Here is a 115343-nt window from a genome sequence, read left to right as displayed (position 1 = left end):
GGACGCGACGGGCACGCCCGCGTCGCGCAGCGCGTCGCGGACCGCGCCGAGTGCGGTGCTCTTCCCCGTTCCGAGGCCACCGGTCATCAGGAGCTTCACCGGTGTGGACGGCGCGGCCGCCAGTGCGTCCACCGCCGCCTTCACGGTCGGCGGCAGGCTTGGCGACAATGCCGAATCCGCCACGGCCGATTAGTTTCCCGGCACGGTGATTGCCGGGATCAGCGTCTGCGTGCTGACCACCGCGTGCGTCGTCGGCACCGACTGTGTGGTCGGCAAGGCAGCCGTGGTCGTGACCGGGGCTGCCGTCGTGGTGGGCGGGGCGACCGTCGTGGTGGGCGGGGCGACCGTAGTGGTCGTCACCGGCGGGTTGGTGGTGGTGGTGGTGGCGGTGGTCGTCGTTGGCTGTGTGGTTGTGGTGGTGGGCGGGGTGGTCGCTGTCGTCGTGGTGGTGGTGGTGGTTGTCGTCGTCGTTGTTGTCGTGGTGGTTGTAGTGGAGGGCGTGGTCGTGGTCGACGGCGCGCTCGTCGGTTCGGTCGTAGTGGCCGGCGGAACCGTGGACACCGTCGGGCTTCCATCCGATCCGGTGAGGGTAACCGTCTGCGGCGGAACAACATTCGTGGTCTGCGCGTCGGCGGGCTGCTCACCGGGCTTGGTCACCCGGGTGGTGGTCGTAGTCGGGCTGCTGTCGCTGCTGGTTAGCGTGATCGCCAGGCCGCCGACGGCCAGGGCGGCCACCACTGCGGCGATACCGAACAGCAACGGAGGCCGTCGATACCACGGCATCGGGGTGTCGACGAGTGCGGTCTCGTGGTCGTCGGACTCGAACTCGACCATCGGGCGAGCACCGGTGACTCCGCCGGCCTGCTGCGCGTAGTCGAAGGTGTAGTCCTCGCCGGAATAGGGCACCGGCTCTTCACCGGGCGCGTCATCCTGCGACCATGCCAGCGCGCGAAATGTCGCCGAGGGCGAGCCGTCGGAAGCCGACTCGGTCGCGGCTACTCCCGCAGCCCCGGCCGCCCACGCCGCCGGCGCCAGGCCCGTGGGTGCATCGGCGGCGGCGACGGCCATGCCGGTGGGCGCATCCGGTGCCGACCCGCGTGCCGCGATCAACGCCGCGCCGATCGACGCGTTGAGCTCAGGGCGTGGCGTGGTGATCACCGGAACCCGCAACTCTTCTGAAAGCCTTTGTGTGATAACGGGAATCGCTGCCCCCCCGCCAACCGTGGCCACTGCGGCGAGGTTGGCTGCGGGAATCCTGTTGCGTTCCAACGCATCCCCAAGAGCGTCGAGGAAACCGGCCAGCGGCTCGGCGATCAGGCCCTCCAGCTCGGTTCGGGTGACCCGGATGTCGGAGCTGACACCGGGCAGCTCCGCCGGCACCGCGGTGGCTGTCTCCGACGACAGCCGCTCCTTGGCCAGGCGGCACTCCTCGCGCAGCCGGGTGAGTGCCCCGACCGCGGCGGTGCTGGCCGGGTCGGCGTTGGACGCCTCGCGGGCTCCCGCCAGCACGTGGGTCAGCAGCGCCTGGTCGATCTGCTCACCGGAGAACTCCGCGAAGCGCACGGTCTCGCCGATCGGCTGCAGGTTCGCGCCGGCATCGGCCAGCGTGATGTTGGTGCCGCTGCCGCCGACGTCGCACAGTGCCACCACACCCTGGGTGGGCAGGCCGGGGTCGACCTGCAGGGCGGCCAGCGCCGCCGTCGCATCCGAGATCAGCATGGGTGGCACCCCACCGGGTGCCAGGGTGGGCTTGGCCCGCAGCGCACCGCGCAGCGCTCCGACGGCACCAGCACCCCAGTACGCGGGCACCGCGATGACGACAGTGGATGGAGGTTCGCCGGTGTCGACGGCGCGGGCCACGGACTCCAGTGCCTCGGCGGCGAGATCTTCGCCGCGATGCGGTGAGCCGTCGGCGGCGACCAGGGGGACCGGGTCACCCACCCGTTCGACGAAGCCACGCAGCACCAGCCCGGCCTCAGTCAGGTTGGGACTGGTCAACTCCGGGTTCTGCGAGGGAACCCCGACCTCGGAGGGCCGGCTACCCCATAGGGTCAGCACCGATCGGCGGCTGACGGGCTGGGCGCCCGGGCGGGCTGCAACCAGATTGATCGTCCCGATCGACAACCCCAGCGCGTCGCTCAATTCGCACATCCCTTCAGCGGTGCTCGGCGGCGGTTCTCACCATAGTGGCTGACCGCCCCGATCCCGGGCAGAAACCCCCTAATGGCAGACGATCCCCTAAGATCACACCCCCTAACGGTGGATGCCCAGCGGTGGGTTCGGCACCGATCACGGCGAGGTTTTCGGCCGATAGCATTCTTGGCATCAGCTGGCACTGTGCTGTGACTATCGGCGCGAGCAGAGAAGGCGTGACATGGCAAACTCGTTGCTCGACTTCGTGATGTCGCTGGTGCGGGATCCCGATGCCGCGGCGCGGTACGCCGCCGATCCGGCCGGCGCGATCGCCGACGCGCATCTGACCGACGTGACCAGTGTCGATGTCAACAACCTGATCCCGATGGTGTCCGATTCGTTGTCGATGGCCGCGCCGACGATCGGGGACGCGCATGTCGGGGACGGCAACGTGTGGGCGAGTGGCGCAGCGACGGCGGCTTTCGATGCGTTCGACGCGCACCTGGCCGCCCCGGCACCTGATGGGCATCCGGTGATCACCGACGCCATCGCGCAGCCGGCCGAGTCGGTGCACTCGGTGATCGCCGATGCCGGCGTCGATCCGACGGTCGACGGGTTGACGGCTCTCGACTCGACGTCGCAGGTCGTCGACTCCGGCCTCGATCACCTGCCCGGGGCCGAGTCGCTGCCCAACTGGGCCGAGCACGCCGGCTGGGACCTCCAGCACGCCGACGACTCCCATCCGCCCCCACATCACCCCGGTTTCGACCCTTTCTGACCTCTCACGCCGACACCCCCGCGTCCCCCGACGCGGGGGTGTCGGCGTTTCCGCGGGCTGTCCTAGGGTCCCCCTAATCCCCTAACGGCCGTGCGTCATTAACCCCTAGCATCGCTGCGTCGGCAACGGGTGTGCACCCCGTTTCCGGGCTCGTCGAGCGCCCATACCGTGAGTTCCAGATCGCCGGACGGCCCGGCGAGCACTACCCGAAAGGTCCCGACAATGCTCACCATCATCGACTGGATCCTCGACCTGTTCCGTAACGAGGCCGCGGCCCGTGCCTTCGTCGCAGCCCCGGAGCAGTCCCTGCGCGACGCCGGGCTGGCCGGTGTGTCCGCCGCCCAGCTGTCGTCGGTGGCCGCCACCGCGGTCCCCGGCCTGGTGCTCGGCGGGGGTGACCCGATCGTCGGCCTGCAGCGCGCGGTGTCCAACCAGTACGGGTTCGCGCCGGCCTACGCCCCGTCGTTCGATCCGGTCTACGCGCCCTCGCCGACGTTCGCTCCGCAGACCGACCTGGCCAGTCACAACGACACCTCACTGCTGAGCCCCAGCCAGGGCGCCGGCGCCAACGCCCAGCAGGGCGCATTCAACCTCGGCTTCGGTGACATCACCCTGGGCGACAAGGCCACCAACACCGCCACCAACGGCGGCGTGGTGGTCGGCGGCGACAGCGGCGGTGACATCGTCAGCGGCGACGGTGCGGTGCTCGGCAACGGCAACGAGGTCAACAACGGCCACGTGTGGGCGGGCACCGGGTCCAACGTCGCCATCGGTCACGGCCAGGTCGACGACAACGGCACCACCGCAACCGGCGGCAGCAGCGTCATCAAGGACAACAACGGCCCGGTGGTCCACGACGTCGACGCCAGCGGTGGCAATGGTGGCGGAGCGGCCGGCGGCAGCAGCCTGATCGGCATCGGCGGCGGCCATACCTCCGGCGGCAACGCCGGCGGCGGGGATATCACCGTGGTCAGCAGCGAGACGTCTACCTACACCGACGGCCACACCGCCACCTCGCTGTCGGACCACTCCGACAACTCGGTGCCCGCACACCAGAACACGTCGCTGTACGACAACAGCCATGACGCCTCGCTGGTGAACAGCCACCTCGACAACAGCCACGACCTCTTGCTGGCGTCAGGCAACCACGTCCTGGGGTTCTGAGCGCACGAGGCGGCGGGGACCGGGTGACGGTCCCCGCCGTTTCGTATGCATACGGTGTTAGACGCGAGCACTGGGAGGACATGTGACGCAACCGGACGACCCGCGCCGGGTCAGGGTGATCGTCGAGCTGATCGAGCACACCAGCGCGATCGCCGCCATCAACGACCGCGCTGACCTGGTGGCCCGCCTGGCGGTGGCCAAGGACCGGATCTCCGACCCGCAGATACGGGTGGTGATCGCCGGCCAGCTCAAGCAGGGCAAGAGCCAGCTGCTCAACTCGCTGCTCAACGTGCCGGTGGCCCGCGTCGGAGACGACGAGACCACGGCAATGGTCACCGTCGTCACCTACGCCGAGCAACCGTGCGCGCGGCTGGTCGTCTCGGCCGGCGAGGGCTTGGAGCCGCAGATCGTCGACATTCCGGTGGACGACATTCGCCACGATCTCCGACGCGCCCCGCAGGCCGCGGGTCGCGAGGTGCTCAGGGTGGAGGTCGGCGCCCCCAGCCCGCTGCTCAAGGGCGGCCTCACCTTCATCGACACCCCCGGCGTCGGCGGGCACGGCCAGCCGCACCTGTCCGCGACCCTCGGGCTGCTGCCCGACGCCGACGCGATGTTGATGGTCAGCGACACCAGTCAGGAGTTCACCGAGCCGGAGATGAGGTTCATCCGGCAGGCTCATGAAATCTGCCCCGTCGGCGCGATCGTGGTCACCAAAACCGATCTGTACCCGTTCTGGCGGCAGATCGTGGCCGCCAACACCGCGCACCTGCAGCGCGCGGGCCTGGACCTGCCGCTGATCCCGGCTTCCTCGCTGCTGCGCAGCCACGCCATCACGCTCGGCGACAAGGAACTCAACGAGGAGTCCAACTTCCCGGCGATCGTGAAGTTCCTCTCCGACAAGGTGCTCTCCCGGGAGAACGATCGGGTCCGCGACCACGTCGTAGCCGAAATTCATTCGGCGGCAGAACATCTGAGGCTGGCGGTGGACTCCGAACTGGCCGCCCTCAGCGATCCCGACGAAGCCCGCCGGCTCACCGAGGACCTCGAGCGCCGCAAGCAGGAGGCTCAGGACGCCCTGCAGCAGACCGCGCTATGGCAGCAGGTCCTCAACGACGGCATCGCCGACCTGACCGCCGACGTCGACCATGACCTGCGGGCCCGATTCCGCGCCATCACCCAGCACGCCGAGCAGGTCATCGACTCCTGCGACCCGACCCAGCACTGGGCCGAGATCGGCGGCGAGGTGGAGAACGACGTCGCCAACGCCGTCGGCGACAACTTCGTGTGGGCCTACCAGCGGGCCGAGGCGCTGGCCGCCGAGGTCGCCCGCACCTTCGTCGAAGCCGGGCTCGACGCGGTCAAGATGCCCGAGGTCAGTGCCCGCGAGATGGGCGCGGGTGTGGGCCGGCTGAAGTCGCTGGCGCGCCTTGAGTCCAAGCCGATCGGCAAGGGACACAAGGTGATCACCAGCATGCGTGGCTCCTACGGCGGCGTGCTGATGTTCGGCATGCTGACCTCGGTGGCCGGCCTGGGCATGTTCAACCCCCTGTCGCTGGGTGCCGGTCTGCTGTTGGGCCGCAAGGCCTACCAGGAGGACATGGAGAACCGGATGATGCGGGTGCGCAACGAGGCCAAGACCAACCTGCGCCGCTTCGTCGACGACGTCCTGTTCGTGGTGACCAAGGAGTCCCGCGACCGGCTCAAGAACGTCCAGCGCCAGCTGCGTGACCACTACCGCGAGATCGCCAACCAGACCACCCGCTCGCTCAACGAGTCGCTGCAGTCGACCATCGCCGCCGCGCGGATGGAGGAAACCGAGCGCAACAACCGCGTCCACGAGCTCGAGCGTCAGCTCAACATCCTGGGTCAGGTCAGCGACAACGCCGAAAAGCTGCTTCCGGCAAGATAATCGCGACGAGCCGACGATGCTGGCCACGACGTGCGGGGGCTCGGGCATACGCGTGCCGGGCAGCCCCCGAGCGCGCAACTCGGCGAACCGTAGACTCGTCCCTCGATGAGCACCAGCGATCAGGTCCGCGCCATCCTCGCCGGCGCCCGTCGCGCGTACGAGGGCGAGCCCGCGTACCGACAGCGCCCCGATGTCTTCAACGAGCTGGACCGCATTGCCGGCCGGCTCAACCAGCCGATCCGCATCGCGCTGGCCGGGACGCTCAAGGCCGGCAAGTCGACCCTGGTCAACGCGCTGGTGGGGGAGACCATCGCACCCACCGATGCCACTGAGGCCACCCGCATCGTCACCTGGTTCCGGCACGGGCCCATCCCCAAGGTCACCGCCAACCACGTCGGCGGCCGGCGCTCGAACGTGCCGATCGTCCGCGATGGGGGCCTGACCTTCGACTTCGGCAGTCTTGACGCGAACGACGTCGCCGACCTCGATGTGGAATGGCCGGCCGCCGAGCTCATCAACGCCACCATCATCGACACCCCGGGCACCTCGTCGCTGGCGCGGGACGTCTCCGAGCGCACACTGCGGCTGCTGGTGCCCGAGGACGGCCTGCCGCGCGTCGACGCGGTGGTGTTCCTGCTGCGCACCCTCAACGCCGCCGACATCGCACTGCTCAAGCAGATCGGTGAGCTCGTCGGCGGGTCGTCGGGTGCCCTTGGCGTCATCGGGGTGGCTTCGCGCGCCGACGAGATCGGCGCCGGGCGTCTCGACGCGATGCTGTCGGCCAACGACGTAGCCAAACGGTTCACCGAGGAGCTGGACCGCACCGGCATCTGTCAGGCCGTGGTCCCGGTGTCGGGATTGTTGGCATTGACCGCGCGGACGTTGCGGCAGAGCGAGTTCGCGGCCCTGGGGCGGCTGGCTGCCGTCGACCCGGCCGAGCTGAACAAGGCGATGCTCAGCGTCGACCGGTTCGTCCGCCCGGACATTGGCCTGCCCGTCGACGCCAGCACCCGCGCGCAGCTGCTGGACCGGTTCGGGATGTTCGGGGTTCGAATCTCGGTCGCCGTATTACGTTCGGGGGTAACGGATTCCGCCGGTCTCGCTGACGAGCTGCTGGAGCGCAGCGGACTGGTGGCACTGCGCGACGTGATCGATCAGCAGTTCGCCCAACGCTCCGAGTCGTTGAAGGCCCATACCGCGCTGGTGTCGTTGCGTCGGTTCGTCGAGGCCCATCCGATCGCCGCCACGCCCCACATCATCGCCGACATCGACCCGCTGCTCGCCGACACCCACGCCTTCGAGGAGCTGCGACTGCTCAGCCAACTGCGCTCGCGGCCAACGACGTTGACGGACGACGAGATGGCCTCACTGCGGCGGATCATCGGCGGTTCGGGGACCGACGCGGCCAGCAGGCTGGGGTTGACTCCCGACGCGCCCTACGACGGACCGCGGGCGGCGTTCGCCGCCGCGCAGCGCTGGCGCCGGCGCGCCGAACATCCCCTCAACGACCCGTTCACCACAAGGGCCTGCCGGGCGGCGGTGCGCAGCGCCGAGGCGCTGGTCGCTCGGTACGCGTCGCGGGGTTACTGAGAGTGCGCCGAGTGTGGGGCCTATGCAGGCGAAAACCGCTGAATCACTGCATAACCCACACGTTCGGCGCGGGTTACTGACCGCCCGGGCCCGGAGCAACCGGCACCGACGACGACGTCGCCCCCGACGGGGAGGTCGACGACGTGGTGGACGTGTCCGGGCTACTGCCGCTGCTGCCGGCGAACTTCACCACCGCATAGACCAGCAAGGCCAGCACGACCGCGCTCAGCACACCCAGGCCCACCAGTCCAGCCGGTTTTCGGTACCACGGTGTCGGCTCGGGCGGCGGATACTGCCCATAGCCGGTCTGGGGTTGGTGGCCGGACTGCTGGTAGTCGCTGTCCGAGTAGTTGTTCGGGTCGTCGGGGGAACCGTCACGCGCCACGGGTGTCGATAGTAGTCGTCAGCCTCCGCCGGGCTGATTGGGGAACGCCGGACGGTGCGAGGGCCGCACGCTGATCTGCGGTGGCCGGGTCTGCGGCGTGGTGACGTTGGGGCGATCGCCGCCATTCTGCCGCGGGTAGTGCGGATACTGCGGCGCCCAGGTGCCGCGCGGTTGCGCCGAAGCCGGCGGGCTCTCCGGCGGTGGTGCCGGCGGTGGTGGTGGCGACGGTGGCGGTTGGGGAGGCGGGGAACTGGTCGGCGGCGTCGTGCTCGGAGCCGTCGTCGACGAGCTGGTGCCGGTGGAGCCGCCGGACTCACCGGAGTTTCGCGAGACCAGCAGCACCGCCGCCACCAGCATCGCGACCAGCGCGACACTGATGGCCGCGAACGCGACCGTGGCGGAGTGCTTGCGATACCAGGGCCGCTCCGGGAACCAGAACGCGTCGGCAGCGAACGGGTCGAACCCGTCGTCGAATCTCACCGGCGCCATCGCCGGATCGGTCGGCGGGTCGGTGGCGTCGGCCGGCGCTGCGCCCGACTCGTTCGGGGCTCGCGTCAGGGGTGGCTGGGCCGTCGACGCGATTCCCGGATACGGCCTGTCGGGGTACGGGCCGAACGGGTCCGGGAACGGTATCGGCGGGGCTGTGTCGTTGGCGTCGTTGACGTCCTCGGCCTCACCGGCGGAATAGCCGGTGGCCCCGGCGGGCTCGTATCTCGCCACGGCTACTGATGCTAGCCACCTCGCCTGCGTAAACGGGGCGTTCCGCTATCACACAAGCTGTCGGACCACCTCGTTGGCGAACAGTTCGATGTGGTCGAGATCGGACAGATCGAGCACCTGCAGGTACACCCGCTGCACCCCGGCCTCGAGGTAGGGCCCCAGCCGGTCGACGATTTCGGCCGGCGTGCCCACCAAGGGGGTGTTGCCGCGGAGTTCGTCGACCTCGCGGGAGATCGCCGCGGCCCGCCGGCGGATCTCGGCGTCGTCGCGTCCCGCGCACACCACGAATGCGGCGGAGTACACGATCTCATCGGGGTTGCGGCCGACCTTCTCCAGCGCGGCGCGGACCCGACCGTACTGGGGTTCGACGAAGTCCAGCGCCGGGAAGGCGAGGTTGAACTCGGCGGCGAACCGTGCGGCCAGCGCCGGGGTGCGCTTGGCCCCACCGCCGCCGATGATGATCGGCGGGTGCGGCCGCTGCACCGGTTTGGGCAGTGCCGGAGAGTCGTTGACGGTGTAGTGGGTGCCGGCGTAGGAGAAGGTCTCCCCGGCCGGGGTGGTCCACAGTCCGGTCAGGATCTCGAGCTGTTCGCCCAGTCGCTCGAAGCGCTCACCGAGTGACGGGAACGGGATGGCGTAGGCCAGGTGCTCCGCCTCGAACCAACCCGCTCCGATGCCGAAATCCACCCGTCCGGCGCTCATTGCGTCGACCTGCGCCACCGAGATTGCCAGCGGACCGGGGTGACGGAAGGTCGCCGAGGTGACCAGGGTGCCCAGCCTGATCGAGGAGGTCTCCCGCGCGATGCCGGCGAGGGTGACCCACGAGTCGGTCGGTCCCGGCAATCCGTCACCACTCATCGCCAGGTAGTGATCGGAGCGGAAAAATGCTGAATAGCGTAGGGATTCGGCAGCCTGCGCGATAGCCAGCTGGTCGTGGTAGCTGGCGCCCTGCTGCGGTTCGACGAATACGCGGAAGTCCACTCCGCCAGCCTAGAAGACGTCGACCTCTTCGGTGCTGACGAACATCCCGTGGCCGGTTCGGTCATTGGTGAACCGGGTGCCCTTGCTGGTGGCCTCGATGGTCCAGCCGACCGCGTGATACCTGGCGTAGTCGATGGTGGTGGTCGGAATCGCGCCCAGGTTTCCGGTGATCCAGCGCAGGTGGCCGTCGGCAGTCACCTCCACGCCGTTGGCGGGTTCACCGCCGACGATGGGGGCGTTGGTGAAATTCGACTCGCAGCCGACCGTTTGCTCCGAGATCTGGCAGCGGGTCTGACCGGATTTGGTCTCGATGAAGACGAACCCGCCGGAACTCGGCGGAAGTGTGTCACCCCTTCCCGGCGGTACCGGGGCGGGCGCGCTCGGCGGCGAGACGGTCGGCGGCGAGACGGTCGGCGGCGAGACGGTCGGCGGCGAGACGGTCGGGCGGCCGATTGGGAAGTTCGGCTCGCCGCCCGCGCCGCAACCCGGGCAGGTCGCGGCGCCGTCGACGGTGTTGCTGCATCCGGCGGCGGTCGCGCCGGCGAGAACTAGCCACACCGCCGCGGTTCCGGCCTTCACGCCGTTGGACATGCGCACGTTCGCCAGGGTACGCACCGAGTGACGCATGTGACTCCAGTGACTCGCGGGGTAGGTGTCGTCGGGCGATCAGACCGGCGTGGCCGCCGGCCGGAGCAGCAGTTGCGCGGGCGACAGTTGTCGGTGTCGCTGTCCATCACCTCGCCCGGGTGCTGCTCTCGTGAATGGCGTCCCGGCAGGCAACTCTGCGGCCGATGCTCACGCGGGCCGAATATCCTTCTCCCCCACCAGCCGAACGCGTACACCGTCAGTGCCAGCACCACCAGCAACAGGGCGAAGGCGTAGTACAGCAGCAAGACCCGTTCCCGCAGCCGAAGCACCGATCCACCCGAGTCGTGGAAGGGCTTGCGCCGCAACCCACCTGACAGCTGCGAGGCGCAGCAGAACCGTGAGCGCCTCCAGGCCGGGGTACTGCGGGCTCACGCCGAGAATCGGGTGCGGGTCGAACAGCCTCGCGACCGAAACTTGCCGTCCGTCGCACGGAAGAGCGCGTGCTTGTCGCGCGCGACCCTCATGATGGCCGCCTTCAGATGAGCCGGAGGCCGTGAGCGACGTGGACACCGTGATCGGTGCGCGCCGCGTGCTGCTGCACCGGCGTGCGCACCGCGCGCTTCCTGGCCGCGCGGGCGCGCACGAACTCGTGGACGATCGTGCGAAGCACGCGGAAGCCGTACGTTCACCCAGTATATTCAGGCCGTGGTTACCCAGCCGGCGGAACGGGGTGATGTCGACGCTGCCGCCACCGGGGACGAATCGGGAGCCCTTCGCGTAGTCCGCGCCGGCCAGCAGCGTGGCCCACGAGCCGCGTAATTTCGGCCGGGTCGGTGTTGTTGCCGTTGACGAAGACGATTTCGTCGACGATGGCGGGCATCCGCTCCGCAATGTGAGGCAGGTTCTTCGCCTCGTTCAGCGCGGGGACGATGACCGAGACACGGGGCCGATGAGTCTCCCGGGAATCGATGTCCCAGATGGAGGCAAGCGGCGTCACGTGCGTCGCTCCTTGCTTGCCGACCGAGTGTGCGTCGGCGCCGCGTCGTTCTGACCCGGACCGTTCATTGATAGCAAACCTCTGATGATTTGCACAAAATGCACGACCATGATGTGTAACGGAATGATCGCGCCGTTTCGGTTGGCTCAGAAGGCTGATTGTTACTTGCCACCTCGCGACGGCATCAATGGTTTTCCCTCATCAAAGCCGGTTTCACCGGCACCATCAGGGGGACGGCAGATGACAGGTCGATTACTGAACCTGCCTGTTTGCAGGGAAAACGTCCGATTTCAGCCGACCGGCAAAGAAAGTTTGCTAAAGCCCCCAATTGGGCACGTTATTTGCGAACGCAACAGTTACCAGCGAGATTCGCGGACGGGCCGCGGCCCCGAAAGGGATGTGTGACCAAGGCCATAACCGTCCGGGCCCGCTGGGTGCGGACCTTCGGGGGCCTCGGAGAGCCGGGGGTTCACCGTGCCTGTACGGCACGTTGCCGCAACGGCTTTCGCGGTAGCATCCGGCCATGCGCACCGTCGAGGTCTTCGCCGACGTTCTCTGCCCGTTCACGCACGCCGGCTTGCGCACGTTGATCGATCGCCGCACCGCGCTGGGACACGATGAGCCCCGGTTGCGCATCCGCGCCTGGCCGCTGGAGCTGATCAACGGCAAACCGCTGGACCCCTACCATATTGGCGCGGAGATAACGGCCTTGCGCGCCTCGGTGCGTCCCGACCTCTTCGCCGGCTTCTCCGTCGACACCTTCCCGGCCTCGTCCATGACGGCCTTCGCAGTGACGGCCGCGGCGGCCCGCACCGGAGACGCCGTCATGGTCGAGGAGGTCGGCATGGCCCTGCGCGACGCGCTGTTCGAGCAGGGCCTCGACATCGCTCAACGGGAGATCGTGGCCCCCATCGCGGACAGCTTTGGATTGAAAGCGCTTGATGCGCAAGAAACTTTGGCTGCCGTTCGGGCAGACTGGGACGAGGGTAAAGCCCGAGGGGTGATCGGATCTCCGCACTTCTTCACCGGTGTGGGCGAGAGCCGGTTCTGCCCGGTGCTCGACATCAGCCGCGACGACGTGGGCAACTTCGTCATCGCCTGGAAGCAGGGCACCGAGGCGTTCGTCGACAGCCTGCTCGGCTGAGCCGTGAGCGCGCACTTCACCGTCCTGGCGACACTCGCCCTGGCCATCCTGCTCAGCCCGGAAACGTTCGTCCCGGGGCTGGTCATCGCCAGCGACAAGAATGTTCCCCGGCAGGCGTCGCGTTGGCGATCGGCGGGGGCCGGGAACAAATCCGAGCACTCCGCCGTTAGCTACTTCGGAAACTTGAGCGGAACACACTCAAGTTCGGGTTGACAGGAGACCGTCGGTGGAGCAGGCTTGAGCCTGGTCCGCTCAGACCCAAGACGTAACTATTCAGGAGGAATACAACATGGCTCGTGCGGTCGGCATCGACCTCGGGACCACCAACTCCGTCGTCGCGGTACTGGAGGGTGGCGACCCAGTGGTCGTCGCCAACTCCGAAGGGTCCCGCACCACGCCGTCGGTGGTCGCCTTTGCTCGTAACGGCGAAGTGCTGGTGGGCCAGCCCGCCAAGAACCAGGCAGTGACCAACGTCGACCGGACCATCCGTTCGGTCAAGCGGCACATGGGCACCGACTGGTCCGTCGAAATCGACGGCAAGGACTACACCGCGCAGGAGATCAGCGCCCGGGTGCTGATGAAGCTCAAGCGCGACGCGGAGAGCTACCTCGGTGAGGACATCACCGACGCGGTCATCACCGTGCCCGCCTACTTCAATGACGCTCAGCGCCAGGCCACCAAGGAAGCCGGCCAGATCGCCGGCCTCAACGTGCTGCGCATCGTCAACGAGCCCACCGCCGCGGCCCTGGCCTACGGCCTGGACAAGGGCAGCAAGGAACAGACCATCCTGGTCTTCGACCTCGGTGGCGGCACGTTCGACGTCTCGCTGCTGGAGATCGGCGACGGGGTCGTCGAGGTGCGCGCCACCTCCGGGGACAACCACCTCGGTGGCGACGACTGGGACGACCGGATCGTCGAATGGCTCGTCGACAAGTTCAAGGCCTCGGCCGGTATCGACCTGACCAAGGACAAGATGGCCATGCAGCGGCTGCGAGAAGCGGCCGAGAAGGCCAAGATCGAGCTGAGCTCCAGCGGGAGCACCTCGATCAACCTGCCCTACATCACCGTTGACGCCGACAAGAACCCGCTGTTCCTCGATGAGCAGCTGACCCGCTCGGAGTTCCAGAAGATCACGCAGGATCTGCTCGACCGCACACGTCAGCCGTTCCAGCAGGTCATCAAGGACGCCGGAATCTCGGTGGCCGACATCGACCACGTCGTGCTGGTGGGTGGTTCCACCCGTATGCCCGCGGTGACCGAGCTGGTCAAGGAGCTCACCGGCGGCAAGGAGCCCAACAAGGGCGTGAACCCCGATGAGGTCGTCGCCGTCGGCGCCGCCCTGCAGGCCGGCGTGCTCAAGGGCGAGGTCAAGGACGTGCTGCTGCTCGACGTCACCCCGCTGTCGCTGGGTATCGAGACCAAGGGCGGCGTGATGACCAAGCTCATCGAGCGCAACACCACCATCCCGACCAAGCGGTCGGAGACTTTCACCACCGCCGACGACAACCAGCCGTCGGTGCAGATCCAGGTCTATCAGGGTGAGCGAGAGATCGCCGCACACAACAAGCTGCTCGGCAGCTTCGAGCTGACCGGTATCCCGCCGGCCCCGCGCGGCGTGCCCCAAATCGAGGTCACCTTCGACATCGACGCCAACGGCATCGTGCACGTCACGGCCAAGGACAAGGGCACCGGCAAGGAGAACACGATCAAGATCCAGGAAGGCTCCGGCCTGTCCAAGGAGGAGATCGACCGGATGATCAAGGACGCCGAGGCGCACGCCGAGGAGGACCGCAAGCGTCGCGAAGAGGCCGACGTCCGCAACCAGGCCGAGTCGCTGGTCTATCAGACGGAGAAGTTCGTCAAGGAGCAGCGCGAGGCTGAGGGGGGTTCGAAGGTTCCCGAGGAGACGCTCGCCAAGGTCGACTCCGCGATCGCCGAGGCCAAGACGGCACTCGATGGCAGCGACATCGGCGCGATCAAGTCGGCCATGGAGAAGCTGGGCGTCGAGAGCCAGGCTCTCGGGCAGGCGATCTACGAGGCCACCCAGGCCGGGCAGCCCGCGGGCGGGGACGCCGGCGGTTCGTCGAACGATGACGTGGTGGACGCCGAGGTTGTCGAGGACGATCAGGAGAACAAGTGAGTCAAGGGCATGCAGACGAACCGGTGACCGTCACCGACAAGCGTCGCATCGACCCCCGCACCGGAGAGATTCGCGAGGGCGCTTCCGGCCCGGCCCCCGGTGGGCCGGCGCCGGAGGCCTCCGCGCCGGTGGGTGGCGAGTTGGCGGACAAGGTCGCCGAGCTGACGTCGGACCTGCAGCGTGTGCAGGCCGACTTCGCCAACTACCGCAAACGCGCGCTGCGCGATCAGCAGGTGGCAGGCGAGCGGGCCAAGGCCGTCGTGGTGAGCCAATTGCTTACCGTGCTCGACGATCTGGACCGCGCCCGCAGCCACGGTGATCTAGATGCCGGCCCGCTGAAGTCGGTGGCCGACAAGCTGACTTCCGTGCTGACCGGGCTGGGCCTGACGGCTTTCGGTGCTGAGGGTGACGAGTTCGACCCGTCACTTCACGAGGCCGTGCAGCACGAGGGCGAGGGCTCCAAGCCGGTGATCGGCACCGTGATGCGACAGGGCTACAAGCTCGGCGAGCAGGTGCTGCGGCACGCCTTGGTCGGCGTGGTCGACACCGTCGCGGTCGAGGACGCTCCGGCCGACACGCCGCAGAACGCGGGGGAGTCGGGCACCCAGAACGCACAATCAAATTAGCAGCCACGAGACAAAGGTGAGGAGGTGACGCGGCATGGTTCAACGAGAATGGGTTGAGAAGGACTTCTACAAGGTGCTCGGCGTCTCCTCTGACGCCGACGAGGCCGAGATCAAGCGGGTGGCCCGAAAGCTGCTCGCGGAGAATCATCCCGACCGCAATCCGAACAACCCTGAGGCCGAGGAGAAGTACAAGGCCGTCGGGGAGGCCAAGGACGTCCTGCTCGATGCGGCCAAGCGCAAGGAGTACGACGAGACGCGCCGGCTGTTCGCCGGCGGCGGCTTCGGCCGCCGGTTCAACGGCGGTGGCGGTGGCGGTGGCGGCTACACGGTCTACGACGACGGCAGCGGTGGATTCAATCTCAACGACCTGTTCGGTCAGGCCGGGCAGGACGGCGGCACCAACATCGGTGACCTGTTCGGCGGCCTGTTCGGCCGCGGCGCTGAGCCACGGCCCAGCCGGCCTCGCCGCGGCAAGGATCTGGAGACCGAAACCGATCTTGGCTTCCTCGAGGCGACCAAGGGTGTCGCCATGCCGCTGCGGCTGACCAGTCCGGCACCGTGCACGAACTGCCATGGGAGTGGCGCGCGTCCGGGCACCAGTCCCAAGGTGTGTGCCACCTGCAACGGCTCCGGTGTGATCAACCGCAACCAGGGCGCGTTCGGCTTCTCCGAGCCGTGCACCGACTGCCGGGGCAGCGGCTCGATCATCGAGCACCCCTGCGCCGAGTGCCGCGGCACGGGCGTCACCACCCGAACCCGCACCATCAACGTGCGGATTCCCCCGGGAGTCGAAGACGGCCAGCGCATCCGGCTGGCTGGCCAGGGTGAGGCAGGGTTACGGGGCGCCCCGTCGGGCGACCTGTACGTCACCGTGCACGTGCGACCGGACAAGGTGTTCGGCCGCGACGGTGATGACCTGACGGTCACGGTTCCGGTCAGTTTTACCGAACTGGCTTTGGGCACAACGCTTTCCGTGCCCACGCTAGAGGGCAAGGTCGGTGTTCGGGTGCCCAAGGGCACGGCGGACGGCCGCATCCTTCGGGTGCGTGGACGTGGTGTGCCCAAGCGAAGCGGCGGGCACGGCGACCTGTTGGTCACCGTCAAGGTCGCGGTTCCGCCGAGCCTGGAGGGGCAGGCGCTGGAGGCGCTGCAAGCCTACGCGGCCGCCGAGAAGTCCAGCGGCTTCGACCCCCGAGCCGGATGGGCAGGTAACCGGGCATGAGTGCGTCAGAGGAGGCGCGGACTTTTCTGATCTCGGTGGCCGCCGAGCTGGCCGGTATGCATGCGCAGACGCTGCGCACCTACGACCGGCTCGGCCTGGTCAGCCCTCGGCGCAGTTCCGGTGGCGGACGCCGGTACTCGGAGCGCGACGTGGAACTGCTGCGCGAGGTGCAGCGGCTGTCCCAGGACGAGGGTGTCAACCTCGCCGGGATCAAGCGGATCATTGAGCTGACCAACCAGGTCGAGGCGCTGCAGTCCCGCATCCAGGAGATGAGCCGCGAGCTGGAGTCGTTGCGGGCCAACCAGCGTCGCGATCTGGCGGTCATGCCCAAGAGTACGGCGCTGGTGGTCTGGAAGCCGCGGCGCTAGTACGCCGAGCAGACGCAAAAGTCCCCGACACGCCGAGCGTGCGGGAGCTTTTGCGTCTGCTCGCGGGGAAAGTCAGCGGACCCGGATGCTGAAGGAGGTGGGATCTTCGAGGACCACCGACGGCAGCTGGCCATCGTCGAATTCTATCGGTGGGCGTCGATGTAACTCGTCAGATCATTGATGGTGCGCAGCGACTTGTACTCGGATTCGGGGATGTCGACCTCGAAGCGCTTGTGCAGCGCCACCAGGAAGTTCAGCCAGTCCATCGAGTCCAGGTCGACCTGGTCGCGCAGGAGCTCGCTGTCGCTGAGATCGCCCTCCTCGACCTCCGGTGCGATCGCGAGCAACTCCGCCACCACCTGATCGCGGATCTCCGCTTTGCTCATCTGAGTCTCCTCCTACAGCTCTTCGGGCTGCTGCAGCAGCCGGTTGATCTCGGCGAGGAACAGCGCACCCCGCGCGCCGTCACTGGCGCGGTGGTCGGCAGCAAGGCTGCTCTGAACCGTGGTGGCCACCCGGATACCGCCGTCAACCACCACCACCCGCTGCGCGGCCTTGCCGAAGCCGACGATCGCCACCTGTGGCGGGTAGATGACACCGAAGACGGCGTCCACACCCTTGTCGCCGAGATTTGTCAACGTGATGGTCGGATCGGACATCTCCGAACTACGCAGCGATCCGGCTCTGGCCCGGGCCACCAGATCGGTCAGGTCGCGCATCAGCTCGTCGAGCTTCTTCTCGTTGACGTCGTGGATGGCCGGAGCCACCAGGCCCCCGCCGCGCAGCGAGATCGCCACGCCGACATGAACCTGCTCGGAGGCCTCGAAGCCGTCGTCGTGCCAGAATCCGTTGAACTCCTTGAACCGCTGGGCGGCCAGCGCGACGGCCTTGAGTTGCAGCACCGCGGACAGCATCCGCTCGGTGATGGGCAGACCGGCGTTCTGCTCGGTGAGCCACGCCAGGGCGGTGTCGAGAATGATCTCGTCGGCCAGGTAGTAGTGCGGGATCTCCCGCTTCGAGCGGCTCATCGCCGCGGCGATCGACGCGCGCATCGCTTCGCCGCGTGCGCGGGCCTTCTGGGCGGCCGACATCGGCTCGGCCGACGCCGCGGGCTTGGGTACCGGTGCCGGCTTGGGTGCTTCGTGATGCGCGGTGGCCGCGGCGTGCTCGACGTCGTGCAGCGTGATCGCGCCCTGCGGGCCGGTACCCGTCAGAGTCTTCAGGTCCACTCCCAGCGAGGCGGCGATACGCCGAGCGACCGGTGAAACCCACATCCGGTGGCCCACCGGCGACGGGGCCGCCGCCTGCGGTGTGGCCGTCGGTATCTGCTCGTGGGTGGCTTCCGGGGCTGGGGACTGGGTCACGAGTGCGGGTGCGGCCGCACGCGGTTCGGCCTTCTCGCCGGGCTCCAACAGAGTGGCCAGCGGAGTGCCGACCGCCACGGTCTGGCCGACCGGCACCAGCAGCTCGCCGACCACGCCGTCGTGCCAGCACTCGATTTCGACTGCGGCCTTTGTGGTTTCGACGATGGCCACGATCTGGCCCCGGGTCACTGTGTCGCCGGGCTTGATCATCCACTCGTTGAGCGTGCCCTCGTCCATGTCGGCCCCGAGGGCCGGCATCGTGAATTCGATCATCGGCGTTCCCCGAACAGGCCGCGCACCGCGGCCACGATCTTGCCGGGCTGCGGCAGCGCCGCCTCCTCGAGGTGTTTGGCATAGGGGATGGGTACCTCGACGGTGCAGACCCTGCCGACCGGCGCGTCGAGGTCATAGAACGCCCCCTCCATGATGCGGGCGCTGATCTCGCCGGCCAGGCTGCCGGTGTGCCAGGCTTCGTCGACGATCACCGCGCGGTGCGTTTTGCGCACCGACTCCAGGATCGTCTCGTCGTCCAGTGGCCGCAGCACCCGCAGATCGACGACCTCGCAGTCGATTCCGGACTGCGCCAGCTGATCGGCGGCGTCGAGCACCTTCGGCAGGCTGCCGCCGTAGGTGATCAGGGTCGCGTCAGTGCCGTTGCGACGCAACGCCGCGCGGGAGATGTCGGTCGGTGCGAGTTCGTCGAGATCAGTCGAGGCGTTGTAGAGCCCGACGTGCTCGAAGATGATCACGGGGTCGGGGTTGCCCAGCGCGGTGCGCAGCATCCCGTAGGCGTCGGCGACCGTGGCGGGCGCCACGACGGTGATGCCGGGGATGTGGGCGTACCAGTTCTCCAGGCTGTGCGAGTGCTGCGCAGCCAGCTGCCGCCCGGCACCGGTGGCCATTCGCACCACGACCGGAACCGAGAACTGCCCGTTGGACATGTGCCGCAGGGCCGAGGCGGTGTTGACGATCTGGTCGAGCGCCAGCAGGCTGAAGTTCACCGTCATCACCTCGACGATCGGACGCAGCCCGTTGAGGGCAGCCCCGATCCCGATGCCGACGAAACCCAGCTCCGAGAGCGGGGTGTCGCGGATGCGGTCCGGCCCGAACTCCGCGAGCAGTCCCTTCGACACCGCATACGTCCCGCCGTAGCGGCCGACGTCCTCACCGAGCAGGACCACCCGCTCGTCGGCGCGCATCGCCTCGGCGATCGCGTCGTGCACGGCGCCGCGATAGCTGGCTTTCACGTGACCGCCTCCGCTGCAATGGGTGTCATGACATGACGGGTGAGGTCGTCCACGCTCTCCAGGGTCCCCGCCTCGGCGTAGGCGACGGCGTCGGCCACCTCGCCGGCCACCGCCGCCTCGATGGCCGCGAGGTCCTCGGCGGTCAGCAGGCCCTCGGCGAGGCACTTGTCGGTGAACGTCCGGATCGGGTCGCGTTCGCGCCACTTCTCCACTTCGGCCTTCTCACGGTAGAGCTCGGGATCGAACATGGAGTGCGGCCGGAACCGGTAAGTCTGGAACTCGAGGAAGAACGGGCCGTCGCCGGTGCGGACGTGCTCGACAGCCTGCTGCATGGCCGCATGGCAGGCCTGGACATCCATGCCGTCCGTCCGCGCTGCAGGTACTCGGTAGGACTCGGCCAGCACGACGAGATCGACGTCGGAGAGCTCCCGGTCGATCGAGGTGCCCATCGCGTAACGGTTGTTCTCACAGCAGAACAGCACCGGCAGCTTCCACAGCTCGGCCATGTTCATGGTCTCGTGGAAGGCACCCTCGGCGATCGCGCCGTCACCGAAGTAGCAGGCGGTCACCTGATTTCGCTTCAGGTGAGCATCAGCGAAGGCCAGCCCGGCGGCCGTCGGCAGGCCGGCGGCCACGATCGCGTTGCCGCCGTAGAACCGCCGGCCGGCGTCGAACAGGTGCATCGACCCGCCGCGTCCGCCCGAGCAGCCTTCCTGCTTGCCGAACATCTCGGCCATGATCTTGTTCATCGGGATACCGCGCAGCAGGGCGTGGGCGTGTTCGCGGTAGGTGGCGATCACCCCGTCCTGCGGGCCGAGTACCCGCAGCGAGCCGGCGGCTACCGCCTCCTCACCGACGTAGAGGTGCAGGAAGCCGCGGATCTTACCGGCGCTGTACATCTCGGCGCACTTCTCCTCCATGCGCCGCACCCGGATCATGTCGGTCAGGAGTGCGCGCACGAGGCCGGCGTCGGTCACGCCTTCACCCCCGCCGGGCTCTCCACCGTCGAGATGTCGCCCTCGGGCAGGCCGAGTTCACGGGCCTTGAGCAGCCGGCGCATGATCTTGCCGGAGCGGGTGTGCGGCAGCGAGTCGACGAAGTCGATCTCCTTGGGCGCCACCGCCGCTCCGAGCCGCTTACGCGCGTGCCCCATCAGGTCGCGGCGCAGCGCGTCGTCACCGGTGTAGCCGGACTTGAGTGTGACGAAGGCCTTCACCAGTTCGCCGTAGGTCGGGTCGGGCTTGCCGATCACGGCGGCCTCGGCGACGGCGGGATGGTCGGTCAGGACGTTCTCCACCTCGAACGGGCCGATCAGATGTCCGGACGCCTTGATGACGTCGTCGGTGCGCCCGACGAACCACAGGTACCCGTCGGCGTCGCGCTTGACCAGATCACCCGACAGGTACAGGTCGTCGTGAAAACACTTGCGGTACCGCTCTTCCTGATTGAGGTAGCCGCGGAACATCGAGGGCCAGCCCAGCCGGAGCGCCAGCTCACCTTCGACACCGGGCTCCTCGATGACCCGCACCGCGCCGGTCTCCTGGTCGTGGTCGACCACGCAGGCTTCGACCCCGGGTAGGGGGCGGCCCATCGAGCCGGGCTTGATGTCGAAGGCAGGCGTGTTGGCGACCATGATGCCGCCGGTCTCGGTCTGCCACCAGTTGTCGTGAATTGGCAAGCCCAGCACCCGTTTTCCCCACCAGACCGCTTCGGCGTTGAGCGGCTCACCGACGCTGGCGATGAATCTCAGATGCGGGAAGCGGTACTTGGCGGGCAGTTCAGGTCCGGCCTTGATCAGCATCCTGATCGCCGTCGGCGCGGTGTACCAGACGCTGACTTCCTCGTCCTGCAGGATCCGGTACCACCGCTCGGCGTCGAACTCGGCCTCGTCGATGATCGACGTGACACCGTGCAGCAGCGGGGAGATGATTCCGTAGGACGTTCCGGTGACCCATCCGGGATCGGCTGTGCACCAATAGATGTCACCGTCGTGCAGGTCGAGTGCGTAGCGCCCGGTGATGTAGTGCATCTTGACCGCGCCGTGAACGTGCTGGGCGCCCTTGGGGGTTCCGGTGGTGCCGCTGGTGAAGTGCAGCAGCGACGGGTCGTCGGCGGTGGTGTGCTCGATCGGCGCGTCCTCGGGAGCTTCGTCCATCAGCCGGTGGAAGTCGAGGGTGTCCGGGATCTCCGCGTCCTCGTCGCTGACCACCAGGACGTGTTTGACCGTCGTCAGCTGGTCGCGGATCTTGGCGATCTTGCGCTTGTAGATCGCGGCGGTGGTGACGATGACGTCGGCCGATCCGATGGTCACGCGAGTGGCGATCGGCTCGGGGCCGAACGCGGAGAACAGCGGCGAGACCACGCTGCCGTTGCGCAGCGCGCCGAGCATGCTGATGTAGAGCTCGGGGACGCGGCCCATGATGACGAAGACGCGGTCACCCTTGCCGATCTCCAGACCGCGCAGCACATTGGTGAACTTGCGGGTCAGCCGGCCCAGCTCGGCATAGCTGACGTCGTGGGTGGTCAGTTCGGCCGAGTCGGGGGTATCGGCGATGAACCGCAACGCGGTCCTCCCGGCCTCCTGGCCCTCGGCGTGCCGGTCGACGGCGGCGTAGGCGATGTTGCATCCGCCTTCGCCCATGCCGGCGCACACATCGGGCACCGCCGGCCAGTCGAACGACGCACGGGTCTGCTCATAGTCGGTGAGGTTCGGTGTGACCCTCAGGTCACCGGCCCCCTTGTGGATGACGTCCATATCCCCCCTAGGCATGCGGCGGGGCGAGCGCGCCGTCGCGGCGAGCGCGCCCCAGATTTGCCATCACTCGCTCGACCACGACAGCGTAAGCTGCGCCGTCGTTGAGAATGTCCTCGCGGTCGTGATGACGAAGGTAGGCGTCCAGACGTCGCTCCAGCGGCCAGTTCCAGTAGTCCTTCTTGGTGAAGGGCGAACACAGGAATTGCCAAGCGATGGTGTCGAGTTCACGGTCACCGGTCTCGTCGACACCGGTCGTCGTCATCACAGCCCCTAACTGCCCTACCCCTCGGCATGCGATGCTCGTCTCAGGGCCAGTCGTTTGAACAGGGACGAAAGTCACAGACCTTGTGGCCGGTCGGCTCAACCCTCGAGCGGGTCGTACCCGATGCGCTTCGGAGGCGCGCCCTTGGCGATCAATGCGTCGCGGGTGGCGCGAACCATCGCCGGCCCGCCGCAGATCAGGATCTGGCGGTCACCCCACCCGCCATACTTCGTGACGACCTCGGGCAGCCGGCCGGTCTGGCGCACGTGCAGTCCGCGGGGTGGCTGGACGTCGGGGAAGTCGGCGGCCCATGGCGGATCCCCGGCGTACTCCGATACCGGGGACACCGACAGCCATGGGTTGGCGGCGGCGATCTCCCACAGCGTCCGCAGGTCGTACAACTCGCAGGGGTATCGGGCGCCGAAGAACAGGTGCACGCGGGGGTTGTCGGCAAAGCGGCAGAGGTCCATGATGATCGCCCGCAGCGGGGCCAGCCCGGTGCTGCCAGCCACCATCAGCACGTCACCGCCGGTGCGGTCGACCTCCATCGCGCCGTGCGGGCTCGACAGCCGCCAGCGCTCGCCGGGCCGGGTCTCGGCCACCATCGAGTTGCTGACCATGCCGCCGAGCACGGAGCGGACGTGGAACTCGATATCGCCCGCCGGATCGGCGGGCATGGCCGGCGACAGGTAGCGCCACCGCCGGGGCCATTGCGGGATCTGGACGTTGACGTACTGGCCGGGGTGATACGGCATCGGCCGGTCGAGGTGCAGGCGCACGACGGCGATGTCCCGGGACACGCGGTGGTGCTCCAGGACGGTGCCCTCCCACCACGGCGGGCCGACCTCGGCGTCGGCCGCCCCGGACATGATTCCGGTGATCAGGTTGATGGCCTGGGTGGCCGCGTCGTCGACGGCGTCGGTCCAGTCCGCACCCAGGTGGTGGCGCATCTCGGTGTACCAGGCCCGCCGCATGCTGTCGTAATGCTGTTGTCCCACACCGTATTTGCGGTGGTCTCGGCCAAGCTGGGCGAGAAACGCCACGGGGGTCTGGGCGCGTTGGGCCACGAACTCGCCGAACACCCAGTGCATGGCCTGTCCGAACGCCGCGCGCTGGTGGTCCAGCTCGGGTGGGAAGAGGTCACGCACTGATGTGTCCAGGGCGAACCATCGGGTGTAGAGGCGCCGGATCAGCTCCTCGGAGCCGGCCTGCGGGTCCAGCGCGGCCTGCAACACCCGCAGCGCGTCACGGTCCTCGAGGCCCATGGGCGCGATTGTAGGGACGCCGATGGCCGGGCCCGGTGCCGAGTCGGGATTGCCTGCGGCCTAGAGGCCGTGAATGCCCTTGTAGAGCACCATCAACCCGAGGATCACCAGGATGGCGGCCACCAGTGTGGCGTGCTGCTCCTCCATCCAGTTCTTCAGCCTTGTCAGCGGCTCGTCCAACTTCTCACCGGCTACCAGATAGGCCAGTACCGGCAGTGCCACCGAGGATGCGGCCACGGCGGTGAAGACCACGTCGGCCGTCCAGGCGCCCGTGGCGCCCAGCCCTGCCGACCCGATCGCCAAACCCGCTGCGGCGCACATGAAAAGGACCTTGGGGTTGACGACCGCCAGCACGATCGCGGTGACGAACGCCCGGCCGGGTCCGATCGTCGTCATCGACGTCATCCATCCCGGCGTGTGCGCGGAACGGTTCCGGGTGAACCATCGGTAGAGGCCGGACACGATCAGCGCGACGCCGACCACGATGCGGACGTAGGGTGCCCACGTCGGCTGTTTGTTGAGCCCGCCCAGCGCATTGGAGACGGCCACAAGACCAGCGGTCAGTCCGGCGATGCCGATCGCCCAGCCGACCAGGAATGCGATGCTCGTGGGCCGGGGCTTCGGGGTGTGGAGCATCAGGATGCCCGGGATGACCGACAGCGGCGACAGGGTGATGACCAAGGCCAGCGAGATCAGTTCGGGGAGCTCTGCGCCCAGGCTGCTCGTCACGCGAAGCAACGTACCAAGTAGACGCTGACCGTACTATCTCTGCGCGTGGACCATGACAGCCGCCAGCGAGCTCTCCTCTACGCCTCGGGTGCCGCCGCCGTCTTGCTCCTGCTGATCCTGGTGTTCGCTGTCCTCCACACCGCGGACAGCTCCCGGCACCGCCCCTCGGCCCCGGTCACCCCGTCCTCGCGGACCACGTCGACCTCCGCGCCGCACGCCACGACGACGCGGACGACGCCGGCGACCACGTCACCGTCAATCTCCACCACCGCCATCATGCCCACCAGTGAGACGCCGTCGTCGCCGACCCAGAGTGCGGCGGAGATCGCGCCGCCGCCGGGGTCGACGACCACCGAGCCCACGACGACGACAACGATTTTCAACCCGTACGCCACCACCACATCGGCCAACGCCGGAGCGTACTGAGCATGCGGCTGCACGTTCGCTGCGGACGACGGCGGAGTGCAATTCTGCGGTTTCGCACCGAACGCCCAGGCCCCACCAATCGCCCTGCTCGCACAGGCCCCAGCAGCTCAGCTTTCCCTCGACGATCGATCATGTGTTCGAATAATGTTGGAAAACAGATGTCAGAAGGCCCTATCGAAGGCCGGGGAGAATTTCGTAAACTTGAGCGGAACAGACTCAATATTGGCGGCGTTGTAAACCTCGGCAAGCTTTTCTAGGAGAAACGGAGGTGTCGTGGACTCATTCAACCCGACCACCAAGACCCAGGCGGCACTGACCGCCGCGTTGCAGGCTGCCAGTGCGGCCGGTAATCCGGAGATCAGGCCCGCCCATCTGCTGTTGGCGCTGCTAACGCAGGCGGACGGCATCGCTGCGCCACTGTTGGAGGCTGTCGGGGTGGACCCCGCCACCATCCGCGCGGAGGCTCAGCGCATGGTCGACCGGCTGCCGACCAGCAGCGGCGCGACCTCGCAGCCGCAGTTGTCGCGCGAGTCGCTCGCCGCGATCACCGCGGCTCAGCAGCTGGCCACCGAGATGGACGACGAGTACGTCTCCACCGAACATCTGATGGTCGGGCTGGCCACCGGCGACTCTGAGGTCGCCAAACTGCTCACCGGTCACGGCGCCTCTCCACAGGCGTTGCGCGACGCGTTCGTCAAGGTGCGCGGCAGTACCCGGGTCACCAGCCCGGACCCCGAAGCCAGCTATCAGGCGCTGGAGAAGTACTCCACCGATCTCACCGCGCGCGCCCGCGAAGGCAAGCTCGACCCGGTCATCGGCCGTGACAACGAGATCCGTCGCGTCATCCAGGTGCTGAGCCGTCGCACCAAGAACAACCCGGTGCTCATCGGTGAACCCGGCGTGGGCAAGACGGCCATCGTCGAAGGCCTCGCCCAGCGCATCGTCGCCGGCGACGTCCCAGAGAGCCTGCGCGGCAAGAGCGTCATCTCCCTGGACCTCGGGTCCATGGTGGCCGGCGCCAAGTACCGCGGTGAGTTCGAGGAACGGCTCAAGGCGGTTCTCGACGACATCAAGAACTCGGCTGGTCAGATCATCACCTTCATCGACGAGTTGCACACCATCGTGGGTGCAGGCGCGACCGGTGAAGGTGCCATGGACGCCGGCAACATGATCAAGCCGATGCTGGCCCGCGGCGAGCTGCGGATGGTCGGCGCGACCACCCTCGACGAGTACCGCAAGTACATCGAGAAGGACGCCGCCCTGGAGCGCCGGTTCCAGCAGGTGCTGGTCGGTGAACCGTCAGTGGAGGACACCGTCGGCATTCTGCGCGGCCTGAAGGACCGCTACGAGGTGCATCACGGCGTGCAGATCATCGACTCCGCACTGGTAGCGGCGGCCACGCTGTCCGATCGCTACATCACCAGCCGGTTCCTGCCGGACAAGGCCATCGACCTCGTCGACGAGGCCGCGGCCCGGTTGCGCATGGAGATCGACTCGCGGCCCGTCGAGATCGACGAGGTCGAGAGGCTGGTGCGCCGGCTGGAGATCGAGGAGATGGCGCTGGCCAAGGAGGAGGACGTCGCCTCCAAGGAACGGCTGGAGAAGCTGCGTGCCGAGCTGGCCGATCACAAGGAGAAGCTGGCCGAGCTGACGACGCGTTGGCAGAACGAGAAGAACGCCATCGATATTGTGCGCGAGCTCAAGGAGCAGCTCGAGACGCTGCGCGGCGAAGCCGACCGGGCCGAGCGTGACGGTGACCTTGCCAAGGCCGCCGAACTGCGCTACGGCCGCATCCCGGAGGTGGAGAAGAAGCTCAACGCGGCACTGCCGCAGGTCGAAGCCCGCGAGGCGGTCATGCTCAAGGAGCAGGTCGGACCCGACGACATCGCCGACGTGGTGGCGTCGTGGACCGGAATTCCGGCCGGACGGCTGCTGGAGGGTGAGACCGCCAAGCTTCTGCGCATGGAGGAGGAGCTGGGCAAGCGCGTCGTCGGTCAGAAGAAGGCCGTGCAGGCCGTCAGCGATGCGGTGCGCCGCACCCGGGCCGGGGTCGCCGACCCGAACCGCCCGACCGGCTCGTTCCTGTTCCTCGGCCCGACCGGTGTGGGCAAGACCGAGCTAGCCAAGGCGCTGGCCGACTTCCTGTTCGACGACGAGCGGGCGATGGTCCGCGTTGACATGAGCGAGTACGGCGAGAAGCACTCGGTGGCCCGGCTCGTCGGTGCCCCGCCCGGGTACATCGGTTACGACCAGGGCGGTCAGCTGACCGAGGCGGTGCGCAGGCGCCCGTACACGGTGGTGCTGTTCGACGAGGTGGAGAAGGCCCACCCGGACGTATTCGACGTGCTGCTGCAGGTCCTCGACGAGGGCCGGCTGACCGACGGCCAGGGTCGCACGGTCGACTTCCGCAACACCATCCTCATCCTGACGTCCAACCTCGGGTCGGGCGGCAGCGAGGAGCAGGTGATGGCGGCGGTGCGCGCGGCGTTCAAGCCGGAGTTCATCAACCGCCTCGACGATGTGCTGATCTTCGAGGGTCTCAAGCCCGGCGAGCTGGTCCAGATCGTCGACATCCAGCTGGCACAGCTGCAGAAGCGGCTCGCCCAGCGCCGCCTGGAGTTGCGGGTGTCGCTGGAGGCCAAGAAGTGGCTCGCCGATCGCGGGTTCGACCCGGTCTACGGCGCTCGTCCGCTGCGGCGGCTGGTGCAGCAGGCGATCGGTGACCAGCTGGCCAAGCTGCTGCTGGCTGGTGAGGTCCACGACGGTGACGTGGTGTCGGTGAACGTCGCGCCGGACGGCGAAGGTCTCATCCTGGGCTGATTTGTTCGTCGAGCAGACGCAGAGTCGCACGATCTGAGGCAGAACAATGCGATTCTGCGTCTGCTGGCGCAGGACGGGTATTTGACGTTGGTGTGATCCGGTTGTGACCTGGAGAGATTCTCTGTAACTGGCAGTGAGCAGATAGGCTACGTCTAATGGTTCCGTTCTGGTTCACGCTGTCCGCGCTCTGCTTCGTGGGTGCGGCGGTGCTTTTGTACGTCGACATCGGACGTCGGCGTGGACTGGGCCGCCGCCGCAAGTCCTGGGCGCGCTCGCACGGCTTCGACTACGAGCCCGAGTCCGCCGAGATCGTCAGCCGCTGGACGCGCGGTGTGATGTCGACCGTCGGCGACGTCACGGCCCGCAACGTGGTGCTGGGCCAAATTCGCGGCGAAGCGGTCTACATCTTCGACCTCGAGGACGTTGCGACCGTCATCGCGCTGCACCGTAAGGTCGGCACCAACGTGGTGATGGACCTTCGGCTCAAGGGCATCGCCGAGCCGCGCGAGAGCGACATCTGGCTGCTCGGCGCCATCGGTCCGCGGATGGTCTACTCGACCAACCTCGACGCCGCCCGGCGCGCCTGCGACCGCCGGATGGTGACCTTCGCCCACACCGCCCCGGACTGCGCCGAGATCATGTGGAACGAGCAGAACTGGACCCTGGTGTCCATGCCGATCACCTCCAGCCGCGCCCAGTGGGACGAAGGTCTGCGCACGGTGCGGCAGTTCAACGACCTGCTGCGCGTGCTGCCGCCGCTTCCGCAGCTGGGCGCGCAGACCCAGTCGGCGGGCCGGCGCAACGCCTCACCGGGCCGCCCGTTGGCGCCTGCCGGACGCCGCGAACTGCCGACCGGCCGCACCGACGCGCCGCCCCCGCTGCGGCCGCAGCCACTGCGTAACGGCACACAAGCGCCCAACTACCAGCGCTGAGCCGGTAGGGTCTCGGCGTGCCCCGTCCCGTCGTTCTGATCACCGGGCCCACCGCTGGCCTGGGTGCCGGCTATGCCCGCCGCTATGCGCGGGACGGCTACAACCTGGTTCTGGTCGCGCGCAATGTGGAGCGACTCGAAGACCTGGCGGCCGAGCTGAGGGCCGCCAACGGCATCGACGTCGAGGTGCTACCGGCCGACCTCACCGAGGCCGCCGACCGGGCGAATGTGGCCGACCGGCTGACCGCCGGGGTGCAGGTGCTGGTCAACAACGCCGGATTCGGCACCTCCGGTGAGTTCTGGACCGCCGACGCAGCGGTGTTGCAGGCGCAGCTCGATGTCAACGTCACCTCGGTCATGCAGCTGACCAGGGCCGCGCTGCCGCCCATGTTGGCGGCCGGATCGGGCACGGTCGTCAACATCGCCAGTGTCGCCGGTCTGCTGTCCGGGCGCGGGTCGACCTACTCGGCGTCCAAGGCCTGGGTGGTGTCGTTCACCGAGGGGCTGGCCAACGGGCTGGGTGATACCGGTGTGACCGTCCATGCGGTCTGCCCGGGCTTCGTGCACACCGAGTTTCACCAGCGCGCCGGCATCGACATGAAGTCGATTCCGAACTTCATGTGGTTGAACGTCGACGACGTGGTTGCCGAGAGCCTCGCCGACATCGCGAAGGGCAAGGTCGTCAGCATCCCCGGTTTGCAGTACAAGGTGCTGACGACCGGTGGACGACTCGTTCCGCGCGGCCTGGTCCGCACTCTCACCAAAGGATTTGGACGTGGCCGTGACCGCACCTGAACTCAATGCCGCCGAACGCGCCGAACTCGCCGGTCTGGTGCGCGAGCTGTCGGTGGTGTTCGGCCGCGTGACGCTGTCTTCGGGCAAGGAGGCCGACTACTACGTCGACCTGCGGCGCGCTACCCTGCACCACAAGGCCGCACCGCTGATCGGTCGGCTGATGCGTGAACTCACCGCCGACTGGGACTATGCGGCCGTCGGCGGCCTGACCATGGGCGCCGACCCGGTGGCGGGGGCGATCATGCACGCGCCCGGTCGGCCGATCGACGCCTTCGTCGTGCGCAAAGCGCTGAAAAGCCATGGGATGCAACGACTCATCGAAGGCGCCGACCTAGCGGGCAAGCGAGTTCTGGTGGTCGAGGACACCAGCACCACCGGGGGTTCGGCGCTGACCGCCGTGCGCGCGGTGCGCGAGGCGGGTGCGACCGTGGTCGGGGTCGCGACGGTGGTGGACCGGGCCACCGGTGCGGCCGAGGCGATCGAGGCAGAGGGTGTGCCGTATCGCAGCATTCTCGGTCTGGCCCACCTGGGCTTGCCGAACCCTTGACGCGACGGGCAGTGGTGGTGAGCACTGACGAGGAGCCCAGCGAGGCTTCGGAATGGCAGTGGGACGTCGTCGTCGACGTGATCTGTGCAGGCGCGGGTCCCGGCGCGCTGGCCCACGCCATCTGGTGTGCCGACCTGGACCTCGACGTCGAGATGGCTGATGCGGAGTTATCTTCGCAGACTTCCGATCCCGGTACCGCCGCCTACCTACAGTCGATGACCGAGGACCTAGAACCAGAGATGGACCGGGACTTGGCGCTGGCAGTGGTTCGCGCCCAACCGGTCTTCGTCAGCAAGGATCGTCGTGCGACCATCGAGCCGTTCTTCGGGTCGCGGCTGAGGGAGTGGTCGGCGCGCTGCCTCGCCTCGCCGTTCGGTGTCATCTACAACCAGATACCCGACGACATGACGGCAATGCGCACCGTTTCCGGCGAGACGATCCGGGTGTCAGTGCTCGGCGACTATCAGCCCGAAACCGACTGCCCTGGTTTGGAACTGGCTGAATGGTTGCGCGGGCAGGCCGACGACCGAGATCTCCTCAACCAGCCCGGATCGGCGCTGCAACGGTTGATCTTCGAGGAGGGTCGAGTCGCCGGCGCCGCGCTGTTCACGGAGGCGGGAACGCGACTGGTGCGCGCGAACGTCGGCGTCGCACTGTCACTTGGGCCCATGCCCGACAATGCCGACTGGCCGACCCAACGTCAGTTGCCCGACGGCGCCGCGCAGGTCGTCGTGGTGAGCCGCACGGCCAGCCGTTTCGGCTGCGTCGAACTGCTGTACAGTTCCTGAACCCCTGTTCGGCGCGGAAAAGTCCACCGGAATAACCTTTTTGGCCAGTAGTTCGGCCATCGCCTCGCCGGGCAGCGGGCGGGACAGCAAGAACCCCTGAGCGCGATGGCAGCCGTGCTGGAGCAGAGCCATCGCCGCGGTCGGCGTCTCCACGCCCTCGGCGACCAACTCCAGGTCGAACGCCTCGGCCAGCCCGATGATGGCGCGCACGATGGCGAGGTCCTCCGGGTTGGTGCCGAGATCCAGGACGAACCCCTTGTCGATCTTGAGCGTATCCACCGGAAGCGATTTCAGGTGGGTCAGCGCGCTGTAGCCGGTGCCGAAGTCGTCGATGGCGACCCGCACACCGACCTCCTTGAGGCCGGCCAGGGTGATGCCCGTGGTCTCGATATCCTGCACCACAACACTTTCGGTGATCTCCAGGCACACCGACCTACCGTCGAGATCGAACTCGGTGATCGTGTCTGCCACCGATTCGACGAATCCTTCGGCCACCAGCTGTACCGGTGAGACATTGAGCCGCAGCACTGCGTTGGTTCCAATGCCCTGGGCTTGCCATCGGCTGAATTGCTCGCACCCCGCGCGCATGACCCAACGGCCCAATTCACCTGCAAGATTGACGGATTCCGCGACCGGGATGAACGAATCGGGATAGAGCAGCCCACGTGTCGGATGCTGCCAGCGCACCAGGGCCTCGATGCCGAGGATATCGCCGGTGCGCATGTCGACCTCGGGTTGGTAATGCAAAATCAGCGATCCGGTCTCGATCGCGCCTTGCAGGTGCAATTCGATGTCGTTGCGGAACTCGCTCTTCAGCATCATGTCCTCGTTGAACACCACGATCTTGTTGCCGCCGGCGTTCTTCGCGTTGAGGACTGCTTGGTCGGCCCAGCGCAAGAGGTCGGTGGTGGTGTCGCTGCCTGGAACGCCCAGGGCAACGCCGACGCTAACCGTCCGGGTCAGCATCTCGCTGCCGATCGCGACTCGCTCACTAAGGAGCCGCTGAAAATGTTCCGCCAGTCCCTCGGCGGCCTTGGCGTCCATCGGCTCCGCTGGTACGACTACGAACTCATCACCGCCCAGGCGGGCGATCATGTCGGCGTCGGTGGTTTCCTCTCCGAGTCTTTCGGCGCAGGCCTTGATGAACCAGTCGCCCGCGTTGTGGCCGAGGTAGTCGTTGATCGCCTTGAGCCGGTCGAGATCCAGGAAGAGTGTGGCCACCGGTCCGGGTCGGCCGATCTGGAGGCGCTCGTCGAGATGAGCCAGCAGTGCTCTCCGGTTGCAGAGGCCGGTCAGGTCGTCGTGCTCGGCGAGGTAGCGCAGTCGGTCCTCGGCCACCACCCGCGCCTGCACCTGGGCGAACAGCGAGGCAATCGCCTTCAGCGCGTTGGTCTCCTCGGGTGACCAGTCCTTGATGCCGAACTTGATGAATCCCAGGCACCCGGTCGTCGTATCGCCGGACAGCAGCGGGACAGACGCCATCGACGTCAGCGCCATACCCGTGCCTTCCTCGACCAGGCGCTGGTAGTCGTCTTCGGACACCGGCTCGGGCCGGAAGAACAGCGGCTTCTTGGCTTGTTCGGCGGCGGCGAAGACCGGATCTGCGTCGGAAAAATAGATGAGTTCAAGGGGGTCCGGGTCGCGGTGGTGCGGCGGCCACTCCGCGATCAACCTGGTCGCTCTGACACTGTGGTCGTTGTACCGCAGGAAGCTGACATCCACCCCGAAGGAGCTCACCAGTTCTCCGAGGACCTCTTGACTGACCTTGGCCGAGGTGGCGGCATCGACCGCCATCAGCTGTGTGGCGACAAGTGTGACGAGGTTCTCCAGGCTGTCAGCTGTCCCGGTCTCGGAATGTGTGGTCATGGTGCCATCTCGTGATTAACGGAGCTTAAGAGATGGTATCGGTTAATCCGAAGTTGCGGTGGTGAAGTAGTGCGTTTCCCGCGCTGAGCTGGGGGTTTGTTGTTTTGTCGGCGGTGGGTGTCTGACTACACGGCGGTGAGGGGATGGGGGCGCCGATGAGGGTGAAGGCGCGGCGCTGGTCGGGGGTGGGGTCGGTGAGCATGGGGATTTCGGTGTCGGTGGCGGTGAAGCGGATCTGGTTGCGGGTGAGGGTGGCCAGGTGAGCGAGCAGGCCGCGGAAGCTGCGCAGCGGGTTGCCCTGGGAATCGTGGCCGGTGGAGGCCTTGGCGTCGGCTTGGGTTGAGCGTTGCGCGGGGGCGACCGGGTTGTCCCGGTCGGGTGGGTGTTCGTCGGTGAAAGTCATTGGCGCCCAGGCCTTGCGCAGGTGCCAGATGAGGTAGCAGGCCAGCATGCAGATCAGTACGTGGGCTTTGACGCGCTCTTGGAGGCGGTGGTGGATGGGGCGCAGGTCGAGGTCATCGGCTTTGATGATGCGGAAGTCGCGTTCAACATTGGCGAGGTTTTTGTAGCTTGTGACGACCCCGGTGGAGTCGAGTTGGTCGTCGGGCACGCAAGTGCGTAGCACGTAGATGCCGTCGAGGGCGGCTTCGGCGGCGATGTGGTCGTGGCGGCGTTCGACGGCCAGGCTGGTGGCGGTGATGGTGTAGTGGAAATGCTTGCCCACCTTGTATTTGTTGATCACCTTGCCGACTGCGACGCCGATGGCGTCAGCGCCGGCCAGCCGGCCGGCGGCCACCCGGGCGATGATCGGTTCGAGCAGGTGCTCGGTGGCGGTGAGCAGGTCGTGGCGTTTGCGGGCGCGTTCGGCGGCCAATAGTGGGTTGCGGCAGGCGATCAGCCGCTCGCCGGGGAAGTCGGGGTGGCTGATCTCGGCGAGGTCCTGGGTGTCGAACAACGACATTTGCAGCGGCCCGTCATCGGCGGTCAGGGCCGCGATCTGCGGGGCGCGCAGCGCGGTGATCCACCCGAAACCCGTTGCGGTGTTGGGATCGTCGTTGAGTTCACGCAAGGCGTCGATACGCGCGGAGGTGATCATGCCCCGGTCCCCGACCAGCACCAGCCGGGTCAGCCCGAACCGGGTGCGGATGACCTCGACGATGTCGGTAAACGCGACCGGGTCGGCGGTATTGCCGGAAAAGACCCGCACCGCGACCAGCCGGCCCGCCGGGTCGGTGAGGATGCCGTATTCGATCTGCGGCAAGCCTTTCTTGCCGTCGCGGGAGTAGCCGCGCGCGGCCAGCTCGCAGCACCGGCCGGTCACCCACGCCGAGGTCAGGTCGAACAGCGCCATCCGCGATGGATTCACGTCGGGTCCAAGGTGTTTAGCGGCGAGCGTGGCTTCGGTACTGTCTTGGCGCTCTGCCAGCCAGTCCATCGCGGCGTAGATCTCGTCTGTGCTGGCGCCGGCGACATCGAGATCGGGCCCCAGGGTGGCATCGGGCCACCAGGCGGCGGTGGCCAGCTTGGACGCCGGGCGGATCACCCGCGAGATGATCAGGGCCAGCACCAGGTCGCGTGCCCGGCTCGGCGGCCCCAGCAGGGCGGGAAAGCCGAGCTGGTGGGCCATCGCCGCGACCGCGGCGACATGGCCGTGCGGCAGCGATCGGGTGATGGTGAACTCGGTACCGGCCGGCACCAGCTGTTGGCCCTTGAGCCCGGCGTCGATCCCGTCGATGACGTGCTCGGGTAGCGCCGAGAGGTTGGCCACCGTCTCGTTGCGCACCCGCTTGCCCTCGCGGTAGGTGCGCCGCAGATACGTTGAGGAGTACTCGCGGGGGTTGCCTTGCTTGTCCACGTGCGTCTTGCGAACTCTGACTACGTGGACCTTCCCGCTTCCCCGCGACATAACAAGCTGCGTAACGACTACACCGAGATATTCCTCGCCGACACGCCCACACATTCTGACTACACAATCCGGCCTGTCCGACCTCTTTCCCCAGATCAACAAAGGAATCGGCCCGCTCAGCCGCCGCAACTTCGGGGTTAATGGTTGGTCAGCTAGCTTGTACTCCCGGTCAAGATGCCGAAGCCGCTGAACTCCTCGGAGATCGTGGCCAGCGTGCGCATCTCCTTGACGATCTTGGCCAACTGCCGGGGCTCGGCGTGATTGGCGAAGGTGCGCCTGTCCCACCACATCATCTTCGTGCGGTAGCGGTCGCTCGGGTAGGCCGCGGCCGGGATCTTGGTGGCCACCACACCTCCGGAGGTACTCCACCGGTCGAGCACGTGCGCCGCTGCGGTGGCCAGAATGAACTGGGCACCCAATAGCTCCATGGTCGGGAACGCGGTGCGGGCGAAAGTCCTGGTCAGCTCGCCACTGCGGGCGGGGTCGTCACTCACCCATGCCGATTTCATCTCCACGACGCCGAACGGCAGGCGGTCGGTGATCATCCTGCGGACCGCGTCCTGGCCGGGCTGGCCTTCCCATTCGACGATCGCGTGCGATTCGTCGGCTTCCAGGTACGGGCCCTTGGCCCGGAGTCCGCCCAGCATGCGGCCGCTGTCGTCGAGGGCGGTGTAGAACAGCGTGGTGTCGCGGCCGTCGCGAAACGAGTCGAGGTCCAGAGCCGCCTCCACGCCGTGTTTCCGGTAACTACGCAACGCCCCCTGTAGGTAGTCTTCCCATAGGCCAGGTTCGCTATCCGGTTGGGCGAGCACAACCGTACAACCCGTGTCGGTGTCGCGCCAGCTAATGGTCTCGGGCAGGCGGTAGAGCTTCTGGTCAGGAAAGTCCAGCGCTGAAGCCTTCATTGTTTCCCATCTTTGGGTCGGCCTGCGGACAGGGGTCCCGCGGCAGCTGCCGAGGTCGCGCGGGCGTTATTTATTCGAACTTGCAAATATGAGTATCTCGCCGAAAGGTGCCAAGACTCCAGCCGTTAGCCGGAAAGCACCTGGTTACTGGGCGGTAGCCGGTGTGATCCGCGGCGAATATTCGGCCAACGTCGACGTCTCCGCAAATATCCCTACGTACAACACCCCAGGTCAAGGGTGGCGTCACTGCCGGCCGAACGGGAAACGCTACGCTCGTCAGCGTCGGAGATCGAGTCCGCATTACTGGTCGGTTGGGGGCCAAGTGGTACGTCCAAAGCGTCGCCGAGGGGCCGGAAACGGCGCTGGGTGACCCTTTCGCGCCCGGCGTCGCGGTCCCTCAACGGCGCCGTGCGGCGACGGAAACCGCGCTCTGGGCCGCGGTAGTTGTGGCGGCCGTCATCCTGACCTTCGCCAGCGGCTGTTCGAACATGCCCACTCGCACATCCGGTGGAGGCCACCGGGCTCGGCAGCTGTGACACCGTGCAAGGCGTGACCAGCACGCCGCTGTCGGCCTCGGCGCAACGACTGACCAGCCACGCCGCGTCGTGGGTGACCCGTGACTGACGCCGGTCCCACCGAGTGGAGCACCGGCGCCCCCGGCGTCGGGCCTTGGGCCGGCGAGCTGCCCGACGACCCGCGCTACGACGCGGAACTGTTGCGCGGGGGCGACGCCCGCAATGTCGTCGACGCTTACCGCTACTGGACGCAAGAGGCGATCATCGCCGACATCGACCGTCGGCGGCATGCACTGCACATCGCGATCGAGAACTTCGGCAACGACGCCAACATCGGCGCGGTGGTCCGCACCGCCAACGCCTTCGCCGTCGACACCGTGCATATCGTCGGGCGCCGGCGCTGGAATCGGCGCGGGGCCATGGTCACCGACCGCTACCAACGGCTGACCCACCATGACAGCAGCGACGAGTTACTGGCCTTCGCGGCCGGTGCCGGACTGACTGTCGTCGCCGTGGACAACATCCCGGGCGCTGTGCCGCTGGAGCGCACCCCGCTGCCACGCGACTGCCTGATGGTGTTCGGCCAGGAGGGTCCTGGTATCTCACAGGCGGCTCGGGCCGGTGCGGCGATCACCGTATCGATCGCGCAATTCGGCTCCACCCGCAGCATCAACGCCGCCGTCGCCGCCGGCATCGCGATGCATGCGTGGATCAGGCAATGGGCCGATCTATCCCAGGCCTGGTAGGGCAGGATTGGCTGCATGGACCCGCTGTGGGCGAACCGCGCTGCCAACGCCGAGGCGGCGATCGCGAAGCGACATCTGCGCCGGGTCTGGAATCTGCCGGGAACACAGCTCGGCGTCGTCGGCTGGCCGCCCACCCGCCGTGACCGGTGGTTCGGAACGTGGCACTACTGGTGGCAGGCCCAGCTGCTCGACTGCCTGATCGACGCGCAGCTGCGCGACCCGCAGCCAGACCGGCTTGGCAAGATCAAGCGGCAGATCCGCGGCCACCGGCTGCGCAACAACGGTCGCTGGACCAACAGTTACTACGACGACATGGCTTGGCTGGCACTGGCCTTGGAGCGTGCCGAGCGGGTGGCGGGCATCGATCGCCCGCGCGCCCTGGCGACCCTCTGCGAACAGTTCGTCAAGGCGTGGGTGCCCGAGGATGGCGGCGGAATCCCTTGGCGTAAACAGGATCAATTCTTCAACGCACCGGCCAACGGTCCGGCCGGGATCTTCCTGGCCCGCTACGGCGACCGGTTGCGGCGGGCCCAGCAGATGGCCGATTGGATCGACGAAACGTTGATCGACCCCGACACCCAGCTGGTGTTCGACGGCATCAAGGCCGGTTCCCTGGTGCGCGCGCAGTACACCTACTGCCAGGGGGTTGTGCTGGGGTTGGAGACCGAGCTGGCCGTGCGCACCCGCGACGATCGGCACCCGGCGCGGGTTCGGCGGCTGGTCGCGGCGATCGGCGCACACATGGCACCCGCTGGAGTGCTGAACGGGGCCGGCGGCGGCGACGGCGGGTTGTTCTCCGGGATCACCGCGCGGTATCTGGCGCTGGCGGCGACCGACGTTCCCGGCGATGCAGCCGAGGATGCTGCCGCCAGGGACACCGCCCGTGCTGTCGTGCTGGCCTCGGCGGAGGCGGCGTGGGATAACCGCCAAAGTGTCGACGGCCTGCCGGTGTTCGGGCACTCCTGGGACAACACTTCCGAGATCCCTACCGCGGGAGGCGGGCAGGCGCAATTCGTCGGGGGAGCTGTGGACTCGTCGCAGACACCCGAGCGAGATCTGTCCGTGCAGCTGTCCGGTTGGATGTTGATGGAGGCGGCACATACGGTGACAGCGTGAGAGGCAGTCGGCTGGGTCGCGACCCGACAGCGAAACGTTTCGGCGAGAACGCCGCCGCAGCGCTACTGCTCACATTCACCGTCGTGGCCATCCTGTGGGCGAATTCGCCGTGGGCGCACACCTATTCCGAGTTCTGGGAAACGCCCGTCGGATTGAGCTTCGGCAATATTCACGGCGAGCTGACGGTCAAGGAGATCGTCAACGACGCGCTGATGGCGTTCTTCTTCTTCATCGTGGGGCTGGAGGTCAAGGCCCAGTTCACCATCGGCGAGCTGACCGAGCGCTCCCGTGCCCTGGTGCCGGTGGTGGCTGCGATCGCCGGACTGACCCTGCCCGCGGTGATCTTCTTGCTGTTCAACCCATCCGGTGACGACGCCAGCGCGTGGAGGGTGGTCATCTCGACCGACACCGCGTTCCTGGTCCGTGCCCTGGCCATCATCGCGCCCAAGTATCCGGCGCGGCTGCGGACCTTCCTGCTGACCTTGGCTGTCGTCGACGACGTCGGCGCGCTGGCCGCCATCGCCCTGTTCTATTCGGAGCAGATCCGGATCGTCCCGCTGCTGACCGCCGTCGTGCTGCTGGCCGCACTGATCGGTGTGCGGCACCTGCCCGCGGCCACGCGTGGTGTGACGTATTCCGTTCTGGCCGTTGCCCTGTGGTTGGCCTTGTTCAACGGTGGTGTGCACCCGACACTCGCCGGTGTGGTGGTGGCGCTGGTGACCCCGGTGTTCACCCCCGAGCGTCAGCGGGTGGAGGCGGCCGTGGATGTCATCCGGGCGTTCCGCCAGCCGCCGAACTCGAAGTACGCCCGTGCGGCCACCCGCAGCCTGCGCGACTCGATCTCGATCAACGAGCGGCTGGTGACCGGGTTCGGGCCATATGTGTCCTTCGGGGTGCTGCCGCTGTTCGCGTTGGCCAACGCCGGTGTGTGACTGGACGCCGACACCGTGATGGCGGCGATGCGGTCACCGCTGACCTAGCGGGAGTTTCCGCCCTTGGTCGTTGACGGGCGTTGTTTGTGCTGGTCAGTGGTGGTTTTTGTGGGTGGTGAGTGTATTACCCATCGTCGGGGTCGGTTAGCGGGTTGGCGCGTAGCGGTTGATGCCGAAGAGGTCGGCGAGGCGGTCCTGGGTGGGGGTGGTGTCGGTGAGCATGCGGCGGGCGCGGGGGCGTCCTTTGCCGCCGTGATGGTAGAGCAGGACGGTCTCTTCGATGCCGGCGAGTTCGTTGAGCAGTTCACGCACTGACATGTGTAGGCCGGCTTGGTCGGCTTGGCGGCGCATGAGGTGGGCGACGGTGAGCGCGAGGACGCTGTAGAAGACGTGGACGCGGATTTTCTGGTCGGTCCAGTGGTGCATCGGCCCGAACGAGACAACGTGGGGGTCTTTCTGCTGACGGAACCCGGCTTCGACTTCGGATTGGGAACGGTAGGCCGCGACCACCTCGGCAACAGACCATTGAGTGCGGTTGGTGAACAGGATCCGTTTCCCGAAGATCCTGTCTTCCAGTTTCTTTCGCGCAGCGGCGTCGGTGCGGAAAGTCAACCGCAGTTCGGACGGGGTCTGGCCGGTCAGGGTGACGGTGAGGATCTCGTTGACCCAGCGGGGTGTGAGGATCGCGGCGATATCAGCCTCGACGGCGTCGCGGGTCCGGCGGGTTCTGCCGCGCGCGAGGCGGGTTTGCAGTTCGGTCAAACGTTTTCGTGCTTTGGCCAGGGTTTGATCAAAACCGCGGGACTGGGCGGTGTGCAGGGTCGGGGAATGGGTCAGCACCGCACGCCGTGTCACCGCCAACGCGGTCACCTCGGTGTCCACACAGCTCAGGCCGGGGTACCGGTCGGCGTCGACGGCAACGTAGGTTTTCCGCGGTATCGCGAGCAGGTCGGGATGGTCTGACGGGGGCAATGATCCGACGAACCCGAGCCCGGACTCTTCGATGAGGGCGTGGTTGTCGGCCGAGTTTTGTCCGGCGTCGTAGACCACCGTCAACGACTCCACCGAGGAGGCCAATGCACGGTACCGGGTCACCAATTCCTCGATGACCATGGGGAATTGGGTGACGTCGGGGCGATCCCCGGGGTAGGCGTGCGACACCACGGGTACCCCGGCGTCGCGGGTCACCACCAACGCCAACCCGACCAGCCGCAGATCCATGCGTTTCTGTTTCGCTTTGCCGCGCTGAGCGATCGGGGCGCGGTCGTTGGCCGAGTCGATGTAGGTGGCGAAGTTGGTCATGTCCAGCACCAGCCCGGACAGGTCCAACCCGAACTCGGTGACCATCCGCCGCCCCAACTCGGTTTCGATACTGCGCAACGCCTCGGTGTCCAGGTGATCCATCGCGTCCCAGAACCGGCGGTGATCCATCGCCCCCGCCGGTGTCTTGACCCACCGCGAACCCGCGGTGCCGGCCCACCAGTCGGCGAACGCCAGCTTCGAGCACGGTTCTGATTCGCCGAAGGCACCGCCAGCGTTGTTTGAGTTCGGCATTCGCGCGTTCCCCGATCGCTCGGATCGCGGTCAGCAGCGCGTTGTAGCTGCGATTGTCAACGGCGAGGTCGCGGCCCTTGATCGGGCTGTGCACCCCGATCCCGGAACCTTCGTATCCCTTGTCCGCCAACGTCGGTAGCCCGTCGCTGGCCGCCTTGTACAGTGCGCCCAGGCAGTGCATACGCGCGGCGGTGATGTCATGCACGCTGCCCGGTTCGACCTCGCTGGACCACACCGGGAACCCGCCCGGGTCGGCGAGGATCTGCACGTTGCCGCCCTGGGTCTTGTGCTTGCCCGAGTACCACAGGTGATGGCCCTCGTCGGCGCGCTCGTTCACCCGGTCGATCTCGATGAGCGTCCCGTCCAGCGTGACGTGCGACCAGCCTTCCCGCTTCGCCTGGTCGAGCACGTCGTGCAGGTCGGGTGCCTGGTCGGCGATCACGTCGATCGCCTCGTGCAGATACCGGTAGCAGGTGGAGATCGGCAGCGCGGCCTCGAAGGCCAGCAGCCGCATCGGGGCGTCGTCGCCGAACCACCGCAGCACCAGCTTGGCCTGCGTGCGCACCGTGCCCGCGCGTCGCCCGGCGCGGGTGCCGATCTCGCGCCGGTGCGCGCATAGCAACGCGGTCACATGAAGCAGGGTTTCCTCGGGGACGTCGCAGATGGCAGAGTAGGTGAACACGTGGGGTCCTCTTGCGGCGGAACGGCTTTCTTTGTCGAAACCGATCCTTGAGCAGGGACCCCACGTCCTGCTCTCACGACACGCTGCAAACTCCAGTCACACCAACCTCACACGCCCCAAGTGAGAAAACCTCAGTGTACCGATCAGCCCTCGCTGTGATGTTGATTTCGATCGTGCGGCTTGGGGCCGCGTTGTGGCGTTGGATGGGGGTGGATGATCGCCTGACCTCGTTATCAGGTTGTTCCTGTGGGTCTTTCGTGTCGAGTGGGCTCGCGAGGGCGCTGGGTTAGGGCTAGGAGGGCGCTGAATAATCGGCGCGCCTCCCCGGAATACCTCCATGAGCTGGGAAAATAGGTTCATGCAGGGTATCGAGCGGGCGGATCGGGAGCTGCTGGACGCGCAGGCGCTGGTCGGTCACCTGGTGCCCGAGGGCGGCATGTTCGCGTTCCTTGCCGATCATCGCCAGGATGTGTTCGACGACGAGGAGTTCGAGGATCTGTTCCCGTCGGGGAAGGGCAGGCCGTCGATCCCGGCGTCGGTGATGGCGTCGATTCTGGTGTTGCAGACGTTGCACGACCTGTCGGACCGGGAGACCGCCGAGGCCGCCCGCTGCGATCTGCGGTGGAAGGTCGCGACGGGAATGCCGTTGGACCACAAGGGCTTCGATCCCTCCACGTTGGTGTATTGGCGCAGACGGCTGGCGAAGTCCAAGCGGCCGCACCGGATCAACGAGGCGGTGCGCCAGGTCGTGGAGCAGAGCGGGATTCTGCGGGGACGCCGCAGACGCGCGGTGGATTCCACGATCCTGGCCGACGCGGTCGCCACCCAGGACACCATCACCCAGCTGATCGCGGCGATCCGGCGGGTGGGGCGGGTCGTGCCCGGCGGGTCGGAGGCGATCACCGCGGTGTGCACCGCCCACGACTACCACCGGCCGGGCAAGCCGCTCATCGACTGGGACGAGCCCGGCGCGAAGGACACGCTGGTCTCAGCGCTGGTCAACGACGCGAACGCGCTGCTGGAGGCGCTCGCCGAGGTCGATCAGGACGAGGTTGAGGGGCCGGTCGCCGCGGCGCTGGCGTTGCTGGCGCTGGTCGCCGGCCAAGACGTCGAACCCGCCGAAGGATCCGACGGCACCGACGGGCGGTGGCGCATCGCCCGCAAGGTCGCCCCCGACCGGGTGATCTCCACCGTGGACACCCAGGCCCGCCATACCCGCAAGTCACCCGAGGCGCGCCGCGACGGGTACCGGGCACACGTGGCGGCCGAACCCGAGACCGGGATCATCACCGACGAGGCGTTGACCAAGGCCGCCGGGACCGAGAACTCCGATGCGGCGGTGGCCGGGCAGTTCCTGGCCGCCGACACCGCGCAGGCTGCGGGCGGGCAGGACACCGTCGACAGCGTCGACGGCGACGCTGCGGGCACGCGCGAGTGGTACGGCGATTCCGCTTATGGCACAGGCGATTTACGTGCAGCGATCGATGATGCTGGGCACGTTGCGGTGATCAAGCCCAAGCCGCTGGGGTCACCGGTCGAGGGCGGGTTCACCATCGACGACTTCACCGTCGACGAGGACGCGGGCACCGTGGGCTGCCCGGCCGGTCACACCCGCCCGATCAGTCGGACCCGGGTGGCGAACTTCGGCGCCCTCTGCAACGGCTGCCCGCTGCGTGAACAGTGCACCAAGTCCAAGTCCGGCCGCAAAATCGTTCTCCACGAACGAGACCGAGAACTGCGCAAGGCCCGCAGCGACTGGGCCGCCGACCCCGAACTGCGAGATAAGTACCGCAAGCACCGGCCCAACGTGGAACGGGTCGTCTCCCAGATCGCCAACCGGGGTGGACGCCGCCTCAAACTGCGTTACCGCGGCACCACGAAAAACCACGCGTGGCTCACCCGCCGCACCGCCGGACTCAACCTACGTAACCTCATCGGCCATGGGCTCACTCGCACGGCAGGCCTGTGGGCTCTGACACCCGCCACCGCCTGAACCCGGGCGGTGGGCACTGCCGATCAGCGCCACCACCCGCTCCCATTTGGCCCCTATTCGGGCCTGGCGCGGGGCCGTCGAGGCAGGTCACCGCCCGCCGGGCCCAGATCCCGCCAGACGCGGACAGTACCGGCGTATTCGGCCGCGCCGGAACCATCCCGTGAACCGCCCATATTCAGCGCCCTCCTAGGCGATGAGGGGCTAGTGTCGTCGAAACAGGTTGCGGAACAGGGTGTTCCATGCTGTTTCCCAGGGCCAGGCCCACGGTAGGTGCAGGGTCAGGCGTCGGGCTGAGGACGCGATGGGTGCCGGCACGCTGATCAGGGTGCTTCGGATGGTCGCGGTGCGGGACTTGGCCAGCGCGGGGCCGGTGAGGGTGGCCGCGGCGCGGGTGAGGCCGAACGCCATCACGGCGAGCACCAGCCAGGCGGCGTTGCCGGTGAAGCGTCCCGAAGGTAGATGAGCCAGGGCGCAGTCTTTGAGGTCGGCGTGGACCTGCTCGATGATCGCGTGGCCGCGGTCGCAGTCCAGGCGCGCGGTGACCGACACGTCGGCACCGCCGCGGATCGCTGCGGGCACGCTGGGATAGCCGTAGAACGCCGAATCCATCCGCACCAGTGGCTTGCCGGTGGCTTCCGGTGAGCGCAGCCGTGTGACGGTGGCGGGTGTCACCGATGATCCGGGCCGCCCCCACGCGCCGATCCGCACGCGCCCTTGCGCAGGCGTTGGCCGGTGATCATCGGTGCGCCATGTTCGGTGGTGACGGTGGCGATCAACGCAGTCAATCCCCGCACGCCCGAGTACCCGTAACCGGATCCCTGTTTGGCGTAGCGGTGCACCTCGATGTTGGTGTCGTCCAGATCCAAACACACTGGGCCGTCGATCCCGTCCACCAACGGCGTGTTCTCGGCCAGCCTGGCCAGCAGGCGGGATGCGACGGCGTCGAGTTGGCGGACATGACTGAAGGCGATTTCCCGAAGGAACGACCCCAGCGTCGAGGGCGCATAACGGGCGGTCGAACACGGTGCCCATCGCGCCGTGCCGCAACATGGCCATGTCATCGATGCTGTCGGCCCCCGCGACCATGCCCGCGACCAGGCAGCTCACCTTCGCCCCGGCGTTGGCGCCCTTGTCGGTCGGCACACTCAGATGCTCATCGGCCAGCACGGCCAGGCCGCACTGCTGGGCCAAGGCGGCCAGCGGGACAGCCCGGCGCACGACACCAGGTTGGGGTTATCAAAGACCGCCGACGGGACGGGCCGAGTGTGAGATAGTTGCATCTACGAGATGCCCTTCGTCGTGGCTGAATCTGATCCCAGGAGAAATCTCATTATTTCACTCCGACAGGGCATTTCGCTTTTACGACCTACCCCAGACCCCCACCACATCGGTGGATCGAGGCTTAACCCGGACGACGAATTGGGCGCCGTCTACTGCGGGCTGATGCCGGACCGGCGTGCGCCAATCTGAGGATCAGGACGAGCGACTCGTCGGGTCGCATGCCGGCCAGCTCGGTGAACTCCGACTGAAGATCGATGAGTTCACGGGTGAAAAATGGTGACAATTGCGAGAGTTCGTGGCGATGCACGGCATGCAGAAACACCGGCGAGACGGGGTGTACTGCCAATCCGTGCTGCTGGGCGACGATCCAGACCGCCTCGGCCGCCGAGCCGCCGCGGGCATAGTCGATGAGCTGATCTCCGTTCGTCGTGATCACGGCCACCGCCGACGTCGCGCGAACGCGATCAGCGACGTCGTCGCCGAGAGCTTCACCCGCGCCCCACTGCGCGAGGAGGGCCATCACGTCGGAGCGTCGCAGTATCTCCATTACCGCCAAGTCACCCGCGTCGAGTTCCAAGCCACGGACATCGATGCCGCTGTCCGCGGGCTGATCGCCGGGCCAGCGCATCTCGGAGATCATCTCCCGGTGCAGGCGAGGAGTCAGAAAGCGGAGTCTGTCGGTACTGGCGAGAATCTTTGCTGCCCTGCCGATGTCGTCGCGTGCGGTGAGCACGTGCAGCCCACCGCCCTCCCGAGCCGCCCAACGGTGCAGCGAGTCAATTGTCTCCGTGGGGATGGGCTCCGGATTGCCCTGGTGGCGATTGGTCTCCCGCCGTAGCATCGGCTCATACAACTCGGCCAGGTCGGCGTCTTCACCGCGATCCAACCGCAACGTCACCTCCAGCAGGGCCGGACCGTCGGCCGTCCAGTCCACGGAGCCGAGAACGCCGCGCTTGGCGGCAGCCACCCTGGTGTTGAAGGCGGCTGCACCGATGGCCACCGCACTGCCCCGGAACCCGACGTCCATCATCGAGGTGTATTGCGGAGCGAGCCGAATTCGCACTGTGTCTGCCCGGGTTTCGATCTCCCACGGTTGCGAGTTTCCCCCTGACGGGGCGCGGACCGCGGCGTAGGCGATGGCGGTGGCCGTGTCACTCGGTTCTTCGACGTCCGGCGGCGAGTCGGCGTCCACCGGCCCGTTATCGCAGAGAGCCGGCTCGGCGATCTCGTCGAGCGCTTGGCCGATGTCGATGCGGACCTGGCCGGATCCCAGTGGTTCACCCAGACCGATGCGACGGGCGGCCTCGGCGACGGTGGTGGCACAGAGAGCGACCTCGCCAGCGAGCTGAGGCCAGGTGGACAGGGTGTGGCCCACCTCGACCAGCGACGCGGTCAGCCGCCCGGACGACCGGCTGGCATCGAGATGGCGTAACATGTACGGAATCCGGTCCCGCTGCGACAACGCAGACAACTGCGCGGAGTCCACGCCGCCGAGTACTCCATGTATGACCGGACGCCGTGGCTCCAAGTCGAAGCGCTCGACGTCGATCAGACCCCGATCGCTGGTCGCCATGAGCACCGGTAGCCGCCGCTCTCGGGCTGCCTCGCGGATTCGGACCTTCACGTCCAGCGAATCGCATTCCTCGACCACGATGTCCAGTCCGTTGAGGAAGTCGTCGAGGGATTCGGCGGTTACGCCCGAGGCCATGACCTCGACGCGCAGGTACGGATCGAGCTCCGCGATCCGCCGTGCTGTCACGACGGCCTTGTTGAGCCCGATGTCCAGGATCGTGGCCGGAACCCGGTTGAGGTTCGAGAGTTCGAGGTGGTCGAAGTCGGCGAGTCGCAATGCGCCGCAAAGTCCTTCGGCGGCAAGCGTGTGCGCGATGACATGGCCGACGCTGAGTCCGGCAATGCCGATTCGGACGTTGGCGAGGCGGCGTTGTTCCTCGGTGGTGATCAGGTTTCGGTTGCGGTCGGTGCGGACCGCCCGAAATCCGTTCGGACCCAGGATGGCAACGACAGTTCGCCGCCACGGGTAGTAGGCCCACCGAGTCGGTTCGTCGAGCAACTCGGTGTCGGGCGCTGGGTGCAGTTCCCGCAGGTCGTCGACAAGCTTCGCGCTGTGGTCGATGAACTCGACACCAGGCTCCGAGCGCAGCCGGTCGAGCGCGGCGTCGTCGTCGCTGAGGATGTGGGCGGTGAAGCTCGCTGTTTCGTCAACGGCCATGGGTCAGCGCTTTCGGATTCGGGCGCGAATCGGTGCGCCTGCAATCATGGTGAAGTGCAGGGCAAGCGGGAAATCCGCTTCCAGAGAGGTAATTTCGGCCCGCCGGATGATGGTCGCCAGGGCGAGCGTGACTTCCAGCATGGCGAAGTGGTCACCGATGCACGAGCGGGGCCCGCCGCCGAACGGGATGTATTGCCAACGCTCGATCTTCTTGATGTTGTCCGGGTCGAACCTGTCGGGGTTGAAGGACACCGGATCATCCCACAGGGCCGGATCGCGTTGCACCGCCATTCTGCCGAGCACCACCATGGTGCCCGCCTCCACGCGGTAACCACCGACTTCGAGGTCGCGGCAAGCCATTCTGGTCCCCGTGGGGGCCGGCGGACACAGCCGCAGCGATTCGCGCACCACCTGCGTGGTGTATCCGAGGCCGGGCATGTCGTCGGGGGTCAGCGCTCGATCGGGCAATGCCCCCACTTCGGCGACGACACGGTCCTGACAGTCGGCGTTGCGCCCGAGGGCCCACAACGCATAGGCCAGCGTTGTCGCGGTGGTGTCATGGCCGGCGAACAGGAAAATGATGATCTCGTCGCAGATTTCGGCGTCGGACAGACGCCTCCCCGTCTCGGGGTCCTCGGCGGCGATGAGTGCATGGACCAGCGGCGCGACCCGGTTCGGGTCACGCCTGCACTCGCGCACGATTTCACCGGCAAGGCGATGCAGTTTGGCGCTTGCCACCCGCGCTCGGTGCCGCGCCGGTGTGGGGAGCCAGTGTGGGGCGCGCACCGGACGGGTGGCGCGTGCGATCGCGTAGGACAAAGCAACGCGAAGCGGCTCGGCAACCTCATCGGCGCGCGCTTCCAGGTCCATGCCGAGCACCGAACGGCCGAGGGCTCGCAAGGTTAGTGCGCGCGATTCGGCGTCCAGATCCACCCCACCGCCGTCAGGCCAGGAGAGGCAAACAGACTCGGCAGCCTGCGCCATGTGACCGCCGAATTCGCGGACCCGCTGTTTGGTGAAGACGGGCTGTAGCGTGCGCCGGCGTGGTCGCCACGGTTCGAACGGCAGGTCGGCCAGGTTGGCGCCGATGATCCGGCGCATCTCGTCGAACACCGGGCTTGTCTTGTCGACCGAGCCATCCGTGGTGCTGAGCACGTCGCGCAGCGCGCCCGGTGACGTGACGAGAACCATCGGCGGCATCAGCCAGCGCGGTCCCACGGTGAAACGGGTGACAGGTCCGCCGGCGTCGCGCAGTCTCTCGGTGCCGGTGCTGAACTCCTTCACGGCTTTGAGACGCTCGCGCAACGGCATCGGGTTCACCGGCGCCAGTGGCAACGATGCGAGGCCACCGCGTGGATGGGTCTGTGACACTCGAACCTCCCTAGGTCCTCCCACTATTTCGATGAGGACCGCAGTGTACCGAGTGGTCCCGGGTTTAATGATGGGGCGCGAGTGGGCGCGAGCAGAAGGGTGTCGGGTATGGGGATTCGACCGCTCTGGCGGGTGCCGGGCATCGTCGTGCGGGAGCGGCTGCATTCGCCGGGGCGTGAACGCATTCCCGAGCCGATGGTGATGGACGACGCCGAATCCGTTGCGTACTTTCACACAGGCGGCGGGGCGAACCCGGGAATGCGAGCTGTGTATGACCTGTGTGCCCGTTCGATCGACGCGTTGCTGCCGCCGGGTGGACGTATCCTCGATCTCGGCATCGGCTCCGGACGTGCGCTGAGCGCGGTTCTGCGCCGCCGCCCGGATGTGCATGCCGTCGGTGTCGACCTGGCGCCCAACATGCTGGCCACGGCGCAAGAGCTGTTCACTGCCGAGGGGCTCGACGGGCGCGCCGAACTGGTGCAGGCGGACATCACTGCGCTTCCTGAGTCGCTTGCCGCGGGGAGCTGGGACGCGGTGTCGTGCATGTGGACGCTGCATCAGCTGCCGGACGTTGAGGTGCTGGGCGCCGCCTTGCGGCAGATCGCGGCGGTCCAACGCGACAGCGGAGCTGGCTTGTGGATATCCGATTTCGCTCGGTTGAAGGACCCATCAGCGTGCCCGGCCATGTTGCAGTGCGTGGATCCCGATTCGCCGATGGGCCTGCGCCAGGACGCGATCGCCAGCGAGGCGGCGGCGTTCACCCGTGAAGAACTGTCGGCCGAACTTGCCGCCGCGGGGCTCGGGGGATTGCGCTGCGGCCACTGTACACCGCTGCCGTACCTGCAGGCCTATTGGATGTTCGGGGCACGTGGGAAGCATGCTCCCATCGGTCAGCAGGACAGCGCGCTGAACGGCCAAACGCGACGTGAGGCGGCATTGTTGCGGTGGGGCTTCACCGCCAAACCGTTCTAGCGATCAAACGGGAAGCGTTGTGCCGGTTTCCTGTTCGGCGAACTGGTCTCGCCCGTAAGTTCGGAAAGCGCTGGGATAAACCGGCATGAAGAAGGAGATGTGAGAGCTTTACATCGAAGGAGTAGCGATCCACGGTGGCCCCGAGCCATGCGTTGGCGTTCCGTGAGGGCGCAGCGAAGCGTTGGACAGGGGTACGTGCAGGCTGGGCTATTGCGCCGCGAAATAAGAGAGGCCGGGGTGCCGACGCCGTCGAACTGGGCGGAAGGCAATATCGTCGGCGGCGTTATCGCGAGTCGTCGACGGACCCCGCGCGGTCAGAGAACCTGTGCATGTACGGAATCTTCATGCGGGAGAACCGGGAGATCCCATGTCTTGCCGCCGTCGTTGATCGCGGGGCGGGCCGCTCGGGGAACGCTGAGGCGGCACGCCCGAGATGCACGAGCGTGGGAAGAGCGTGGGAAGTCGGACATGCCCGTAGTACCTGCGAAGTCGCTGAACAAGGCCGCGTCTGTGGCTGCGGAGGTGATGGAGGAAAGGGCATGACCAAGGGGGAACACGGCCAGCGAAACACGTCCCGGACAAAGAGCCGGACCAGGCGTGCCAAGTGCGCTGGACCGTGTGCGTCAGGTAGCACGACAGGATAAGGACGCGCGGTTCACGGCGCTGCTGCACCATGTCACCGTCGATCGCCTGCGGGTGGCGTTCTGGGCGCTTCGTCCGAAGGCCGCGCCGGGAGTGGACGGGGTGACGTGGGAGGCCTATCGGCATGAGTTGGGGGCCAACCTCGATGACTTGCACGCACGGCTGCACAGTGGGCGTTACCACGCGAAACCGTCACGGAAGGTGTACATCCCGAAGGCGGACGGACGGCAGCGACCGCTCGGTATTGCCTCGCTGGAGGACAAGATCGTCCAGCGGGCCGTCGTCGAGGTATTGAACGCTGTCTACGAGGTGGACTTCACGGGGTTCTCCGACGGGTTCCGGCCGGGACGCGGCCCGCATCACGCGTTGGACGCGCTCGCGGTCGGGATCGAACGCAGGAGAGTGAACTGGGTGCTCGACGCGGATGTCCGCGATTTCTTCAACCAGCTTGATCACAGTTGGCTGGAGAGGTTTCTTGAGCACCGGATCGCGGATCAACGGGTCCTGCGGCTCATCCGGAAATGGTTGAACGCGGGAGTCATCGCGGACGGGAAATGGTCGGAGAGCGTGGGAGGTGCACCGCAGGGCGGTTCGAACTCGCCCCCAACGCAATGGGCAACTTTTGGCTCTCCTGACGTCGATGTGGATCACCGAGCGTGTGGTATGGGGCAGCGATGGTGAGTGGGGGCGCACGGACGGTGATCTAGGTTCGAAGGCTCTGACCCCAATCGATCCAGGAGCCGTCCGTGCGCGCATCAACCCTACTCAATTCCCTGTTCCATCTGCCCGGTGTGCGGGTCGGCAAGGCTGCCGTGGTGGACGGTGAGCTGCAGGTCACAGTCAGCCTGCGCCGGCGGCGGCTGTGCTGCCCGCAGTGTTCGTTTACCACCCGGCACCGCTATGACACCCGTGAGGTGGACTCATCGTGGCGACATCTGGACATGGGTGGGCGGGTATGCCGGATCGTGTTGCGCCGCAGACGGCTGCGCTGCTGCGAGCATGGTGTGTTGGCCGAAGCGGTGCCGTTCGCGCGTCCTGATTCCCGCCACACCCGCGACTTCGAGGATCTGGTGGCGTGGCTGGTCACCAAGACCGACAAGACCACCGTGAGCACCTTCGCCCGCATCGCCTGGCGCACCGTGGGCGCGATCTGCGAGCGGGTCGCCGCCGACGTGTTAGACCCCGACCGGCTGTGCGGGCTGGTCGACATCGGCGTCGATGAGATCTCCTGGCGCAAACACCACCGGTATTTGACGCTGGTCTCCGACCACGACAGCGGCACCATCGTGTGGGGCAAACCCGGTAAGGACACCGACACCTTGGGCGCATTCTTCGACGAGCTGCCCGACGGCGGCGCATCCCTGGAGGCGGTGTCGATGGACATGGGACCGGCCTACGCCAAAGCCGTGCGCGAGCGGGCACCAGCGGCGGTCATCTGCTTTGATCCCTTCCACGTTGTCAAAGTCGTCACCGATGCGCTTGAGGCGGTGCGCCGCCAGGTCTGGCAGGCCGCCTGTGCGCTGCCCGACCAGCAGATCGCCAAAACCTTCAAAGGGGCGCGCTGGGCGCTGCTGAAAAACCCCGCCGACCTCACCGACATGCAGGCCCAAACCCTACGGGAAATGAAACGCAGCGGTGGAATGCTTTGGCGCGCCTACCAACTCAAAGAAGCGCTGCGCGAAGTCTTCGCCGGCGACCTGGATGCGGACACCGTCGGCGAGCTCCTCGACCGCTGGTGCGCACGCGCCCAGCGCAGCCGCATCCCCGAGTTCGTCAAAGCCGCGCGCACCATCCGCAAACACCGCGCCGGCATCGACGCCGCTATCGACCGCGGACTGTCCAACGGCCGCCATGAAGGCCTCAACACCAAGGTCCGGCTCCTCATCCGCCGTTCCTATGGCTCTTGAGTTTCCGCAGTTACGCGGCGGCTGCCGCGCAGGCCAGTTCGTAGTCGCGGTATCTGTGTGGATCGGGCTGAGCTGCGGCAACGCCCGTAATTCGGGATGCGACCAGGGTTTTGCGGAGTTTGGCGAGCATGTCTTCGAAGGCGGGCTCGTCTTTGTGGGGGTACCAGGGCTGGACCTCGCGGCGTGCGGCGAGGTCGTCTCGGTGGTATCCGTGCAGCGCGTACCAGACGATGACCAGGCTGTAGACGCAGAAGCCAAGTGGCACGGTGCGTTCCACCGCGCGTCGCTGTCGGTTGCGGGCTTGGCCGATGCCGAGTAGTTGTTTGCCGGCGGCGATGGCGGTCTCTATCGGCCAGCGGTGGGTGTAGCGTTCCACGATGGTCTGCGCGTCGCTGTCGGTGTCGGTGGTGAAGATCGCCAGGACCCTGTCGGCGGCGGGGTCGCGGACCAGGACGGTGCGGCCTGCGGTGTTGCCGAACGCGCCGTACCAGATCGTGTCGCACAGGGCGATCTCGACGGTGTTGGTGTGGCCGTAGCGGGTCAGGGTGACCGGTCGCCAGTCGGCGTGTGCGGCGAGGTCGGCGGGGTGGCCGAGCCGGTTTCCCTTGAGCCGGGGTCGGCCGCGTCGGCCGGTGTGCGGCGGGGCGGGCGCGTAGAGCGCGGCGTTGACCGGCAGCCGGGTGGTGATCGTGGTGTGCTCGACCAGCAGGGCCTTGCCGTGGTAGGCGGCGTCCCCGACGGCGTGCAAGCGGCGGTTCGGAAATGCTTGGGCCAGAAGTGAAATCATCTGCCCTGCCAGCGCCACCGGGGAGGCGGTGCCCTTGCCCCGCCACAACCGCAACAACACCGGCAGGCACACCGGGCGGGTACAGAACCGCAGCGTGACGACGATGCCGACGATCACCCACCGGTTGCCGCGGCCCAGCGCGTTGGGGTCCTGGGCGGAGCCGTCGTGGGTCCAGTACGCGGCGTGCACCTTGGGCCCCCAGCGGCGGAATAGGGTGTCGTCGACGACCACCGTGATCGGTGCCCCATCGGGCAGCAGCCGATCCACGATCAGCCGGGCCAGCACCAGCCCGATCGGGTCGACGTCCCAGGCGTGGTGGGAGAAGAACCGGCACGCCGAGTGGAACGACACCGCCGCGGCCATGCCCGCTCCGGCGAGCATCCCCACCACCGTGCGCCGGGTGGTCCGCGCCGCCAGCCCAGTAGCCAGCAGCGTGAACAACGCGAACGTCGATCCGCGGCGAAACGCGGGCCGAAACAGGTCCAGCAGCGAACGCCACGATGCGGGTAGGGTCAGGCCCGGAAGCATCGGCGGAACTCCATCTCGGGGTTGACTTTTCACAACCGCCGATGCTTCGTCATGCTTGCCACCGGATCACGGCGACACGCCGGACAACGCCACAACAGCCCCAGAAATCACAGGTGTCACAGGCGTCAAACTGCGAAACTCAAGCCGTGTCCTTCCGCGCAAAATCCGAAAGGTAATGGGTTTGATTCCTGGAACCAAGCTGGACGCGGCCTACTGGTCCTTGGCCGGCCGGCGCCGCGCGATGAGGTTGCGGGCGACGGTGATGAGCCCGGGGAGGACGGACAGGAAGACGATCATAAGGATCATCAACTCGAGGTTGTTCTTGACGAACGGCACATTGCCTAGGAAGTAGCCGAGCAGTGTCACGCCCGCCCCCCAGGCCACGCCGCCGATGATGTCGAAGCCGAGAAACAGCGGGTAGCGCATGGTGGACACCCCGGCAAGGACAGGGGTGAAGGTCCGCACGATCGGAACGAAGCGGGCCAGGATGATGGTCTTCGGACCGTGCGTTTCGAAGAAGGCGTGCGATTCTGTGACATAGTGCTTCTTGAAGAAGCGGGAGTCCTCTTTGTCGAACAATGCCGGGCCGATCCGCCGGCCGATGAAGTAGGCGCACTGGTCGCCGAGAACGGCGACAACTGAGACGCAGGCCACCAGCACCCAGATGTTGACCGGCGGCTGCGGAGCCGCCGCCAGCAATCCGCCGGTGAACAGCAGCGAGTCGCCCGGCAACAGCGGGAACAGCAGGCCGGTCTCGATGAAGACGATGACGAGAATGCCCGGCAGCACCGCGGAGGCGAACAGCCCGCCCGCGCCGAGCCAGTACATCGGGTCCATGATGCTCGGCAGCGCCATCACGGTGGTGGTCATGAGGCCCGACCCTACCGGGCCTGCTTGTCTCCGAGGTCGCAGCGCCCGGAGCGTCGCTCTTTGCGATACTTCTCCAGACAGCCGGATCAGCGGAGAGGAAGAGCCATGCCCATAGCCACCCCCGAGGTCTACGCGGAGATGCTGGCCCGTGCCAAAGAGCACTCCTTCGCCTTTCCGGCGATCAACTGCGTGGGCTCGGAGAGCATCAACGCCGCGATCAAGGGCTTCGCCGACGCCGGCAGTGACGGCATCATTCAGTTCTCCACCGGCGGGGCCGAGTTCGGCTCGGGCCTGGGGGTGAAGGACATGGTGACCGGCGCGGTCGCGCTGGCCGAGTTCGCCCATGTGATCGCCGAGCGGTACCCGATCACCGTCGCGCTGCACACCGACCACTGCCCCAAGGACAAGCTCGACACCTACGTGCGTCCGCTGCTGGCCATCTCCGCCAAGCGGGTGGCCCAGGGCACCAACCCGCTGTTCCAGTCGCACATGTGGGACGGCTCGGCGGTGCCGATCGGCGAGAACCTCTCGATCGCCCAGGAACTGCTGAAGCAGGCGGCGGCCGCCAAGATCATCCTCGAGGTCGAGATCGGTGTGGTCGGCGGTGAAGAGGACGGCGTCGAGGCCGAGATCAACGAGAAGCTCTACACCAGCTCGGAGGATTTCGAGGCGACCATCGAGGCGCTCGGCATCGGTGAGCACGGCAAGTACCTGCTGGCCGCAACGTTCGGCAATGTCCACGGCGTGTACAAGCCGGGCAACGTGGTGCTCAAGCCGGAGATACTGGCCGAGGGCCAGCGGGTGGCCTCGGCCAAGCTGGGTCGGCCGGCCGGCTCCAAGCCGTTCGACTTCGTCTTTCACGGCGGCTCTGGGTCGTTGAAGTCCGAGATCGAGGACTCATTGAAGTACGGCGTGGTGAAGATGAACGTCGACACCGATACCCAGTACGCGTTCACCCGGCCCATCGCCGGGCACATGTTCACCAACTACGACGGTGTGCTGAAGATCGACGGCGAGGTGGGCGACAAGAAGACCTACGACCCGCGCAGCTACCTCAAGAAGGCCGAGGCCAGCATGTCCGAGCGGGTGGTCGAGGCGTGCAACGACCTGCACAGCGCGGGCCGAAGCGTCTCGGCCGGTTAACAGCGATTTCGGCGCGCTAATCGTCGCCCAGCGACGAAAAGCGCGCCGAAATCGCTATGACGACTGGCAGATCTTCCACTGGTTGTCGCGGAACTGAAGGTCGAAACTGCGGGTCGACCGCGTCGCCGGATCGAAGGCCATGAACGAGGTGACGTTGGCCTCGGCGTGCTCGCCGTTGACCACCACCTCGTCGATGCTGGCCACCACGGGGTACTGCCGCGCCACGGCGACCCGCCGATGCGTATCGGCCCAGCTGCCTTCGTCGAAGTTGACGTAGCTGCCGCGGGTCGGCCCGCAGGTGATGGTGCGTAGGGTTGCCAGGTCGCCGCTCTGCACGGCGGAGTCGAAGCTGTGGATCGTCGTGCGTACCAGCTCCTCCTGCGAGGCCTTGGGTGAGCTGTCGCGGGTCAACAGGATGACGGCCAGGATCGCCACCGCGGCCAGCACGGCGATGGCGACTATCACCGCGATGACCAGACCCCAGCTGCGCCGGCGGGTCAGCGGCACCCGCGGTGGGATCTCCTGCGGGGTGGTGGAGCGCACGGGGTGGCCGGCGACCGGGAACACCTCCGTGGGAGTCGAGATGATCTCGGTTTCCGGATCAGGGGTGCGGTCGATGATCTGGGTGGATCCTGCGTCGAATCCCGGTGCGGTGTAACGCCGTTCGGGTGCCGGCTCGGCGACCGGGTTGACCTCGGTCGGGGAGTCGACTTCGGGTACGCCTGGTTGGGCTGCGTCGTCGTGGTCGGTCCCGGAAGGGTTCGACATGGCGGGCTGCGGTCCTCCTCGAGTGCTGGTGCTATTGACCCTATCGCTTGGGTCGCGCCTGCGGCCCGCGGCGGCACGGCACAATGGGGCACATGACGTCCTTTGGGGATCTACTCGGACCGCAGCCCGTCCTGCTGCCCGGTGACATCGAGGCCGAGGCCGAACTCGAGGCTGGTGAGAAGCCGGCGATCGTGGCGGCCGCCCATCCCTCGGCCTCGGTGGCGTGGGCACATCTGGCCGAGGACGCGCTTGCCGACGACAAGGCGATCACCGCCTATGCCTACGCCCGCACTGGCTATCACCGTGGTCTGGACCAGCTGAGGCGCAACGGGTGGAAGGGGTTCGGCCCCGTCCCGTACAGCCACGAGCCCAACCGCGGCTTCCTGCGCTGCGTGGCGGCGTTGGCCCGGGCGGCCGACACCATTGGCGAGACCGACGAGTTCGCCCGGTGTCTCGACCTGCTCGACGACTGCGACCCCTCGGCGCGCGCCGAACTGGGTCTGGCCTGAACTACCAGTCCGTCTGACCGAGGCAGTCGTCGGCGCGGCCGGGCGGTTCGACCTGGACGGTGGCGTGATCGAGCCCGCGCGCGGACAGGATCGCCCGGGCGTCGTCGAGCACCCGATCGGAATTCCCGTCACTGGTCAGGTGGGCGGTCACCATGTCCTTGCCCGGCACCAGGGTCCACACATGCAGGTCGTGGATCTCGGTGACACCGTCGATGGCGGCCAGCGCAGCACGCAGTTCTTCGACGTCGATGTGCCGGGGTGAGGACTCCGACAGGATCCGCAGGGCAGCGCGGGCCAGTGCAATGGCCCGCGGGAGCACCCATAGCGCGACGAACACTGCGACGACGACGTCGGCGTAGGGCCAGTGCGTGGTCACCGTGACGATGCCGGCGATCAGCACGCCGATGCTGCCCACAGTGTCGGCGACGACCTCCATGTAGGCGCCTTTGACGGCCAGGCTGTGCTCGGATTGCGACCGCAGCAGCAGCGCCACGGCGGCATTCGCGATCAGACCCGCAATGGCGACCACGATCATCGGCACTCCGGGGACCTCCGGGGCATGGCCGAGGCGGTCGATCGCCTCGTAGAGGATGAACACCGCGACGCCGATCAGCAGCACGGCGTTGGCGACGGCCGTGAAGACCTCGGCGCGGTGCCAGCCGTAGGTACGTGCCGCCGAGGGCGGACCGTGCCGGGTCAGCAGGACCGCGGACAGCCCCATGAACATGGCCACCAGGTCGGTGAGCATGTGCCCGGCGTCGGCCAGAAGTGCGATCGACCCGATGAGCAGCGCGGTGGTCAGTTCGACGGCGAAGAAGACGGTCAGAATCGCCGCGGCGATGACCATCCGGCTCACCCGCGTGTCACCACCGTGGCTGTGGTCGTGTCCAGCACCCATGCCTGCAATATATGCATAAATATGCATATGTAGCAAGAGCGCCGGGCGCACCATTCGGAATGTAACGTTGCTTCAAACGGACTGTCAGTAGGACTCGAGCCGTGGCGGTGTCAGGCTCGCGGCCTCGGCGCACCCAGGAGGAACGCAGCGCGTCCGCCCGTGCGCGGCTGTTCGATGCCACCGTTTGACGAAGTACGGCTACGCCGGCACCACCACGCCACGGATCGCGGAGATGGCCGGGCTGACGCGAGGCGCCCGGGTGCACGGTTGCCACGGTGGTGGCCGGATTCAGGGGCGGCTACGCGAAGGCCGCCGACCCGCTCGGGGCCATCTTCGACCTGATCTGGGGCGCCCCGATCGCGGCGAGCGCTGTGATCGCGGCGGTGCTCGAGCCGGTGCCGCACCACCTGCACGACGCGATGCTGGAGTTCGTCTGCACCGCGACGGACACTCTGCGCGGCATCCTGATCCCGGCCTTCGTCGAGAGCGACAGAGGGCGGGCACGGCGTCGGTGGGAGACCGCCGCGACCGCTCTGCGCCGGATGGCGCACCCTGACCTGGTCGCGTGGCTAAACGGGCAACGTTAATAACGTCTCCGTAAATAGGGGCCAATGCCACTTCACAGATCACATACATACCGTTATGTTTGTTGATGCCTACCCGGGTATCGGGGACCGATCCGGGACGGCAGCGGTAGAGGGGGCCGCTGCAGCTCGGCTCTGTCCCCGGTCACATCCAGGCCGACCAGAATCTGGTCAGCTGACTCCCGATCGAGGCGAGTCCGCCTGGCACGCCCGACAGGTCGAAGAACCGGAAGACCACCGAGAAGAACCAGCGGTTCGGGGCCGGCGCCAGCAGCAGGACCAGCAGAATCAGGAAGCCGAACTGCTTGGCCGGCGCCACGGCGCGCTGCGTCTCGGGGCTCAGGTGCGGTTCCAGCGCGCCGTAACCGTCCAGTCCGGGAATCGGCAGGATGTTGAGCAGCAGCGCGGTGATCTGCAGGAAGCCCAGGAAGGCCACGGCCGACCAGAACACCCCATGCCCGGGGTCATAGAACGCCCGGGTCAGCGCGAGTAGCAGCCCACCGAGCACCAGGTTGGCCAGCGGGCCGGCGAGGCTGACGAGGGTGCGCTGGCGCGGTGTCATGAAGCCCGTGCGCACGTAGACCGCCCCGCCCGGCAGGCCGATGCCGCCGAGCGCGATGAACAGCAGCGGCAGGCCGATCGACAGCAGCGGGCTGGAGTACTTGAACGGGTTGAGCGTGAGATACCCGCGAACCGCGACGTCCTGGTCGCCGAACCGCCACGCGGTATAGGCATGCCCGAACTCGTGCAGGCACAGCGACACCAGCCAGCCGGCGATCACGTAGATGAAGACCCCGACGTAGGCCAGTGGCCCCACGGTCGCCGCCGACAGCCATGCCAGCACCCCGCCCAGGGCCGTGATCGCGACGATGACCAGGAAGATCGGGCTCGGGCGCACCGACTGGTGCGGCGGGCGGACACTCACGCCACGACGCTACCGGAGCCCTACCCGCCTGGTCACCGGACCTGCAGCCAGCCCGTCACGTGCCGGTAGAACGCCGACCGTTTCACCTCACGCGTCACAGGAACCCCTTCGCGCACCACCCGCGCGCCGGTGGTGCCCAACTGAACGGCGCGACCGCCCGACCACCGGCGCGGCCCCATCCCCCCAGACAGCACGGAAGCCCGAAGGCCGGGCATCGTCGACGTCGGTTCGATCCGCACGCCCGGTGCGTCACCGTCGAACAGCACCTCGTCGTCGACGACGGCCTCCCCGTGCACGACGCTCGCCCCGTCGGGCGGCAGCCACAACGCCGCCCCGACCAGAACCGCGCCCGTCTCGTCCCGGATCAGCGGAACGCGTTGCGCGACAGCATGTTTGGCGCGCCGCGAACCGAGCAGTCCCGGCACGTGGGCCACCTCCACGTCGAGCCGTTCGATGCGCATGAGCCGGGTCAGAACCGTGGCCAAATCGACGTCGTCGCCCACGACCACCACCCGGCGAACGCCCTCGAGGGCGGCATCGACGTCGGTTCCGGCAGCGATGTCGTGGCACGGCAGGGGGGCTAGCGAGCGCGTCACCCGGCGGTCGCCGAATCGCAGCACAGCGAGCTGGTTGTTGGTCAACGACACTCCTCGCTGCATGCTCCGATAGGGTGGGTCCCCGGCTGGATCACACTAAGCAGGAGAAACGCCATGCCGGCAATCGTCCTCATCGGCGCCCAGTGGGGCGACGAGGGCAAAGGTAAAGCCACCGACCTGCTCGGTGGGCGTGTGCAGTGGGTGGTCCGCTACCAGGGCGGCAACAACGCCGGCCACACCGTGGTCCTGCCGACGGGCGAGAACTTCGCCCTGCACCTCATCCCGTCGGGCGTCTTGACGCCCGGCGTCACCAACGTGATCGGCAACGGCGTGGTGGTCGACCCGGGGGTGCTGCTCACCGAGCTCTCCGGGCTCGACGACCGCGGCATCGACACCTCGCGACTGCTGATTTCCGCCGACGCCCACCTGCTCATGCCGTATCACGTGGCCATCGACAAGGTCACCGAGCGCTACATGGGCAGCAAGAAGATCGGCACCACAGGACGCGGCATCGGCCCCTGCTACCAGGACAAGATCGCCCGGATGGGCATCCGGGTCGCCGACGTTTTGCACCCCGAACAGCTGGTTCAGAAGATCGAAGCCGCCCTGGAGCTCAAGAACCAGATCCTGGTCAAGGTCTACAACCGCAAGGCGCTGGACCCCGACGAGGTCGTCGAGACGCTGCTGGCCCAGGCCGAAGTATTCAAGCACCGTATCGCCGACACCCGGCTGCTGCTCAACAACGCCCTGGAGGACGGCGAGACGGTACTGCTGGAAGGGTCGCAGGGCACGCTGCTCGACGTCGACCACGGCACGTATCCGTACGTGACGTCCTCGAACCCCACCGCGGGCGGCGCTGCTGTGGGCTCCGGGATCGGGCCCACCCGGATCACCACGGTGCTGGGGATCCTCAAGGCCTACACCACCCGCGTCGGGTCCGGACCATTCCCCACCGAGCTGTTCGACGAGAACGGCGCCTACCTGTCCAAGACTGGCGGTGAGGTCGGCGTCACCACCGGCCGGGCCAGGCGGTGCGGCTGGTTCGATGCCGTGATCGCCCGCTACGCCACCCGGGTCAACGGGATCACCGACTACTTCCTGACCAAGCTGGACGTGCTCTCCAGCCTGCAGACCGTCCCGGTCTGCGTCGGCTACACCGTCGACGGCAAGCGCACCAGCGAGATGCCGATGACCCAGAGCGACATCGCCCGCGCCGAGCCGATCTACGAGGAGCTGCCCGGCTGGTGGGAGGACATCTCCGGAGCCCGCGAGTTCGACGACCTGCCGGCCAAGGCCCGTGACTACGTGCTGCGGCTGGAAGAGCTTGCCGGAGCGCATGTTTCGTGCATCGGTGTCGGGCCGGGCCGGGATCAGACCATCGTGCGACGTGACGTCCTGGCGCCGCGGGGATGACGGATCCCAGCCAGCTGGACCCGGAATACGACCGCCACGGCGGGTTCCCCGAGTTCGAGCCTGCCGATCCCGGTCCGGGATTCGGCCGATTCATCGCAGCAATGCGCCGTGTGCAGGACTTTGCGGTGTCGGCCGACCCCGACCGTGACACCTGGGAGACTGCCGCCGACCGCGCCGAAGAACTCGCCGCGCTGCTCGGCCCGTTCGAGGCGGCTGAGGGAGTGGGGCCGGCCAACCGGGTGCCGAACCTGCCCGGTGCCGGCAGCCTGTTGATGGCGCCCTATCGGATGACCAAGTTCCAGGCCGACGGCGTCGAGTTCACGGTGCAGTTCAGCCGCTTCCACGTCGGTGGCAACTCCGCAGTCCACGGCGGTGTGTTGCCGTTGATGTTCGATTCGATGTTCGGCATGGTCATCCACGCCACCGGCCGCCCGATCAGCCGGACCGCCTTTCTGCATGTCGACTACCGCAATGTCACCCCGATCAACGTGCCGTTGACCGTACGGGGCTGGCTGGACCGGGCCGAGGGCCGCAAGGCGTTCGTCAAAGCCGAGATGACCGATCCGGACGGGAAGCTGCTGGCCGAAGCGCACGGCCTGATGGTGCGTCTGCTGCCCGGACAGCCCTGACATCTGTCAGCATGGCGGCGTGGTTGAACACCGATCCAAGACGCTCAAGGCAATGACCACCCCACGGGCAGCCGCGTTGGCCGGCGTGCTGTTCGCCCTGCTGTTCGGCACGGCGCTGTTCCTCATCAGGACCTCACTGCCCGAAGGCGGCTCGCCGGGATCGCAGTGGCTCGACACCGGTAGCGCCAAGATGAAATTCGCGTCCATGCTGATGCCGTTCGCCGGGATCAGCTTCCTGTGGTTCATCGGCGTGATCCGGGACGGGTTCGGACGGTACGAGGACCGGTTCTTCTCCACGGTGTTCCTGGGCAGCGGTCTGCTCTTCCTGGCGATGATGTTCGTGACGTCGGCGGTGGGAGCCGGGCTCGCGGGAAGTAACACGGCGGTCGCGGGCACCGAGATCAACACCGACGTCGCGCTCTTCGGCCAGATGACGGTGCTGGCCCTGTCGAAGACGTACGCGGTCAAGATGGCCGCCGTCTTCATGATCTCGCTGGCGACGATCTGGTTGCGCACCGAGCTGATGCCCCGCTGGCTGGTGATCGTGACTTATCTTGCGGCACTGAGCATTCTGGCGGTCAGCGATCTGAACATGTGGATCGTGATGGCATTTCCGGTGTGGGTGTTGATTGTCAGTGTCCTGCTACTCACCAGGGCCGGGGTGTTCGAACGGCACCGCGACGAATACCAGAACGCGGCCATCCGCTAAGGGCCTCGATGGGCCAAACCGCGATCGTCGGGCAGGATCTGCTCGACGAGCCGTCCTGGCATTGGCCTACCCGGGGCTGAGTCCACCTATCCTTGGGCATCATGCGCGTGATGCTGGTCGGGTCCGGTGAACTCAGCCGCGAACTGGTGCTGGCCTTCCAGCGCCTGGGCGCCTTCGTCATCGCCGTCGACCGATACGCCGATGCCCCCGCCCATGACGCCGCCGACGAGGCGCTGGTGGTCAAGATGACCGACCCCGAGGAGTTCGCCGACGCCATCGCCCGGGTCCGGCCCGACTACGTCGTCGTCGACACCAACGCGGTGGCGATCGACGCGCTGCGCACCGCCGCCGAAAGCGGATCCACGCAGGTGGTCCCTGGCGTGCATGCCACCCAGCTCAGCCTCGACCGGGAGGGCATGCGCAGGCTGGCCGCCGACGACCTCGGCCTGCCGACGGCACCGTTCTGGTTCGCCGGGTCGGTAGCCGAGCTGGCCGCCGTTGTCGAGCATGCCGGCTTCCCGATGGTGGTCAAGCCGGTCGTCGGGGTTCCGGGCCAGGGATTGTCGGTGCTGCTGCGGCCCGAGGACGTCGAGCCGGCATGGCAGCGGGCGGTCGACGCCGGCGGCCGGGTGCCGCACAACCGGGTGCTGGCCGAGACGGTCGTCGAGATCGACTACGCCGTCACGCTGTTGACGGTCAGCACCGAGGGCCCGGCGGGCCCCGCACTGCACTTCTGCGAGCCGATCGGCCACCGCCAGCTCGACGGGGATGTGCTGGAGTCCTGGCAGCCGCAGCCCATGAGCGAGGCGGCGCTGGGCGCGGCGAAGTCGGTGGCCGCCCGCATCGTGCGCGCCCTGGGCGGGCGGGGCGTCTTCGGGGTGGAGCTGCTGGTCCGCGGCGACGAGGTGTACTTCTCCGACGTCAGCGTGCGGCCCTACGACAGCGGGCTGGTGACTCTGCGCACCCAGCGGCTCTCGGAGTTCGAGCTGCACGCCCGCGCGGTGCTCGGGCTGCCGGTCGACACCATCATGATCTCGCCGGGAGCGGCCGAGGTGACCTATGCCGACGAGGCCGACGGACGTCCGACGCCCCGGCCGGAGTCGGCCGCGGTGCTTGCCGAGGTGTTGACGGTGCCGGAGAGTGATGTCCGGTTGTTCGGCAGCCACGAGGGAGCTCCGCGGCTGCGGCTGGGCCTGGCGCTTGCCACGGCGGCCGACGTGACCACCGCCCGTGACCGGGTGTGGCAGGCGTCGGCGACACTTCGGAGGTTGTGGCAGTGACGGACGAGAAACAGAACAGCGGGTCGAGCCCGATGCCGATTCTGATCGCGCTGGGCATAGCTGTGCTCGTGCTGATCGCATTCGGGATCTCGTGGCTGGTTCGCGGTGATGGGCTGAGCGCGGATCAGCGCGTCGGCCGCGCCGCGGTCGGACAGAACGACGCCCTGCAGCGGGAGAACTACCCGGACTTCCGCAAGTTCACCTGTACCGGCCAACAGGGCGCCGAGGCGGAAGTCATTGCCCGTCAACAGCAGTCGAGGTCCGCGCAAGGGGCGCGCTTCGTCGACGACGTCATCGGGGTCAAGATCGACGGCGACCGGGCCACCGCCACGGTCGTCTACCACTTCGAGAAGGCGCCGGACAAGCGGATCCAGAGTCCGATGACGTTCGTCCGCGAGGGCGGGGACTGGAAGGTCTGCTCGCCCGGTCCGGCCTAGCGATCTCAGCCGCATGTGCGAGACTCAGGGCTGTGAGCTATGCAGGAGATATCACCCCCGAGGAAAGCTGGAAGTTGCTCAGCGAGAACCTCGAGGCGGTGCTGGTGGACTGCCGAACCGACGCCGAATGGCGGTGGGTCGGCGCGCCCGATCTGACCCCGCTGGGCCGCGAGGTGGTGTTCGTGGAGTGGAACCACAGCAACGGCCAGCACAACGACAACTTCGTGGCCGACCTGAACGCCGCCGGTGTCACGCCCGGTGATCGCCCGGTGGTCTTCCTGTGCCGGTCGGGTAACCGGTCGATCCCCGCGGCCGAGACGGCCACCGCCGCCGGGATCGCGCCGTCGTACAACATGCTCGACGGCTTCGAGGGCCAACTCGACGCTCACGGCCACCGCGGGGTGAACGGCTGGCGGGCGCTGGGCCTGCCCTGGAAGCAGTCATGACCGATCCGGTGCCGTCGGTGCGGATTCCCGCGCCGCTGCCGGACGGGGTCAGCCAGGCCACCATCGGGGTGCGCGGCGGGCTGCTGCGCTCGGGGTTCGAGGAGACCGCCGAGGCGGTGTACCTGACGTCGGGCTATGTGTACTCCTCGGCTGCCGAGGCCGAGAAGGCGTTCACCGGCGAGATCGACCGTTTCGTCTACTCGCGCTACGGTAACCCGACCATCTCGATGTTCGAGGAACGGCTGCGGCTCATCGAGGGTGCCCCCGCGGCATTCGCCACCGCGTCGGGGATGGCGGCGGTCTTCACCTCGCTGGGTGCGCTGCTGGGCGCCGGCGGCCGGCTGGTGGCCGCCCGCAGCCTGTTCGGTTCCTGTTTCGTGGTGTGCAACGAAATCCTGCCGCGCTGGGGGGTCGAGACCGTCTTCGTCGACGGCGATGACCTGTCGCAGTGGGAGGAGGCGTTGAGCACGCCGACCCAGGCCGTGTTCTTCGAGACACCGTCCAACCCGATGCAGTCGCTGGTCGACATCGCAGCGGTGTCCGAGCTGGCCCATGCCGCGGGTGCAAAGGTGGTGTTGGACAACGTCTTTGCCACTCCGCTTCTGCAGCAGGGTTTCCCGCTCGGGGCGGACGTGGTGGTGTACTCCGGTACCAAGCACATCGACGGCCAGGGCCGGGTGCTCGGTGGGGCGATCCTCGGCGACAAGGAGTACATCGACGGGCCGGTGCAGAAGCTCATGCGTCACACCGGGCCGGCCCTGAGCGCGTTCAACGCGTGGGTGCTGTTGAAAGGCCTTGAGACACTGTCGGTTCGGGTCAACTACAGCAGCGACTCCGCGCTGCGGATCGCCGAGTTCCTCGAGAGTCATCCCGCAGTGCGCTGGGTGCGCTACCCGTTTCTGCCCTCGCATCCCCAGCACGATCTGGCCAAGCGGCAGATGTCCGGTGGTGGCACCGTCATCACCTTCGAACTCGACGCGCCCGAGAGCAAGGCCAAGGAGCGTGCCTTCGAGGTGCTCGACAAACTGCAGGTGATCGACATCTCCAACAACCTGGGCGACGCCAAGTCGCTGATCACCCACCCGGCTACCACGACGCACCGGGCGATGGGTCCGGAAGGTCGCGCGGCGATCGGCCTCGGTGACGCCGTGGTGCGAATCTCGGTGGGCCTGGAGGGCACGGAGGACCTGATCGCCGACCTGGATCGCGCGCTGGGTTAAGGCCTGGCCAGCTGGATCCATCCGCCGGCGATCACCGAATTCCGACGACGAGACGATCGAACCGGTGACGCGGGTGTGGTTCAAGTCGGTCGGTGACGAGGACGACTTCCCCGAATAAGTGCGCTACGCCGAGTCTCGCCCGACGTGCTGATCGAGCACATCGAGGCGGTCCGCAGACTCAACAGGTGTCAACTATTCTCGGAAGGGGGTCGGCCAGCGTGTCGGACCGGGCCGCCCAGCACAATGGTGCGGTGCAGTGGCTGCGTTTCGTCCCGGTCCACCAGGACGACGAGCTGGCCCGGCCGCTGATCGCCGAGCTGGCCGTCGAGTACGCCACCCGCTACAACGGCACCGAGGACCGTGTGCTGAGGTGGCTGCGGGGATATCCGGCAGACGAGTTCAGTGCGCCGGACGGCGGCATGCTGATCGGGCTGCTCGATGACCGGCCGGTGACCGGCGGGGCCTTCCGCCGCTTCGACGCCGAGACCGCCGAACTCAAACGCATCTGGACCGACCGCAACCACCGGCGGCGTGGGTACGCCAAGGTGCTGCTCGATGCCCTGGAATCCGAGATCGTCCGGCGGGGCTATCGCCGGGTGTACCTGACCACCGGGGACCGTCAGCCCGAGGCGGAGGCGCTCTACGAGAGCGCGGGCTACACCCGGCTGGACGAGCCGCTGCCCGCCGACGGTGAGGTCTATCCGATCGCGTTCGGCAAGCTACTGTGAACCCCGGCAAACGCCAGGGTTGAAATCACGGTGAACTGAACCCCGGGTTCCGGAATATCTTGTGCGACAGCACGTTAGACAGTTGAGTGATGGCTCTCAACCCGGTGTATCTCGGCGTCGCCCTCGACGGCTATGGTTGCCGCCCGCAGGCGATGCGGTACACACCGGCCGCCGAACCGGTGACCAGCGGCCGACATTGGGCGCGGCTCGCGGCCATCGCCGAACGTGGGATGTTGGACTTCCTCACCGTTGAGGACAACCTGGGAACCCGCGGAGACACACCCAGGGCCGACGCCGTCCTGATCGCCGCGCGAATCGCGCCGGTGACGCGCAACATCGGGCTCATCCCGGTGGCCACCGTCACGCATACCGAGCCGTTCCACATCTCCAAGGCGATCGCCACGCTGGACTACGTCTCACACGGTCGCGCGGGCTGGCAACCACGGGTCAGCGCGACGGCAGCCGAGGCGGAACTGTTTGGTCGCCGTGCCGCACCTGCACCGGACGAATCATTCGACGAGGCAGCTGATTTCGTCGAAGTGGTGCGCCGGCTGTGGGACAGCTGGGAGGACGACGCGGTGATCCGTGACGTCGCGACCGGACGTTACGTCGATCGCAACCGGTTGCACTACATCGACTTCACCGGGCGCTACTTCTCGGTGAAGGGGCCGTCGATCACGCCACGGCCGCCACAAGGGCAACCCGTGGTCGCCGCTTTGGCGCACGCCGAACGGGTCTACGAATTCGCCTCGGCTGCGGCCGATGTCGTCTTCGTCACGCCGAAGGACGAGCAGTCCCTCGCGCGGATCGTCGGTGAAGTCAACGCAGCAGGCGGTCAGGACCTGAAGGTCATCGCCGACCTGGTCGTCGACTTCGGCGGTGCCAGCGACGTGCGTTCCGATGCTCTGGTGTGGGGCGGAACCCCTGCAGAGTTGGCCGACCTGCTGCTGGCCTGGCACGACCTGGGTCTCGACGGCTTTCGGCTGCGACCGGCGGTCAACACCACAGATCTGCCGGCCATCGTCGACGATCTGGTGCCGGTACTGCAGCGCGCGGGCCGGTTCCGTACCGCCTACCGCGACGGGGAGACGTTGCGCGAACGGCTGGGGCTGCCGGTGGCGGTCAACCGATATACACCGGTGAGGTCAACGTGACCGTTCCGCTGGCCATCCTGGATCTCTCGCCGATCAGTGCCGGCTGCGACGCGGCGTCGGCGCTGCGCAGCACCGTCGACCTCGCGCGCCACGCCGAACTTTGGGGATACCGGCGCTACTGGGTGGCTGAACACCACTTCGTCGCTGTGGCAGGCTCCAACCCGGCGGTGCTGATCGGGCAGATCGCGGCGGCTACCGAGCGCATCCGGGTCGGCGCCGCAGCGGTCCAGCTCGGCTACACCACCGCAGTGGCGGTGGTCGAGAGCTTCGGAATTCTGGACGCTTTCCATCCCGGCCGTATCGACCTCGGGCTTGGCCGCTCCGGGCAGCGCCGTCGTGAAGCCGAACAGTCGTCGAGTGCGGAACCGCGCACACAGAATGTGCGTAACTCTCTGGGAGGTTCCTCACTCAACGGTATTCCGCCGCAACAGGACTGGCGCGAGATCGACGGCGTGGTGGTGCCGCCACCCTTCGACACCCGCACCCTGTTGGCGAGCCCGCGAATGCGCGCGCTGGCCACCATACTGACTCAACCGCAAGCGTTGGCGCCCGACTTCGCCGAACAGGTCGACGACATCCTCGCCCTTCTCGATGGAACCCACACCGCCGGAGGATTTCCCGTCCACGCGGTGCCGGGAGAGGGAACCGGCCTGACGCCCTGGATTTTCGGCAGCAGTAAGGGGCAGAGCGCCGCGGTGGCCGGAGCCCGCGGGCTGCCGTTCGTCGCGAGTTATCACAGCACCCCGGGGAGCGCCCTGGAGGCCGTCGAGGCCTATCGCGCGGTGTTCACCCCGTCACCGACTCTGCCGGAGCCCTACGTCGTGGTGTCGGCCGACGTCGTCGTCGCCGACGACACCGCCACCGCGCGTCATCTCGCCGCGCCTTATGGGCACTGGGTGTATTCGATTCGGGCGCACGGTGGCGCGGTTCCCTACCCGGATCCCGACGACTGCCCGCCGCTGACCGACGAGCAGCGCGCCGTGGTCTCCGACCGGATCGCCACGCAGTTCGTGGGCGACGCCGACGAGGTGGCCGACAAGCTGAGCGCACTGCAGCGGGTCACCGGAGCCGACGAGCTGGTGGTCACCACGGCCACCTACCGTCATGCCGACAGGCTGCGGTCGCATGAGCTGCTCGCCAAACGCTGGGGTCTGCCGTCATGATCCGGGAGGGCAAGCACCGCAAACGGATTCACCTCGCCGCGCACTTCCCGGGAGTGAACAACACCACGGTGTGGTCGGATCCCGCGTCGGGCAGCCAGATCGGTTTCGAGTCGTTCGTCCATCTCGCGCGCACCGCCGAACGGGGCCTGCTGGACTTCTTCTTCCTGGCCGAAGGGCTGCGATTGCGCGAGCACCGTGGCCGCGTCCACGACCTCGACGTCGTCGGTCGGCCCGACACCTTCACCGTGCTGGCCGCCCTGGCCGCGGTCACCGAGCACATCGGCCTGGCCGGAACGATCAACACGACCTTCAACGAACCGTTCGAGGTCGCAAGGCAATTCGCGAGCCTGGACCACCTGTCCGACGGCCGGGCGGCGTGGAACATGGTTACCTCCTCGGACGCCTTCACCGGCGCGAACTTCCGCCGCGGCGGGTTTCTCGACCACGCCGACCGGTATCGGCGCGCCGAGGAGTTCGTCACCGTCGCGCGCGAGTTCTGGGACTCCTGGCCCGCGGGCACCGGTTCTGACGGACGCCGGTTCGTGTCCCATCGCTCCCCGCAGTTCGACGTTCGCGGACTCGCCACCCTGCCCGCCGGCCCGCAGGGGCATCCAGTGCTTCTGCAGGCGGGGGACTCCGACGAAGGCCGCGACTTCGGTGCCAAGCACGCCGACGCGTTGTTCACCCTGCACGGTGCGCTCGAGGCCGGCCAGCGCTACTACGCCGACGTCCAGGCCCGCGCGGCCGCGTGGGGCCGAGATCCTGACGCGCTCAAGGTTTTCCCGGGTGCGACGTTCGTGCTGGGGGACAGCGCAGCCGATGCCGCCGAGAAGGCGCAGCACATCCGGCGGCAGCAGGTCAGCCCGCAGACCGCGATCGCGATGCTCGAACAGGTTTGGCAACGGGACCTCTCGGCGTACGACCCGGACGGCCCGCTGCCCGACGTCGAGCCCATCGACGACCCGACCGTCACCCAGGGCCGGGTGCGCCACGGCGATCCCAAGGCTCTTGCCACCGCCTGGCGGCAGCGCGCGGAGGCCGACAACCTGTCGATCCGTGAACTGGTCATCGCCGTCACCAGCCGTCAGCAGTTCGTCGGTACCGCCGAGCACGTCGCCGCCGAGATCGACCGCTACGTGCAATCCGACGCCTGTGACGGGTTCATCCTGGTGCCGCACCTGACCCCGGATGGACTCGACGAGTTCGTCGACACCGTGGTGCCGCTGCTGCAGGAACGCGGGGCGTTCCGCACCGAGTACGGCGGCCAGACACTGCGGGAGAATCTGGGGCTCAGCCCGGTGTCGCCTGCCGCACGGCTTCCCGGATAGGCCCGACCCACAGATCGCCGTGGCCGGGGATCAGCGTGTCGGTCTCCAGCATCGCCAGCGCGGCCAGGCTGCGCACGCAGCCCTGCTCGTCGTGGTTGAACAGGCCGGGAAGCAGCTGGGGCCCGGCGCGCCGGGCCAGCGGGTGACCGGTGACCAGCGCGTCGCCGCCGACCAGAACTCCGTCCACCACATAGGAGCAATGCCCACCGGTGTGGCCCGGTGTCGGCACGGCCAGCGGGCGTCCCGGCAGCGTTGCGGCGATGTCCCCGGTGAGAGCCTGGGTGGTGAGGATGCCGGCGCGCACCAGAGCGCCCTTGCGGGTGATGTCCACCGACCACATGAGGTAGCGCGGCCGCCAGGCGTGCGCCAGCAGGTCGACCGGGGAGGCCTGCTGGAGGTACTCCCGGTTGGAATGTCCGACCTCGTCGGCGTGGCAGTACACCGGTGTTCTGTGTGCTGCGGCGAACCAGATCGCCGAACCGAAGTGGTCGACGTGGGCGTGGGTCAGCAGGATGGCCCGCACGTCGGCAGGCCCGAAACCCAGCTGGCGCAGCGATGTCAGAACATCGTCGCGACTGCCGGGAAAGCCCGCATCGATGAGCATCACGCCGGTGTCGTCGGCGACGAGCGTCCAGTTCACCAGGTCGGTCTTGGCCAGGTGGACCTTGTCGGTGATCTGTGTCAGCTCGGCGGGCATGTCGCGAGTGTAGGCAGGCGACGATGCGCGCAGATCGGTACCGGAGTAGAAACGAGGACGTGGCCGAACTGAAACTGGGATACAAGGCCTCGGCGGAGCAGTTCGCGCCGCGTGAGCTGGTGGAGTTGGCGGTGCTGGCCGAGGCGCACGGGATGGACAGTGCGACGGTCAGCGACCATTTTCAGCCGTGGCGCCACGAGGGCGGTCACGCGCCGTTCTCCTTGGCCTGGATGACCGCAGTGGGCGAACGCACCAAGCGGATCACGTTGGGCACCTCGGTGCTGACGCCGACGTTCCGCTACAACCCGGCGGTGATCGCGCAGGCGTTCGCGACGATGGCGTGCCTGTACCCCGATCGGGTGTTCCTCGGGGTGGGCACCGGAGAGGCGCTCAACGAGATCGCGACCGGCTACATCGGCGAATGGCCGGAGTTCAAGGAGCGCTTCGCCCGGCTGCGTGAGTCGGTGCGGTTGATGCGCGAGCTGTGGCGCGGTGACGGGGTGGACTTCGACGGCGACTACTACCACCTCAGGGGTGCCTCGATCTACGACGTGCCCGAGGGCGGTGTGCCGGTCTACATCGCGGCCGGCGGTCCCGCCGTGGCCAAATATGCGGGGCGTGCCGGTGACGGGTTCATCTGCACCTCGGGAAAGGGTGAGGAGCTCTACACCGAGAAGCTGCTGCCCGCAGTCGAAGAAGGTGCCAAGGCCGCTCACCGCGACCTCGACGCGATCGACAAGATGATCGAGATCAAGATCTCCTATGATCCGGATCCTGAACTGGCACTTAACAATACGATGTTCTGGGCGCCGCTGTCGTTGACCGCTGAACAGAAGCACAGCATCCACGACCCGATGGAGATGGAGAAGGCCGCCAACGAGCTGCCCATCGAGCAGGTCGCCAAGCGCTGGATCGTGTCCTCAGATCCCGACGAGGCCGTTGAAAAGGTTCGCGAATACTTGAAATTCGGGCTAAACCACCTGGTGTTCCACGCTCCGGGTCACGACCAGCGTCGCTTCCTGGAACTGTTCGAGAAGGATCTCGCGCCGCGGCTTCGGAAGCTTGGCTGAGGGATCAGCCATCGATCGTGCGCGCGACTCCTCAGTGTTGCACACCGGACGGAACTTAGCTGCAGCCAAATTCACCGTCGTTACTGCAAATCGGGGCGACCATTCCCGACCGTTTCCGGGCTTTAGACATTCCGGCTGGCAATCTGAAGTTTGCCAGTTTTGAATGATGACGGACGGCCGAAATGCCTAATCCCACTTCCCGCGAGTTCGGAGTTTTCAACGGCGCCCTCATACGGGAAGCTGTAGCCCGTGACCGCCGCGCGCACCGCCACCGCCATCTACGTCGCCTCCCCGGAGGGAGACACCGGAAAGTCCACCGTCGCGCTGGGCATCCTGCACCGGCTGACCGCGACCGTTCCGAAGGTGGGGGTGTTTCGGCCCATCACGCGTCGGGAGGACCGTGACTACATCCTCGAGCTGCTGCTGGCCCACAGCAATGCCGGCCTGACCTACGACGAGAGCGTCGGCGTCACCTACCAGCGCCTGCACGAGGATCCCGACGGTGCGATCACCGACATCGTCGATCGCTATCACGCGATGGCCGCCCGCTGTGACGCCGTGGTGATCGTCGGCTCCGACTACACCGACGTGGCGACCCCGACCGAGCTGAGTGTGAACGCTCGGATCGCGGTGAACCTCGGCGCACCGGTGGTGCTTGCGGTTCGAGCGCGCGACCGCACTCCCGCCGAGGTCGTGCAGGTGATCGAACTGTGCCTGGCCGAGTTGGCCCTGCAGCACGCCCACACCGCGGCGGTGGTGGCCAACCGCTGCGATCCGGCTCAGGTGGAGGCCGTCGCCGCCGCGTGCAAGGACCTCAGCCCGCACGTCTACGTCCTGCCCGAGGAACACCTGCTGGTCGCACCCACCGTCGCCGACCTCAGGGCCACGGTGGACGGGGTGCTGGTCCACGGTGACGAGTCGCTGCTGGGCCGCGAGGTGATGGGCGTGCTCGTCGCCGGGATGACGGCCGAACACTGCCTGGAGAGGCTCGCGGAGGGTGCTACCGTGATCACCCCGGGTGACCGCTCCGACGTGGTGTTGGCCGTAGCCAGCGCGCACGCCGCCGAGGGTTTTCCGTCGCTGTCGGCCCTGATCCTCAACGGCGGGCTGCCGCTGCATCGCAGCATCGCCGAACTGGTGACGGGCCTGGGCCTGCGGCTGCCGATCATCGCCAGCGACTACGGGACGTTCGAGACAGCCAGCCGGGTCGCCGCGGCGCGGGGCAGAGTCACGGCCACCTCGCAGCGCAAGATCGACACTGCGATCGCCCTGATGGACCGCTATGTCGACATCGGCGATCTGCTCGAGCGGCTCGCGATTCCGATCCCGACGGTGACCACCCCGCAGATGTTCACCTACCAGCTGATGGAACGGGCCCGCTCCGACCGCAAACGCATCGTGTTGCCCGAGGGCGACGACGACCGCATCCTGCGTGCCGCCGGCCGGCTGCTCCGCCGGGAGGTCGCCGACCTGACGATCCTCGGCGAGGAGGCCCGGGTCCGTTCCCGCGCAGCCGAACTCGGTGTCGACCTCACGGCAGCCACCGTGCTCAACCCGCGCACCAGCGTACTGTGCGACGAGTTCGCCGCACAGTACGCCGAGCTGCGCAAGAAGAAGGGCGTGACGCTCGAGCAGGCCCGGGAGATCATCCACGACGTCTCCTACTTCGGAACCATGCTGGTGCACAACGACATCGTCGACGGCATGGTCTCCGGAGCCGCGCACACCACCGCGCACACCGTGCGGCCGGCCTTCGAGATCATCAAGACCCAGCCAGACGTGTCGACGGTGTCGAGCATCTTCCTGATGTGCCTGAGCGATCGGGTGCTTGCCTACGGCGACTGTGCGATCGTGCCGGACCCGACCGCCGAACAGCTCGCCGACATCGCGATCAGCTCGGCGCGCACGGCCGCGCAGTTCGGCATCGAGCCCAGGGTGGCGATGCTGTCCTATTCGACCGGAGACTCCGGCAGCGGTGCCGGTGTGGAAAAGGTCCGTGCGGCAACCGATCTCGTGCGCAAACGGGACCCCGGCCTGTCGGTGGAGGGGCCGATCCAGTACGATGCCGCCGTGGACGCGACGGTGGCTGCGGCGAAGATGCCGGGATCCGAGGTGGCCGGCCGGGCCACGGTGCTGATCTTTCCGGACCTCAACACCGGCAACAACACCTACAAGGCGGTGCAGCGCAGCGCGGGGGCGATTGCGATCGGTCCGGTGTTGCAGGGACTCAATAAACCGGTCAACGACCTGTCCCGTGGGGCGCTGGTCGAGGACATCGTCAACACTGTCGCGATCACCGCGATCCAGGCCCAGGGGAACTGATGTCGCAGACCGTACTGGTTCTCAACTCCGGCTCTTCGTCACTGAAATATCAACTCCTCCAACCTGATACGGGTGCATCGCTGGCACACGGCATTGTCGAGCGGATCGGGGAGGAGGCGTCGAGCGCCGTTCTGACGTTCGGTGACCGGGAGATCCGGCGCGACGGCCGCATCGCCGACCACGAGGCGGCGCTGCGCACCGCGTTCGACCTGTTCGCCGAAGCTGGCCAGCGCCTGGACAGCCTGGGTCTGGTCGCGGTCGGCCATCGGGTGGTACACGGCGGGCAGCGACTCTACCGGCCGACAGTGGTCGACGACGCGGTACTCGACCAACTGCGCGAACTGGCCCCGCTGGCACCGCTGCACAACCCGCCGGCGGTGCTCGGCATCAAAGTGGCCCGTCGGGTGCTGCCCGAGCTGCCGCATGTCGCGGTGTTCGACACCGCTTTCTTCCACGCCCTGCCCGCTGCCGCGTCGACGTACGCGATCGACCGAGACCTGGCCGCACGCTGGCAGATTCGCCGCTACGGATTTCACGGGACGTCGCATCAGTACGTCAGCCAACAGGCGGCCGACTTCCTGGGCGCCCCGTTGGAGTCGCTCAACCAGATCGTCCTGCATCTGGGCAACGGCGCGTCGGGGTCGGCCATCGCGGGTGGGCGTCCCGTCGACACCACCATGGGCCTGACCCCGATGGAGGGTCTGGTGATGGGAACACGGTCCGGCGACATCGATCCCGGCGTGATCAGTTACCTGTGGCGAACCGCGGGAATGGGTGTCGAGGACATCGAGGTGATGCTCAACCGGCGGTCCGGAATGTACGGTCTGGCTGGGGAGATCGACTTTCGAATCCTGCATCAGCGCATCGAATCCGGCGACGAGGACGCCCGACTGGCCTACGAGGTCTACGTCCACCGGCTGCGGAAGTACATCGGGGCCTACCTCGCCATCCTCGGCCACACCGACGTGGTGACGTTCACCGCCGGGGTCGGCGAGAACGACGCCCGGGTGCGTCGCGACGCACTGACCGGATTGGCGACGCTGGGTATCGAGATCGACGAGCACCTCAACGAGAGCCCGACCCGCGGCGCGCGGCTGATCTCCGCGGACAAGTCACCCACGTCCGTGCTGGTTATCCCGACCAACGAAGAGCTGGCGATCGCGCGGGCCTGCCTGACGGTGATCTAGGCTCTGCAGGCGCTAGAACGTGCTCGTCGGCCGGACGTTGTTCGCCATGTCCACCAGCGCGTAGCGGTGCGCCTGGCTGGTGGCGACCCTGGCCAGGTTGCGCAGCGCGGCCTCGACGCCGAGCCGCAGGCCGTGGTCGGTGAACGGGAAGCCGAGGATGTGGTTGGTGCTGGCCTCGTGCTCGGCGATCCAGTCCATCGCCGTACCGAGTACGAGCGCGCGGATCTGCAACACCCGCGGCTCGGTGTCCGGCAGGGCCTCGACCCGCCGCGCGGCGTCGCGGATCTGCTCCTCGCTGAGGTCGTGCGCCGACCGGCCCGACAGCAGTGTCACCGCACTGGTCAACCGTGCGGTGGTGAAATGCCGTGAGGACGCCGGAACTTCGTCGAGCGTTCGCACCGCCGACTCACGGTCACCCTCCACAGACTGTGCCCGTGCCAGGCCGAAGCCGGCGGAAATGATGTTGTTGTCGGTGTGCCACACGGTCCGGTAGAACGGCAGCTCGTCGGATGTCCCGGCCAGCTCGGCGGTCGCCGCCAGCGCCAGCTTGGGGGCGAGCTCGCCGGGGAAGGTGTCCAGCACCTCGGTGAAATGCTTTGTCGCCGAGTAATACTCGGCGGTCAGCAGATTCGAGACCGCCTTGAACCAGACCAGCCGCCAGCGCCAGCCCACCCGGTCGGCGAGGTCGTCGAGCTTGCGGTTGGCCTTCGCCACGTCACCGAGGTCCAGCAGGGCGCGGACCTCCATCAGTGGAAGCTCCACAGACTCGGTGAGGTCCACGCCTTCGGACTCCAGCCCGCCGTAGCGCGCCGCCCGCAACGAGTCCAGCGTCTGCACCGGCTGGGACAGCACCGTCGCCGAGAGAACCGTCGCCGCGACGTCGGTCGGGTCCACGAGCGGCACCGGCAGCGCCGTGACGATCTCCGCGGCGGTCAGCTTCTCCGCATGCGCCAGGCCATCGAGGTACACATCGGTATGTGCGACAAGCAGTTCCACGCCGAACGTCGAGCGGGTGCGGGTGAACACCGTCGACAGGCCGGGCCGCGGTGCCCCGGTGTCCTCGGCGACCACTTCACGCAGCACGCCGAGCAACTGCGACGACATCTCCTCGGCGCTGACGAAGCGGCGGCGTGGATCGGGGTCGATCGCGCGGCGCAGCAGGCGGGCGAACGAGTCGTACTTCTTCAGCACCGGGTCGTCGTCGGGCAGCCCGTCGACGTAGCGGCCCTTCCGGGTCCGCAGATCCAGTGTCAGCGCCGCCAGAGTGCGCCCCACCGTGTAGATGTCGCTGGCGACGGTCGGGCCGGAGCGCACGATTTCCGGGGCCTGATAGCCGGGCGTGCCGTAGAGGTAGCCGAAGGAGTTGATCCGCGACACCGCGCCGAGGTCGATCAGCTTGAGCTGCTCCTCGGTGACCATGATGTTCTCCGGCTTGAGGTCGTTGTAGCACAAGCCGATCGAATGCAGGTAGGCCATCGCCGGGAGGATCTCCAGCAGGTAGGCGATCGCTTCGGATACCGGAAGCTTCTCGTGCCGAGGCAATTTGAGCGACTTACCGCCGACGTACTCCATCACGATGTACCCGACCGGCTCGCCGCGGGAGTCCGGGTGCTCGACGAAGTTGAAGATCTTCACGATCGACGGGTGGGCCACTTCGGCCAGGAACTGCCGCTCGGCCATGGCGATCGCCTGCGCCTCGGCATCGCCGGAATGCACCAGACCCTTGAGCACCACCGGCCGTTCGTTGACGTTGTGATCGACGGCCAGGTACACCCAGCCCAGCCCGCCGTGCGCGATGCAGCCCTTGATCTCGTACTGGTCGGCCACCATGTCGCCGGGAACCAGTTGCGGCACGAACGAGTAGGCACTGCCGCAGTGCGGGCACTGCCCCTCCGAGGACGCCTCGTGCTCGTCGGTCGCACGGCCGACGGGCCGGCCGCAGTTCCAGCAGAACCGTTTCGATTCAGCCACAACAGGATTGACCATCAAGGCCGCGAGCGGGTCGATCTCGGGAACCCGGGGGATCTCCACCAGCCCACCGCTCAGCCGGCGGGTCGGTGAGAGTTTGCGCGCCACGGTGACCTGATGCAGGTCCTGCGGCTCGGTACCGACGCTGCCGACCGAATCGTCATCGTCGTCGTCGAAGTGCGGCCGGAAGATCGCCTGGGTGGCCATCGGTCGCATCGTCGACATGGAGTCCATGCCGAGGTCGTCGAAGCTCGCCGGCTGGGTGCCGACGTCGACTTCGGGGGGACCCGGCGCGTCCATCAGTCCAGATACCTCGGCGTCGGTGGGGCAGGAGCGGGACCCAGCACCGTCAACCACTTGCGGTACAACGTGTTCCACGTACCGTCGCGGCGGATTCGCTCCAGGGTGCCGTTGACGAAGCGGACCAGCCCGGTGTTCTGCAGGTTGACGCCGATGCCGTAGGGCTCCTGGGCCATGTTCGGCCCGATGATGTGCAGATACGGGTCCTGGGCCACCAGTCCGGCCAGGATCGAGTCGTCGGTGCTGACCGCGTCGACCTCACGCTGTTGCAGGGCCACCAGGCAGTCGGCCCACGTCACCACCGTGACGATGATGGGCGGCGGCGCGATCTCCTGCACCCGCTTGAGCGAGGTCGTGCCGCGCGCCACGCACACCCGCTTGCCGGACAGGTCCGAGGCTTGCGAGATCGCCGACTCCCGCGCGGCCAGAATGCGTTGGTAGGCGGTGAAGTACACCGTCGAGAAGTTCACCAGCTTACGCCGCTCACAGGTGATCGTCATGGTCTTGACCACGATGTCGACGGTGTTACTCTGCAGCGCGCTAATCCGGTCGGCAGACGACAGGATCCGGTACTCGACCTGAGACGGCGTGCCGAAGATGTCCCGCGCGACCTCACCGGCGATGTCGACGTCGAAACCGGTGATCTCACCGGTGATCGGGTCGCGGAACGAGAACAGATTGCTGCCGATGTCCAGCCCGACGACCAGCCGGCCCCTGGCGCGGATCCCGGCGACCGCGGCGTCGGCGTCGGCCTTGTTCGGGAACGGCCGCAGGCTGGCCGTGCGGTCGCAGTTCTCGTCGTTCGGGTTGGGCGGCTGCGGGTGTTCGGGCGGCAGCTCGGCCATCCCGGCCGGGGTCGGGGGCGCCAGCGTCGGCACGGGCGGCGCCATCGTGTACTCGGTCCTGCCGCATCCGCTCAGTGCGGTCGCCACAACGACCGCGATGCCGGCAAGCGCGCGCAACCTCATCTGTACTCACTCATCCTCGGCCACAAGCCCAACGCCACCACGATCGCCGCGCCGACCGACAACACCGCACCGCCGACCGTCGTCCCCGACAGCACCCGCCGAGCCGACAGGATGTCGTTGCGCAACTGGTTGCGGCTTTCCCGGATACCGCTGGACAGCGCCGCGTCGAGCTTGTCGAACGCCGGCGTCGAGTCGTCCTCACCGGTTCCCAGCGCCACCTGGGTGGCCGCCTGGTAGTTGCCCACCGAGATGTAGGCGTTGATCCGCTCGTCGGCCTGCTGCCACTTCATCAGCAGCTGGTCGGCGTCGGCAAGATCACTCTTGTCGATCGCGTCCTTGCGGGCCAGGTATTCGGTGAGCTGCTGATGCACGGTTTCGACGCGCTGGTGGAAGGACCGTTTCCGGACGTCTTCGTCACCGCGGCGGATCAGGGACAGCGTCTCGTCGGCACGTGCCTGCTGCGCGGTGATCGCGAGGTTAGTCACCGTTTTGAGTGACTCGGCCGCGGTGTCGTTCGCCGCGCGGCTGCCCGCGGTGGAAATCGTCAGCGCCGAGCCCACCCAGATGACCATGATCACGATCGCCAGCCCGCCCGCGATCAGGCCGACGTTGACCCTGCGTTTGGTGCGCGCCGCCAGCCACCGGTGCGCGAACGCGCCGAACACCAGCGTCATCGCCACCACCACGATCACTGGGGCGGGAATGCGGGTGGACGCCGTGGTTTCGGCGTCGACCCGATCCGAGGTCTGTTCGTAGAGCCGCTGCGCGTCGGGCAGGATCTGCTGCTGCATGAGGGCCGAGGCCTCCGAGAGGTACGACGACCCGACCGGGTTGCCCATCCGGTTGTTGGTCCGTGCGGTCTCGATCAGCCCGGTGTAGACGGCTAGCTGCGCGTTGATCCGGCCGAGCAGCTGCACCAGCGGTTCGTCGGTCAACCCGCTGGCGGCCCGGGTGACCGCGACGGCGGCGTCGGTGATCGCCTGCTCGTAGCGCTGACGCACCGCGCGCGGTTCGGATCCCGCGATGAACGCGGTGGCGGCGGCCGCGTCGGCCACCGACAGCGTGGTGTAGAGCTGGCCGGCCGCAAATGCCAGCGGCTCGGTGTGGTTGAGCACCGTGGTCAGCTGTTCCTGGCGATTGTTGATCGTCATCGAGGTGGCGAACGCGCTGAGCAGGCCGAGGGTGGCCAGGATGATGCCGATGGTCAGGATGCGGCCGGGCGTGGTCCGCAGGAACCACCAGCGGGGGTGAGCAGGCTCGGTCGGCGTCCGCCGAGCCGACGGCTCGGTGGACGGGTGTGCCAGCTCAACGGTCACCTCGCGCGGACCTCATTTCCTTCGCCGGATCCCTTCCGCACTTCCTGAGTGAATTCTAAGAGCACCTGTGCCGGACCGGGCAGGATCGACCGGCGAGCGTCGGCGTGGCGCGCTTATCCTGAACGCGTGCGAGGCGACGGCGACGGCTGGGTGGTGTCGGAGACCGGGATGCCGTACTGGGGACGCCATGGCGCCGCCGGCCTGTTGTTGCGTGCCCCGCGTCCGGACGGCAGTCCCGCGGTGCTGCTTCAGCACCGCGCCCCGTGGAGTCATCAGGGCGGGACCTGGGCACTGCCCGGCGGCGCCCGCGACAGCCACGAGACACCGGAGCAGGCCGCGGTCCGTGAGGCGCACGAGGAGGCGGGGCTGCCCGCCGAGCACCTGCAGGTGCGCGCCACCGTCGTCACCGCCGAGGTCACCGGCCAGGGCGGCACCTCGTGGAGCTACACCACCGTCATCGCCGACGCCCGTCAGCTGCTCGAGACCATCCCCAACCGGGAGAGCTCCGAGCTGCGCTGGGTGGCCGAGGACGAGGTGGTCGACCTGCCGCTGCACCCGGGATTCGCGGCGAGCTGGCACCGGCTGCGCATCACCGCGATGCTCGGGCCCGACGAACACGATGAATGCCGGCTGTCGGTGCCGCACACCGTGGAGGTCGAGTCCGGGGTGTTCGGCTGGTGTTCGGCCGCCGGCGTCACCCGGCAAGTGCAAGCACCGATCTGAGCCGGCCCGCTGCCGCGGCGGGATCGGCGGCCGCGGTGATGGCGCGCACCACCACAACGCGGCGCGCCCCGGCCGCGAGGACGTCGGGCAGCCGCTGTTCGTCGATGCCACCGATGGCGAACCACGGCTTGTCGGAATGCATGCCGGCCACGGTCCGGACCAGATCCAGCCCGGGCGCCGGGCGCCCCGGCTTGGTCGGCGTCGGCCAGCAGGGGCCGACGCAGAAGTAGTCGACGCCCTCCATCAGCGCACGGGCGGCCTCGCCCGTCTCGTGGGTGGAGCGGCCGACCAGCGTGTCGGGTCCGATGATGTCGCGGGCGACATCCAGAGGCAGGTCGTCCTGGCCCAGGTGCAGGATGTCGGCACCGGCGGCGCGAGCGATGTCGGCGCGGTCGTTGACGGCCAGCAGCGCGCCGCGGCGGCGGGCGACGTCGGCCAGGATTTCCAGCGCGGCCAGCTCGGCGCGCGCTTCCAGCGGGCCGAAGCGCTGCTCACCGGGGGAGCCCTTGTCCCTGAGCTGGATGATGTCGACGCCACCGGCCAGCGCGGCGTCGGCGAACTCGGCCAGGTCGCCGCGCTCGCGGCGGGCGTCGGTGCACAGGTAGAGTCGCGCGGCGGCAAGCTTGGCGTGACGTTCGTGCATACCGCGACGGTAGCGGCTAGCGTGGAGGTTCGGCACGGGAGTCCCGGGAGCGGGGACTGAGAGTGGAGGCGACACACCCTCCAGACCGTCACCACCTGATCCGGGTCATGCCGGCGAAGGGAAGCGAAAGGGATATGTCGGAGCAATCGCTGGCCGTCATCGGGGGCGGCGTCATCGGTCTTGCGGTGGCCCGCCGAGCCGCGCAGGCGGGCCTGTCGGTGCGGGTGCACCGCGCCGCGCAGCGGGGTGCGTCGTGGGTGGCCGGCGGCATGCTCACCCCGCATAGCGAAGGCTGGCCCGGCGAGGAGCAGCTGCTGCGGATCGGGCTGGAATCGCTGCGCCTGTGGCACGGCGGTTTTCTCGACGGGCTACCCGACGATGTGGTCACTGCCCGCGAGTCGCTGGTGATCGCGGTGGACCGCGCGGACGTCGCCGACCTGCGCACCGTGGCCGCCTGGCTGGCCGATCAGGGTCACCCGGTATCGCTGACCACTGCGGCCCGGGACATCGAACCCCTTCTGGCTCAAGGTATTCGGCACGGCTTTCTGGCCGCCGACGAACTGGCGGTGGACAACCGCAAGCTCGTCGAGGCGCTCGAAAACGATTGCGAAAAACTCGATGTACGGTGGGCCGGCCCCGTCGAGCGCGTCGAGGACGCTCGCTACGGTGTGGAGACGGTGGTGATCGCCAACGGTATCGACGCGCCCTCGCTGTGGCCGGGCCTGCAGGTGCGGCCGGTCAAGGGTGAGGTGCTGCGACTGCGCTGGCGGCGCGGCTGCGTGCCGGTGCCGCAGCGGGTGGTTCGGGCCCGGGTGCACGGGCGCCCGGTGTACCTGGTGCCCCGCGCCGACGGCGTCGTGATCGGCGCCACCCAGTACGAACGCGGCCGCGACACCGCGCCGTCGGTGACCGGGGTTCGCGAACTGCTCGACGACGCCTGCGTGGTGATGCCCGCACTGGGGGAGTACGAACTCGCCGAGTGCGCGGCGGGTCTGCGCCCGATGACCCCGGACAACATGCCGATCGTCGGGCGACTCGACGAGCGCACACTGGTGGCGACCGGCCTCGGCCGCTCGGGTTTCCTGCTGGCGCCCTGGACGGCCGAACGCATCGCCGCGGAACTTCTGGTAGGAGCACAGGCGTGAACGTGACAGTCAACGACGAACAGGTCGAAGTCGAGGATGGCATCACGGTGGCTGCCCTGCTTGGGCGCCTGGACTACCCGCAACGTGGTATCGCCGTCGCGGTTGATTTCTCGGTACTGCCTCGCTCGCAATGGAATTCGGAGCTGCCCGCGGGCGCGCGGGTGGAAGTGGTGACGGCGGTGCAGGGTGGCTGAGCCTCAGATGAAGCAACTGACGATCGCCGATCGCACGTTCGGTTCGCGGCTGATCCTCGGTACCGGGGGCGCGCCGAATCTCACGGTTCTGGAGGAGGCTCTGGTGGCCTCCGGCACCGAGCTGACCACGGTGGCGATGCGGAGGGTCGATGCCGAGGGCGGAACCGGGGTGCTCGACTTGCTCAACCGGCTGGAGATCACCCCGCTGCCCAACACGGCGGGCTGCCGCGGGGCTGCCGAGGCCATCCTCACCGCGCAGCTGGCCAGGGAAGGCCTCGGCACCAACTGGATCAAGCTGGAGGTCATCGCCGACGAGCGCACGCTGCTGCCCGATGCCGTCGAATTAGTTCGGGCTGCAGAACAATTGGTCGATGATGGCTTCGTGGTGCTGCCCTACACCAATGACGACCCGGTGCTGGCCCGGCGGCTCGAGGACACCGGCTGCGCGGCGGTGATGCCGCTGGGTTCGCCGATCGGCACCGGCCTGGGAATCTCCAACCCGCACAACATCGAGATGATCGTCGCCGCCGCGGGCGTGCCGGTGATCCTGGACGCCGGCATCGGCACCGCCAGCGACGCCGCCCTGGCCATGGAACTCGGTTGTGACGCGGTGCTTCTGGCCTCTGCGGTGACTCGCGCCGCCGATCCGCCCGCGATGGCCGCTGCGATGGCCGCGGCCGTGACTGCCGGTCTGCTCGCCCGCCATGCCGGGCGAATCCCCAAGCGGTTCTGGGCGCAGGCGTCGAGCCCGAGCTTGGCCTGAGCGGCTATCCTGGGCGCGATGAAGCGCAGATACCCGGCCTTGACCGTCTGGCTGGCCGTGGCCGCCGCCGTCGTCGCCCTGGCCGGATGCAGTCGGTCGGCGGACGCCTCCCGGCCGGTTGCGGCAGGTAAGCCGGCCGCCGCCTTCGCCGACGGGCTGCGCAAGCAGGTCGGCACCGAGGCTATGGTCGCGCACCTGCAGAAGCTGCAGGACATCGCCAACGCCAACAACGGCACCAGAGCTGTCGGCACGCCCGGTTTCGACGCCAGCATCGACTTCGTCGCGGGTGTGCTCCGCGCCAAGGGCTTCGATGTGCAGACTCCCACGTTCACCACCAGGATCTTCCGGACCGGAAAAACGGAGATGACCGTCGGCGGCGCCCCCGTGCAGGCCCGCGCCATCGAGTTCAGCCTCGGCACCCCGCCGCAGGGCGTCAGCGGTCCACTGGTCGCCGCCCCGGCCGACGAGACACCGGGTTGCGCCCCGGCCGACTACGATGGTCTGCCGGTTCGCGGTGCGGTGGTGCTGGTCGACCGGGGCAGCTGTCCCTTCGCGGCCAAGGAGGCCGTCGTCGCCCAACTGGGCGGGGTCGCCATGATCGTCGCCGACAACGTCGACGAGGAGCACATGGGCGCCACCCTCGGCGAGGCCACCGACGTGAAGATCCCGGCCGTGGGCGTGACCAAGGCCGACGGCGCGCGGCTGCGGGCACAGCCGGGCCCGACCACGATCAAGGTCGAGGCGGAAACCAAGACCGTCAACGCCCGCAACGTGATCGCCCAGACCAAGACCGGATCGGTCCAAGACGTCGTCGTGGTCGGCGCCCACCTCGACAGCGTTCCGGACGGCCCCGGCATCAACGACAACGGCTCCGGTGTGGCCGCTGTGCTGGAGACCGCCGCCCAGCTGGGACCCACCCCCCAGGTGAAGAACGCGGTCCGGTTCGCGTTCTGGGGGGCCGAGGAACTCGGCACCGTCGGCTCCAAGAAGTACCTCGAGTCGATGAACGTCGAGCAGCTCAAGGACATTGCGCTGTATCTGAACTTCGACATGATCGCTTCGCCGAACCCGGGCTACTTCACCTACGACGGCGACCAGTCCACCGCACCGGACCGCAACCAGAGTGCGCCACGGGTTCCCGAGGGCTCGCCCGGGATCGAGCGCACGTTGGTCACCTACCTGAAGTCGGCCGGAAAGACCGCCCAGGACACGTCTTTCGACGGCCGGTCTGACTACGACGCCTTCACCAAGGCCGGTGTCCCGGCAGGCGGGCTGTTCTCCGGGGCCGAGGAGAACAAGACCGAGGACCAGCCGAAGCTGTGGGGCGGCACCGCCAACGCGCCGTTCGACCCGAACTACCACAAGAGCACCGACACACTCGATCAAATCGACCGCACCTGCCTCGGCATCCAGGGCGGCGGGGTCGCCTTCTCCGTCGGCTTTTACGCCCAGGACATCACCGGCCGTAACGGGGTTCCGATCCGCGACGACCGGACCCGCCACGTGGTCAGCGAACCCTGAGTCGGCCGTCGCCACTTGCGCACGGTCGATGTAACCGCGGGCTCCTGCGGTTCCCCGATCCAGCTGATGTACTCGTGAACGTCGGCCAGATGCAGCTTGAGCATCAGGTCCAATCCCGTGCTGCACGTAGTGTGCTTAGCGCGCGCATCCCGTGGTAGACCACCAGGGCGGCGATCGAGCCGAGCGCGATGCCGGTGAACGTCAGAGTGCCGACCTGCCAGGTGAAGTCGGCGATCCCGACGATCAGCGCGATCGCGGTGGCCGCCCGCCGACCGCCACCAGCCCGCCCAAGGCGCTGCCAGCACCGTGGGAGGCCACCGCCGCGGTCACGGGGCGATCACCGAGAAGCTCGACCCGAGATAACTCGGCAGCCGGTTGCCGGTGACCACCAGGAACAGCAGTGTGCCCACACCTGAAACAGCAGCGTGGTGGCGGGCGGAAAGCCGGTCAGCACACCATCGCGGCCCGGCGCGCATGGCTATCGCGACCGGCGCACCCAGTAGATCGCCGCGCCCGCGGCGAGCACGGCCACACCGGTCAGCACCGAGCGCAGTGGCAACGCGAACGCCACGACCACACAGCCGATCAGTCCGGCCGCCGGAATCGCGCGCCGGCCCAGCGTCCAGGCCGAGGCGTTGGCGATGGCGTAGTACAGCAGCACCGCGAACGACGAAAAGCCGATCACGCCCCGGACGTCGGCCACCGCGGCCACGACCGCGACCACCACCCCGACGGCCACCTCGGCGCGGTGCGGCACACCGAATCGCGGGTGCACCGCGGCCAGCCCGGCGGGCAGGTGCCGGTCGCGGGCCATCGCCAGCGTGGTCCGCGACACCCCGAGAACCAGGGAGAGCAGCGATCCCAGCGCGGCCACCGCCGCGCCGATCCGCACCACCGGCTCGAAACCGCTTGCCCCCGCGGCGCGCACCGCATCGGCCAACGGCGCAGGGGCCGTCGCCAACCCGGTCGGGCCCAGCACGCTCAGAACGGTGACGGCGACGACCGCGTAGATCACCAGGGCGAGCCCCAGTGCGATGGGGATGGCGCGTGGGATGGTCCGCGCCGGATCGCGCACCTCCTCACCCAGGGTGGCGATACGCGCGTATCCGGCGAAGGCGAAGAACAGCAAGCCAGCGGCTTGCACGACGCCGGCCGGCGAACCGCTGAGAGTCAGCCGCCCAAGCTGGGCATCGCCCGAAACAGCCACGGCGACAACCACTCCGGCCAGAACGGCCAGGACCACGCCGACGATGACGCGGGTGAGGACGGCCGACTTCTGGATGCCGCGATAGTTGATCGCCGTCAGCGCGACGACAGCGGCCACCGCGACCGCGTGCGCATACTGCGGCCAGAGGTAGAACCCGACCGTCAGCGCCATCGCCGCACACGAGGCGGTCTTGCCGACCACGAAGCTCCAACCGGCCAGGTAACCCCAGAACTCGCCGAGCCGCGCACGGCCGTAGACGTAGGTGCCGCCGGACTGCGGGTAACGGGCGGCCAGTCGCGCAGAGGAGGTGGCGTTGCAGTAGGCGACGACTCCGGCCAGGGCCAGCCCCACCAGCAACCACGAGCCCGCGGCCGCCGCGGCCGGGGCCAGGGCGACGAAGATTCCCGCGCCGATCATGGAGCCGAGGCCGATGACCACGGCGTCGCCCACGCCGAGGCGGCGTTGCAGGGGGTTCACCGGCGGAATGTTAGGCCCCCGACATGAATGCGGACCGACGGTGGGAGCGGAGATCCGCATGCCCTCGAAATCGTCGATGCCCGGGATCTCGGGGGTCTTCGGCTGGGACGGGAACCCGATAGCGGTGGTCAGGTACCGCGCGGCCAAGGTGTCGCCCCCGGCCGGCGTGACGCGCCACAGGCTGGCGTCCTCGTGCCAGCGGGCGCCTTCCACGGCGGAGTTGAACCGCAGGTGCTGCGGAAGTCGTACTCGGCGGCCACTACCATCGGCGTTTCAGTGTGCGCTGAGGGGTGGGAAAACCGCGAAATCCCGCCCCTGATGCACACTCGACGCCGCAATCAGGCTAGGGCAACGCGGCCAAAGCGGCGTCCACGGCGATCACCGGCACATCGAGCGTCTTGGAGCCGAGGTCGTGGCGCGCTCCGGTGACCTCCACGATCTCCACCGGAGCGGGAATCTCGCCCACCGCTGAGCGCAGCTCGTCGATCGTGCCGAACGGGTCCGCGGTGCCCTGGGTGAACACCGTCGGTGCCGTGATCGCCGCAAAGTGCTCGGCGCGCAGCCGCGTGGGCTTGCCCGGCGGATGCAACGGATACGAGAACAAGGTCAGCACGGCCACCAGGCCCGGGTTCTCCGCGACGACCATCGAGGTCTGCCGGCCGCCGTAGGAATGCCCGCCGGCGATCACGGGTCGGTCGGTCAGGCTCCGGGCCAGCGTGATCGCTTCGAGGATGCCCGCACGATCACCGGCGGCCGAGCCCGACGGCGGCCCCTTGGGGCGACGGCGGCGGTAAGGCAGGTTGTAGCGCACGGCCAGCCACCCGCGCCGCGCCCATTCGTCACAGATCCGGATCAGCAGCGGGGAGTCCCGGCTTCCCCCGGCGCCGTGGGTGAGCATCACCACCCCTGCCGGGGTGCCCGCCGGCTCGTGCGCGACACCGGCGATGTCGTCGAGGCTCATGCTCATGCGTGATCCGCCTGCGGCTACTCGCTCGAAGTCTGCAACCGGAACAGCGCCGATACCGGTCCGTGCCCCCCGCCCAGCGGGTAGGCGGCGCGCAGGCATTCGGTCACCCACGCCTTGCCGAAGGCCACCGCGTCGGGCATCGAATAGCCGTGCGCCAGAGCACACGCGGTCGCCGCACCCAGGGTGTCGCCGGCGCCGTGATCGTGAGTGGTGTCCACCCGCGGCGCGTCGAACTCGAGGAACTCGCTGCCGTCGTACAACAGGTCCGGGCTGTGCGCGGAGGCGCGCAGGTGGCCGCCTTTGACCAGTGCCCACTTCGGACCCAGTGCGTGCAGCGCCTTGGCGGCGTCGCGCTGGGTCCGCTCGTCGGTCACGTCGATCCCGACGAGCAACCGGACCTCATCGAGGTTGGGGGTGACCAGGCTGGCCAGCGGGAACAATTCGGTGCGCAGAGTGTCCAGCGCAGAGGGGTGCAGCAGCGGGTCGCCGTGCATTGAGGCGCACACCGGGTCGACGACGAACGGGGCGGTGCCCGCCAGGCCCAGATCGCGCCAGGTGCCCGCGACGGTCTCGATGATCGCCGAGGACGCCAGCATGCCGGTCTTGGCCGCCTGCACGCCGATGTCGGTGACCACCGCCTCGATCTGCCCGGCGATGACGTCGGTGGGGATCTCGTGGAAACCCTTGACGCCCACCGAGTTCTGGATCGTGACGGCAGTGACGGCAACCAGTGAATGCACGCCGAGCAACGCGAAGGTGCGCATGTCGGCCTGGATGCCCGCGCCGCCGCCGGAGTCGGAGCCGGCGATGGTCAGCACCCGCGGCGGCGTCTGGGCCGGCGGGGTCAACGGCAGGAAGTTCACGGCTGTGAGTGTTCCAGAGGGATGTAGACCCGGTTGCCGTGTGCGGCGAACTCCTCGGATTTGGCGGCCATCGCATCGCGGATGTCCTGAGTGATGCGCATCGAGCAGAACTTGGGCCCGCACATCGAGCAGAAGTGCGCGGTCTTGGCCGGCTCGGCAGGCAGCGTCTCGTCGTGGAAATCGCGTGCGGTGTCAGGGTCGAGCGACAGCGCGAACTGGTCTTTCCAGCGGAACTCGAAGCGTGCCTTGGACAGGGCGTCGTCACGCCGCTGGGCTTGGGGATGCCCCTTGGCCAGATCGGCGGCGTGCGCGGCGATCTTGTACGCGATCACCCCGTCCTTGACGTCCTTGCGATTCGGCAGTCCCAGATGCTCCTTGGGGGTGACGTAACACAGCATCGCCGTGCCGGCCTGCGCGATGATCGCCGCACCGATCGCCGAGGTGATGTGGTCGTAGCCCGGAGCGATGTCGGTGGCCAGCGGTCCCAGCGTGTAGAACGGTGCTTCCTCGCACAGCTCCTCCTCGAGGCGCACGTTTTCGACGATCTTGTGCATCGGTACGTGGCCGGGGCCCTCGATCATCACTTGCACGCCAAGGGATTTCGCCACCGTTGTCAGCTCACCCAGCGTGCGCAGTTCGGCGAACTGCGCCTCGTCGTTGGCGTCGGCGATCGATCCCGGCCGCAGCCCGTCGCCCAGCGAGAACGTCACGTCGTAGCGCGCCAGGATCTCGCAGAGCTCGTTGAAGTTGGTGTACAGGAACGATTCCCGATGATGCGCCAGGCACCACGCGGCCATGATCGATCCGCCGCGGCTGACGATCCCGGTGACCCGCTGCGCGGTCAGCGGAATGTGGCGCAGCAGCACTCCGGCGTGCACGGTCATGTAGTCGACACCCTGTTCGCACTGCTCGATCACGGTGTCGCGGTAGACCTCCCAGTTCAGCCGGGTGGGATCACCGTTGACCTTCTCCAAGGCCTGGTAGATCGGCACGGTGCCGACCGGGACGGGGGAATTGCGCAGGATCCACTCGCGGGTGGTGTGGATGTCGGCGCCGGTGGACAGGTCCATGATGGTGTCCGCGCCCCACCGGATTGCCCACACCATCTTGTCGACTTCCTCCTCGATCGAGGAGGACACCGCCGAGTTGCCGATGTTGGCGTTGACCTTCACCGCGAAGGCCTTGCCGATGATCATCGGCTCGCTCTCGGGGTGGTTGTGGTTGGCCGGTATCACCGCGCGTCCGCGGGCGACCTCGTCGCGCACCAGCTCGACGGGCACTGCCTCGCGCGCGGCGATGAAGGCCATCTCGGAGGTGATCTCTCCGGCCCTGGCCCGCTGCAGCTGCGTGCCGCGGTCATGGACCACGCCCGGTCGCGGCGGCAGCCCCGCACGCAGGTCGATCACCGCGCCGGGGTCGGTGTACGGGCCGGAGGTGTCGTACAGGTCGAGGTGTTCGCCGTCGGCGGTGTGTACGCGCCGGGACGGCACCCGGGCGCCGTCGCCGAGCTGGGTGTACACCTTCGTGCTGCCCGCGATGGGGCCGGTGGTGACGGTCGGGTCGACAAACAGATCGGTCATTTCTCACTCCCTACGCCGGCATTACCCGGTCAGGTTCGTACGGTCGACGGCTCCAGCCGTCCTCTCAGCGCACTCAGGTACGCGCTCCCGTGTGGTTGGTTGTCCGGTCCCCACGCTAGCAGTGGCTGAGGGAATATCGATTGGCCTGAGATGATTTGTATAGCTAACATATGCGTTATTGCGCTGTTCGGTACCCGATGCCGCTTCCAAATTGATTGCACAGTTGATTGCACACGAAACGAGATGCGCCCGTGACCACCGAGATCGACATCGACCAGGCCGAAACCGACCGCCGCCGGCGGCGGATGGACCACGACCATCCGCACTACAAGTGGGTGGTCCTGTCCAACACCACGCTGGGCATCCTGCTGGCCTCGATCAACGCCTCGATCGTCCTGATCTCCCTGCCCGCGATCTTCCGTGGGATCGGCCTGAACCCGCTGGCACAAGGAAACGTCAGCTATCTGCTGTGGATGCTGATGGGCTATCTCGTCGTCACCGCGGTGCTGGTCGTTCCGTTCGGCCGGCTCGGCGACATGTTCGGCCGCGTGAAGATGTACAACGTCGGCTTCGTCGTGTTCACCCTCGCCGCCGTCGCGCTGTCGTTCGACCCGTTCCAACTCGACGGCGGCGCAATCTGGCTGATCGCCTGGCGGGTGATCCAGGGCATCGGCGGGGCGATGCTGATGTCGTCGTCCTCGGCCATCCTGACCGACGCGTTCCCGGCCAACCAGCGCGGCATGGCTCTAGGGGTCAACATGGTCGCCGCCGTCGCCGGCTCGTTCCTGGGCCTGCTGATCGGCGGGGTGCTCTCCGAGATCCACTGGCAGGCCATCTTCTGGGTCGGTGTACCAATCGGCATCATCGGCACGATCTGGAGTGTGCGCTCGCTGAAGGAACTGGGCGTGCGCAACCCGGGCCGGATGGACTGGGCGGGCACGCTGACCTTCGGTGTGGGCCTGACCGTGCTGCTGATCGGCATCACGTACGGCATCCAGCCCCACGGCGACTCCACCACCGGATGGTCCAACCCCAAGGTGCTCGGCGCCATCGTCGCCGGTCTGGCCCTGCTGGTGGTGTTCTGCGTCGTCGAACTTCGGGTGGCGCAGCCGATGGTCGACATCCGGTTGTTCCGTTCGGCGGCGTTCGGCATGGGCAACCTGGCCGGGTTGATGTCCTCGGTGGGCCGCGGCGGGCTGCAGTTCATGCTCATCATCTGGCTGCAGGGCATCTGGCTTCCCTTGCACGGCTACAGCTTCGAGTCCACCCCGCTGTGGGCCGGTATCTACCTGCTGCCGGCCACGTTCGGATTCCTGGCGGCTGCACCCATCGCCGGCTCGCTGGCCGACCGCCTCGGCGCGCGCCCGTTCACCGTCGGCGGGATGGTGCTGATGGCACTGACGTTCGTGGCGCTGCTGATGATCCCGGTCAACTTCAACTATTGGGTGTTCGCGCTGCTGGTGTTCCTCAACGGCCTCGGTGGTGGCATCTTCACCGCACCGAATACCGCAGCCATCATGTCCAGCGTCCCGGTATCGCAGCGTGGTGCGGCCTCCGGAGTTCGGGCCACCTTCTTCAACGCGGGCTCGTCGTTGTCGATCGGAATCTTCTTCTCGCTCATGATCGTCGGATTGGCCGCCACACTGCCTGACGCGATGAGCCGCGGATTGCAGGAACAGGGAGTGTCGGCCTCGGTGGCCACCGAGGTGGCCAACCTGCCTCCGGTCGGCAGCCTGTTCGCGGCGTTCCTCGGCTACAACCCGATCGCCGAACTGCTGGCACCGCACAATGCGCTGCACCAGCCGGGAGTCAACGTCGAAGTGCTGACCGGAAAGACGTTCTTCCCCAACCTCATCACCGAGCCGTTCCACTCCGGTCTGGTGGTGGTGTTCGGCGCAGCCGCGCTGATGATGGTGATCGGAGCCATCGCCTCGTGGTTCAACCCGGGCCGCTACGCGGCCGAGATCGTCGAGCGCATCGAGAACCCCGACGCGGCATAGCCGTCCGGGCGCGGTCCGATCGGCGATGACCTTCGACCCTGGCATGAGCCACCGGGGCTGAGTTACGTTTCGGTCAATCGCGCCGCGCGGGGAGGTGAGCCCGAGTTCCCACTGATCCGCGAACGGCTGCATCCGGTCGCCGAGTAGCGCCGGCTAGAGGAAGCGAACTGACATGAACCGTGAAGCGTGCAAGTTCTTCTCCGGGTCGTTCGCCGCGCTCGCCTACGCGCATGCTGCGTATGCGGTGGCGACATCGCGCGGCGTCATCAATGAGCCCGTCTTCCTGGGAAGACGGTGGGGGATCGGCTTCATGTGGACAGAGGCGGCGATCTACACGGCATTGGCTCTGGCATTGGGGCGTATCGGGTGGGGCGCTCGATCAGCGGCAGCCGCGCTGGAAGCCCGGTCGGAAGCCGCCGATTGATGGCCAACGGTCCCGACGCAGCCCGAGTGCTGCTCGACAATCTGCGGGATGAACGCGGTCGCCGCGTCGTCCTCGTATCGCACTGCCTCCTCAACGAGAACACCCGCTATGCGGGCGGAGCGACGCGATCAGGTGCAGTGGTCGAGGCTGTCGAAGAACTGGCTGCAGCGGGATACGGCATACATCAGCTGCCCTGCCCGGAACGGCTCGCATGGGGCGGCGTGCTCAAACGTCGCAGTCTGTGGCTCTACGACTCGAAAGGCGGTCCGCTGTATCCGCTGCGGGGTGTTCTGCTCACTGCCTTCATCTGGTGGACCAAGGCCGTCTACAAGCGCCTCGCCCGCCAGGTTGCGCGTGAGGTGGCCGATTATCAACGCTCAGGGATCGCGGTCGATGGCATAGTCGGGATCGGCGCGTCACCCTCCTGTGGGGTGATGACCACTCTCGATCTGCGGACTTCACTCGAAGTGGTTGCGAGTTGTCCGGCGGCGGCACTTACTCGAGACGTGATGAACGAGCAAGCTGTGCTCGGATGCCGTCGTGCTGGTGAGGGTCTGTTTGTCCGAGCACTCGACCGAGAACTCAAGCGGCACAGATTGACCGTGCCGGCCATTGAGCATGACCTCGCTACCGAACTGCGCGGTGATCGGCAGGCACTCCTCGCGGTCAAGCCGCCTCGGACGCTGGGCAGCGCACCTACTGCCTCGTCTGGTCACGGTGAGGCCACCTGCCGTCCAGCGACGGCCTTGTAGATCTCGAACCAGGCGATGCCGCCAAGTCCCGCGGCGACGGCCACACCCCATTGACTGAGCGTCATCGGTCCGAAACTGAAGGCGTGACGCAGAGCCGGGATGGTCAGCATCGCGATGAGAAGGATCGCGGCCCCACCGAGGACCCACTTCAAGGCAGTGTTCGTGCGCTCCTGGACTGTTCGCCAGACCGGCAGGCGCCACGAGCGATTCACCAGAATCAGTGCGAGGTTACCGACGACGAGGGTGGCAAAAGTCACTGACCGGACGACGTCGCCGGATTGCCCGCCCAACACCGCCCACAGGTACACGGCCAGGGTAGCCAGCAGCGCCGAGAAGCCTTGCAGTGCAGCTATTGTCAGCACCCTGGCACCGAACATCGGTTCGCCCAGGCCGCGCGGTGGCGAGTCCATGATCTTGGGATCGATCTGCTCGGCCTCGAAGACCACCGAGCAGGCCGGGTCGATGATCAATTCCAGGAACGCGATCTGCACCGGCAAGAGAACGAGCGGCCAGTCGGCGACGAACACCGGGATCAACGACATGCCGACGATGGGAAGGTGCACCGCGATCACGTAGGCCATCGCTTTACGGAGATTGTCGAAGATGCCGCGGCCCTGCCGCACTCCGCCGACGATCGAGTCGAAGTTGTCGTCGGTGATCACCAGGGCTGCCGACTCCCGGGCCACGTCGGTGCCATGGGCCCCCATCGCGATGCCGATATCGGCCGCCCGCAGCGCGGGCGCGTCGTTGACGCCGTCGCCGGTCATCCCGACCACCTCGCCGTTGGTCTGCAACGCCCGGACCAACCGCAGCTTCTGCTCGGGAACCATGCGGGCGAACACGTTCACCGAGCGGATACGTTGGGCCAGTTCGGTATCGGGCATGGCCTCGAGTTCACGCCCGGTGATGCAGCCCGCCGAGTGTTCCAAGCCGATCTCTTCGGCGATCGCCAGCGCAGTACCCGGATAGTCGCCGGTGATCATGATCGTGCGAATCGCTGCCCGTTGACACTCGGCGACCGCGTCGGCCACACCGGGGCGCACCGGATCGTGCAGACCCACCAGGCCCAGGAACTCGAAGTCGAAATCGTGCTGCTTGGCCGGCAGAGTGGCGGTCGCGTCGAACCGGGCGCAGGCCACGCCCAGCACCCGCTGGCCAGTAGACGTCGCGTCCTGGACCCGCGAGGTCAAGATCGCAAGTTGGTCGTTGTCGAGATGGCACAGATCGGCGATCGCCTCCGGTGCGCCCTTGGCCGCGATCACGAAGTGGTCGCCGTCGGGGGAGCGCCATACATGCGACAGCGCCAGCAGTGATTCCGACAGCGGATACTCGCGGATCAACTCCCAGTCCGCGTGTACGTGCGGACCGCGGGCGAGGTAGCGGTCGCCGAGCTCCCGAAACGCCTTGTCCATCGGATCGAACGGATCGATCGGCGAGGCCAGGACGGCGAACTCCGCCAGCGTGTGGAAGGACTCGGGCAACTCGCGGTCGTCGCAGGTGTGCGTCTGCCCGTCGGCGATGAGCTGTTGCACCGTCATCCGGTTGAGCGTCAAGGTGCCCGTCTTGTCCACGCACAGAACCGTCGCCGATCCCAGCGTCTCGATGACCGGCGGACGGCGGGTCAGCACATTTTTCTGCGACATCCGCCACCCACCCAGCGCCATGAAGACGGTGAGCACCACCGGAAACTCTTCGGGTAAAAGCGCCATCGCGGTGGCGATGCCGGCGAGAAGACCCGACAGCCAGTCGCCGCGAGTCAGTCCGTACACGACGACGACCACCGTCGCAGCCATCACACCCACGACGGCCAGAACCTTGACCAGACGATCGATTTCGCGCTGAAGTGGTGTGCGCTCGGGCGCGATCGTCCTCAGCGCCGCACCGATCTTGCCCAGTTCGGTGCCGGCTCCGGTCTCCTTGGCCACGGCAATGGCGTGACCCTTGACCACCAGCGTGCCCGAGAACACCCACGGGGTCGCGTCTCCGCCCGGCCGGCCCATCGCCGCCGCGAGTGCCGAAGGGTCGATGGACACTTTCCGGACCGGCACCGACTCGCCGGTGAGCGCCGACTCGTCGACCGAGAAGTTGGCGCTTTCCACCAGCACCGAGTCGGCGGGCACCCGATCGCCTTCGGCGAGCATCAGCAGGTCGCCGCGGACCACGTCCCGGCCGGCGATCCGAACCTGCGCGCCGTCTCGTATCACCAGGGCACGCGGGGAGGACAAGTCCCGCAACGCCGCCAACGCGTTCTCGGTCTTGTGCTCCTGATAGATCGAGATCCCAATCACAACGACGACGAAGGCCATCAACAAGGCCCCGTCAAGTGGCTCGGCCAGCAGGAAGTTGACCAACCCCGCGCCCAGCAGCAGCAGCAGCATCGGCTGGCGGATGACATCCCAAGCCTCACCGAAGATGTTGCGCCGCAGGGCTGTTGGCAGCTCGTTTGGCCCGTCGACGGCCAACTGGCGGGCCGCCTCGTCCGACGTCAGGCCGACCAGCCCACTCGCAGTTCCCGGAGTCACGTCGCGCTTGGTAGGCACGAACCGCACGGTAAGGGTCAGCTGGTTCGACCGGCTAGTGCCGAAGGTCCCGATCGGTGCCTCGCCGAACCGATTGCCTACGCTCGTGGGACTCGGACAGAATTGGGCTGATCGGTCTATCGGGCGGGGGTCGGTGATGGATTGGCAGCAGATCCAGCCGTTCCTGGTCGCGCTGGCCATCGGCTTGCTGCTCGGTTTCGAGCGTGAACGCGGCCACAATCGGGAGCTGCCGGCCGGCTCACGCTCGTTCGCGTTGCTGGCACTGGTCGGTGCGGTCGCCGCAAGCTTCGGCACCTGGGTGGTGGTCGTCGGGCTACTCGGCGTCGGAGCGCTGCTGGCGCTGTCCTACTTCCGCACCAGCGGCGATGACCCGGGCACCACGACGGAGATCGCCGCGCTGATCGCCTACCTCCTCGGCGCCCTCGCGTACACCCGCCCGGCACTCGCCGTGGCCCTGGCCGTGGTCGTGGCGGGCCTGCTGGTGTCCAAGACCCGCATCCATCGCTTCGCGCGCGAGATCGTCAGCGAGGTCGAACTCGAGGACGCGATCAAGTTCTTCGTGGTGGCCTTCGTGGTCCTGCCGTTGCTGCCCCACCAGCAGCTCGGGCCGTACGGCGTGCTCGACCCGGCGAAGATCTGGCTTCTCGTCGTGTTGCTCACCGGCATCGGCTGGGTCGGCTACATCGGTGTTCGAGCACTCGGCCCCGAACGCGGGCTGCTGGTGACCGGCCTGGCCGGCGGGTTCGTGTCGGCCACCGCGACGACGGCGTCGATGGGCAGAATCAGCCGAACGGCCGACGGTGTGCGTGCGCCGCTCGCCGGTGCGCTGCTGGCCAGTCTGGCCACCTTCGTGCAGCTGCTCGTCGTGATCGGACTCGTCGACGTCGAGGTGCTGCGCAGGCTGTGGCTGCCGGTCGTCGTCGGGCTGGTTGTTCTCCTGGGTGTCGTGGCGCTGGTCTACCGGGGTGCGTCACGGGTCCGTCCGGACGGCGCGGCCGACGAAGCCAAGGCCGAGCCAGCAGCGGCCAGCCGGCCCTTCACGTTACGTCCGGCCCTTGTCCTGGCCGCCGTGCTGACCCTCGCGCTGCTTGTCGGGCGGTGGGGTGCCGACGTGCTCGGACCCCGAGGGGCGGTGCTCGCCGCGTTCGCGGCGGGCCTGGCCGACGCCCACGCCGGCTCCGTTGCCGCCGCCACCCTTGCCGCCAAGGGCGATATCACCGTCGACACCGCACTGGTGTCGATCGCTGTCGCCCTGGGGTCCAATCTGATCGTCAAGATCGTGCTGGCGTTCACCGCGGGTGGCCGTCGCTTCGGACTCGGATTCGTCGCGGCCATGGCGGTGCCGTCGGTGGTCTTCGGCGTCGCCCTGACCCTGGCTGTCATCCACGGCTGAAGCGGCTTTCCACGAAACTGCCGGTGGCTCCGGTAGTTTCTCGTGTCGAGAGCTGTGTCGACGCGCTGACCGGACTGTTCACCGGGGCCACTCAACGCCGAAGGTCCACCAGTACCGGCGCGTGATCGCTGGGCGCGGGATCGCCCTTCTTGCCGGGACGGCGCTCGTCCTTGACGATCTCGGCATGCACCACCCGATCCGCCAATGCCGGTGAGCCGAGGATGAAGTCGATGCGCATGCCGCGACGCTTCTGGAACGCCAACTGCGTGTAGTCCCAGTAGGTGTACACCCCGGGGCCGGGAGTGAACGGGCGGACAACATCGGTGAACCGGGTCTCGACGATCGCGTTGAAGGCTTTGCGCTCCGGCTCGGAGACATGCGTGGAATCCCGGAAAGCATCCATGTCCCAGACGTCCTCGTCGGCTGGGGCGATGTTCCAGTCTCCGACGAGCGCAATCTGTGCCTGCGGGTCGCGCTGCAGCCACGATTCCGCCGTATCCCGCAGGGCTGCAAGCCATTCCAGCTTGTACTGATAGTGAGGGTCGGCCAGCGTCCGTCCGTTGGGAACGTACAGGCTCCACACCTGCACCCCGGCGCAGGTGGCGGCCAGGGCGCGCGCCTCGGACTTGGCGTCCGCTCTGTCCTTGCTCCACGACGGCTGGCCCTCGAAGCCGGCCTGCACGTCCTCCAGTCCGACGCGGGAGGCGATAGCCACCCCGTTCCACTGGTTGAACCCGCAGTGCACCACTTCGTAGCCGGCTTCGAGAAACGGCATCGTCGGGAACTGGTCGTCGGAGCACTTGGTCTCCTGCATGGCCAGCACGTCGACCTCGCCGCGCCTCAACCAGTCGACCACCCGGTCCACCCGGGCGCGAATCGAGTTCACGTTCCAGGTGGCGATGCGCAGGACGTCGTCGGGCATGGGCTACAGCGTACGACCGACCAACGACAGGGCATCCACGTAGCCGCGATGTTCGTTTAAAAGTCAAGCGGCACAGCAGAATTGGCCCGTCACGTGGCCGATCACGTCGGTCATCGGCGGTGCGCTGCCGGCCGGAAGCCGGTAGCGGATGCTGACCCGGGCACCCACCGGCGGCACGGTGACCATCGGCTCAGTGACCGAACGGGTCAGGCGCCTCGCCCGGCATCCACGACAGTCCGGGCACGCCCCAGCCGTTCTTCTTGACGGCTTTCTTGGCCGCCCTCGCGTGCCGGCCGACGAGCTTGTCGACGTAGAGGAAACCGTCGAGGTGCCCGGTCTCGTGCTGCAGCATCCGGGCGAACAGGCCGTTGCCCTCCAGCGTCACCGGGTTGCCGTCGGCATCCAGACCCGTCACCCTGGCCCACGTCGCCCGGCCGCACGGAAACGACTCACCCGGCACCGACAGACAGCCCTCGTCGTCGTTCTCCGGGTCGGGCATCGTCTCGGGAATGTCGGAGGTCTCCAGGACCGGGTTGATCACCACGCCGCGACGGCGGGCGGTCTGACCGCGGTCGTCGACACAGTCGTAGACGAACAGACGCAGTGCCACGCCGATCTGGTTGGCCGCCAAGCCGACACCGTTGGCGGCGTCCATCGTCTCGTACATGTCTTTGATCAGATCGGCCAGATCGGCGGGCAGGGAGCCGTCGGCACCGACCGGCACCGGAGCGGTCGGATTGTGCAGAACGGGATCGCCCACGATCACGATTGGTCTGACTGCCATGATCGGCAAGCTTAAGTCAGCCGACGCGCGGGCTCGGCTGCCGTCCCAACTGTCGTGAGCGTGATTGAATGACGCGAGCACAGGATGTGAATCAGTCTTCGGAAGGGCCCACAGATCGAAATGGACGGCGCCATGGCACGGGCCGAGCGGTCTAACGACGACGCCGACCTGCCCGCGGGGCTGACTCGCCGCGAGTACGACATCCTGGCGTTCGAGCGGCAGTGGTGGAAGTACGCCGGGGCCAAGGAAGAGGCCATCAAGGAACTCTTCTCGATGTCGGCCACGCGCTACTACCAGGTGCTCAACGCCCTCGTCGACCGTCCCGAAGCGCTGGCCGCCGATCCGATGCTCGTCAAGCGGCTGCGGCGGCTGCGGGCGAGCCGGCAGAAGGCGCGGGCCGCGCGCCGGCTCGGGTTCGACGTCCCCTGATTTCTCTGGTCGACCACCGGCTCGCGATGAGCGCTTGCGCGACGAGCACCCGGTCACGGTTACAGTGGGCGCGATGAACGAGCGCGTCCCCGACTCTTCCGGCCTGCCGCTGCGGGCCATGGTCATGGTGCTGCTGTTCCTGGGCGTCATCTTTCTGCTGGTCGGATTCCAGGCGATGGGGACCGGCACCAACGACAGCACCGATGACAGCTCCTCGGTTCGGACCGCCACCACCAGCGCCAAGACGTCGACCGCCCCGGCGCCCAAGGCTGACGTGCGGGTTTTCAACGTCGGCAGCCAGGAGGGCGTGGCCGCGCGCGTCGGTGACCGGCTCAAGGAGGCCGGCTGGAACGTCACCGAGACCACCAACCTCAGCGTGCCCGGGGTGACCGCGACGACGGTTTACTTCGGCAGCGCCGAAGGCGAACAGGCCGCCGCCGAGGCGGTGGCCAAGGTTCTCGACGCACCCGTGCAACCGCGAATTCCGGAAATCGCCGAGCAGCCTCCGGGCGTGATCGTTCTCGCGACGGGATAGAGTTCGTCCCATGGTTAAGCCCGTCAGCCAGCTGAAAACTGTCACCGCCGTCCTGTTCGTTGCGCCCGTCGCGTTGCTGACCGCTTGTTCGCCGAACGAGCCCGTCGCGACGCAGCCAGGTACCACCCCACCCGTCTGGATGGGTTCGCCCAACCCCTCGGCCGAGGCCGCACCCCAGAACGACCAGGTGACCGTCGAGAAGAAGACCATCAACGCGGTCATCACCGGAGTGGACGGCACCCAGTTCGCCGCCGCCACCATCGACTTCAGCGAGAAGTTTGCTACCGTCACCGTGCAGACCACCGGGGCCGGACAGCTTGCACCGGGCCTGCACAACCTGCAGCTGACCTCGGCGGGCAAGTGTGAGCCCAACTCGGTGGGCCCAGCCGGCGGCAACCCCGGGGACTTCCTGTCCGCCGGTGACCCGATCGGCGGCACCGGCCAGAACGGCCCGCTCGTGCCGCTGCAGATCCGCGGCGACGGCACCGGCATGCTGGTCACCACCACCGACGCCTTCAAGGAGGACGAACTGCTTGACGGCGACAAGTCGGCCATCGTCATCTACGACAAGTCCGACACGATCGCAGCCGATGCCACCGGCGGTGCCGCCAGGCGCGTGGCGTGCGGTGTCCTCAGCTCCAGCTAGCACGCCCTCCGGCCGGCGCTCAGCCGCGAGAATCGACTTCGCCGGCTCGCCGCGCCCGACGCTCGGCGTGGAGTGGGAGTTCGCTCTCATCGATGCCGAAACGCGCGACCTGAGTAACGAGGGTGCCTCGGTGATCGCCGACCTCGGCGAGAACCCGCACGTGCACAAGGAACTGCTGCGCAACACCGTCGAGATCGTCACCGGTGTCTGCGACACCGTCGACGAGGCGATGGCCGACCTGCGCTCGACCCTGCGGGACGTACGCGGCATCGTGCACGACCGCGGCATGGAGCTGTTCTGCGCGGGCACCCACCCCTTCGCCGAGTGGTCCGCCCAGAAGCTGACCGACGCGCCCCGCTACGCCGAGCTGATCAAGCGGACCCAGTGGTGGGGACGCCAGATGCTGATTTGGGGTGTGCACGTCCACGTCGGAGTCTCCTCGGCGCACAAGGTGATGCCGATCATCTCCTCCCTGCTCAACCAGTACCCGCACCTGCTGGCGCTGTCGGCGTCCTCACCGTTCTGGGCGGGCGCGGACACCGGTTACGCCTCCAATCGGTCGATGATGTTCCAGCAGCTGCCCACCGCCGGGCTGCCGTTCCAGTTCGAGACCTGGCGGCAGTTTGAACGGTTCGTGTACGACCAGAAGAAAACCGGCACCATCGACCACATCAACGAAATCCGCTGGGACGTGCGGCCTTCGCCGCATCTGGGCACCGTCGAGGTACGCGTCTTCGACGGGGTGTCCAACCTGCGCGAGCTCTCGGCCCTGGTGGCGCTGACGCACTGCCTGATCGTCGACCTGGACCGCCGGCTCGACGCCGGTGAGCAGTTGCCGGTGATGCCGCCGTGGCACGTGCAGGAGAACAAGTGGCGCGCGGCGCGCTACGGGCTGGACGCCATCATCATCCTCGACGCCGACAGCAACGAGCGGCTGGTCACCGAGGACCTCGACGACCTGTTGACCCGGCTGCAGCCGGTGGCCGAGTCCCTGCACTGCGCCGACGAGTTGGCCGCAGTCGCCGAGATCCCCCGGCGCGGGGCGTCGTATCAGCGCCAGCACCGGGTGGCCGAGGAGAACGGCGGCGACCTGCGTGCGGTGGTCGACTCGCTGGTGCACGAGCTGGACATCTAGCTTTGGGAGGCGACGATGCGGGCCCTGCAGACCCGAGGAGGAGCCGACTTGTCAGACCGGGGAGGCGCCGCATGGCAATCCGCCGAGTAGGGACGGCGGTGCTGATTGCGGCGGTCGTCGTGACCGGCGCCGGTTGCGCCACGCCGATCCCCGGGACGCCGGTCGCGGCGCCGGGCCAGGCGGGCAAGCCCCTGCCGCCCGCTGACCTGGCCAGCACCACCTGCCGCCAATACCTGGCCATGGACGAGGCCACCCGCGGTGAGGTGATCAAGGCCATCGGGGAGAAGGGCAACACGCTCATCGCGATGAACCCCGAGATCTGGGTGGGGGTCGCGGGCGCATTGTGCACCTTCGTCGACCCGAGCGCTCCGGTCCGCGACATCCTGGTTGGCCAAGGCCTGCGATGAGTACCGCCGGACAGCCGATGTTCCCGCTGCAGTCGGCGCTGCTGCCCGGCGAGGTGCTGCCGCTGCGGATCTTCGAGCCGCGCTACTCGCAGCTGGTGCGCGACTGCCTGGCGATGGACGACCCCGCGTTCGGTGTCGTGCTGATCACTCGTGGTCGCGAAGTCGGTGGGGGTGACGTGCGCAGCGACGTCGGCGCACTGGCTCATATCGTCGAGTACGCCGATCACGGCTTGGGGCAGTACCAGTTGAATACCGTTGTGGGGGAACGTATTCGAATTGACGAGTGGCTTCCCGACGATCCGTATCCGCGCGCGGCCGCGCGGCCCTGGCCGGACGAGCCGGGCCCGCCGGTGACCGCCGAACTGATCGGTGAGGTAATCGACCGGATACTGGCGCTGTTCGAGCGGATCGTCAGTTCCCGGGGCGCGCAGCTGCGCCCCGACGCATTGGCGGTCGAACCCGAGATTGCCGACGACCCGTCCCGGCACATCTACGCGCTGGCCTCGCGGGTGCCGATGGGCCAGGCCGACCGCTACGCGCTGCTGGCCGCACCGACCCTGGCTGAGCGCGTGGAGGTGCTTACCGACGCGCTGGAAACCGTTGCGGCGATGGTGGAATTCCAGATCGCGGAGGAGGAGTAGCCGGCGGTCACTTCCGCCTCCGACTCCAGTGCCCGCGCCCGGGCCACGGCCAGCCCGGTGGCGCCGACGCCCTCGGTGATGTCCCAGCTGTCGTCGTCGGTCCGGCTCACGAGTCCCGTTCCGCCCCATCGGTGAAATCGCTCATCTCGTCCCGAGTCAGCAGGTCGTCGCGGATGTTCTGTTCACGGTATGCCAGCTGTCCGACTCGGTGCGCAACCACCGGTGCGGTGATGAGGGTGAACATCGCCGTCAGGATGATCATCCCGATGTCGACGTTGCCGCGCAGCCGGATCGCCGCCCCACCGAGCACCAGCAGCAGGCCCAGCACCTGAGGCTTGGTGGCGGCGTGCATCCGGGTCAGCGTGTCGGGGAAACGCACCACCCCGACGGCGGCGGTCAGCGCCAGCGCCGAACCGCCGAGCACCAGCGCGGCGGTGACGACGTCGAGGACGTTCATCGCGGCTCCTGCCGGTCGATGTCGGGCACGCGGAAGCGGGTCACGCTGACCGAGCCGACGAAACTGATCAACGCAAGCGCGGCAAGGCTGTAGGTCACCGTCGTGTCGAGGGTGAACGCAGCCCAGGTGCCGATGCTGCACATCGTCACTGCCACGAGCGTGTCCACGGCCACCAGCCGGTCCAGGGTGCTCGGCCCGGCCAGCAGCCGGATCATGGTCGCCGCCGCCGCCGCGGTCAGCAGCACGCCCGCAACAACCCACACGACAGTCACCTCATCACCGCCGAACGTCGAGTTCTCACGGCTGGTCCTCCGCGGATTCGCTTGCGGCAGGCTGCCATTCGGACCCCCGCTCAAAGGACGCCACGAGCAGCCGCTCCAGCTCGGACACCTGCTGGTAGAACCGGTCCACCGACCGCTTCGAGCCGACGTCGAGCACGTGGACGTACACCAGGCGGCGGGCCTGGTCGATCTCCAGGACGATGGTGCCCGGGGTGAGGTTCATGATGTTGACCCCCAGCGCGAGGACCAGATCGGATTTCAGCGCCAGGCGCGCCCGCAGCACCGCCGACAAGGGCGGTGGTCCCGGGCGCAGCGCCAGCCAGGCCACCTGGGTCGAGGAGACCACCAGCCACCACCCCACGTTGAGCGCCAGCCACAGCAGCGACAGCGGGTGCAGTCTGCCCTGCACCGGAACCGCCGGTAGCGGCAACAGCAGGGTGATCAGCAGCGCGACCGCCAGTCCGGAGATCACGTTGGCCGCAGACACGGTGCCCCACAACAACAGCCACACCAGGGTCAGCCAGACCGGTACCCAGATGCGAAGCGTCCATGCCCTCATAGCCGTGTCCCCAGCACCGCGCTGATGTACTGGCCGCGGTCGAGCACCTCGTCGGCTGCGCGGTCGCTGTAGCCGAAGATCGGGCCGGCGGCCACCGTCAGCGCCAGCCCGACGGCGATGAGACCCATTGTCGGAGCGACCATTCCGACGGGCATCCGGCCGACGTCACCGCGGTCGTCGAACGCCACATCCTGCGAGTAGTCGTCCAGCAGCGCCGAGGGGGCGGAGTCGGCCATCGCGCCTTCCGGGGCGTCGGCACGGGCCCGCCAGAACGCCTTGGACCACACCCTGGCCACCACGTACAGCGTCAGCAGGCTGGTCACCACCGAACCCGCGACCAGCAGCCACGCGAGGACCGAGCCCTCCTGGGTTCCCGCCTCCAGTAGAGCCACCTTCCCGATGAACCCGGAAAAGGGCGGTATACCACCGAGATTCAATGCCGGAACCAAGAACACGAACGCCAGCAAGGGGCTGGCGGCGGCCAGCCCGCCCAGCCGGCGCAGCGTGGAGGCGCCGGCTTGTCGTTCGATCAGGCCGACCACCAGGAACAGCGTCGTCTGCACCACGATGTGGTGGGCCACGTAGTAGATCGCACCGGACATCCCCAGCCGGCTGGACAGCGCGATGCCGAACACCATGTAGCCGATGTGGCTGACCAGCGTGAAGGACAGCAGACGTTTGATGTCGCTCTGTGCGATCGCACCGAGAATGCCCACGAGCATGGTCAGCAGGGCTGCGACCAGCAGCACCCGGTCCAGGCCGCCGGCGGGGAACAGCAGGGAGTGGGCCCGGATGATCGCGTACACACCGACTTTGGTCAGCAGCCCGGCGAACACCGCGGTCACCGGTGCCGGCGCGGTGGGGTAGGAGTCGGGCAACCAGGACGACAGCGGGAACACCGCCGCCTTGATGCCGAAGGCCACCAGGAGAACCGCGAACAGGGCGCCGCGGGTGCCGCTGCTGATGTCGTGCAGGCGCACCGAGAGTTCGGCCATGTTCAACGTGCCGGCGGTGGCGTAGATCAGCGCCAGACCGATCAGGAAGATCAGCGAGGATACCATCGACACCATCACGTAGGCGATGCCGGCGCGGACCCGCTCCTGGCTGGCGCCGATGGTCAGCAGCACGAAGCTCGCCGAGAGCAGCACCTCGAAGCCGACATAGAGGTTGAACAGGTCACCGGCCAGGAAGGCCGTGCACACGCCGGCGGACAGCACGAGATAGGTGGGCAGGAAGATCGACACCGGCTGGCGGTCGTCGCCGTCACGGATGCCCTGGCCGATGGCGTAGAACACCACCGCAAGCAGGACGATCGCGGAGACCACCAGCATCAGCGCCGTCAGCCGGTCGGCCACCAGCGTGATGCCGACCGGGCCCAGCCCGGCATCGGTTGGCCCCCACCCGCCGACGTGCAGCGCCTGGGTGCCGTCGCGGTCGGTGAGGTACACCAGAACCGCGCACACCGCCAGCACCGCGCTGAGCGCGACCACGGTGATCAGCCGCTGCAGCCTGGGTTGGCGTCCCGCGATCAACGTCAGCGCGGCGGCCGCCAGGGGGATCAGTACCGGCAAAGGCATGAGAACACCCGCGATGCTCATGCGCGATCCGCCTTCGCTTCTCGCTGAGTCATCGTGACCCCTCATGCCCGGGCAGCGCGTCCAACTCGTCGGGCTCGTCGGTGTCTCGGGCCGGGACGGGCGCCGGTGCATCCTCGTCGATGAAGGACGCCTCCTCGTCGGACAGCTTGGAGACCCGGGTGTCCTCAGGGTCGTTGCCGACTTCCTCTTCGGTCGTCAACCGGAACGAGCGGTAGGTCAGGGCGAGCACGAATGCGGCGATGCCCATTGCGATCACGATCGCAGTCAGGATCATGCCCTGCGCCAACGGGTCTGCCGTAGTAGTCGCCGAGCCGCTCGCGCGGCCGCGGACCGGGGGATTGCCCGACGGGCCGCCGACGGTGAGGATCAACAGGTTGACGGCATTGCCGACGAGCAACAGTCCCAACAACATTCGGGTCAGGTTGCGTGAGAGCAGCAGGTACACCCCGCAACTGATGAGGCCGCCGATGATGACGAGGGGAACAAGGTAGGCGATCACGACGTCCCCACCTTCTCGGAGACGCTCGACGTCTCGGCCATCTCGACGTCGATGCGCGCCCCGAGGCTGCGCAGCACGTCGAGCACCAGGCCGACCACGATGAGGTACACGCCCAGGTCGAAGAACAGCGCGGTGACGATCTTGACCGTGCCGAGCAGCGGCAGCTGCAGCGAGATCACCGCCGAGGACAGAGCAGGCGCGCCGAGCAGCATCGAACCCACCGCGGTGCCCGCCGACAGCGCCAGCCCGGCGCCGAGGATCTTGCCGGCGTCCAGCGGCAGGGTCTCGCCGAGTTCGTAGCGTCCGCCGGCCAAGTACCGCAGCACCAGCGCCAGACCGGCGGTCAGCCCGCCGGCGAATCCGCCGCCGGGGCTGTTGTGCCCGGTGAAGAAGAAGTACACCGACAGCACCATGATGAGCGGGAAGATCATCCGGGTCGCGACCTCGAGCACAAGCGAGCGGTAGCGCGGGTCGCGCAACTCGCTGCCGCGCAGCCAGGTGGTATCGCTGACCGACGGGCTGTACGGCACCGGTGGCAAAGCGCCGATGTCGGGCTGGACGGCGTCGGAAACCCTTGGCGCCGAACCGAACCGGCGATTACGGAACACCAGCGAGGCCACGCCGGTGGCGGCGACCACCAGCACCGAGATCTCCCCGAGGGTGTCCCAGGCACGGATGTCGACCAACAGGACGTTGACGGTGTTGGCGCCGTGACCGCGGTAGTAAGCGGCGTCGGGTAGCAGCTCGGCGATCGGGGTGGTGGTGCGGGCGGCCTGGGCGGAGACCGCCAGCGCGGCGACGGTGGCGCCGACGGCCAGGGCGAGCAGCGCCTTGGGCAGCCGATTGCGCTTGACGCCCGCCTCGTCGGCCTCGGCCGGCAGCGTCCGCAGCACCAGCAAGAAGATCACCAGGGTCAGGGTCTCCACCAGGAACTGCGTCAGCGCCAGGTCGGGCGCGCCGTGCAGGGCGAAGATCACGCCGCAGCCGTAGCCGGTGATGCCGACGAGGAGCACCGCCGCCAGTCGGTTCCGCATCACCGTGGCAGCGACGGCCGCGGCAAGGATGAGCAGGCCGACCACGGGTTGGACGACGGAATCCCACAGCCGGAAATCGGGCTGATCGCGTGCGCCGAGCAGGAGGACCGCGACGGGCAGCAGCACCAGCGTGGACAGGATCACCGACTGGGTGATCGGGATCGAACCGCGCTGGGTGACCGCCGTCAGCCGCACCGACGCCACGTCGGCCCCGCGGATGATCGCGTCGTAGACGCGGTCGGCGTTGGCCAGCGGCTGGTAACGGCCGATGCGGGCCCGGCGCAGCCGTTCGCGGCTGAAGAAGGCCGCGGTGCCGGCCGCCAAGACGACGATCGACAGCAGCACCGGGAGCCCGAAGCCGTGCCAGAGTTCCAACGTGTAGTCGCCGTCGCCGGGACCCGCGGCGGGCAGGGTGCCGGCGTAGTCGTCGAGGGTGTGGTCGAGCCGACTGGGGGCCAGGCCGAAGAACAAGCCGGCTGCGGCGAGGATCGCCGGTGGGATCAGGAACGTCGCCGGCGGCCGGTGCAGGTTGGCCACCAGGGTCGTCGGGCCGCGCGAACCCTTGCGCGCGAACGCCCCCCACAGGAACCGCAGCGAATAGATGGTGGTGAACACCGAGCCGAACACCACACCCGCCAGCACCACCGGTGCCCAGGCGCCCAGCGACCCGCTGTGCGCGATGGTCTCGAAGTCGGCCTCTTTGGCGACGAAGCCCAGAAACGGGGGCAGCGCGGCCATGCTCGCCGTCGCGCCGGCGGCGATGACGAACAACCCCGGCATCCGGCGGCCCAGCCAGGCCAGTCTGCGGATGTCGCGGGTGCCGGTGGAGTGGTCGATCACGCCGACCACCATGAACAGCGTGGCCTTGAACAGCGCGTGTGCGCACAGCATGGCCAGCCCGGCCAGCATCAGGTCCCGGCCGCCCCCGCCCACCATCACGGAGATGAAGCCGAGTTGGCTGACCGTGCCGAAGGCGAGGATGAGCTTGAGATCGTACTCGCGCACTGCGCGCCAGCCGGCAAGCAGCATGGTCACCAGGCCGAGGGTGATGACGGTCGGGCGCCAGCCGGGGGAGTCGGCGAAGCCGGGAGCCAGCCGGGCGATGAGGTAGACCCCGGCCTTGACCATGGCGGCGGCGTGCAGGTACGCGCTGACCGGGGTGGGTGCGGCCATGGCGCCGGGCAGCCAGAAGTGGAACGGCACGATGGCCGATTTCGACAGCGCCCCGATGAGCACCAGCACGACGCCGACGCCGACGGCCACCCCGTGCGGGGGCGCGAGCACCAGTTGCGAGAGCAGATAGGTTCCGGCGGTGTGGCCGAGGATGACGATTCCGGCCAGCATCGCCAGGCCGCCGGCGGTGGTGACCAGCAGCGCCTGCATGGCGGCACGGCGGCTGGTGGCCCGCTCGGCGTAATGGCCGACGAGCAGGAACGACAACACCGTCGTCAGCTCCCAGAACGTGTAGAGCAGCAGCATGTTGTCGGTGACCACCAGGCCGAACATCGCCCCGGAGAAGGCGACGAGTTCAGCGGCGAAGCTCGGCAGGCGGTTCTCGGTGTGCCCGTCGCGGTGATGGAAGTACTCCGCGCAGTAGAACAGCACCAGAGCGCCGATGCCGAGCACCAGCACGCTCATCACCGCGGACAGCGTGTCGAATCGCAGGGTGATGTTCATCGACAGTTCGGGCACCCACGGAATGTCGACGGCCGGGGCGGGTCGCCCGGCCTGCGGCCAGTTCAGGCTCACCCAGATCAGCGAGGCCGCGGGCACCAGTGCCAGCGGATAGAAGGCCAGCCGTCCCCAGCGGTGCACGAGCAGCGGCGCCACCGCGGCGGCGATCGCATGCGCGAGCAGGATCACGAGCATGGCACTCCGATCTGGGGGTCGGTCGGGGTGTCAGCCAAGGATTTCGGCTAGGTATTGACTGCCAGTCTACGTTGTTGACCCCGCCGCATAATTCTTGCCTGCCGACCCGCCGCACGCAGCGAGTCCTTGTCGGCGCCGAAAGAGTATGAGCACAAAGCACTTTCAGTGCTCACCGCATGCCAATCTAATGGCTGCCCGATCCGATAGCGCGCCTCAGCCGTCGTCGTCCTCGCCATTGTCGAGCAATCGTTCGGGGTGGTGGACGTCATTGACGCGGGGTGGCCCGGTGCCGTCGGACCAGGCGATGCGGCCATCGTCCATGACGGTCGTGGTGTAGGTGCCGTCGCTCGCGGCTGCGTGGTCGCAGCCGCAGCCGAAGAAGAGATTGTCCGCGTCGGTGGGTCCGCCGGCACTCCACTCGTGCGCGTGGTGGATCTCGCAGTCGCAGCCGGGCACGAAGCAGTTGGGTTTGGTGCAACCGCGGTCGCGAGCGTGGCAGATGATGCGGTGGTCGGTGGTGGCCAGCCGCTTGCTGCGGCCCAGATAGAGCGGGCGGGCCGAATGATCTTCGAATACCGCGAGGTAGTGGATCGACTCGCCGGCCAGCCGGATCAGCTCGCGCATCGGGAGGCGACCTGTGCCGCCGGTCCTTGCCGACGGCGGCATCGGCACGGCCGGATCAACCGCTGCGCGCGCGGCCTGCTCGAGTTCGGCCAGCGTCGTCGTCACCACGACAGAGATGGGTGCGCCGCGGTGCTGCCCGAGTCCTCCGGATGCGATCGCCGTCTTGCACGCGAGCTTGATCGCGTCGTGGCAACGCTGTTCGGGGCTTCTTCTGTCTCGTTCGGCATCGCCATCGGGGTGGTGCCGGCCCGGTCGGACCACAGCGCCCACCGCCTCCAGGTAGGCCCGTGCCTCCGGGTCCAGCCAGCCGGTCAGCCGACTCATCCCGTCCGGTCCTTGCCGTCCCAGCGCGAGCCCGCGTCGCCGGGCGCGGTCCTCGTCGGTGAAGTTACCGTCGGGGTTGAGGCAGTCCGCGATGACCGTGCCGATCGCGGTGACGAACTGTGCATCCTGTGACCTCGCGTGGCCGACCAGCGTTCGTTCGGCTTTCTCCTTCTGGGCAGCCGAGACCGCGGCGGGCAGTCCGTCGAGCGCGCGGCACACCGCGGCGATGTGGTCGTCACTCAGCTCGCCGGCGTTGACGGCGTCGGCCAGTTCGGGCAGTTCCGGGGCCACCGGCGGTCCGGTCAGCGACCGGCGGGGGCGGATTCGTGCCGCCACCCGGAAACGCCGCCTGACCTCCCCGGCGGTCAGCCGCAATCGGGATGCAAGCACGTCTCGCACCTTGACACCGGCCGGCGATCCCGGATTGTCGCAACCGTCGACCGGGGCCGCTATCTCACCGAACATCCGGTAGGACAACCCACGGTTGAGACGGTGCTGGGCCTCCAGGCGTCCGGCCACCTCGACGCGAAAGGCATTGCCCGCCAGATCGGTACACGTCGCGCGCAGGCGGTCATAGGCCGCGTCTACCGCGTCAAGTTCCGCGCGAACCGCAGCGTGCACCGCCTCGGCGGTCAACAGTCCGGCGCCATCCATGAACCCAGGCTATCGAACAAACATTCGATGATTTCGGTCCAGTGGCCGACCTGTGGATGAAACGGGATCTGTGGATAAACGGTCCAGCCTCAGTGCTGGACTGACAGCGTGTCCGAACATCAAGTGGTCAGCGCTGGACTCACAGTCGAGACCGGCATTGTCAGCGGCCTGCGGCGAAGGCCCGCAGCGCCTCGACCTGAGCCGGATCCAGTGAGGGCCGCACGGATTCGCGTGCCTTGGCGACATCTTCGGCGGTGACGTCGGCGGCGTCGATCGAACGCCGCATCGCAGTCAGCGCGGCCTCGCGCAGCAGTGCCACGCAGTCTGCCGCGCTGTAGCCGTCCAGATCGCCGGCCAGCGCGTCGAGGTCGACCCCCTTGGACAGCGGCACCGACTTGCCCGCCGTACGCAGAATCTCCTTGCGCGCCTCAGCATCCGGTGGCTCGACGAACACCAGCTTCTCCAGGCGGCCCGGCCGCAGCAGCGCCGGATCGATCAGATCGGGGCGGTTGGTGGCACCGAGCACCACCACGTCGCGCAGAGGCTCGATACCATCGAGTTCGGTCAGCAGTGCCGCCACCACCCGGTCGGTCACGCCGGAGTCGAAGCTCTGTCCGCGCCGCGGTGCCAGCGCATCGATCTCGTCGAGGAACACCAGCGACGGCGCGGAATCCCTTGCCCGCCGGAATAATTCACGGACCGCCTTCTCCGACGAGCCCACCCACTTGTCCATCAGTTCGGCACCTTTGACGGCGTGCACGCTCAGCCGGCCGGAGCTGGCCAGCGCCCGCACCACGAAGGTCTTGCCGCAACCCGGAGGGCCATACAGCAGAACACCTTTCGGCGGGTCCACCCCGAGGCGGGCGAAGGTGTCGGGATGCTGCAGCGGCCACAACACCGCCTCGGTGAGCGCCTGCTTGGTCTCGGCCATGTCGCCGACGTCGTCGAGGGTGACCGAGCCGACCGAGACCTCCTGGGTGGCCGAGCGGGACAGCGGCCGGATCACCGTCAGCGCACCCTTGAGGTCCTCCTGGGTCAGCGTCGGCGGCTTGCCGTCCTCACTGGCGCGTGCCGCCGCCCGCATCGCAGCCTCCCGCACCAGCGCCGCCAGATCAGCGCGCACGAATCCTGGCGTACGGTCCGCGATTTCATCCAGCTTGATGTCCTGGGCCGGAACGTCGCGCAGCAGCACCTCCAGTAGCGCCTTGCGGGTGGCGCCGTCGGGCAGACTCAGGCCGAGCTCGCGGTCGCACAGGTCCGGGCCGCGCAGCCGCGAGTCGAGTACGTCGGGCTGCTGGGAGGTGGCCACCATCGCCACGCCGGGCGCTGCGACCGCCTTTCGCAACTCGGCCAGAATCATCGTGGCGACCGGCTCGGCCGGTGCGGGCAGCAGCGCGTCGATGTCGGTGATCAGCAGCACGCCACCGCCGTTGCAGACGGTGGCAACGGCGTCGGCGACGGCCTTCTGCCGGTCGGGGGCGGCCAGTGCGCCGGTGTCGGGACCGTCGAGTTCGACCAGGCGGCGCCCCGCGCACACCGCGCGCACCAGCGTGGCCTTGCCCACGCCGGCTGGTCCGGTGATCAGTACACCCAGATTCGGTTTGGCGCCAAGCTTTTCCAGCAGGGCGGGCTCGTCGAGGGCCAGCTTGAGCCATTCGGCGAGCCGGCCGGCCTGCACATGCTGGCCTTTGAGGTCGTCGATGGACACCGGCGGGGCTTGCGGCCACACCATGGGCGGGCTCACCGCGGCGCCGGGTGCCTGCGTCGGAGTCCTACCGTCACCCCAGGTGACCGACGAATTGGGTTGCACGCTCACCGGTCCCGCGGGATCCGTTCCGGTTACGGTCAGCAGCTCGGAGGTCCACGTGATGCCCACCGAGGACGCCAGCGCCGAACTGGCCCGCGACGTCGAGGTGCCCGGGCCGAGGTCGCGCGGCAGCAGCGAGACCGTGTCGCCCACCGTCATCACTTTGCCCAGCAGCGCCTGGCGCAGCGTCGCCGACGACACCGACTGGGTGGCCAAGGTCGATCCGCGCACCGTCACTGACCGTGCGCCGTAGACGGTCACGGCCGAGACCAGCACCGTAGTGTCCTCCCGCAGGCCGGCGTTGGACAACATCACGTCGTCGAGCAGGGCTGTGCCGGCCGGGGTGCCCGGCGGCGCCACTCCGGCCACCGCGGCGGTGGTGCGAGAACCCGTGAGCGACACCGCATCCCACTCACGGATGCCGAGAGCGGCGATGGCCTCGGGATGCAGCCGCACCACACCGCGCCGCGAATCCAGCGCCGCGGTGTTCAGCCGCGCCGTCAGTGCCAGACTCGAGGCCGGTGGAGGTGCGCCGGCGAAGCTCAGATCGGACATCGCTCAGCGGCCCGGTCTACGCAGGCCGAGCCGGGCCACCGACCGGCGGTTGGGGTGCTGTGCGCGCCGGGTCGCCCGCCGGGCGGCACGCTGCTGGCGCGGCCGGTCGTTCCAGGCCTCGGGGTGCGCGGCCACCCAGCGCTGGCTGCGCACGGCGAACGGGATGTGGATGACGTAGGCGGCGATGGTCACCAGGATCACCAGGTACGGGAAGACGAATGCCGCGGCCACCCCGATGGCCAGCAGTGCCAACAGCGGAGCCACCACGTTGGGCTGCACCGCGAACGTGTGGATCTTGCGCATCGGGATACGACTGACCACGAGCAGTGAAACGCCGACCATCCACAGCGACACCGCCCAGTAGGAGGTCCACCAGCCATCGCCCCACTGCATCTTGGCGGCCAGCGGGCCGATGGCGCCGATGGCCCCCGCCGGTGCGGGCATGCCGACGAAGTACTCCTTGGTGTAGGCCGGTAGGTCGGCGTCGAGCAGGGCGTTGTAGCGAGCCAGTCGCAGCACGATGCACACGGCGTAGAGCAGGACCACGATCCAGCCGACCCGGGTGTTGGACAGCAGCAGCGCCCACACGATGAACGCCGGCGCCACGCCGAAGTTCACCGCGTCGGCCAGCGAGTCGATCTCTTCGCCCATCCGGGAGGTGGCCTTGAGCACCCGGGCGATGCGCCCGTCGAGCGCGTCGAGGATCGCCGCGGCGGCCAGCAGGGCCATCGACTCGGTGGGCCGGTTGTCCAGCGCGTACTTCACCGAGGTCAGACCCAGGCAGATGGCCAGCACCGTCACGGCGCTGGGCAGCAACCGGGAACTGATGAGCGCACGGGGGCGGGGTTTGATCACGGCAACTGGGCCAATACCGTCTCGCCGGCCAGCGCCCGCTGGCCCGGTTCGACCAGGATCTGCGAGCCCGCGGGCAGGTAGGTGTCGAGCCGGGAGCCGAACCGGATCAGCCCGTAGGTGTCGCCGATGGCGACTCTGTCTCCGGCGTGGACGTCGCAGATGATGCGACGCGCGATCAGCCCGGCGATCTGTACGACCACCACGTCCCGTCCTTCCGGAGTGCGGATGAGCACACTGTTGCGTTCATTGTCCTCACTGGCGGCCGCGAGATCGGCCGAATGGAAGCTACCCGGGCGATACTGCACGTCGACGACCTCGCCGCTGATCGGTATGCGCTGTACATGAGCATCGAGCAAAGACAGGAAGATGCTCACCCGGGGTACCGGACCGGTGCCCAGGCCCAGCTCCGCCGGCGGCTCGGCCTCTTCGATCAGGCAGATCAGCCCGTCGGCGGGGGCCACGACCACACCGGGGCGGCTCGGTGGCTTGCGCGGCGGATGCCGGAAGAAGCCGGCGTTGGCGACCGCGACGGCCAGCCCGGCACGGCGCACCCAGCGGTTGCGGTGACCGACGGCCGCGACCACCAACCCAGCCGAGATGAACGGCAGACCGGCGCGGTGGACCGGTGGAACCGAGGAGCGCACCAGCGCTGCCAGCCGCTGCGGGCCGGACTTCATGTTGTCGTCCGCTGTGCGAGGTCGTCTGGCCATCGGCGGTGATTCTACGTGCGGGCCGTTGTCAGGAAAGGTCCCACAGCTGGACCGGTTCGCCGGCCGCCATCTCGGTGACGTCCTCGGCGATCTCCAGCAGGCAGTTCGCCGATGCCAGCCACCGCAGGTGGTGCGAGGCCGGCGGGCCGTAGGTGGTGACCGTCCCCGCCGTGGGGTCGTAGACGCCCCGGCGGAACTGGCGCTTGCCCTTCGGCGAGGTCAATCCCTCGGTCAGCACGGCGTTGCGCCGTGGCCGGTGCGGATTGGGCAGGCCCATCGCCGCGCGCAGGGCGGGCCGGACGAACACTTCGAAGGACACCAGCGCGCTGACCGGGTTGCCGGGCAGCGTCACGATCGGGGTGCCTGGGTCTGATGTCGCCGGCCCAGCGGCTCTGTGGAGCCGTCCGGCGCCCTGCGGCATGCCGGGCTGCATGGCGACCTTGACGAACTCCACACCTCCACTGCCACCGAAGGCGTCCTTGACCACCTCGTAGGCACCCGCGCTCACCCCGCCGGTGGTGATGATCAGGTCGGCCTGCCCGGCATACCCCTCGAGCACCGTGCTGAATTGGGTGACGTCGTCGCTCGACGTCGGGGTGGCCACCACCTCGGCACCGGCCTCACGCGCGGCGGCGGCCAGCATGACGGCGTTGGACTCATAGATCTGGCCGGGCTTGAGTTCGGTGCCGGCCGACACCAGTTCCGAACCGGTCGACATCACCAATACGCGCTGGCGCGGCAGCACGGTCAGCCGCCCCAGGCCCAGCGCGGCGGCCAGCCCGAGCGCGGCCGGACTGACCACGTGGCCGGCGCGCAGCACCGTCGTCCCCGCGGTCACGTCCTCACCGGCGAGCCGGATGTGCTGGCCCTCGCGCGCCGTCGCCCGGATCTCGACAGTGTCGGTCCCGCCGTCGGTGAATTCCACCGGGACCACCGCCGTCGCGCCCGACGGCAGCGGCGCCCCGGTCATGATCCGGTGCGCGGTGCCCGGTGCCAGCGACAGCGGGTCGGTGCGCCCAGCTGGAATGTCGTCGGCCACAGGAAGTTTCACGGGCGCGGCGTCGGATGCTCCGGCGACGTCTTGCGCGCGCACCGCGTAGCCGTCCATCGCCGAGTTGTCGAACACCGGCAGCGACAGCGGTGCGGCCACATCGCCGGCCAGCACCCGGCCCTCGGCCTCGGCCAGTCCCACGGTGACGGCGGGCCGTGCCGCGATCAGCTCGGCGACGACGCGTTGATGCTCCTCGACGGTGCGCATCAGAGCGGGAAGGTGACGCCGGTGAGCTCTTCGGACACCGCCCACAGCCGCTGCCGTAGTTCGGGATCGTGCGAGCGGGGACTGGAGCCGACCAGCTTGAGATTGCCGCGCTGCTGGAGGATGACGTCGGCCCCCTTCTCCGGGTTGCGGACCGCCGATACCGGAATTCGAGCCTGCGATGACGGCGGCGCGCTCATGTGCTTGACGATACGTCGGTCCAACTTGCACACGAGCCGCGGGCGTTTACTGTCGCGGTATGGCCATCGGTGGGGTGTTGTTCGACATCGATGGCGTTCTGGTGACCTCCTGGAAGCCGATCCCCGGCGCCGCCGA

At 67.8% G+C, this 115343-nt stretch carries 103 protein-coding genes, 9 pseudogenes and 2 riboswitches (2 of these 114 cut by a window edge); of the genes and pseudogenes, 54 read left to right on the top strand and 58 right to left on the bottom strand.

Annotated elements, in window-relative coordinates:
- Positions 1–183, bottom strand: partial view of an isoniazid response ATPase/transcriptional regulator IniR gene (gene iniR, locus K9U37_RS01785; protein ID WP_243070263.1) — the 5' end (the start) only. It extends 2337 nt beyond the left edge of the window; 183 of the gene's 2520 nt are visible here — the first part of the coding sequence; the start codon lies at positions 181–183; its stop codon lies beyond the left edge, outside the window.
- A gap of 6 nt (positions 184–189) precedes the next feature.
- Positions 190–2142 (bottom strand): Hsp70 family protein, encoded by a 1953-nt coding sequence (locus K9U37_RS01780; protein ID WP_243070262.1) that lies wholly within the window; start codon positions 2140–2142, stop codon positions 190–192.
- 232 nt (positions 2143–2374) lie between these two features.
- On the opposite strand from K9U37_RS01780, the gene K9U37_RS01775 reads away from it, so the two are divergent.
- From K9U37_RS01775 to K9U37_RS01760, 4 genes are all read left to right on the top strand, one after another.
- Positions 2375–2911: an Rv0340 family IniB-related protein gene (locus K9U37_RS01775; RefSeq protein ID WP_243070261.1), complete on the top strand. Its 537-nt coding sequence runs from the start codon at positions 2375–2377 to the stop codon at positions 2909–2911.
- Positions 2912–3133: 222 nt separating this feature from the next.
- On the top strand, positions 3134–4075 hold the full coding sequence (locus tag K9U37_RS01770) for an IniB N-terminal domain-containing protein (RefSeq protein WP_243070260.1): 942 nt from the start codon (positions 3134–3136) through the stop codon (positions 4073–4075).
- Between the two features lie 82 nt (positions 4076–4157).
- Entirely contained in the window at positions 4158–5984 is a 1827-nt protein-coding gene (locus K9U37_RS01765; protein WP_243070259.1) for a dynamin family protein, read from the top strand.
- A gap of 105 nt (positions 5985–6089) precedes the next feature.
- Positions 6090–7574: a dynamin family protein gene (locus K9U37_RS01760; RefSeq protein WP_243070258.1), complete on the top strand. Its 1485-nt coding sequence runs from the start codon at positions 6090–6092 to the stop codon at positions 7572–7574.
- Positions 7575–7647: 73 nt separating this feature from the next.
- Here K9U37_RS01760 and K9U37_RS01755 read toward each other — a convergent pair whose 3' ends face one another.
- The 6 genes from K9U37_RS01755 to K9U37_RS01735 form a co-directional block, all read right to left on the bottom strand.
- Complete coding sequence (locus tag K9U37_RS01755; protein ID WP_243070257.1) at positions 7648–7959, bottom strand: hypothetical protein; 312 nt, start codon at positions 7957–7959, stop codon at positions 7648–7650.
- An 18-nt stretch (positions 7960–7977) separates the two neighbouring features.
- Positions 7978–8679, bottom strand: coding sequence for a hypothetical protein (locus K9U37_RS01750; protein WP_243070256.1), 702 nt, complete (start codon positions 8677–8679; stop codon positions 7978–7980).
- 48 nt (positions 8680–8727) lie between these two features.
- Positions 8728–9660 (bottom strand): LLM class F420-dependent oxidoreductase, encoded by a 933-nt coding sequence (locus K9U37_RS01745; RefSeq protein ID WP_243070255.1) that lies wholly within the window; start codon positions 9658–9660, stop codon positions 8728–8730.
- 9 nt (positions 9661–9669) lie between these two features.
- Positions 9670–10257, bottom strand: coding sequence for a hypothetical protein (locus tag K9U37_RS01740; protein WP_243070254.1), 588 nt, complete (start codon positions 10255–10257; stop codon positions 9670–9672).
- Between the two features lie 526 nt (positions 10258–10783).
- Positions 10784–10918, bottom strand: a complete 135-nt coding sequence (locus K9U37_RS19930; RefSeq protein ID WP_272888162.1) for a hypothetical protein — start codon at positions 10916–10918, stop codon at positions 10784–10786.
- A 39-nt stretch (positions 10919–10957) separates the two neighbouring features.
- The gene (locus tag K9U37_RS01735) at positions 10958–11245 is read right to left on the bottom strand and encodes a hypothetical protein (protein WP_372489360.1); all 288 of its coding nucleotides are present in this window, start codon (positions 11243–11245) and stop codon (positions 10958–10960) included.
- Positions 11246–11768: 523 nt separating this feature from the next.
- Here K9U37_RS01735 and K9U37_RS01730 point away from each other — a divergent pair.
- From K9U37_RS01730 to K9U37_RS01710, 5 genes are all read left to right on the top strand, one after another.
- Positions 11769–12389 (top strand): DsbA family oxidoreductase, encoded by a 621-nt coding sequence (locus K9U37_RS01730; protein WP_243070253.1) that lies wholly within the window; start codon positions 11769–11771, stop codon positions 12387–12389.
- Positions 12390–12678: 289 nt separating this feature from the next.
- The gene (dnaK, locus tag K9U37_RS01725; protein WP_243070252.1) at positions 12679–14529 is read left to right on the top strand and encodes a molecular chaperone DnaK; all 1851 of its coding nucleotides are present in this window, start codon (positions 12679–12681) and stop codon (positions 14527–14529) included.
- A complete protein-coding gene (grpE, locus tag K9U37_RS01720) occupies positions 14526–15155 on the top strand; it encodes a nucleotide exchange factor GrpE (RefSeq protein ID WP_243070251.1) in 630 nt (209 codons plus the stop codon). The genes dnaK and grpE overlap by 4 nt, the downstream gene beginning before the upstream one ends.
- Before the next feature lie 34 nt (positions 15156–15189).
- A complete protein-coding gene (gene dnaJ, locus K9U37_RS01715; RefSeq protein ID WP_243070250.1) occupies positions 15190–16377 on the top strand; it encodes a molecular chaperone DnaJ in 1188 nt (395 codons plus the stop codon).
- A complete protein-coding gene (locus K9U37_RS01710; protein ID WP_243070249.1) occupies positions 16374–16745 on the top strand; it encodes a heat shock protein transcriptional repressor HspR in 372 nt (123 codons plus the stop codon). Before dnaJ ends, K9U37_RS01710 begins: the two co-directional genes overlap by 4 nt.
- A gap of 143 nt (positions 16746–16888) precedes the next feature.
- Here the strand turns inward: K9U37_RS01710 and K9U37_RS01705 are convergent, their stop codons facing one another.
- The 9 genes from K9U37_RS01705 to K9U37_RS01665 form a co-directional block, all read right to left on the bottom strand.
- The gene (locus K9U37_RS01705) at positions 16889–17131 is read right to left on the bottom strand and encodes an acyl carrier protein (protein WP_243070248.1); all 243 of its coding nucleotides are present in this window, start codon (positions 17129–17131) and stop codon (positions 16889–16891) included.
- Between the two features lie 12 nt (positions 17132–17143).
- Positions 17144–18382 (bottom strand): dihydrolipoamide acetyltransferase family protein, encoded by a 1239-nt coding sequence (locus K9U37_RS01700; protein ID WP_243070247.1) that lies wholly within the window; start codon positions 18380–18382, stop codon positions 17144–17146.
- The gene (locus K9U37_RS01695) at positions 18379–19356 is read right to left on the bottom strand and encodes an alpha-ketoacid dehydrogenase subunit beta (RefSeq protein ID WP_243070246.1); all 978 of its coding nucleotides are present in this window, start codon (positions 19354–19356) and stop codon (positions 18379–18381) included. Before K9U37_RS01695 ends, K9U37_RS01700 begins: the two co-directional genes overlap by 4 nt.
- Complete coding sequence (gene pdhA / locus K9U37_RS01690) at positions 19353–20333, bottom strand: pyruvate dehydrogenase (acetyl-transferring) E1 component subunit alpha (protein WP_243070245.1); 981 nt, start codon at positions 20331–20333, stop codon at positions 19353–19355. Before pdhA ends, K9U37_RS01695 begins: the two co-directional genes overlap by 4 nt.
- A complete protein-coding gene (gene acsA, locus K9U37_RS01685) occupies positions 20330–22111 on the bottom strand; it encodes an acetate--CoA ligase (protein WP_243073179.1) in 1782 nt (593 codons plus the stop codon). Before acsA ends, pdhA begins: the two co-directional genes overlap by 4 nt.
- A 7-nt stretch (positions 22112–22118) precedes the next feature.
- Positions 22119–22373 (bottom strand): hypothetical protein, encoded by a 255-nt coding sequence (locus tag K9U37_RS01680; protein ID WP_243070244.1) that lies wholly within the window; start codon positions 22371–22373, stop codon positions 22119–22121.
- A gap of 98 nt (positions 22374–22471) precedes the next feature.
- The gene (locus K9U37_RS01675; protein WP_243070243.1) at positions 22472–23638 is read right to left on the bottom strand and encodes an FAD-binding oxidoreductase; all 1167 of its coding nucleotides are present in this window, start codon (positions 23636–23638) and stop codon (positions 22472–22474) included.
- Between the two features lie 60 nt (positions 23639–23698).
- Positions 23699–24367 (bottom strand): GAP family protein, encoded by a 669-nt coding sequence (locus K9U37_RS01670; RefSeq protein WP_243070242.1) that lies wholly within the window; start codon positions 24365–24367, stop codon positions 23699–23701.
- Positions 24368–24444: 77 nt separating this feature from the next.
- Positions 24445–24777: a hypothetical protein gene (locus K9U37_RS01665; protein WP_243070241.1), complete on the bottom strand. Its 333-nt coding sequence runs from the start codon at positions 24775–24777 to the stop codon at positions 24445–24447.
- Positions 24778–25066: 289 nt separating this feature from the next.
- On the opposite strand from K9U37_RS01665, the gene clpB reads away from it, so the two are divergent.
- The 4 genes from clpB (at position 25067) to pyrE (ending at position 29886) form a co-directional block, all read left to right on the top strand.
- Positions 25067–27613 carry an ATP-dependent chaperone ClpB gene (gene clpB, locus K9U37_RS01660; protein ID WP_243070240.1) on the top strand — a complete coding sequence of 849 codons (2547 nt, stop codon included), beginning with the start codon at positions 25067–25069 and terminating at the stop codon, positions 27611–27613.
- A gap of 155 nt (positions 27614–27768) precedes the next feature.
- The gene (gene ttfA, locus K9U37_RS01655; protein ID WP_243070239.1) at positions 27769–28545 is read left to right on the top strand and encodes a trehalose monomycolate transport factor TtfA; all 777 of its coding nucleotides are present in this window, start codon (positions 27769–27771) and stop codon (positions 28543–28545) included.
- A 17-nt stretch (positions 28546–28562) separates the two neighbouring features.
- The gene (locus K9U37_RS01650; protein WP_243070238.1) at positions 28563–29339 is read left to right on the top strand and encodes an SDR family NAD(P)-dependent oxidoreductase; all 777 of its coding nucleotides are present in this window, start codon (positions 28563–28565) and stop codon (positions 29337–29339) included.
- Complete coding sequence (gene pyrE / locus K9U37_RS01645) at positions 29320–29886, top strand: orotate phosphoribosyltransferase (RefSeq protein ID WP_372489358.1); 567 nt, start codon at positions 29320–29322, stop codon at positions 29884–29886. Before K9U37_RS01650 ends, pyrE begins: the two co-directional genes overlap by 20 nt.
- A gap of 656 nt (positions 29887–30542) precedes the next feature.
- Here pyrE and K9U37_RS01635 read toward each other — a convergent pair.
- The 3 genes and pseudogenes from K9U37_RS01635 to K9U37_RS01625 form a co-directional block, all read right to left on the bottom strand.
- Positions 30543–32540 carry a putative bifunctional diguanylate cyclase/phosphodiesterase gene (locus tag K9U37_RS01635; RefSeq protein WP_272888003.1) on the bottom strand — a complete coding sequence of 666 codons (1998 nt, stop codon included), beginning with the start codon at positions 32538–32540 and terminating at the stop codon, positions 30543–30545.
- Positions 32541–32679: 139 nt separating this feature from the next.
- A pseudogene (locus K9U37_RS01630) lies at positions 32680–34446 on the bottom strand (IS1634 family transposase); the annotation flags it as partial.
- A gap of 152 nt (positions 34447–34598) precedes the next feature.
- Complete coding sequence (locus K9U37_RS01625) at positions 34599–35351, bottom strand: hypothetical protein (RefSeq protein WP_243070235.1); 753 nt, start codon at positions 35349–35351, stop codon at positions 34599–34601.
- Positions 35352–35967: 616 nt separating this feature from the next.
- On the opposite strand from K9U37_RS01625, the gene K9U37_RS01620 reads away from it, so the two are divergent.
- The 3 genes and pseudogenes from K9U37_RS01620 to K9U37_RS01610 all read left to right on the top strand — a co-directional run.
- The gene (locus K9U37_RS01620) at positions 35968–36612 is read left to right on the top strand and encodes a TrmH family RNA methyltransferase (protein WP_243070234.1); all 645 of its coding nucleotides are present in this window, start codon (positions 35968–35970) and stop codon (positions 36610–36612) included.
- A 15-nt stretch (positions 36613–36627) separates the two neighbouring features.
- A complete protein-coding gene (locus K9U37_RS01615; RefSeq protein WP_243070233.1) occupies positions 36628–37728 on the top strand; it encodes a glycoside hydrolase family 76 protein in 1101 nt (366 codons plus the stop codon).
- Positions 37725–38657 (top strand): annotated as a pseudogene (locus tag K9U37_RS01610) (Na+/H+ antiporter NhaA); the annotation flags it as partial. The gene K9U37_RS01615 and the pseudogene K9U37_RS01610, both read left to right, overlap by 4 nt.
- A gap of 147 nt (positions 38658–38804) precedes the next feature.
- Here K9U37_RS01610 and K9U37_RS01605 read toward each other — a convergent pair.
- Together K9U37_RS01605 and K9U37_RS20295 are read right to left on the bottom strand one after the other, a co-directional pair.
- Positions 38805–40169: pseudogene (locus tag K9U37_RS01605) on the bottom strand (IS1634 family transposase); the annotation flags it as partial.
- A 1-nt stretch (position 40170) separates the two neighbouring features.
- Positions 40171–40692: pseudogene (locus K9U37_RS20295) on the bottom strand (transposase family protein); the annotation flags it as partial.
- Between the two features lie 562 nt (positions 40693–41254).
- Here K9U37_RS20295 and K9U37_RS01595 point away from each other — a divergent pair.
- The gene (locus K9U37_RS01595; protein WP_243073177.1) at positions 41255–42889 is read left to right on the top strand and encodes an IS1182 family transposase; all 1635 of its coding nucleotides are present in this window, start codon (positions 41255–41257) and stop codon (positions 42887–42889) included.
- Between the two features lie 201 nt (positions 42890–43090).
- On the opposite strand, the pseudogene K9U37_RS01590 reads toward K9U37_RS01595, so the two are convergent.
- The 3 genes and pseudogenes from K9U37_RS01590 to K9U37_RS01580 form a co-directional block, all read right to left on the bottom strand.
- Positions 43091–44169: pseudogene (locus tag K9U37_RS01590) on the bottom strand (transposase).
- Positions 44170–44291: 122 nt separating this feature from the next.
- A complete protein-coding gene (locus tag K9U37_RS01585) occupies positions 44292–46400 on the bottom strand; it encodes an Rv1355c family protein (protein WP_243070230.1) in 2109 nt (702 codons plus the stop codon).
- A 3-nt stretch (positions 46401–46403) separates the two neighbouring features.
- Complete coding sequence (locus K9U37_RS01580) at positions 46404–47711, bottom strand: cytochrome P450 (protein ID WP_243070229.1); 1308 nt, start codon at positions 47709–47711, stop codon at positions 46404–46406.
- A 192-nt stretch (positions 47712–47903) separates the two neighbouring features.
- Between K9U37_RS01580 and K9U37_RS01575 the strand changes: the two genes are divergently transcribed.
- The 3 genes from K9U37_RS01575 to K9U37_RS01565 all read left to right on the top strand — a co-directional run bounded on the left by K9U37_RS01575 (position 47904) and on the right by K9U37_RS01565 (position 51292).
- A complete protein-coding gene (locus K9U37_RS01575; protein WP_243070228.1) occupies positions 47904–48743 on the top strand; it encodes a class I SAM-dependent methyltransferase in 840 nt (279 codons plus the stop codon).
- 597 nt (positions 48744–49340) lie between these two features.
- Positions 49341–50066 carry a group II intron reverse transcriptase/maturase gene (locus K9U37_RS01570; RefSeq protein WP_372489355.1) on the top strand — a complete coding sequence of 242 codons (726 nt, stop codon included), beginning with the start codon at positions 49341–49343 and terminating at the stop codon, positions 50064–50066.
- A 65-nt stretch (positions 50067–50131) separates the two neighbouring features.
- On the top strand, positions 50132–51292 hold the full coding sequence (locus K9U37_RS01565) for an ISL3 family transposase (RefSeq protein ID WP_243070227.1): 1161 nt from the start codon (positions 50132–50134) through the stop codon (positions 51290–51292).
- Positions 51293–51302: 10 nt separating this feature from the next.
- Here the strand turns inward: K9U37_RS01565 and K9U37_RS01560 are convergent, their stop codons facing one another.
- Complete coding sequence (locus K9U37_RS01560) at positions 51303–52607, bottom strand: IS701 family transposase (RefSeq protein WP_243070226.1); 1305 nt, start codon at positions 52605–52607, stop codon at positions 51303–51305.
- Between the two features lie 210 nt (positions 52608–52817).
- Complete coding sequence (locus K9U37_RS01555) at positions 52818–53477, bottom strand: VTT domain-containing protein (RefSeq protein WP_243070225.1); 660 nt, start codon at positions 53475–53477, stop codon at positions 52818–52820.
- A 105-nt stretch (positions 53478–53582) separates the two neighbouring features.
- On the opposite strand from K9U37_RS01555, the gene fbaA reads away from it, so the two are divergent.
- On the top strand, positions 53583–54620 hold the full coding sequence (gene fbaA / locus K9U37_RS01550) for a class II fructose-bisphosphate aldolase (RefSeq protein ID WP_243070224.1): 1038 nt from the start codon (positions 53583–53585) through the stop codon (positions 54618–54620).
- 54 nt (positions 54621–54674) lie between these two features.
- On the opposite strand, the gene K9U37_RS01545 is transcribed toward fbaA, so the two are convergent.
- Complete coding sequence (locus tag K9U37_RS01545) at positions 54675–55388, bottom strand: Rv0361 family membrane protein (RefSeq protein WP_243070223.1); 714 nt, start codon at positions 55386–55388, stop codon at positions 54675–54677.
- Positions 55389–55480: 92 nt separating this feature from the next.
- On the opposite strand from K9U37_RS01545, the gene K9U37_RS01540 reads away from it, so the two are divergent.
- Complete coding sequence (locus K9U37_RS01540) at positions 55481–55897, top strand: DUF3151 domain-containing protein (protein WP_243070222.1); 417 nt, start codon at positions 55481–55483, stop codon at positions 55895–55897.
- Position 55898: 1 nt separating this feature from the next.
- Here K9U37_RS01540 and K9U37_RS01535 read toward each other — a convergent pair whose 3' ends face one another.
- Positions 55899–56795 (bottom strand): cation diffusion facilitator family transporter, encoded by an 897-nt coding sequence (locus K9U37_RS01535; protein ID WP_243070221.1) that lies wholly within the window; start codon positions 56793–56795, stop codon positions 55899–55901.
- 107 nt (positions 56796–56902) lie between these two features.
- On the opposite strand from K9U37_RS01535, the pseudogene K9U37_RS20115 reads away from it, so the two are divergent.
- Together K9U37_RS20115 and K9U37_RS01525 are read left to right on the top strand one after the other, a co-directional pair.
- Positions 56903–57060, top strand: a pseudogene (locus K9U37_RS20115) (TetR/AcrR family transcriptional regulator); the annotation flags it as partial.
- Positions 57061–57073: 13 nt separating this feature from the next.
- Positions 57074–57382 (top strand): hypothetical protein, encoded by a 309-nt coding sequence (locus tag K9U37_RS01525; protein ID WP_243073484.1) that lies wholly within the window; start codon positions 57074–57076, stop codon positions 57380–57382.
- 142 nt (positions 57383–57524) lie between these two features.
- Here the strand turns inward: K9U37_RS01525 and K9U37_RS01520 are convergent, their stop codons facing one another.
- Both K9U37_RS01520 and K9U37_RS01515 read right to left on the bottom strand, forming a co-directional pair.
- Complete coding sequence (locus tag K9U37_RS01520) at positions 57525–58304, bottom strand: site-2 protease family protein (protein WP_243070220.1); 780 nt, start codon at positions 58302–58304, stop codon at positions 57525–57527.
- Positions 58305–58336: 32 nt separating this feature from the next.
- The gene (locus K9U37_RS01515; RefSeq protein WP_243070219.1) at positions 58337–58945 is read right to left on the bottom strand and encodes a peptidase M50; all 609 of its coding nucleotides are present in this window, start codon (positions 58943–58945) and stop codon (positions 58337–58339) included.
- Between the two features lie 69 nt (positions 58946–59014).
- Here K9U37_RS01515 and K9U37_RS01510 point away from each other — a divergent pair, with 69 nt between their 5' ends.
- The 11 genes from K9U37_RS01510 (at position 59015) to K9U37_RS01460 (ending at position 69407) form a co-directional block, all read left to right on the top strand.
- Positions 59015–60313 carry an adenylosuccinate synthase gene (locus K9U37_RS01510; RefSeq protein WP_243070218.1) on the top strand — a complete coding sequence of 433 codons (1299 nt, stop codon included), beginning with the start codon at positions 59015–59017 and terminating at the stop codon, positions 60311–60313.
- On the top strand, positions 60310–60942 hold the full coding sequence (locus K9U37_RS01505; protein WP_243070217.1) for a PaaI family thioesterase: 633 nt from the start codon (positions 60310–60312) through the stop codon (positions 60940–60942). Before K9U37_RS01510 ends, K9U37_RS01505 begins: the two co-directional genes overlap by 4 nt.
- Positions 60943–60994: 52 nt before the next feature.
- Positions 60995–61651 carry a hypothetical protein gene (locus K9U37_RS01500; protein WP_243073176.1) on the top strand — a complete coding sequence of 219 codons (657 nt, stop codon included), beginning with the start codon at positions 60995–60997 and terminating at the stop codon, positions 61649–61651.
- Positions 61652–61752: 101 nt separating this feature from the next.
- On the top strand, positions 61753–62931 hold the full coding sequence (purT, locus tag K9U37_RS01495) for a formate-dependent phosphoribosylglycinamide formyltransferase (RefSeq protein WP_243070216.1): 1179 nt from the start codon (positions 61753–61755) through the stop codon (positions 62929–62931).
- Positions 62928–63368 (top strand): Rv0361 family membrane protein, encoded by a 441-nt coding sequence (locus K9U37_RS01490; RefSeq protein ID WP_372489354.1) that lies wholly within the window; start codon positions 62928–62930, stop codon positions 63366–63368. The genes purT and K9U37_RS01490 overlap by 4 nt, the downstream gene beginning before the upstream one ends.
- A 32-nt stretch (positions 63369–63400) precedes the next feature.
- Positions 63401–63814 (top strand): rhodanese-like domain-containing protein, encoded by a 414-nt coding sequence (locus K9U37_RS01485; RefSeq protein ID WP_243070215.1) that lies wholly within the window; start codon positions 63401–63403, stop codon positions 63812–63814.
- Positions 63811–65034 carry an O-succinylhomoserine sulfhydrylase gene (locus K9U37_RS01480; protein ID WP_243070214.1) on the top strand — a complete coding sequence of 408 codons (1224 nt, stop codon included), beginning with the start codon at positions 63811–63813 and terminating at the stop codon, positions 65032–65034. The genes K9U37_RS01485 and K9U37_RS01480 overlap by 4 nt, the downstream gene beginning before the upstream one ends.
- Before the next feature lie 218 nt (positions 65035–65252).
- Positions 65253–65762, top strand: coding sequence for a GNAT family N-acetyltransferase (locus K9U37_RS01475; RefSeq protein ID WP_243070213.1), 510 nt, complete (start codon positions 65253–65255; stop codon positions 65760–65762).
- Between the two features lie 89 nt (positions 65763–65851).
- Positions 65852–66916 carry an LLM class flavin-dependent oxidoreductase gene (locus K9U37_RS01470; RefSeq protein ID WP_243070212.1) on the top strand — a complete coding sequence of 355 codons (1065 nt, stop codon included), beginning with the start codon at positions 65852–65854 and terminating at the stop codon, positions 66914–66916.
- A complete protein-coding gene (locus K9U37_RS01465; RefSeq protein ID WP_243070211.1) occupies positions 66913–68079 on the top strand; it encodes an LLM class flavin-dependent oxidoreductase in 1167 nt (388 codons plus the stop codon). The genes K9U37_RS01470 and K9U37_RS01465 overlap by 4 nt, the downstream gene beginning before the upstream one ends.
- Entirely contained in the window at positions 68076–69407 is a 1332-nt protein-coding gene (locus K9U37_RS01460; protein ID WP_243070210.1) for an NtaA/DmoA family FMN-dependent monooxygenase, read from the top strand. The genes K9U37_RS01465 and K9U37_RS01460 overlap by 4 nt, the downstream gene beginning before the upstream one ends.
- Here K9U37_RS01460 and K9U37_RS01455 read toward each other — a convergent pair.
- Positions 69370–70104, bottom strand: a complete 735-nt coding sequence (locus K9U37_RS01455; RefSeq protein ID WP_243070209.1) for an MBL fold metallo-hydrolase — start codon at positions 70102–70104, stop codon at positions 69370–69372. The genes K9U37_RS01460 and K9U37_RS01455 overlap by 38 nt on opposite strands.
- Before the next feature lie 59 nt (positions 70105–70163).
- Here K9U37_RS01455 and fgd point away from each other — a divergent pair, with 59 nt between their 5' ends.
- From fgd to K9U37_RS01440, 3 genes are all read left to right on the top strand, one after another.
- Complete coding sequence (gene fgd / locus K9U37_RS01450; protein WP_243070208.1) at positions 70164–71174, top strand: glucose-6-phosphate dehydrogenase (coenzyme-F420); 1011 nt, start codon at positions 70164–70166, stop codon at positions 71172–71174.
- 249 nt (positions 71175–71423) lie between these two features.
- On the top strand, positions 71424–73496 hold the full coding sequence (pta, locus tag K9U37_RS01445; RefSeq protein WP_243070207.1) for a phosphate acetyltransferase: 2073 nt from the start codon (positions 71424–71426) through the stop codon (positions 73494–73496).
- The gene (locus K9U37_RS01440) at positions 73496–74683 is read left to right on the top strand and encodes an acetate kinase (protein WP_243070206.1); all 1188 of its coding nucleotides are present in this window, start codon (positions 73496–73498) and stop codon (positions 74681–74683) included. Before pta ends, K9U37_RS01440 begins: the two co-directional genes overlap by 1 nt.
- 12 nt (positions 74684–74695) lie before the next feature.
- Here K9U37_RS01440 and K9U37_RS01435 read toward each other — a convergent pair whose 3' ends face one another.
- From K9U37_RS01435 to glnX, 3 genes are read right to left on the bottom strand one after another with little or no spacing between them, the layout of a single operon-like run.
- Complete coding sequence (locus K9U37_RS01435; protein ID WP_272888001.1) at positions 74696–76951, bottom strand: serine/threonine-protein kinase PknG; 2256 nt, start codon at positions 76949–76951, stop codon at positions 74696–74698.
- On the bottom strand, positions 76951–77919 hold the full coding sequence (locus K9U37_RS01430; RefSeq protein ID WP_243070205.1) for a glutamate ABC transporter substrate-binding protein: 969 nt from the start codon (positions 77917–77919) through the stop codon (positions 76951–76953). Before K9U37_RS01430 ends, K9U37_RS01435 begins: the two co-directional genes overlap by 1 nt.
- Positions 77916–79235, bottom strand: coding sequence for a protein kinase G-activating protein GlnX (glnX, locus tag K9U37_RS01425; protein WP_243070204.1), 1320 nt, complete (start codon positions 79233–79235; stop codon positions 77916–77918). Before glnX ends, K9U37_RS01430 begins: the two co-directional genes overlap by 4 nt.
- Before the next feature lie 126 nt (positions 79236–79361).
- On the opposite strand from glnX, the gene K9U37_RS01420 reads away from it, so the two are divergent.
- Positions 79362–79958 carry an NUDIX hydrolase gene (locus K9U37_RS01420; protein ID WP_243070203.1) on the top strand — a complete coding sequence of 199 codons (597 nt, stop codon included), beginning with the start codon at positions 79362–79364 and terminating at the stop codon, positions 79956–79958.
- Here K9U37_RS01420 and thiE read toward each other — a convergent pair.
- Positions 79930–80601: a thiamine phosphate synthase gene (gene thiE / locus K9U37_RS01415; protein ID WP_243070202.1), complete on the bottom strand. Its 672-nt coding sequence runs from the start codon at positions 80599–80601 to the stop codon at positions 79930–79932. The two genes, K9U37_RS01420 and thiE, sit on opposite strands and share 29 nt — an antisense overlap.
- Before the next feature lie 24 nt (positions 80602–80625).
- A riboswitch (TPP riboswitch) is annotated at positions 80626–80740 on the top strand.
- On the opposite strand from thiE, the gene thiO reads away from it, so the two are divergent.
- From thiO to K9U37_RS01395, 4 genes are all read left to right on the top strand, one after another.
- Positions 80736–81746 carry a glycine oxidase ThiO gene (gene thiO, locus K9U37_RS01410; protein WP_243070201.1) on the top strand — a complete coding sequence of 337 codons (1011 nt, stop codon included), beginning with the start codon at positions 80736–80738 and terminating at the stop codon, positions 81744–81746. (Overlaps the previous riboswitch by 5 nt.)
- On the top strand, positions 81743–81940 hold the full coding sequence (gene thiS / locus K9U37_RS01405) for a sulfur carrier protein ThiS (RefSeq protein ID WP_243070200.1): 198 nt from the start codon (positions 81743–81745) through the stop codon (positions 81938–81940). Before thiO ends, thiS begins: the two co-directional genes overlap by 4 nt.
- Positions 81941–81947: 7 nt before the next feature.
- The gene (locus K9U37_RS01400; RefSeq protein ID WP_243070199.1) at positions 81948–82703 is read left to right on the top strand and encodes a thiazole synthase; all 756 of its coding nucleotides are present in this window, start codon (positions 81948–81950) and stop codon (positions 82701–82703) included.
- 18 nt (positions 82704–82721) lie between these two features.
- A complete protein-coding gene (locus K9U37_RS01395; RefSeq protein ID WP_243070198.1) occupies positions 82722–84224 on the top strand; it encodes a M28 family metallopeptidase in 1503 nt (500 codons plus the stop codon).
- A gap of 267 nt (positions 84225–84491) precedes the next feature.
- Here the strand turns inward: K9U37_RS01395 and K9U37_RS01390 are convergent.
- From K9U37_RS01390 to thiC, 5 genes and pseudogenes are all read right to left on the bottom strand, one after another.
- Positions 84492–84678: pseudogene (locus tag K9U37_RS01390) on the bottom strand (solute carrier family 23 protein); the annotation flags it as partial.
- 24 nt (positions 84679–84702) lie between these two features.
- The gene (locus tag K9U37_RS01385; protein ID WP_272888070.1) at positions 84703–85968 is read right to left on the bottom strand and encodes an APC family permease; all 1266 of its coding nucleotides are present in this window, start codon (positions 85966–85968) and stop codon (positions 84703–84705) included.
- Between the two features lie 283 nt (positions 85969–86251).
- Positions 86252–86869, bottom strand: coding sequence for an alpha/beta hydrolase family protein (locus K9U37_RS01380; protein WP_243073172.1), 618 nt, complete (start codon positions 86867–86869; stop codon positions 86252–86254).
- 23 nt (positions 86870–86892) lie between these two features.
- Positions 86893–87738 (bottom strand): bifunctional hydroxymethylpyrimidine kinase/phosphomethylpyrimidine kinase, encoded by an 846-nt coding sequence (gene thiD / locus K9U37_RS01375; RefSeq protein WP_243070197.1) that lies wholly within the window; start codon positions 87736–87738, stop codon positions 86893–86895.
- Positions 87735–89318 (bottom strand): phosphomethylpyrimidine synthase ThiC, encoded by a 1584-nt coding sequence (gene thiC / locus K9U37_RS01370; RefSeq protein WP_243070196.1) that lies wholly within the window; start codon positions 89316–89318, stop codon positions 87735–87737. The genes thiD and thiC overlap by 4 nt, the downstream gene beginning before the upstream one ends.
- Positions 89309–89419: riboswitch (TPP riboswitch) on the bottom strand. (Overlaps the previous gene by 10 nt.)
- A 204-nt stretch (positions 89420–89623) precedes the next feature.
- Here thiC and K9U37_RS01365 point away from each other — a divergent pair.
- From K9U37_RS01365 to K9U37_RS01355, 3 genes are all read left to right on the top strand, one after another.
- On the top strand, positions 89624–91318 hold the full coding sequence (locus tag K9U37_RS01365; protein ID WP_243073171.1) for an MFS transporter: 1695 nt from the start codon (positions 89624–89626) through the stop codon (positions 91316–91318).
- Between the two features lie 172 nt (positions 91319–91490).
- On the top strand, positions 91491–91742 hold the full coding sequence (locus K9U37_RS01360) for a hypothetical protein (RefSeq protein WP_243070195.1): 252 nt from the start codon (positions 91491–91493) through the stop codon (positions 91740–91742).
- A 26-nt stretch (positions 91743–91768) separates the two neighbouring features.
- Entirely contained in the window at positions 91769–92494 is a 726-nt protein-coding gene (locus K9U37_RS01355) for a 2-thiouracil desulfurase family protein (protein ID WP_243070194.1), read from the top strand.
- Here K9U37_RS01355 and K9U37_RS01350 read toward each other — a convergent pair.
- Positions 92455–95034, bottom strand: a complete 2580-nt coding sequence (locus tag K9U37_RS01350) for a cation-translocating P-type ATPase (RefSeq protein ID WP_243070193.1) — start codon at positions 95032–95034, stop codon at positions 92455–92457. The genes K9U37_RS01355 and K9U37_RS01350 overlap by 40 nt on opposite strands.
- 136 nt (positions 95035–95170) lie before the next feature.
- On the opposite strand from K9U37_RS01350, the gene K9U37_RS01345 reads away from it, so the two are divergent.
- Positions 95171–96427: an MgtC/SapB family protein gene (locus K9U37_RS01345; RefSeq protein ID WP_243070192.1), complete on the top strand. Its 1257-nt coding sequence runs from the start codon at positions 95171–95173 to the stop codon at positions 96425–96427.
- 91 nt (positions 96428–96518) lie between these two features.
- On the opposite strand, the gene K9U37_RS01340 is transcribed toward K9U37_RS01345, so the two are convergent.
- The 3 genes and pseudogenes from K9U37_RS01340 to K9U37_RS01330 all read right to left on the bottom strand — a co-directional run bounded on the left by K9U37_RS01340 (position 96519) and on the right by K9U37_RS01330 (position 98133).
- Complete coding sequence (locus K9U37_RS01340; RefSeq protein ID WP_243073170.1) at positions 96519–97334, bottom strand: exodeoxyribonuclease III; 816 nt, start codon at positions 97332–97334, stop codon at positions 96519–96521.
- Between the two features lie 105 nt (positions 97335–97439).
- Positions 97440–97535: pseudogene (locus K9U37_RS01335) on the bottom strand (putative acetyltransferase); the annotation flags it as partial.
- 4 nt (positions 97536–97539) lie between these two features.
- Positions 97540–98133, bottom strand: coding sequence for a peptide deformylase (locus K9U37_RS01330; RefSeq protein ID WP_243070191.1), 594 nt, complete (start codon positions 98131–98133; stop codon positions 97540–97542).
- Between the two features lie 120 nt (positions 98134–98253).
- On the opposite strand from K9U37_RS01330, the gene napA reads away from it, so the two are divergent.
- The 6 genes from napA (at position 98254) to K9U37_RS01300 (ending at position 101926) form a co-directional block, all read left to right on the top strand.
- On the top strand, positions 98254–98562 hold the full coding sequence (gene napA / locus K9U37_RS01325; RefSeq protein WP_243070190.1) for a nucleoid-associated protein NapA: 309 nt from the start codon (positions 98254–98256) through the stop codon (positions 98560–98562).
- Between the two features lie 73 nt (positions 98563–98635).
- Positions 98636–99097, top strand: coding sequence for a LytR C-terminal domain-containing protein (locus K9U37_RS01320; protein ID WP_243070189.1), 462 nt, complete (start codon positions 98636–98638; stop codon positions 99095–99097).
- 10 nt (positions 99098–99107) lie between these two features.
- Positions 99108–99743, top strand: a complete 636-nt coding sequence (locus K9U37_RS01315; RefSeq protein ID WP_243070188.1) for a superoxide dismutase family protein — start codon at positions 99108–99110, stop codon at positions 99741–99743.
- Positions 99724–100878, top strand: coding sequence for a glutamate--cysteine ligase (locus tag K9U37_RS01310; RefSeq protein ID WP_372489552.1), 1155 nt, complete (start codon positions 99724–99726; stop codon positions 100876–100878). Before K9U37_RS01315 ends, K9U37_RS01310 begins: the two co-directional genes overlap by 20 nt.
- A gap of 71 nt (positions 100879–100949) precedes the next feature.
- Positions 100950–101285 (top strand): hypothetical protein, encoded by a 336-nt coding sequence (locus tag K9U37_RS01305; RefSeq protein ID WP_243070186.1) that lies wholly within the window; start codon positions 100950–100952, stop codon positions 101283–101285.
- Positions 101282–101926: an LON peptidase substrate-binding domain-containing protein gene (locus K9U37_RS01300; RefSeq protein WP_243070185.1), complete on the top strand. Its 645-nt coding sequence runs from the start codon at positions 101282–101284 to the stop codon at positions 101924–101926. The genes K9U37_RS01305 and K9U37_RS01300 overlap by 4 nt, the downstream gene beginning before the upstream one ends.
- Before the next feature lie 11 nt (positions 101927–101937).
- Here the strand turns inward: K9U37_RS01300 and K9U37_RS01295 are convergent.
- The 13 genes and pseudogenes from K9U37_RS01295 to K9U37_RS01235 all read right to left on the bottom strand — a co-directional run.
- Positions 101938–102036: pseudogene (locus K9U37_RS01295) on the bottom strand (SAM-dependent methyltransferase); the annotation flags it as partial.
- Entirely contained in the window at positions 102033–102383 is a 351-nt protein-coding gene (gene mnhG / locus K9U37_RS01290; RefSeq protein ID WP_243070184.1) for a monovalent cation/H(+) antiporter subunit G, read from the bottom strand. The pseudogene K9U37_RS01295 and the gene mnhG, both read right to left, overlap by 4 nt.
- Positions 102380–102598 (bottom strand): monovalent cation/H+ antiporter complex subunit F, encoded by a 219-nt coding sequence (locus tag K9U37_RS01285; RefSeq protein WP_252394102.1) that lies wholly within the window; start codon positions 102596–102598, stop codon positions 102380–102382. Before K9U37_RS01285 ends, mnhG begins: the two co-directional genes overlap by 4 nt.
- 82 nt (positions 102599–102680) lie before the next feature.
- Entirely contained in the window at positions 102681–103223 is a 543-nt protein-coding gene (locus K9U37_RS01280) for a Na+/H+ antiporter subunit E (RefSeq protein ID WP_243070182.1), read from the bottom strand.
- Complete coding sequence (locus K9U37_RS01275; RefSeq protein ID WP_243070181.1) at positions 103220–104821, bottom strand: Na+/H+ antiporter subunit D; 1602 nt, start codon at positions 104819–104821, stop codon at positions 103220–103222. The genes K9U37_RS01280 and K9U37_RS01275 overlap by 4 nt, the downstream gene beginning before the upstream one ends.
- 28 nt (positions 104822–104849) lie before the next feature.
- On the bottom strand, positions 104850–105320 hold the full coding sequence (locus K9U37_RS01270) for a Na(+)/H(+) antiporter subunit C (RefSeq protein ID WP_243070180.1): 471 nt from the start codon (positions 105318–105320) through the stop codon (positions 104850–104852).
- On the bottom strand, positions 105317–108223 hold the full coding sequence (locus tag K9U37_RS01265) for a Na+/H+ antiporter subunit A (protein WP_243070179.1): 2907 nt from the start codon (positions 108221–108223) through the stop codon (positions 105317–105319). The genes K9U37_RS01270 and K9U37_RS01265 overlap by 4 nt, the downstream gene beginning before the upstream one ends.
- 213 nt (positions 108224–108436) lie before the next feature.
- The gene (locus K9U37_RS01260) at positions 108437–109825 is read right to left on the bottom strand and encodes an HNH endonuclease signature motif containing protein (protein WP_243070178.1); all 1389 of its coding nucleotides are present in this window, start codon (positions 109823–109825) and stop codon (positions 108437–108439) included.
- Between the two features lie 160 nt (positions 109826–109985).
- Positions 109986–112187, bottom strand: a complete 2202-nt coding sequence (locus K9U37_RS01255) for an AAA family ATPase (protein WP_243070177.1) — start codon at positions 112185–112187, stop codon at positions 109986–109988.
- A 3-nt stretch (positions 112188–112190) separates the two neighbouring features.
- On the bottom strand, positions 112191–113042 hold the full coding sequence (gene pssA / locus K9U37_RS01250; RefSeq protein WP_243070176.1) for a CDP-diacylglycerol--serine O-phosphatidyltransferase: 852 nt from the start codon (positions 113040–113042) through the stop codon (positions 112191–112193).
- A complete protein-coding gene (locus tag K9U37_RS01245; RefSeq protein WP_243070175.1) occupies positions 113039–113752 on the bottom strand; it encodes a phosphatidylserine decarboxylase in 714 nt (237 codons plus the stop codon). The genes pssA and K9U37_RS01245 overlap by 4 nt, the downstream gene beginning before the upstream one ends.
- Before the next feature lie 28 nt (positions 113753–113780).
- Positions 113781–115010: a molybdopterin molybdotransferase MoeA gene (gene moeA / locus K9U37_RS01240; protein WP_243070174.1), complete on the bottom strand. Its 1230-nt coding sequence runs from the start codon at positions 115008–115010 to the stop codon at positions 113781–113783.
- Complete coding sequence (locus K9U37_RS01235) at positions 115010–115207, bottom strand: hypothetical protein (protein ID WP_243070173.1); 198 nt, start codon at positions 115205–115207, stop codon at positions 115010–115012. The genes moeA and K9U37_RS01235 overlap by 1 nt, the downstream gene beginning before the upstream one ends.
- A gap of 59 nt (positions 115208–115266) precedes the next feature.
- On the opposite strand from K9U37_RS01235, the gene K9U37_RS01230 reads away from it, so the two are divergent.
- Positions 115267–115343, top strand: the 5' portion of a protein-coding gene (locus tag K9U37_RS01230; protein ID WP_243070172.1) for an HAD-IIA family hydrolase. Its footprint extends 739 nt past the window's final position; only the first 77 of its 816 coding nucleotides appear in the window; it begins with the start codon at positions 115267–115269; its stop codon lies beyond the right edge, outside the window.

The organism is Candidatus Mycolicibacterium alkanivorans, from assembly GCF_022760805.1.
Classification (GTDB): Bacteria; Actinomycetota; Actinomycetes; order Mycobacteriales; family Mycobacteriaceae; genus Mycobacterium; species Mycobacterium alkanivorans.
This window is presented reverse-complemented; position numbering and strand designations above follow the sequence as displayed.

Bases quoted from the DNA above. Each gene is read 5' to 3' on its own strand.
- K9U37_RS01775 (WP_243070261.1), top strand. From the start codon at position 2,375: ATGGCAAACTCGTTGCTCGACTTCGTGATGTCGCTGGTGCGGGATCCC.
- K9U37_RS01770 (WP_243070260.1), top strand. From the start codon at position 3,134: ATGCTCACCATCATCGACTGGATCCTCGACCTGTTCCGTAACGAGGCC.
- K9U37_RS01760 (WP_243070258.1), top strand. From the start codon at position 6,090: ATGAGCACCAGCGATCAGGTCCGCGCCATCCTCGCCGGCGCCCGTCGC.
- K9U37_RS01730 (WP_243070253.1), top strand. From the start codon at position 11,769: ATGCGCACCGTCGAGGTCTTCGCCGACGTTCTCTGCCCGTTCACGCAC.
- dnaK (WP_243070252.1), top strand. From the start codon at position 12,679: ATGGCTCGTGCGGTCGGCATCGACCTCGGGACCACCAACTCCGTCGTC.
- dnaJ (WP_243070250.1), top strand. From the start codon at position 15,190: ATGGTTCAACGAGAATGGGTTGAGAAGGACTTCTACAAGGTGCTCGGC.
- K9U37_RS01710 (WP_243070249.1), top strand. From the start codon at position 16,374: ATGAGTGCGTCAGAGGAGGCGCGGACTTTTCTGATCTCGGTGGCCGCC.
- K9U37_RS01705 (WP_243070248.1), bottom strand. From the start codon at position 17,131: ATGAGCAAAGCGGAGATCCGCGATCAGGTGGTGGCGGAGTTGCTCGCG.
- K9U37_RS01700 (WP_243070247.1), bottom strand. From the start codon at position 18,382: ATGATCGAATTCACGATGCCGGCCCTCGGGGCCGACATGGACGAGGGC.
- acsA (WP_243073179.1), bottom strand. From the start codon at position 22,111: ATGGACGTCATCCACAAGGGGGCCGGTGACCTGAGGGTCACACCGAAC.
- K9U37_RS01680 (WP_243070244.1), bottom strand. From the start codon at position 22,373: ATGACGACGACCGGTGTCGACGAGACCGGTGACCGTGAACTCGACACC.
- K9U37_RS01675 (WP_243070243.1), bottom strand. From the start codon at position 23,638: ATGGGCCTCGAGGACCGTGACGCGCTGCGGGTGTTGCAGGCCGCGCTG.
- ttfA (WP_243070239.1), top strand. From the start codon at position 27,769: ATGGTTCCGTTCTGGTTCACGCTGTCCGCGCTCTGCTTCGTGGGTGCG.
- K9U37_RS01635 (WP_272888003.1), bottom strand. From the start codon at position 32,540: ATGACCACACATTCCGAGACCGGGACAGCTGACAGCCTGGAGAACCTC.
- K9U37_RS01625 (WP_243070235.1), bottom strand. From the start codon at position 35,351: ATGAAGGCTTCAGCGCTGGACTTTCCTGACCAGAAGCTCTACCGCCTG.
- K9U37_RS01615 (WP_243070233.1), top strand. From the start codon at position 36,628: ATGGACCCGCTGTGGGCGAACCGCGCTGCCAACGCCGAGGCGGCGATC.
- K9U37_RS01595 (WP_243073177.1), top strand. From the start codon at position 41,255: ATGCAGGGTATCGAGCGGGCGGATCGGGAGCTGCTGGACGCGCAGGCG.
- K9U37_RS01585 (WP_243070230.1), bottom strand. From the start codon at position 46,400: ATGGCCGTTGACGAAACAGCGAGCTTCACCGCCCACATCCTCAGCGAC.
- K9U37_RS01580 (WP_243070229.1), bottom strand. From the start codon at position 47,711: ATGCCGTTGCGCGAGCGTCTCAAAGCCGTGAAGGAGTTCAGCACCGGC.
- K9U37_RS01560 (WP_243070226.1), bottom strand. From the start codon at position 52,607: ATGCTTCCGGGCCTGACCCTACCCGCATCGTGGCGTTCGCTGCTGGAC.
- K9U37_RS01555 (WP_243070225.1), bottom strand. From the start codon at position 53,477: ATGACCACCACCGTGATGGCGCTGCCGAGCATCATGGACCCGATGTAC.
- fbaA (WP_243070224.1), top strand. From the start codon at position 53,583: ATGCCCATAGCCACCCCCGAGGTCTACGCGGAGATGCTGGCCCGTGCC.
- K9U37_RS01545 (WP_243070223.1), bottom strand. From the start codon at position 55,388: ATGTCGAACCCTTCCGGGACCGACCACGACGACGCAGCCCAACCAGGC.
- K9U37_RS01540 (WP_243070222.1), top strand. From the start codon at position 55,481: ATGACGTCCTTTGGGGATCTACTCGGACCGCAGCCCGTCCTGCTGCCC.
- K9U37_RS01535 (WP_243070221.1), bottom strand. From the start codon at position 56,795: ATGGGTGCTGGACACGACCACAGCCACGGTGGTGACACGCGGGTGAGC.
- K9U37_RS01510 (WP_243070218.1), top strand. From the start codon at position 59,015: ATGCCGGCAATCGTCCTCATCGGCGCCCAGTGGGGCGACGAGGGCAAA.
- K9U37_RS01505 (WP_243070217.1), top strand. From the start codon at position 60,310: ATGACGGATCCCAGCCAGCTGGACCCGGAATACGACCGCCACGGCGGG.
- K9U37_RS01500 (WP_243073176.1), top strand. From the start codon at position 60,995: ATGACCACCCCACGGGCAGCCGCGTTGGCCGGCGTGCTGTTCGCCCTG.
- purT (WP_243070216.1), top strand. From the start codon at position 61,753: ATGCGCGTGATGCTGGTCGGGTCCGGTGAACTCAGCCGCGAACTGGTG.
- K9U37_RS01480 (WP_243070214.1), top strand. From the start codon at position 63,811: ATGACCGATCCGGTGCCGTCGGTGCGGATTCCCGCGCCGCTGCCGGAC.
- K9U37_RS01470 (WP_243070212.1), top strand. From the start codon at position 65,852: ATGGCTCTCAACCCGGTGTATCTCGGCGTCGCCCTCGACGGCTATGGT.
- K9U37_RS01460 (WP_243070210.1), top strand. From the start codon at position 68,076: ATGATCCGGGAGGGCAAGCACCGCAAACGGATTCACCTCGCCGCGCAC.
- K9U37_RS01455 (WP_243070209.1), bottom strand. From the start codon at position 70,104: ATGCCCGCCGAGCTGACACAGATCACCGACAAGGTCCACCTGGCCAAG.
- K9U37_RS01440 (WP_243070206.1), top strand. From the start codon at position 73,496: ATGTCGCAGACCGTACTGGTTCTCAACTCCGGCTCTTCGTCACTGAAA.
- K9U37_RS01435 (WP_272888001.1), bottom strand. From the start codon at position 76,951: ATGGACGCGCCGGGTCCCCCCGAAGTCGACGTCGGCACCCAGCCGGCG.
- K9U37_RS01430 (WP_243070205.1), bottom strand. From the start codon at position 77,919: ATGAGGTTGCGCGCGCTTGCCGGCATCGCGGTCGTTGTGGCGACCGCA.
- thiE (WP_243070202.1), bottom strand. From the start codon at position 80,601: ATGCACGAACGTCACGCCAAGCTTGCCGCCGCGCGACTCTACCTGTGC.
- thiO (WP_243070201.1), top strand. From the start codon at position 80,736: ATGTCGGAGCAATCGCTGGCCGTCATCGGGGGCGGCGTCATCGGTCTT.
- K9U37_RS01400 (WP_243070199.1), top strand. From the start codon at position 81,948: ATGAAGCAACTGACGATCGCCGATCGCACGTTCGGTTCGCGGCTGATC.
- K9U37_RS01395 (WP_243070198.1), top strand. From the start codon at position 82,722: ATGAAGCGCAGATACCCGGCCTTGACCGTCTGGCTGGCCGTGGCCGCC.
- K9U37_RS01385 (WP_272888070.1), bottom strand. From the start codon at position 85,968: ATGCGGATCTCCGCTCCCACCGTCGGTCCGCATTCATGTCGGGGGCCT.
- K9U37_RS01380 (WP_243073172.1), bottom strand. From the start codon at position 86,869: ATGAGCCTCGACGACATCGCCGGTGTCGCGCACGAGCCGGCGGGCACC.
- thiC (WP_243070196.1), bottom strand. From the start codon at position 89,318: ATGACCGATCTGTTTGTCGACCCGACCGTCACCACCGGCCCCATCGCG.
- K9U37_RS01365 (WP_243073171.1), top strand. From the start codon at position 89,624: ATGGACCACGACCATCCGCACTACAAGTGGGTGGTCCTGTCCAACACC.
- K9U37_RS01360 (WP_243070195.1), top strand. From the start codon at position 91,491: ATGAACCGTGAAGCGTGCAAGTTCTTCTCCGGGTCGTTCGCCGCGCTC.
- K9U37_RS01345 (WP_243070192.1), top strand. From the start codon at position 95,171: ATGGATTGGCAGCAGATCCAGCCGTTCCTGGTCGCGCTGGCCATCGGC.
- K9U37_RS01330 (WP_243070191.1), bottom strand. From the start codon at position 98,133: ATGGCAGTCAGACCAATCGTGATCGTGGGCGATCCCGTTCTGCACAAT.
- napA (WP_243070190.1), top strand. From the start codon at position 98,254: ATGGACGGCGCCATGGCACGGGCCGAGCGGTCTAACGACGACGCCGAC.
- K9U37_RS01320 (WP_243070189.1), top strand. From the start codon at position 98,636: ATGAACGAGCGCGTCCCCGACTCTTCCGGCCTGCCGCTGCGGGCCATG.
- K9U37_RS01315 (WP_243070188.1), top strand. From the start codon at position 99,108: ATGGTTAAGCCCGTCAGCCAGCTGAAAACTGTCACCGCCGTCCTGTTC.
- K9U37_RS01305 (WP_243070186.1), top strand. From the start codon at position 100,950: ATGGCAATCCGCCGAGTAGGGACGGCGGTGCTGATTGCGGCGGTCGTC.
- K9U37_RS01300 (WP_243070185.1), top strand. From the start codon at position 101,282: ATGAGTACCGCCGGACAGCCGATGTTCCCGCTGCAGTCGGCGCTGCTG.
- mnhG (WP_243070184.1), bottom strand. From the start codon at position 102,383: ATGAACGTCCTCGACGTCGTCACCGCCGCGCTGGTGCTCGGCGGTTCG.
- K9U37_RS01285 (WP_252394102.1), bottom strand. From the start codon at position 102,598: ATGATCCGGCTGCTGGCCGGGCCGAGCACCCTGGACCGGCTGGTGGCC.
- K9U37_RS01280 (WP_243070182.1), bottom strand. From the start codon at position 103,223: ATGAGGGCATGGACGCTTCGCATCTGGGTACCGGTCTGGCTGACCCTG.
- K9U37_RS01275 (WP_243070181.1), bottom strand. From the start codon at position 104,821: ATGAGCATCGCGGGTGTTCTCATGCCTTTGCCGGTACTGATCCCCCTG.
- K9U37_RS01265 (WP_243070179.1), bottom strand. From the start codon at position 108,223: ATGCTCGTGATCCTGCTCGCGCATGCGATCGCCGCCGCGGTGGCGCCG.
- K9U37_RS01260 (WP_243070178.1), bottom strand. From the start codon at position 109,825: ATGGATGGCGCCGGACTGTTGACCGCCGAGGCGGTGCACGCTGCGGTT.
- K9U37_RS01255 (WP_243070177.1), bottom strand. From the start codon at position 112,187: ATGTCCGATCTGAGCTTCGCCGGCGCACCTCCACCGGCCTCGAGTCTG.
- K9U37_RS01245 (WP_243070175.1), bottom strand. From the start codon at position 113,752: ATGGCCAGACGACCTCGCACAGCGGACGACAACATGAAGTCCGGCCCG.
- moeA (WP_243070174.1), bottom strand. From the start codon at position 115,010: ATGCGCACCGTCGAGGAGCATCAACGCGTCGTCGCCGAGCTGATCGCG.
- K9U37_RS01235 (WP_243070173.1), bottom strand. From the start codon at position 115,207: ATGAGCGCGCCGCCGTCATCGCAGGCTCGAATTCCGGTATCGGCGGTC.